Genomic DNA, 115,343 nt, shown 5'->3' on the forward strand with positions numbered 1-115,343 from the left:
ACTTGCGTACATCGTTCATCCTGGTCGGAAGACAGGGGCAAACATTTTCCGGGATATTCTCAAAACGGCATGGGCAGTAAAAATCGCCAAAGAGTCTATTCTTTTCTATTAAGCCTTCCATCACCAGTTCTTTATCCTCGTTGAAAATGTAACCTCGCAGGCGGGCATAGTTTTCAGCCCTGTTGCGCATTTCAACCTCGGGTTCCTGGGCAAAACGGGATGCTTTAACCTCAGGTTCTGTTTCGAGGATTTCCAGCTCAGCGCCGCAAACAGTACATACAACTTTATTGCCTACCTCAGGTTCGCCGTTATAAATGAACGAAACACGGCAGACTTCACAATATATTTTATGCTTCACTGTCAAGCGCCCCTTTAATTTCCTCCTCTTTAAATCCCTGTATAACCTGATCGTTGATCACGGTAACCGGGAATGAGCGCCTTCCGGTCAACTTTTCTACTTCAGCCAAGGCCTGTTTCTGGTCGTCACCTTCAGCCAGATCAACTTCTACAACATCATATTCGACTCCATGATCATCAAGCAGTTTCTTCACCTTTTTGCACCACGGGCATGTGCTAAGCGAATATACCTTAACCATCATACACACCTCTTTCAGATTAATTTTGCACTCCTGTATACAATATTTTCCAATACAATAAACCTCGCTGTATCAATAATATCAAGATCTCTGACTTTCGCAACCTTTTCGGGTTTCATCTTTTCGTCAACCTGAAGTACCATCATAGCTTCTCCGCCGGCTTCCACCCTGCCCAACTGCATTGAAGCAATATTTACATTTTCATTGCCTAAAAGTGTCCCGATTCTTCCGACCACTCCCGGTTTGTCATGATGAGTAGTAATAAGCATATACTTTTCGGGAATAATTTCAATCCGGTAATCATCTACTCTTACAATGCGCATTTCATTATTAAGCAGTGTTCCCGAGATGTGGTGTTGTTCCTGGCCTGAACGGGCGCTCATTGTGATCAGGTTGTTGTAATTTTTAACTTCTGTGGTAGAAACTTCCCTCACGGCTATACCCCTTGCCCTGGCAATATACGGCGCGTTGACCCAGTTTACATCATCCCCGACGACATGGCGCAGAAATCCGATCAGGCAGGATGTTGTCAATGGTGCCAAGGGTAAAGTAGATACTTCACCACTATAAGTTAATTCGATCTCATCAACTGATCCACCGAACATCTGAAGATAAAAACTGCCCAGAATTCTTGTCAGCGGCAGATAGGGTTCCAAAACTGCCCTGGTTTCCGGCATTAGGGCGGGAACGTTAACTGCAGATACAATCGGTTCTCCCCGAAGAGCTTTAATTACCTGCTCCGATACCTGAAGGGCAACATTTTCCTGTGCTTCGCGGGTCAGCGCTCCCAGGTGTGGGGTAACAATTACATTATCCAACTCAAGCAGATTGCAATTTTCCGGGGGTTCCTGTTCAAATACATCAAGCGCTGCTCCTGCCACCCGGCCTTTTTTTAATGCTTCATAAAGAGCTTGCTCATCGATCAAACCGCCGCGGGCACAGTTAATAATCCGGATCCCCGGTTTTAACATGGCAAATTCTTTCTCACCAATAATATGTTGTGTGGAAGCATTCAAAGGCAGGTGCAGGGTAATAAAATCTGATTGCTTCAACAAATCTTCCAGCGTTACCATGGTGATACCGATTTTTTCTGCCTGATCAGCAGAAATATGGGGATCGTAGCCCACGGTTGTCATGTTCATCGCCCTCGCCCGACGGGCCACTTCACTACCGATACGGCCGACACCGATGATTCCGAGAATCTTTTTATTAAGTTCTACTCCGGTATATTCAGACCGCTTCCATTCACCGCATTTAACCGAGCGATTAGCCTCGGTTATATTTCTGGCCATGGATGTCAGGTGAGCTATGGCCAGTTCTGCTGTTGAAATTGTATTTCCATGAGGTGCATTAATTACAATAATCCCCTTCTCGGTCGCCTTATCGAGATCGATATTATCAACTCCCACACCGGCCCGGCCGATTACTTTCAAATTCTTTCCGGCATCAAGAACATGGGCATTGACTTTAGTCCTGCTCCGAACCAACAGCGCATCATAAGTGCCGATTTCACTTATCAGCTGCTCGGGGGTAATATCAGGTTGATAGGATACCTCCGCAAACTCCTCCAGTATTTTCAAGCCCTCTTCAGAAAGGGCATCGCTGACCAAAACCTTCAAAATCTACACCTCCGGGGTTTCTGCAAGAGAAAAAAGTTGTAAAATTACTATATCACAAATATTTCGAAGCTCCAATAAGGTCAGGCTCCCGACTTATTTCCCATTCACTTTGATCGCTCCCTGGGCACAATGTTCCTGGCAGCAGTAACAGCGTATACATTCATACTGGTCTATATCGGGTATACCGAGTTTTAACTCAATTACCTGGGCCGGACAAACCTCCGCACATATACCGCAGCTCGTGCACTCACCGGAAAAAACCACGGGATAGGGTCTGCGGGCATAAAGCATGTTCCTGATATACGAAATCGGAAAAGAGGCAATCATCCGGCTTACTTTTCCTGAACCGGCCGGACCCCGGTCAAAATCTTTAACCCGGCTTTGTTCCAAACTCAACCCTCTAATCTCAATATCAGCAAGATTTGAGCCGCTCAATTTAAGTTCACGTGCAGCAGCAATAGTCGTTACCTGTTCAGGTTTAAAGCCCGTTATTTCAGCGGCCACACTATCAAGAGCAATGCCGTTTGGAGAAGCCATGAGCAGGCCAATCTGTTTTGGTTTACCTTTTCTCGGCCCCGGCCCTTCCATGCCGATCACAGCATCAATGATTGAAAATGCCGGTTTAACCGCGAGGTAAATATCGATCAATAAACGTGAAAAATCTAGCGGAAGGGGATGTTCAAGGTGATAACGTTTTTTAAAATTACCGGGGATACAGCCGTAAACATTCTTAACTGCCCCGGTCAGCCCTGTCAGGGCATGAGTCTTCAGCTTGGCAACATTAAATATAAGATCAATCTCATCCAGCTCTGCTGCCAGCGGAATGCTTCTTTCCTTAAAACCGTTAACCTTTTTGTAACTTATCTCTTTGAATGGAAGCACATCTGCTTCTGTTTCGTCAATCACCTGTTGGATTCCCGAACTTTTCAGGGCCTCTGCCTGCTTGTCGTTTCCCGGGCTGTCGCCCACAAAGACCTGCCCACCGGCTGTATTAATCAAATCTGTTAACACTTTGATCAACATGGGGTGTGTAGTTACTGCTTCGGACACTGTAGCAGCAGCCAGCAGGTTCGGTTTCAGAAGAACCTTCTTGCCGGGAGCCACAATCGATCTGATACCCCCGAAAGGCTCAAGTATTTTTTTTACAGCAGTATTTAATTCCTCTTCGTGATATTTCGAGCAGCCGGCTATTGTCACGATTGGTTTATCCATGAGTTTCATTCCTTCAATCCTTTCGCTGGGTATGATGCTGATTAATCATAATTGAACCTGAACATAGCATGATAAATATATTATCATAATGGAGGCTTCCTGAAAAAAAAGAAGCAGTTTATCAACTACAAAAAACTGCTTTATAATAAACCATTCACCATTAATAAATTAAATCGATCAAAGCTTAACATTAGTAAAGTAACGGCCCAATTTGTGAGCTGTTTTCGGAAGTGAAAAAATAATCAGGTGATCTCCCGGATACAACAAAGTGTCTCCATCTGGAACCAAAACATCACTATTACGGACGATTGATCCGATCATCATTCCCCTCGGAAGATGCAAATCCTTAATTTTTTCATAAGCGGCCCTTGCAGTTTCAGGCAAAACCACTTCGAGAACTTCAGCTTTTTCACCCTGAACCATGGAAAGCGCGACCACTTCTTCCTGTTTGGTCAAGCGCAAGATCTGGGCAGCAGCCAGCATTCTGGGATTGATTAAACAATGAATACCTAATGTATTATAAACAGATACATACTGAGGCTTTTTTACTTCACAGATAATCTTTTTAACGCCAAATCTCTGCGCCAAAAGGGCTGATACGATATTATTACGATCATCTCCAGCTGTGGCAACCACTGCATCGGAACTTTCCATGTCCTCCTCTTTCAGCATGGCATATTCTGTAACATCCCCATGCAGGATTAGAGTATCCTTTAGCTCCCTGCTTAACTCCTCGCAGCGTTTGGCATCCTTTTCTATTAGCTTTACTCTGAAAGGCTGGCGGCTGGACTCAAGCTGCAAAGCCAGCTGACGGCCGACCATCCCTCCACCGAGGATCGTTACCTGGTTGATCCTGGTTTTTTCATGATGAAGCAGCATGCTTATATCTTTTAAAGCCTGACTCTTCCCAATCAAATAAATTTTACTGCCCGGCTCGATGATATCATTGCCGTCAGGTATAATGAACTTTCCACCAGGTTTGCTGATACCAACAATAATACTCTCCGTATTATTCATCGGCAGTTGGTGTAAAGGCACACCGGTTATTTCTGCCTCTTCTCCAACAGTAACACCTACCATCAGCACTTTCCCCTGCGTGAAATATTCCACCTCACTGGCATCAGGAAAATGAAGCATCTTCGAAATCTCTGTGGCAGCAACCTGCTCGGGGTTGATTACAGCGCTGATTCCCAATTTCTTGGGACTGATACCAAAATTGTCATCCATATGTTCCGGGTTGCGTATCCGGCAGACTATCTGCGGTACGCCGTACTGGTTGGCCAGAATACAGGCAATGATGTTTACCTCATCAAGATCGGTAACAGCTATGAGCATATCGGCATTTTTTATACCGGCCATTTCCAGGGTTGCCGCACTGGCCCCGTTTGTTTCGAGAACCATAACATCGAGCGACTCCCTGAACCGCCTGGCCTTCTCTTCAGTTTTTTCGATTACCACTATATCCTGGTTATTTTCAGAGAGGTGCTGCGCCAACTGATAGCCAACCCCTCCTCCACCGACGATAATGATATGCATGGTTTATCCGCCTTTCTGGCACCGGGTATTTTATACCCAGTCCAGTTTCTCCAGCTGTTTGTTTTCACCAATAGCGACGATTATATCGCCTGCTTCAACAACATCTTCGGCAACAGGTGAAATATTCGTGCTGCCCCCGTTATTGCGTCTGAAAGCAATGACGCTGACGCCGTAGCGCGCTCTCAGGTTGAGTTCCAACAGCGTTTTACCGACCATCTCAGCCGGTGCCTTTACTTCCACAACACTGTAATCATCCGACAGCTCGATCATGTCAATAATGGTCGGTGCAATTAAGCTGCGGGCGATTTTTTGCCCCATGTCACGCTCCGGATAAATTACCCTGTTTATACCGATTTTTTCCAGAACTTTACCATGAAGGTCTGTCTGAGCTTTAGCCACAATATACCTGGCTTCCTTTTCGATCAGCAGAATTGCAGCCATTATACTGGCCTGCACATCAAAACCAATGGCTAATACAATTGCATCAAAATCTCTTACGCCAAGGGCTTTAACGCAACTTTCGGAAGTGATATCAGCAGAAACTGCATCCGTTACGTCACTGCTGATCTGCTGAACTAAGGTTTCATCCTTATCAACCACCATAACATCATGGCCGGCATCGCAAAGTGTTCGGGCAACACTTTTGCCAAAACGTCCAGCGCCAATTACCAAAAAAGACTTTTTCAAATTAAGGACCTCCATCAATATTTTGCTACGTATTTAACCGATTAAGATATGTTCTTCCGGGTAATGTAAAACATCAGCCTCCCTACGCCTGGCTAAAGCAACCATCAGGGTTAGGGGGCCTATACGACCACCAAACATAGTCAGGATAAGAGCTATCTTGCTGGCAGAGCTTAAATCAGGAGTGATCCCCCTGCTTAAGCCCACAGTGCCGAATGCAGAAAATGCCTCGAAAAGCAGGGCGCTGAATTCATGATCTTCAAAGATGGTCATTACAAAAGTAGCGACAAAGATGAGGGCGATGGCCGCACTCATAATCGATATTGCCTTCATTATCTGACTTAATGAAAAGACACGTGAAAAGACTACCGGTTCCTGTCGCCCCCTGATCATATTAAGGAAAGTGAAAAATACAATACCAAAAGTGGTGGTTTTAACCCCGCCTCCGGTGGAAGTTGGTGAAGCACCGATAAACATTAAGCCCATTAGAATCAGCAACGTCGGGTAGGTTAAAGCTGCTGTATTGAGCACGCTAAACCCGGCCGTCCTGGGTGTAGCTGCGGTAAAAAGAGCTGTAAAGACCTTTCCGCCTGCAGGTAAAGCTCCCATAGTAGCCGGATTATTATACTCGAGAGTTAAAACCATGAGCGTACCACCAACCAGTAGTACCAAAGATATCATCAATACGAGACGGCTGTGCAGAGAAATCCGTTCACGGTGCCTGAAATGCCCGATCAGTTCCAAGATCACGGTAAATCCGAGTCCGCCGATGATGAAGAGAACCATAATTGTGCCGTTAACCAGGTAATCAGTAGGAGTAAGTGTAAGGCTGGTATAATTGCCGAAAATATCAAACCCGGCATTACCAAAGGCAGAAACTGAATGGAATAGTGAGAAAAATATACCACGGCCAATACCAAGCTGTGGAACGAAACGAATAGACATGGCAATAGTCCCGAGCAGGATAAAAAATATGGCCATTTTGACAACAGTGAGAACCAACCTGACCAGACCGGCAACTGAATCCTGGTTTAATGCTTCTCTCACCAGCAGACGATCCCTTAATGTAATTTTTCTTCCCAGGAAAACAAAAATGAGTGTGGCCATCGTCATAAAGCCGAGGGATCCGCAGAAGATTAGAAACATGATCACCCCTTGCCCCAGGGGAGTGTAAAAGGTGCCTGTATCGACAACTACCAAGCCGGTGACACACACTGCTGAAGCAGCCGTATATAGGGCATCAATGTAGGCTATACCTGAACCCTCTGTCATCGGCGGCAGTAAGAGTAGCAAGGAACCGCTTAAAATAAGCCCCATAAACCCCAAGGCCAGTACCCGCGCCGGGTTTAAAGGTCTTGACTTGACTGCCAATTGATTCATCTCCAGACTCAATAGTTAAGGCTCTGGTAACAGAGCCTTCTCTTATGAATCAAATCTTACTCCACTTTATGGAATTTTACAACACTCTTTTTATATTTTTTTGTGGGCTTGACAGAATAACATGTGTTATTTATAATAACAATAGTTATATTGTATAACATATGTTATCAAAGGAGGTTTACCCGATGATTCAGCCAAGTGTTTATTCCCGCTCCCAGATTGTTGATGCTGCCTATGAGTTGATCCGTGAAGAAGGATGGTCCTCCGTATCGACAAGGGCGATTGCAAAAAAACTAGGCTCTTCAACCATGCCGATTTATTCCCACGTACGATCGGTCGGAGAGTTGGAAAAAGAGCTAAGAATTAAAGCCCGTAAACTCCTCCAGGAGTACCAGCAGCGTAAATACACTGAACATGTACTTCTGAATCTTGCATTCGGTTATGTAACGTTTGCCCGTGATGAACAATATCTGTTTCGCTTTCTTTATCTTGAGAGTCCGGAACAGTTAAATCTGGAGGACGGAATTAGCATGAAAGAGTCTTTCATCAGGGAGTTTGGTCCAGACAGTAATGTAGCGAAAGCTCTAACTGCGATGGAAGAATCCGGTCAGGATGTATTGATCCAATATACCTGGATCTTCACACATGGCCTGGCCATGTTGGTCAATGCCGGTTCTTTTGGGAAAAACTCCGATCAGATCATTTTAAAATTATTGATGAATGCCGGAGAGGCATTTTATACATGGGGAATCAATAATCAAGAAGGAGTGAACGATAATGAATAACCAGAAAAACGGCCTGGTTGATGATATTTGCAGTTTTATTCGGTTTATGTGTGTTGGGGTCCCACCTGTTCATGCAAAATGCACTGGCCGATATAGGTCAGGCGGCCAGTTGGAGTGATTATTTTGCTGATTTTAAATACGGTGTACCGGAGTTAATCCTTCAGCTGTTAACCTTCTCGATCATATTCACTGCTTTAGAAAAGAGAAAGCAGAATAAAAATAATAAAGCCGCCACCGCAGCTTAACTGATAACACCGCCCTCCAGGTAAAACCTGAAGGGTGGTCATTTTAATAAGCAGTGTTCAGGGCTAAGGCATATTTTTATCCACATAAACTGCAAGCTTACCTAAAAAGTTAACATAGCTGCCCAGTTCATTATCATACCATCCAAATATTTTCGCATGGGTAACCGGGATATTAATATCGCAGGCTTCCCGGATTCCACATTCCTGGAGTGTTGCTGAATTCAAAGATATAAATCCCGTTCTGGTATGAGTTTCAACCCCTTCGATCACGATTGCCGCCTGAAAACCGGCAATATCCGAAGATACATTCTGCTTATCACTGAATACTACCATCCCTTTTTGGGCTCCACCTGCAGCCTTCAGATAGATATCATTGACAACATTTCGGTTAACCATCGGTTCTCCGGCATCATTCAATTTGGTCCTGAAGGTCACATTAAGCATAATCAGCGAGGAAGTATTGATGGGGATACGCACTGAATCTGCCATAAAACCGATACTTTTTATTTCAGGAAGGACTTCTTCCAGGGCTCTGGCGGCACCGGTAGTAGTCAGAATTATATTATTGAATACTGAACGGGTTTTCCGTAAATCCGATGTACCGCTTTTTGGCACTGCATCAAGGATGTTTTGATTATTGGTTGCAGCGTGAACTGTTGACATGGAAGCAGTGATTATTTCCGATGTCTCACGGGTTTCAAGAAGAGGTTTTATCATATGAGCTAATCCGGTTGTTGTACAGCTGGCTGCAGAAATAATATGATGTTCTTGTGGGTCATATTTATTGTGGTTAACTCCATATACAAACATACCGCTGTCGGAAGGCAGCCGCTGGGCATCATCTTTTATTCTGAACGGGGCGCTGACAATTACTTTTTCCGCACCGGATTCCAGATGGCCCCGAACGCTCCCACCGGATATATCAGCAGCTGCTGTCGGATCTGTGTAAACACCGGTGCATTCTACAACAAGCTGGACGCCTTCCCGGGACCAGCTAATGTCACGCGGGTTTCGCGCGATAGTTAGAACTTTGATCGGTATTTCGTTTATATTGAACAGGCCGGCGTCCCTGTCTATTATCTTAATTTTGTTTTTTCCACCGGAAAAACCATATAAAAAGCGATCCAATGAGCTGTATGTTGAATCTTTTATTAAATAATCGATAAGATCTTCAAGGGTTCGTCCCACATTTCGACCGGTATTGATCACGAATCCTTTAAAATGGCCTGTATTCAAATGATTCCAGAGAGTCAGCTTTCCAATCCGACCTACTCCGTTAATCCCAAGTGGTTTTTTACTCTTCAGTTTTTTGTCCATAATTTTTACTCCTTCACTATTTTATATACTGCACGGGGTAGCTGCCGGCATAAATACTGCCTACCCTGCCGTCAATTGATATCTTATCCCTGGCCCTGATTTTAAAACCGTTAATCAGGCATTGCTTTAAGCGATCGTCAACCATCAGCTCTTTACAATTTACCACACATACTTTTCCAAGTTTTTCTGCTGCCACGGCGGCGTGAGAAGTAACTCCCCCACGGCTTGTAACCAGGCCATCACAAATAAAAATCATCTGGATATCATCAGGTACGGTATCAGGCCTGATCAATATATGTTTCTCTTCAGGCCATTGTTTTCTGTTTATCTGCAGGTCTTCCATGTCAAAGCTGACCATGCCGCTGAGACAGCCACCGCCGACTCCAATACCCCGCCCAATGAACTGCATTTCTTCAACTGGAGTGCTGAAAATCATCATTTTTTCCTGTTGTATAATATTCTGTTCCCGGATCTGTAAGATGTAAAGATCTGTCGGATCTTCCGACTCAAAGGTAAATTCAATTTCCTGATTATTGAACCCGTACTCTTCGATTAATTGAACAGCGATCTCCCGTAAACGATTAAAAATTCCTGGAAAACTGGTTTCCAGAGATATTTCACTTTCAACAAAGTTTTCAGTACGCTGACTTTCAGAAATCGGCAGAGGGTAGACGAGCCCGGCAACAATATCCTCACCCTGGCTGCACAGAGTAAAATCACCGTAAAGGTTAATCCCCGGTTTTTTTAATTTAGGATTATGAGTAAAGGCCACTCCTGATCCGGAGCGCTTTGAGCGATTGCCCATAACCATTTTCTGAACCAGGACAGCTGTCCCCCATTCATCGGCAATCTGCAGATGTTTGCGATAGGCTATTGTTCTCGGTGATGACCATGATTTGAAAATATTATTTATCGCCTGTTTGAGCTGTTCAAAGGGATTTTCAATAATAAATACACCATGGTCATTCAGCGCCTTCTTATATTCCAGGGCCAGTTCTTTCATCTGGATAGAGGTAAAATTAGATTTCCGATCAACTCCGTACTTATTTTTAAGGGACGACATTACTTCATCAAAACAATCTCTCTCAATGCCATGCGACATACCCCAACTCTGAATAAACCGGCGGTATGAATCCCAGCCCATCCAGGCTGTTTCCCTGCTTTTATCGAGAGCATCAGCAATTTGATCGTTCATTCCCACATTGAGAAAAGTGCTCATTGCTCCGGGCATCGAAATGGCTGTACCGGAACGCACCGACAATAGGATAGGCTTTTTAGGACTACCAAACTTCAGGTTTGTTAATTTCTCCAGGTCAGTTAGATATTTTGTGATGATTTTATCCAGTTCAAGACTCATATAGGGATGTTCGAAAATAGTTTCCCTGTGCCGGTATACTTCGGTAGTAAGGACAAATCCCGGGGGAATCGGCAACCCATAATTAATAAGCTTTTTCAAATAATAGGCCTTGGCGCCCAGAAAAACCTGGTTGTCAATCATCTGTGTTTCACGATTCAAAGGGCTTGCCGCTAAATCAGGGTTATAGGTCATCATGTTATAAATATGGGCTTCCGAGTAATTCTCCAGCATGTTATTGATCATGTTCAGTGATTCGGAAATAAACTGATCCAGTTCCTGCACAAGAAAAGCTGAGCTAAGGATATCTCTGTAGAATTTCTCTGATTCCCTGGCGACAGTTTCCGGTTCAGAATCAAAGATCTGTGGAATAACTATATTGATTGTTTCATCGTATACCCTGATAAAATATTCATTGATCAGTTCTTTAATATGTTGGGCCATAAACCGGAATATATTCATATACTGGCTCAGGGTTACACTCGTTGAGGTAAGGCTGTATCGAAACATTTCCAGGGTTGAATTAAAATTCTGGTTGACTACCCCATCCAGTTCCAGGCCGGTTTTGAATAACTCAAGTGTTTCATAAATTTCTTTGAGCGTTTTGGCCGAGATATACTCAAGTTTGATTTCTTCGAGAATCTTCTCCATAAGTTTTGATGCAACCTGCTCTAATCTGTACATCAATCCGAGCGCCTCAAACTTCGGTTCCTTGTACTGTCCATACATAGAGGGTATACCGACGGCAATATGCCTCTTGTAATAAATAGTTTCGATTGCTTCCGTTGGCTCGCTGCTTATAATTACCTCTTTAAGAATAGCCATAAAACCATACACCAGCTCGAGCGCTTTGCGGTCCTGGTTTTGCTGCAGCAGCACTTCGAGTTTTTCAATATCTTTGTTGGTGAAAAACCGGCTGCGCTGCAGTATTCCCGTAACGTCCCTGGTCTCGAAAGAATATTTTTCAAGCAGCAGGCTGTTTAACTGATAAAGATAATTTATTCGCTTCTTGTCGCGGTCATATTTTGATGGATAGTCTGCAAAAAAGGAGATTATATCTTCCTCGGGAAGTTTTAAAAATTCTTCATGATCAACCTCGTAATGTTGGCAGATCGCCTTCATCAGAAAGTTGACCCCGGTAAAATAATCACTTTGCTGATCAAGTGCGTTATAAACATCATTGGGCAGAATCGGTTTCAGTATCTCAGGATTGCCATTTAGCCAGTATTCGGCCACCCGGTTAACCAGTATAATATGAGTGTTGTTACTTTCGGTATGAACCTGTTTGCGTACAAAGTGGATCATGTAATCCTGCCGACCGGCTACTTCATCTATTATTGTACTGACTTCCCTGAGTTTTCCTTCCGCTCCGATCTCGTTGAAATATACGGGGAAGACCCGGGCTAACTGTTTAACCTGTTTGTAAACACTTCCGATATCTGCATTTAGTAATTTTGTCACATCACGCTGAAAGAGGTCCGTGTCGGCAATAAAGATACCTCCCAGTTTAAGGTTAACAACAAGAGCAGAGAGAAGTTTCTTAAACTTGTATGGTGATGTTCCGATCAACTCAAGCCAGATTCGGATATTTTTGACATGGTTGCTGTTTGCCTTAATTTCCCAGTCACTGGTAATTTCTATTTCACCGGGGTAAACGAATCCGAATTCTAGCAGCTTTTGAATAAAATGAGCGGTAATCTTCGGAGAGTCGATACTGACTATTTCCTTACCCAGTGTAAACAAACAATCCAGAACTGTATCGGTCTGCTGCTCTTTTAACTCAGCAAAAAGGTTAAAAAGCATCCCTGTATAATGAATTATCTCTTCACCTTTCAGCTCTTTTAGAGCAGTTCGGATCAGCCGGTTCAAGTCGTATAGCAAGTGCTTTTTAAGCTGGATCATACCCGGTAGATGAAGGAGGTAAACCAGGTAATAGGTTTTTTCGACTGATAGATTAAATTCTTCACTGAATTGGCGGAAATGATTTGCTATGTCGTTAAAAAAGAGATTGGACTCAATATCTTCCCACTCTTCGGAATTATCGATTTGAGCTTCCAGTCGGGAATAAAAGTCTTGTCCAACTAATTTAATCTTCTCATGATAAATTGGTTGAAACAGCTCAGCTTTACTTTCAAACCAGTCTTCAATGTTTGAAGTTCTGGTCCAGTATGAAAGGCTTCTGCGTAAAACATCTTTGGTTAATCTGCATACAGTCTCCGTAAACTCAGGAACAACCGCAGCCCTGTACAAGTATTTTTTAAAATAGCCGGCATTGCGCAGATAAATAATTTCATGTTGATCAATTCCTTTTTCAATAATTTGCAGACACCTGTACACTGCCGAGGGTGGGTAGTGCTCCTCGTTGATCAGCCTGTCAATAAATTTAAAAACCGACTTGATCAGTTGCTCACGCTGCTGGAAATTTAAATTTTGATCCATGAGTTCCTCGAAGATTGATACCAGAAAGCCCAATGCTCTTTCGCCATCAGCGACCGAACTGTAGAGCCATAAATCATTGAGGCTGATTGTATGCAGATTTTCAATTATATATGAATTATCCGGATGAGGGTGGTTATATTCAATAAAGAGCTCTTTAGTCCGCTTATGAATACCCCAGTAGCCAGATGACAGGGATACAAACCAACTGTGCTCTTCGGGAAGCTCAGCTGCTTCCTGTTTGGTTTGAGCGAGGTTTTCCTCAAGGGCTCTTGAAACAAATTTGCTCTCCATCATTACACCTCGGCGGAATATAAACTACTTTAAGTATAACATGGCCTGCTGTTTATAAAAATATTTGAAGATTTGTAGTGACCTCAACAATTCTTTACTTGTCCACCCGGCTTTTTTTGTATATGATATTTAATGTCGGTTTCAGAATCAACATGAAGGAGCCCTCTGATGAACTTTATTAACCCGGCCGCTCTTGAAGGAGCAGGCGTAATTATATCGATCTTTATAATTATCTTCTTCATCCGTAAAGGCTGGAAAATGTATTATGTGCTGCCCATGGCGATCATTGTTCTGGCCATTACGAACGGTGATTCGTTATCCGATAATCTGGCTGTATTGTACAAATCTGCAACAAGCTTTACTGCTTTTTACCTGGTTACAATGGTCCTGGCCATTACCATGTTGGGGCATCTGCACCATAAGATAGGAGCAATGTCACAGCTTGTCGATAATTTGCGTCTTTTGATCAGGGATCCGCGGATTTTAATTATGGTCTTACCGGCTTCCATATCGCTTTTCTCAACCATACCGGGTGGAGCAATTCTGTCAGCTCCAATGGTAGAAGAAACGGGTCGTAAACTTAACATGCCCCCGACTGAACTGGCCATGTCGAATCTTCTTTACCGGCACCTTATCGTTCTGGTTAATCCCTTCAATGCAGCGATTGTTCTGGCATCTGGGATTACCGGAATCAGCATCGCCCGCTACCTCGGTTTTGCCGGGCCGGTTATCTTCGTTGCAATCGTTATGGCCATAATTATGCTTTTCAGGAAATATCCCCGTTCGGTTGTTGAGATGACGGAACCGGTTCGCAACGGTAAAAGACAGATAATAGTAAAAGTACTTATAGCCGCCTCCCCATTTATTGTCGCCATTTTTTTAGGCGTTGCCTGTAAGGTATTTTTCCCACTTGCCCTGACCGTAGGTATTTTAATCACAATGCTGATTAACCTGCCAAAAGGTCAGATTGGGCCAGCGCTTATACAGAGATTGGGCATGCTTATCAAAGGCTTTAACTGGCCTATCGCTCTTACTTCTCTGACCATAGTTTTTTACAAAGATTTTATTTTAGAAGCCGAGGCATTCCAGCAGTTCGTCCAGTACCTGATGGATCAGGGGCTGCCCTTGATCGTGTTGGTTGTTGTTTTGTCATTCCTGACAGGATTCATCACCGGCAATAATATTGCAGCAATCGGGATAGCAATTCCGATTATCATGCCTTTTCTGGGAGCAGATATGTTTTCAATACGCTATCTGGGGCTGGCCTATTTATGCGCCTATGCCGGTTATCTTGGCTCACCGATCCACCTCTGTATCTATTTCACAAACGAATATTTCAAAACTTCCATGTACACCCTGCTTAAAAGAATCAACCTTTATACTTCAATAATAGTAATTCTCGGGTTGATAGCATTCTTATTTTACTAAGCCGGACTAAATCAAACCTGCTGCATCCCTGTCGATTAGCAGCGTTGCTTCATGGTGAAGTTGAAGAAGCGATGCCGGCCATTCAGTACTTATCTTGCCGCTTACAGTATTCCGTACCGCTTCGGCCTTGCTTCGGCCACTGGCCAGCAGGAGAATCTTTCGTGAAAACATGATGGAACCCATACCCATAGTTATCGCTTTCCGGGGTACTTCCTCGCAATTGTGAAAAAACCGACTGTTGGATTCGATTGTCTCTTCCGCTAAATCAACAAGATGGGTGAATACAGTCAGATTTTTCGAGGGCTCATTAAATCCGATATGTCCGTTTATCCCGATTCCCAATATTTGCAGATCTATGCCCCCACACATGGCTATCTTTTGATCATACTCCGAGCATAAGCGGTCGACCTGAACATCTGTACAAACAGGAATATTTATATTATCAGGATTGATATCAATATGCCCGAAGAGATGTTGATACATGAAGTGATGGTAGCTCTGCTCGTGCTCCGGTAATAGCCCCCAATACTCATCCAGATTAAAGGTAATAACATCCTTAAATGAAATTTCCTTTTTCCTGTTCATTTCAACCAACCTGGCATACATGCCTTCCGGCGTTGAACCGGTTGCCAACCCTAATACAGCTTCAGGGTTATTCCTGATTTCTGTCGCTACTATTTCAGCGGCAGTTTCACTAAGCTCAACATAATCATTGAACACTTGAATCTCCATATAAACCTCCACTGTCAGTTTATTATTAAAAAATTTCTTCTTTCTCTTCAGTGGTGTAGAATAAGGCCATCAGATGGTCACGGTCTTCAGTTTCTTCTGCTTTAAGCAGCTGATGTTCCGCAGCCTGGCGTTCCAGAGCGGCATTCTTCTCCAGCCCGGCAATTATATTAGGAATCCCTGAATCTATAAGCATTTTTCCGATTGTCCTGAATATTTTCTTGCTGCCATAAAGATATTCCCCCTCGTATAAGATCTTGGAAGCCACCATTGATTTGAAATTATCAAATTTTAGCTGGTCGCTTACAGTTTCGAGATCTTTTATCAGGTAATCGATCTCTTCTTTTACTGCCGGATTCATTAAAAGGTTATACTTTTCACCGAATATCATACGGTCAAGATCTGATGTTAACACTTCAGAAAGGTTATCGGTGACCACAATAATATCGAGATCTGAACCTCTGACCAGTTCGCCTGTTGATGATTCAGGCCGCGGTTCTGAATGAGCCATCCCGTAAACAACGTCACCGGCGATGATAAAGCATGCCTGATCTATATAATCCTCTTTGGCCGGGTTTGCCTCAATCAGCCTTTTTACTGTACTCTCAGCCAACTCAACTTTTTTCCGGCTGATCAGCGTAAGCTCAGCTTCAAGTCTAACAGCCATTTCAGAAATATCCGATCTGTCTCTTTCAATGCCGATAATCGTATAATTCAGGAATTCTCTCATAATTGAGGGAGAGAGTCGGGCATAATTTTCAACTTTAGAATCCAGCCTCAGGTATCTTGTACTGACCAGGGAAGAGATAATCTTATCATCCATCCTGCATTGTTTCCAGGCATCAAAGGTATCCAGACCGGTACTGCTTACCACTTTTTTTCCGGTCATTGGCCCTTCTTTTTCCAGCAGTTCATAGAGTAGGTTCATACGGAACCGTTTCGATTCAATTTTGTTGTTTTCGAAGCCTGCCTCACTTTGATGATTGAACCCGGTTTATAAAAGCCCCTGGCCATAACATTGGGGTAGAGCAGAGTATTTTTACCAAGCAGGGAACCTGGACTTGTTACGCTATTGCAACCAGTCTCAACCCCATCGGCCAGAATTGCTCCAAATTTGCGGAGGCCTGTTTCATATTTAACCCCTTCAACAGTGATTACAACTTGTGAATCAATCATTTTCAGGTTGGCCAGCTTTGTTCCCGCACCGAGATTAACCCGGCCTAGAATACTGTCGCCGAGGTAAGCAAAATGGCCTGCCTTACTGCCGCCGAGCATAACGGTTGATTTAACCTCGGTAGTATGCCCCACAACACAATCATTACCTACAAGAACATCACCCCTGATATAGGCTCCGTGACGGACTTCTGTACTATCACCAATCACTGCCGGTCCCTTGATCAGTGCTCCGGGCTCGATCACAGAACCGCTGCCGATGTAAATAAGATCGTCCATTAAGTAGGAGCCGGCGTAAATAATACTCGCTCCCTCGAGAACCTTACCATCGACTGATACAATGGGCTTTTTACCGGTTGAATCTATTTCGTAGCCGGAAGTAATAGTCTTTTCTTCATGTAATATGACTGTTTTTTCGATTACCGTTTTGCCTTTACGTATGATCCCGACATTAGGGTTAAGGTAGCCTCTGATGAAAGATTTAAGCTTAATCAGGGCTTCCCAAACATATTCGGTATCATCGAAAAGTCGGATAAAGGGGTTCTCTCCAAGATCAAAAAAATCTTCAGCTTTTAACAATTCATCACACTCCCATTTGAAAATACTTGCATACCAAACATGCAGGTATCATTTAAATCTTTAATCAGAATCAAGTCGTCAGGTTCTTATAGCCTTTTTCCAATATCCTGAGCATCCGGATCCGGTTATAGCGCTGTGTCATTATACAGGGCAGATTAACCACTAATCCATAAAAAATCAATATGAGGGCAACCCACCAATCAACTATTAAAAAAAAGAGAAATGCCGGTAAAAAAGTAAGCCAGTGCGTCAGCTCAGCCCGGCAGGTTTCCACTACAAATTTTTCAAGATAAGCTTCATCCTGAGAGCAGAGCCTGCGTTTTGAAAAACCGCCTTTCATCCAGCTTCCGCCATCGGGTAGAAAGCCCTTCCACCTTCTGATCCAGAAAACTTTTTCATATAAGCGTCCACTTCTTTCCCACTTTTGAGGCCGGTATAATCAGTGATAAATCAGAAGACTCATCCGGACTATCTAAAACACCTGTTATCTCCTCCTTGTTTTTCCTCAAAAGGTGAATTTTCCAGAGCAGCCAGGTCCCGCAAAACCAAAAAATAATTTGTAAAACTATACCTATAATTTTCTACATCCCCGCTTCCCATGTATCAAAATCATATCTCCTCACTCAGGATTCAATTCCAGCCACCTGACGGGCCAGTTGTTTCTTCTCTTCCAGGTTTGCCTGGCGGGCGATCATTACTCTCTGTGCCTGCGGTGAACCTGCGCCATGCATTGACTCTGTCCTGTACCCGACAGCTGCAGTTCCCAAAGTAATATTTTCGATCAACCTGAGGACTCTCAGACGCTGTTCGGTAGGTATGTCGGCTTTACCCTGTAAATACTTTTCGATATACTTGCCAATCTCAGGGTGACGCAGATCTTTTTCTGAAGGCATGGTAACCATCAATCCACCGGCAATATCTTCGGCCAGTCGGGCAATCTCATAAGGGAAACGGGTTACATTTTGTTTACAGACGTTGGCCAGTAGAAGATCAATAAGGTATGTCCCCGAGGCAGTGACTATTCCCTGGCTGGAACAGGCAATACCGCAGGCATACAAAGTTTCATTCAGATGGATCATCTCAATCAGTTTATCCCTCACATGAGATGCCCGGGCTGTTCCGTTATATTCGGCAGCCAGGGCTGCAGCGCCGATCAGTACATCGCCGACACCGACTTTACAGCCTCCATAGCTCTGTCGGTGATACCCGGCAAACCTTTCCACAAGCGGGTTGGTATAAGCATATTCACCACACATAAATACTCTTTCCCAGGGGACAAAAACCTCTTCAAAAATAACCAGGCATTCGTGACCCCCGAAACGGCAGTTACCTACATCGAGAGTACCGCCTTCCAGTCTGCGTGTATCACAGGACTGCCGTCCGTATATATAGGTAATTCCGTCTGTATCAGCAGGAATGGCAAAACTGACAGCATAATCTGCATCTGCTTCGGTCATTGTCGCCGTAGGCATAACCAGTATTTCATGGGAAGAAAGAGCCCCCGTCTGATGAGATTTCGCCCCGCTGACAAATACTCCATCTTCAGTCCTGCGGATTACCCGAAGATACAAGTCGGGATCAACCTGTTCTGATGGTTTGGAAGAGCGGTCTCCCTTGGGATCGGTCATTGCGCCGTCAACAACCAGATCGTTATCCTGAACATAACGCAGAAATTTCCTGAAACGCCTGTGGTAATCAAGATTTAAATCTCGCTCCATTTCGTACGTAACCGAGTCAACAGCATTAAATGCATCCATCCCCACACAGCGCTGAAAGCAGGATGCAGTTTTCTGACCAAGAATGCGCTGCATTTTAACCTTGTTGATTAGATCATCGATACCCTGGTGAAGGTGGGTAAAACGGTTAACCCTTTGACCTGTTAAATTGGATTCGGCTGTCATCAGGGGTTCATACTGAGGATTATGCGCCAGTTCATAGGTCATTGCCACTGAATTTATCGAAGGTCTGATTATCGGATGGTCCGGAATGTTCCGAACCAACTCACCAAACATATAAGCCTTTACCTTCAGCTTACGCAGTGAATCAATATACTCTATTTCGTTCATCATCAAAACCAACCTCATTTCCCCTATCCGTCATCCATTAAGAGAAGAGTTCTTTAACCGAATCCTTGCTGAGGGTTATTATCGTAAATATACCGAGCACAGTTCCCAGGGGTACGATCAGGCATTGTATGAAAGAGATGATCAGGCAAAAATTATATGCCCGACGCTGCCTTAGTCTTACCCCGGAAATAATGATTAAAACCGCCATCGCCAACCCGAGAATAATGATAAACAACGAGAGCAGGACAAAGATGAGACCTACCACCCGTGGAGCCTGATCTCCACCGTTAAACCCTCCGGCCAAGATAGCAATACCGATAAAAAAGTGAATTAACGGGAAGAAAGAAAAAGCTGCTGTCAGGGCTCCTAATACAAAATGTAATGTTCCCAGGAGATCGAGGTTCCTCATTTCCTGTTCATTCATAGCTATCCCTCCATTAAACTGATATATTTATTACCGTACAATTACGGCCTTTCTCCTTGGCTTGATAAAGCGCTTTATCAGCCGCTTTCAGTATTTCCTCCACATTCTCTATTTCTTCATGTGAAGCTGTAACCCCCAGGCTGATTGTGAACCTGATTTCTCTCTCTTCATAAAAAACCGGTGAGGCCGATATAAGACATCTTAAATCTTCTGCCAGTAGAAAGGCGCTTTCCAAACTAGTCCCCGGTAATATTATACCGAATTCTTCTCCTCCCAGCCTGGCAAAAAGGTCTACATTACGGAGGCGCATTTTAAAAATCGAAGCAAGGTGCTCCAGGCTTTTATCGCCTGCAGTGTGGCCAAAGTTGTCATTTATCTCTTTAAAATGATCCAGATCAAACATGATCAGGGAAAAATGCTGGTTATACCGCTTCGAACGATACAGTTCTTTATTAATAGCCTGCATAAAGTAGCGCCTGTTCCAAAGGCCGGTCAACTCATCAGTTGTAGCCAGCTTGTGAAGTTTTTCCTCAACCAGTTTGCGATCAGTTATGTCACGAATAATAATCATCTGTCCATATGGTAGACTATCCTCTTCATGCAGCGGTAAAAAATCTACCCTAAACCAGGTTGGATCATCTAATCCAGGATGTTTAAGCTCAACATGATACTTCCTGTTTTTCTTATTGAGCAGTTTAACCAGTTTAGGCCAGTAATCGAGGACTTCAGCGGCCGGTTTGCCAATTGCCAGTTGGCTGATCTGCAGGTAATTCCTGGCCGTGGTGTTCAGATCGATAATACGCATGGAGTCATCGAGAATGAGTGCGCCGTCAGGAAGTTCTTCAAACAGTTTTGTCCTGGCCACGGGCAGCAGGTCAAAAAGTCTGTAGCGAATTAAACCCCAAAAATAAAAGAGTGCGCTAATAGAGATAAAATAGGGATTTAAGTCGATACACCAGGGAAATGGCCGGGCCAGGTAAAAGAGGAAGCCTAACCAGGGGATTAACGAACCGATCAGCATAACAGCTATCTGTTTGCGATAGACCGCATTGGAACTGACCCACATAATTGCAAAAAGGATGTTACTGAACAATATAGCAAAGATAGCGTACATACTCTGAACCCAGTACCAGAGCCCTCTTTCAAAAGCGATGACAGGAAATGGCCCCTCCACATTTAATTCATAGCTCTGGTACATCAGGCCATGATAGTGATTGGTATAGAAAAGAATTACCGTTACCACGGGTATGATAAATAAAGCAGCAATTCCAAAAGCAGATAATCTGCTTTTCCTGCCGGTATATTCCAAAGCAAAGAGAATAAAAAATGCCGGCAGAACGGAAATGCCGATATATTCAAACCGCAGAAAGATAAGTATGAAGTCCAGGGTTGCTGAAGAAATTTCAAGAGCATAGGCCAGGGAGTACAGGGCACAGGCAAGAGCCAGCAGGGAAAAAGCAAATGAGCCTCTTCCGGATGTTTTTAAAATCCAGGCCTGATAGGCAACATGAATCATTAAGAGACTGGAAATGAATAGGGGTAATGCATATGGATTATAGTACATGGAACACCTCTAATTGATAATCCTTTTCTCGATGTTAATGATTATTAAACTGAAAAACAAATGGAAAGGCCGGCAAGAATGCCGGCCCCTGTTTTTAAAAGAGACCGGTTTATAGTGAACCGGCGATTTCTTTTAATGCATCTTCCAGGCGGTTGAGCACTTCATCAATCTGTTCCCGGGTTATAATCAGGGGCGGTTCAAGACGGACTGTGTTAGCGCTGATCAAAGTACCGGCAACGAGAACTTTACGTTTAAAAAGACCGGAAGCAACCTTGTAACCATATTCAGGTTCTTTAAAGTGCTGGCCGATTAACAATCCCTTCCCGGTAATCCCCTTGTAAATCTGGGGAAACTTATCCTTAAGCGTATTTAACCCCTTCATAAAGTAATTACCCATTTCTTCAGCTCTGCCCGGCAAGTCATCCCTCAGGGTAACGTGAATTGCCGCTATAGCCGCAGCACAGCCCATCGGGTTCCCGCCGGTTGTCGTTGTATGGACAAATGGATTAGGCTCTTCAAATGCCTTCCATATCCTGCCATTCCCCATAAAGGCCCCAACTGGCATTACGCCGCCTCCCAGAGATTTGGCGACACAAAGTATATCGGGCACCACTCCCCAATGATCCAGACCCCATAATTTTCCTGTCCTCCCCATTCCGGTCTGAACTTCATCGGCGATCAATAATACTCCATAATGGTCACAAATTTCTCTCACCCGTGGCCAGAATTCATCGGGTGGAACAATCGCCCCCGCTTCACCCTGAATTGGCTCGCAGATAAAAGCAGCGATCTCGATGCCTACTGCGCTGCATATACCAAGCTGCTTCTCCAGCGCATCAGCATCTCCAAAGGGAATGTGAAAAGTCTGCCCGCCGTAAGGCTGCAGAGCCTGGCGGTAATCTTTCTTACCCATAACACTGAGTGAACCAAGAGTTTTTCCATGAAAGGCGGCAACCGTTGAAACAAAGTTGTGTTTTCCGGTATAAAGCCGGGCAATTTTAAGAGCACCCTCAATAGTCTCTGTCCCACTGTTCACGAAGAAAGCATGGTCGATATCACCCGGTGTCACATGTGATAGAAGCCTGGCTAATACACCTCGTAAAGGATCCATCAGCTCCTGGCTGGGTATACCTGATTTTCCGGCCTGTGCCCTGACTGCCTTGACCACTTCGGGGTGGGACCAGCCGAGATCCAGAGCACCGTAGCCTCCGAGACAATCTATATATTCGTTTCCAAACACATCGTAGTAATAAACTCCTTCACCACGCCATTCAGTTCCGGCATAGTCACCTGCCTCGGTAACTGATTTTCTGTACTCCACCCACCCCTTGTTAAAGTGATTGACAAAATTATCAACTGTTTCGCGGGATATTTCTTTTGAAGTTTTTTCGTCCAGTTCACTGCTGCCAATAATGTCCAACCATCTTTCTGCATACTTTATAGCTTCTTCATTTCGGCTCATTGCAGCTCAGACTCCTCTCAGGTTTAATGAAATAGATACCCATTCATGGGTTATTCTTAAAAGAAAAAAACAGGATAGATTTTTGTTTCACAATCTAATTAAACTAAATAATAGATTCATCATTAACCTGGAAATTCCTTCACTTCGCCAACCCATAAGTTATTAACCATTATGGACTGAATTTGGGGAGTATGATATGCTGATACTGGCTATTTCTGCCTGAATTTTCTACTACCTTCAAAAAGCCGTACATATTTCTTATCGAAAGGAGCTGGTGTAAGTGAAAGATGAATTCAGGGTCGATCAGACAGCCCTGGAAGTAATCAATGAATTTCTGTGCAACCCGGATAACCCTTTAACCGGGGAATTAAGAGGGATAGTCAGCAAATATGGAACTCCGGATGAGCTAAATCGGAAAGCAGCAAAATCACGCAGTATCGACTCTATCATGGGTCGCCTGCAAAATATTGATTCTCCGTATCTGACAGATCTTGAATGGCTGATCAGGGAACGGGATAAAGGTGCTTTTGTCTCCATATCCGATTACCGCAGAACTATCCTGGGAGAAAAAGCAGATAAACATTACTTCAGGGAATGTAATGCAGTAACCCTCGAAATCAGCGCACTGCAGTATTTCCCCTGGTTGATTGCGGAAGCCCAAAAAGCGATCAAAGACAAAGAGATTATGCCCGCCCGCTATATCAGGGTCCGTCGGATGAAGGAACAGGAAAAAGATCAAGGGGATATTCTGGCCATTGCCGGAGCGATGCAGATACTGGGTGCCAGTTATGTAGAGAGCCTCGATACCAAGGGAGTGGATGGTTCAAATATTCACCTCTGCGGTCCCGAAACGATAACCGGATATTTCGGAGGGATCGGCCAACCCAATGAGTATGTCTGCCGATGGGTCGATGAACTGCTGTACTACTACTCAAATTATGGTATAGAACAATACCTGAATATCAATTCCGGCACCATCCTGGCCGGATTAATGCTTTACAGGATGGGCCTGGATGTATACTTTAAAATTTCGGTTTTCACCGGTCACGATAACCCCTTCGCAGTCCTCTGGACCCTGCTGTTAGCCAGGCTCTTTGCCCGCAGTGACGGGTCAACCCCCCTGGCCGGAATTAATTTCAGCAACTCGGTTAACAACAGGACAATCGGATTAAGCTCGGAAATCAGAAAAGCTTTTGACCTGACAGACAACGTTCGCTTCGAACATCATATTACCGAAGCCTACAAGAGTATAGTCCTCCAACCCTACAACAGGCGGAATGAACTGCTCGAAATAGCCGGTTCAGTGCCCAACATCGCTGCCAAACACGAAGGGGGAGATCCGGAAATGGAAGAAACCCGGGAGCATCCATCAGATATTCTTGACTACTTCAGGGCAAAGGAAGAAATTGTTGAGTCGGGTGATATGGAGCTTCTGTTGGCAAATTACCTGGATAAGCATGAAGCAGTAAACAGAACTGCCCGGGCTTTGACGGAAAAAGGGATGTCCTTCAAAGGCGCTCCGAACCTGCACCGACTTTAGATTATAAGAAATTTAATAAGCCACCGTCTGAAAGGAAGGTTCTTTATGGCCAGAAAAAAAAGTGTTCTCGATTTTTATGAAATGAAGGCAAAGAAAGAACAAGTTGCCTGGATAACTGCCTACGATTACCCGACCGCTCTTTTTGGAGAAGAGGCCGGGATGGATATGCTCTTGGTCGGAGATTCCCTGGGAATGCTGGTGCTGGGTTACAGCAGCACGGTGCCCGTAACCATGAACGATTGTATTTCACACTGCCAGGCCGTAAGAAGGGGAGCTCCAAATACCTGGGTTATTGGCGACATGCCGCTCGGTTCCTACCAGGTGTCAAAATCTGAAGCTGTTACAAACGCCATCCGCTTTATTAAGGAGGCAGAAGTTGATTGTATCAAGCTTGAGGGCGGGCAGAGAGTAGCCGGGCAGATAAAAGCGATTACCGATGCCGGTGTGCTGGTAATGGGTCACATCGGATTAACACCGCAAAGTTCAGGTCAGCTCGGAGGATTTAAAGCCCAGGGAAGAGATGTGAAAGGCGCACGTGATGTGATAAAAGATGCTCTCGCTGTTGAAGAAGCAGGAGCATATGCACTGCTTATCGAGGCAGTACCCCCGGAAGTAACCGCTTTTATTGCCGGAAAGCTTAAAATACCCGTATACTCCATCGGGGCAGGCCCCTGTGATGGCCAGCTTCTAATCTGCGGCGATATGCTAGGCCAGTTTAAAATATTTACGCCAAAATTTGTTAAACAGTATGCCGATATCGCCGGTATAACAGTAGATGCTTTCAAGGCTTACATTGAGGACGTGAAAAGCGGGAAGTTTCCCGAAGACGAGCATGTTTATCACGTTACAGATCCACTGGAAGAGTTTGAAAAGCTCTTTAGCGAATTTAAATAAAAAGAAATGCGGGCGGAGTGTTTTATGCTTCCTCCCGCATTTCTTTACATTTGCTACAGTCTTCCCGGATTTCTGCTGCGGAATACCCCCGATAGAATATTATATGACTGCTGTATTAAACTGTGACTACCTGTCGACCATTAAATAGTTGTAGTGATGAATATAAATAAAGTGATGGCATAGTTCTTCTAAATTAACTCCTGCAAAAATGCTTTCACCACTTCTGGATCAAAATGCTTGCCGGGTTTGAGTTAAATGCATCTGGATATGTTCAGACCAGAAAACCACGAGCAGGGTCAGTATCGAGGATAGCCAGAATTTGTCGCGGAACATGTCGGGACTGTGCCCGACGTGCTGATCATGGACTTGATTAGCGAGCTGTTTATTTTTCGAGCTTTCCGGTTGAGTATGTTGACTGTGGTGGTGGTCGTTCATGCATTAAATATGTTAGTTACCCCTTATGGAGACTTATTTTGGGTTCGACGAAGAACCAGGTAATCCTCCCGAGATATTTCTCCTGTTACATAGCGTTTGTCTAAAATTTCCCGGCTGTTAATCGCAGCTAATCCGTGAGGCTTATTTGTTGAAAACAGTAATCTTACCAGCAAAACTACGAGCACGATAAATACCAGAAATATAAGCAGTCCACCCATGACCAGAACCGGCAGGTTTCTACCAACAGCAATCGGATCCTCATTGTCCCAGGATGCCAGCCACCGCATCATCATTTGGATCTCATTACCCTGAGAATTTCTGATACTTCTGGCCAGTATTTCAACTTCTTCATGTTCTGCTAAACCGCGGTTTAGAAGTTGTTGAGACATCATTATCGCAGTCATATGGTGTGGGATCATATCTTCCATAAAAGCCCTGTCTAGTGCATCACCTTCTAAATTTTTAAGGTTGCGCATCATCGGCTGGTAATCAACACTATGCTGCTGATCCGGATACCAGTTTTTAAGCCAGGTAGTCATCTGCTCAATCTCTGCACTTTGGGTCCTGATAATCCCTTTTGCGAACTCTCTTATTTCTTCACGCTCAGTGTTTTCTTTTAAATATGTAGCTGTTGCTACAGCCTCTTCGTGATGGGGAATCATATGCACCAGAAATTCATATTCGCTATCGACAAATACATTCATCGCGCCCATCATCCCTGGCCCCATCATGCCGAAATCGCGGCCACTGCCCGGCTCAAACTGATCTGCTTCGGTTTGACTTGTAAATAAAGGGCAACATGGTGGAAGTGCGCTATTGCTGTAAAAAAACAATACGTAATAAACCATTAGCCCCAGCAGCACAATAATTGCCGCCACCAGAACTACAATAAGTGTTTTTTTCATCTTATACACCTCGCCCTTAAGTCAGGTCTCTTTTTTTCGTTTCATACTCCTCTTTGTCTATTTCCCCCCGGGCATATCTGCTCTTAAGAATATCCAGGGGCGTTTCCGTCTTGTAGTCAGAGCTATCTATGCTGGTGCTTGATTTTTGAGTCGCAGTTACAACCGCCCAGACTACTATCCCCAATATAACAATAACAAAGATTGGTACAAGAAACATCGCTCCGTAACCTCCCATCAGCCCTGGGCCCATCATTCCAAAACCGGTGCCCCGAAGGCCCCAGATTAATAAAAAGCCTAAAACTAGAAACACCAGTATTGCCAGTATGACACCACCAATTATTAACACTGTACTTTGGTTCCGGTTCATACTAAACCCTCCTTATGGATGAATCAACATCCCTAATCCTACTTTTACTATAATCCTACTATGATTTAAAATCAACAATTATTCACAGTATCATTTGCCGCTAGCAGCTTGTTCTCCGGTAAGCAATACACCAGATTATGTGGAAACATTTCTTAAAGGGCGCTATGTTTGCTACTCATAGCAGGGGGAAGTTGACAGAGTGGAGTTGGCAAAGGCTAACCAGTACATTGAGGCTATCCTTGAACTTGATGAAGACAGTATTATAACAAATCAAAAAGTAAGAACATATCCATTTTGGGTCCGAGAGAATACTTCCCTGGACCCTTTAAACGCTATGGTTCAATGCGCTAAGGTATCTCAATATTACTCTAACATTAAGCCATCTCAAACCAAAGGCTTTCCTACGCTGTTTCCAGTATCTCTTTCACCGCGGCAATTGTTTTCTCGATATCGCTGCGGTTAACATCTTTATTTGTTGTGAAGCGCACGCGGTCCGGTTCAATGACCACGGTTAGGATACCTCTTTTTCCCAGTTCACGACCCAGTTCCTGAATCGACATGGCTGTCGGCTTAACGATAACTATGTTGGTATCCACATCATCAGGATTGAACTCTATCCCTTTCATCGCAGCCAGGCTGTCGGCTAAAAGCCTGGCATTTTCATGATCCTCGGCCAGGCGATCAACCATTGTTTCCAGGGCTACAATCCCGGCCGCTGCAAAAACGCCGGCCTGCCTCATTCCTCCGCCGAGCCTCTTGCGCCAGTGACGAGCCTGGTCGATAAATTCCTTCGTTCCGGCAATGATTGAACCGACCGGCGCTCCCAGGCCCTTCGAGAGGCAAAACTGGACTGATGTGGTACAGGCGGCATATTCTTGGGCCGGAACACCTGAGGCAACCGATGCGTTGAATATTCTCGCACCATCAAGATGCAGGGGAATACTATGTTTTTTGGCGACCTCAAATACGGCTTTCATGTCATCAAGAGGAACTACCGTCCCGCCGGCCCGGTTATGGGTATTTTCCAGGCAGATCAGTGAAGTTGGCGGGAGATGAATATCATCTTCCCGGATCGCCCATTCAACCAGTTCGGCAGGCAGTGAGCCCCTTTTACCCGCCAGGGGACGGGGCTGAACACCGGCAAAAACCGAAGCTGCCGCAGCTTCGTAGTAATAAATGTGTGAGTCTGCCTCCAGTATTATCTCGGTACCGGGCCTGGTATGTGTTAAGACGGCTATCTGATTTCCCATGGTCCCGCTCGGGACCAGCATGGCATCTTCTTTACCGAGCATCTCGGCGGCCAGTTCCTGCAGCCGGTTGACTGATGGATCCTCTCCGTAAACATCATCCCCAACCTCTGCCATGTACATAGCCTTGCGCATCTCTTCTGTCGGAAGGGTTACCGTATCGCTGCGCAGATCAATCATCGGGTTGTACCTCCTTCTTGTTACATCTTTAGTAATTTTATCACAGTTGTCATGAAGCCAGAGGAACTTTTTCTTCTACTGCTTCACCACCACGGACACGAAACATCAGAAAGAGCGCTGCCAGGTAAGCCAAAGCAGCCATCGGGAATAAAACCATCCTTGTCCCTAACAAATCCATAACCACACCAAACAGCGGCGGAGCGATAATTGCAGCCAGCATGGAGAAGAAGTAATATAAACCGGTGTAGGTTCCCAACTTTCCGGCAGGAGACATATCGCTGACCATGGGATAGGAATTGATATTGATCAGAGCCCAAAAAACCCCTCCACTGATTAATAAACCGATAGCAAGCACGATTGGTGTAGCAAAATAAAAGGAGCCCAGCATAACACACATCCCGACAAGACCGGCCAGGATAGTTTTTTTACGGCCCAGGGCAGTGGCTATAAAACCGCTCGGGATAGCCATCAGGAGGAATGAGAGAGAAAAGAAACCGAGATAGAAAGCTGCCTGTGATTCATCAATACCCCATTTGTCCATACCGTAGAGAGTAAAGAAGGTTTCAACACCATTCCAGCCGATAAACCACATAAATATGGCAAAAAAGATAAAGCGGGTGCTGCCCTCTTTCCCCGTCATAACTTGGACTAGCGAGGCGACAATACCATCCGGACGTTTTTCTGACACCTCAAAACTCTCTTTCGGCTCTTTAATAGCCAGAAGTAGAATAATCAGGACCAGGATCATAATTATGGCGGCAACAATAAATGAAGCCTGGACACCCATAATTGCCGTAAACCCAAAGTAGAATACTAATGCCCCCAGACCGCCCATTAGATTTACTATGCCGTTGGCTTTACTCCTGTATACTGAAGGAGTCAGATCGGGCATCAGGGCAATAGTGGGGGCACGGAAAGCCGCCATGGCAATATTCATGATAATAATCACCGGGATAACGGTGATCAAGGATACACCCGCTGTAGGGATGAGGGCAAAGAAAAAAGCTGCAATCGGTATACTGATCAGCAGGAAGGGCATTCGACGGCCGAAACGGGTCCATGTCCGGTCGCTCAAAGCACCAAACCAGGGAATCAGCAGTATGGCTGCTATATTATCAAAAGTCATGATAAAACCAACAGCAGTATCGGTATAAGGAAGATGTGTGAGCAATCTTTCCAGGATAGGCGGAACATAAGCGTTGTAAATAGACCAGGTAAGGGTGATAATCAGAAATCCAAAACCGAGAAGGACAATCTTTAAATAGCTAAATGATTTCATCTACTTGCCTCCATCCAGGATTTTTTTAAGTTCCTGCGGTCGGTCGGTGATAATGGCCTCTATCCCTCCGGCAACCATCAATTCCATGTAGTTAATCTCATTAACCGTCCAGGCAAATATGGGCAGTTTGTTTTCCCTGAAACCGGTTACAATTTCGGGATGCTGAAGGTGATAAAAGAGCGGGTGTACGGAATAACAACCGAGTGAACGGGCATAGTTCCACGGTTCATAAAGTCCCGCTACGTAGAGTATCCCTGTCCTGATATCCGGATTGATTTTGCGGCATTCGACCAAGCTGTAGTGATTAAAGGATGATATTATCACTCTTTGTTCCAGTGAGCGACTGGCAACGCTTTTTAATACCGCCCCTTCCAATCCGGGATAAAGGACTATGCCGCTTTTTAGTTCTATATTAAAAATCAGGTTGCTCTCCAAAAACTGATCAAGCACTTCATCAAGGGTTGGGATTTTGGCCCCGCTGAATTCGGGATCGTACCAGCTTCCGGCATCCAGATTGCGCAGCTCATCAAGGCTGTAATCCTTGATCAGACCTTGACCATTTGTAGTCCGGTCGATTTTTTCATCATGGATCACAACCGGAATGCCGTCGCTGCTCATTTGTACATCGAATTCAAGACCATCGGCACCTGCTTCATAGGCTTTCTGAAAAGAAATCATCGTATTTTCCGGCGCCAGGGAAGAAGCGCCACGGTGGGCAATGTTAAGAGTCCCTGCCAAAGTATCCCCTCCTTATCTTATCTGGAAAAATGACTCATCAAACTCAGGATTACCTTCATAACGGTTCATAAAGTAACCCGGTAGTTTATCCATCTGTTTGAATAGCGTTTCGTCAGCGTCAATGCCTGCTTTTCTTAAAGCCCTGGCGATATCTGCCGGATCGGGGGGGCACCCCCTGGCAGCGAACATCTGCTGGATAGCCGGATGGTCTTTATTTTTACGATACATGCACTGGCCGATGAGCAGTGTTGCTTCCATACCCGGCGACGGTTCCATTATTTTACCGGTTAATACTTCGACATTATTCCACGGTTCACCCTGCCAGGCCTGCCGGATCGCCGTGAGGATTATCCCATTCAGGGCAGAACAGTAGGTGCACATTGAATCATCAAACTTTCTGTAGTAAATCCCCTGCAAGCCCTGTTTTTCGAAGGCTCGGGGCATTTCTCCTTTTTCGCTGCAGGTATACTCAAAATCAAAGGCATGAAAGGAGGCAACCTCTTCGATTATTTCACCGATTACATATATATCCGATAGATCCATAGGGCGTTTTGCTCTCTTCGCTACATGGACCAGATGCTCTACGGAGGACGGTTCATGGCCGAGAATTTTTGCACCGACCATATCTGCTGAAAGCATGTCGGTTGAGGCGATTAAGAGATCACTGCGGTGCATCCGTCCATCAAAAGCGGGGCCTCTTTCAAGGCTGTAAATGCCGTCAATCATGGTTAATGAAGGCGGCATGGGCTCAATCAGATGCGAAATATAATAATGGAGATTTTTTTGGGGGTCGGCGCTGTGACATTTTTTCCGGGAGGCCAGATCGATCGTCCCTTTAAGATTTTTTATACCCAAACTGACAGTTGTCTGGTTATGGGTTTTTAGAACAGGAAGATCGATCAAGAAGTCACTCTGAAGAATGTCCCGGTTAAATCTCAGATTCAGTCCATCACTAAGATCGACTTTAACAAACGGCCTTTCCATGATATTAATGTATTTCACACCGTAACGCTTTTTCAACAGGTTATAGCCAAGCGATTCAAAGGCATGAGCAGGAGTTTCAGTATCTTTCGGATCGGCTACCAGACCCTCCCCGATCGTAATATTATTAACGCCATGTTCTATCAGTAGCTGCACAACATCCTCAACTACCTGTGAAGTTGTGATCACCCCCCATTTGGGGAAGGTACACGCTTTAGTCCAGAACACTATATTCGGTTTAATGAATACGCGTGATTGCACTGAAAGGCCGGCCAGACCATCACAATCAAGGATTGCTTTCTTTACCGATTCGAAAGGCTCTTCATAACGAACGATGGAGACTTTCCTCTTATTCACAAATTTCACCACCAAGATATTCATATTTATATTTCTACTTAACGGAGGAATGCGCCAAAAATCAAGAAAGATGCAGTAACAGCAAAGGGAACTAGAAGCGTTAAAGGCAAACCGGCTTTCAGGAAATCCCGTATTGAAAAATAACCTGAAGAATAGGGGATAACATTTGTCGGGCTTGATGTTACAAGCAAGAACGCCAGCGAGGTTGCGATGGCCACCGGACCGGCCAGCATCCAGGGGTCAATGGACATTTTAACTGATAGGGCAATTACCAGGGGAACCATGATAACGCCTGTAACGGTATTGCTCGAAAAGAAGACTTTGAGCAGTTCAACTGCCAGCACGGCCAAAAATATGCGGACGGCTGGGGTAAATTCTCCCAGAGGGGAAAATGCTGTCGATGCAAGCCAGGCGGCGGCACCCGTTTCATATACCACAGCACCCAGGGAAAGACCGGCAGCAATCAAGACAATAGCTCCCCAGTCAATATTTTTTTGAGCCTCTTTCCAGCTTATGATTTCGATACCGGGCAGGAAAAAGAGTACAGCTGCCGAGAGCGCTACTATCTCAATCGGAATTGAAACTCCGGTCAGGCGTATTAATAGTGGATCGCCTACCCAAAAGATAACAGCCAGCAGGAATATAACCAGCGCCTTTTTTTCAACAGCAGTCATCTCTATTTTTTCACCTCTGTTTCCGGTCAAAACCGTTGATTCTTCCAATCCGTCTGCCAGAGGTTCCGGGGGAAATATTTTGATCAGGATAAGGTATGACAGGGGAAGTATTAATATTGCAGCCGGCACTCCCACAGTCATCCAGCTGAGGAAATTGATATCTATTCCGGCCAGCTCCCTTAAATAGCCAAGGGCTACAATATTTGCCCCGTTACCAACCGGTGTAGAAATGCCACCGATAGCCGGTCCCCAGGCCACTGAAATCATCAATGCCCGGCCAAAATTACTTTTCAGGGGTAGAGCTTTACATTTATGAAGGATGTTAAGGGCAATCGGCAGCAGGATTGCCGAAACGGACATGTTGACAATCCACATTGAAAGAACTGCTCCGATCAATAAAAAAATAAAGACCAGTTTTCGTGAGTTCAACCCTACTTTGGCCAGGATCATTCCTGTCAGCCGGTCCGCCAAACCGGATCTGGTCAATCCGACAGAAATAATGAGGATTCCGATAAAAAAAACTACAACAGTATTGCCGAATCCATAGGACACTGTCTCTTTGAAGGGTACAAGACCAAACAGCGGGACCAGCAATATCCCGGTCAGGGCAGCTATTACAAAGGGAACCACTTCGGTAATCCACAGTATAATGACAAAAGAGAGTATGGCCAGGGCAGCTTTACCCTCCAGGGTTAGCAAAGTATCAAGACCGTCATTATTAAATATTTGAAGCGGAAGGAAGTTGATGATTAAAGCTACAGCAGCGGCGGCAAGCAGCATTACTAATTTTTTTAAAAAAATAATCCCCGGTTGATTGTTGGCTTGTCCCGCCTGATCCAATATTAATCTCACCTTTGCTGTAGGACTAGTTCAGGAAGAAGACTTATTTTGAAGCAATCATATCATTATTGCAAACTATTTAGCAATATAAGCAGCACCGGTTGATAAAATCAGGGATAAGTGCTATGATTGGGAAAAGTAAATATAATCAGGGGAGCTGGGATAATAACCCGGCTGAGAAAGAACTGTACCTGTTCTGACCCTTTGACCTGATCTGGGTAATGCCAGCGGAGGGATAAGTATAGCAGCTGTTCAGGCTGCCGCCCATGTTGGCGGCAGCTTTTATTATGCAAGCGATAAGGTGGTGATCAAATGGACAAGTGCAATGTAAGCCTGCAGATAATACCACTGGTCCCTTCTGAGAAAATATACCAGACGGTAGATAAAGTAATTGAAATGATTGATGCAACAGGGGTTAAATACCTGGTCGGTCCGATGGAGACCACCATGGAAGGTGAACTCGATGAACTGCTGGAGATAGTTAAAAAGGCACAACAAATTTGTCTTGATGAAGGCGCTGAAAGAGTGCTATCCATGATCAAGATCGATTACGCCCCGGGAGGTGTAACCATAGATGAGAAAATCGGCAAGTATAATAAATAGTATCCCCTCCCTGATACTGATTGCGGGTTTAATTTTGATATGGGAACTGATCTCTTTTGCAGCCGGAATTCCGGCCTACATTCTGCCCCCGCCATCTGAAATAGCTGCCGCTCTTTATGAAAATTTATCGCTGCTTCTATTTCATACCAGGGCAACGCTCACTGCAGTTTTCGGTGGCCTCATCCTGGCTATTCTGGTTGCGCTGATTCTGGCTTTCGCCATGGATCGCTGGCACTATGTAAAAAAAGCCGTATACCCGCTGCTGGTAATATCACAGGCTGTTCCTATATTTGCCCTGGCGCCTCTTATCCTGATCTGGTTTGGGGCAGGTCTCTTTCCAAAGGTACTTGTAGTAGCCCTTGTATGTTTTTTCCCGCTTGCTATCAACCTGGTAGAGGGTTTCAGCCAGGTTGATCCTGAAGCAGTGGATCTACTCCAAACCATGCAGGCCAACCGCTGGATGATTATGAAATCAGTTCAGCTGCCCTCCGCCCTGCCCTACTTTTTTTCCGGATTAAAAATTGCCGCCACCTACAGCGTTCTCGGGGCTATTATCGGTGAGTGGTTGGCTGCAAGGGCAGGACTTGGGATTTACATGCTCAGGGCAATGCATTCTTTTCAAACCAGCCGTTTATTTGCTTCAATCATTGTAGTGATATTCTTCAGCCTTATACTATTTAAACTGGTTGACCTGGCTGGATGGTTTTTCATGCCCTGGCAGAGAAAACCAACAAAAAGTAATGGAGGTTGATCAAGATGTTAGTAAGAAAAAAAAGTTTTGGCCGGCTCTTATTGATTATGCTGGCTGCAGGAATATTGCTGCTCGCAGGCTGCAGTGCTGATGAGCAGGAGCAGTTGACCGGTGTAACAATCCTGTTGGATTGGACTCCAAACACCAATTACAGCGGCCTTTATGCAGCGATCGATCAAGGGTACTATCTCGAAGAAGGGCTGGATGTTGAGATAATCCAGGCTCCGGGCAGTGTAGTGCAAATGGTTGCCGCCGGACAGGCAGAGTTCGGTATTAGCTACCAGGAAGAGGTCACTTATGCCCGAATAAGCGACATGCCGGTCGTATCTATTGCCGCGATTATCCAGCATAATACTTCCGGATTTGCTTCTTTGAAAGATAAAAATATCGAAACCCCGAAAGATTTTGAAGGAAAAAGTTATGGCGGCTGGGGTTCACCTGTGGAAGAGGCTACAATTAAAGCACTGATGGAGCAATACGATGCTGATTTCGAATCTGTTGATATTGTGACCACCGGTGAAGTAGATTCCCTGATAGTTATGCAAAGAGAAGCCGATTTTGTATGGATTTACTACGGTTGGACCGGTATCGAGGCTGAACTCAAAGGATTGGAGTTAAATTTTATAGAACTTCGCCAGGTTGACCCGGCACTTGATTACTACACTCCGGTGATTATTACCGGTGAAAAATTAATCGCGGATTATCCCGGGCTGGTAGAAAAATTTATGAGAGCTACCTCCAGGGGTTACAGGTTGGCAATCGAAGATCCGCTTGAGGCTGCGGGAATTCTTCTGGAATATGCACCCGAGCTGAATGAGGAACTGGTTAAAGCCAGCCAGCAGTGGCTGGCCGACAGGTACCAAGCGGATGCCGAAACCTGGGGAATCCAGGACAGAGAAACCTGGCTGGCTTACAGTGAATGGCTCTATGAAGAAGACCTGATCGAAGAAATCCCCGATATAGATGATGCCTTTACAAACGAATTTCTGAGGTGAGTAAAATAGATAAATTGCGTCTGGATAAAATATATTCCACATATTACTCGGGAGATATAAAACTTCCGGTTCTTGAGGACATATCTATCAATGTAAAACCAGGTGAGTTCGTTTCTGTTTTGGGTCCCAGCGGATCGGGCAAGAGCACGATCCTGAAGCTCGCCGCCGGCCTGCTCGGGCCGGATAAAGGTAAGGTGTTCTATGATGATTTCGACGTTACCGGTGAACCGAGAAGAGTCGGTTACATGCCGCAGCAGGATCTCCTGTTTCCCTGGAAGACCTTGAAAGAGAATGCAGCCCTGCCTTTGCTGTCTGCAGGTGTGGTCAGGACTGAGGCGTTCCGGCAGGTTGAACAAATGCTGCCAATTTTCGGTCTTGAAGGCTTCGCCGATTACTACCCAAACGAACTCTCGGGGGGGATGCGCCAACGGGGTGCCCTGATGAGGACACTTTTGGTAAATAGCGATCTGCTGCTGCTGGATGAACCTTTTGCTGCGCTTGATGCTATTACCCGGGAAATGTTACAAGACTGGCTGGAGCAAATCAGACAGCGCTTCAGCCATTCTGTTCTCTTTGTAACCCATAGTATAGATGAAGCGATCTATCTGTCGGACCGGGTTTATATCATCACCGAGAGGCCCGGGAAAATAGCCCTGGAACAACCGGTAACCCTGCCGCGCCCGCGAAAGAGAACTCTGGTCACCGGACCGGAATTTGCCGCTTACAAAGCTTTGCTGATTAAAACATTGGCAAGGGAAGGTATCAATAAGCCTTAAATATTTTATGACTGGGTTTTTTTATTTAACCGGGCTGATTGTTTTAATCAGAAGCAATAATCCTGCCGAGAAAGAGATCCTGGCTTTCCCTGAAGTGAATTCATTGCTCAGGCCGCGGGTGGATCCGAAATTAAGGGGTTCATTCTGAAGCGGAAATTTAAGCCCTTCAGTTCTGATATTTTCCACCTGCCCTGTCAGGGCAAAAAGTGATAGATACTCGCCGGGCAGCCCTTCTATTTCCAGATCCCCATCGGTCATCCTGATTTCCTGGCGTCCATCTATAATCAAGGCCGGAATCCCTTTATTCAGGGGGATCTTCAAGAGCAGCAGATTGATAAAACCGTGATCTGTCCTATCCCCACCTAACGCACCAAGAATAATTATTTCTGAAGGATTCATCTCCACCGCATGATCAAGAGCCAGCTCCAGGTCTGATTTATCTTTCCCCTCCGGGTGTTTAATCAGTTCAGGATTGGTACTTTCGATCTCCCTTTGTTTTTCAGGTAAGAGAGAATCAAAATCTCCGATAATCAGATTTGGTTTTACTCCGATGGTTAAAGCATGGATAGATCCACCGTTGCAGGTAATAATATAATCATCGGGACGCAGCAATTCCCTGTAAAATTCAGGTTTTTTAAAATCACCGCTGGCAATGATAACAATCCTCTGTTCGGACAATAGTCATGCCTTCTTTCATCTGTTTGGTAAAGCAAAAAAACTATTGGGAGCTATCAAGGTCGGCAAAAAACTTTTCAAGTCGTGTAAGTCCTTCCTTTAATGTTTCCATCGAACAGGCATAAGAAATCCGGATGTATCCTTCCGCCCCGGGACCAAAATCTATTCCGGGGGTTACCGCTACCTTTGTTTCTTCGAGAATGCGGTGGGCAAAAGATAATGAATCGCTGGTATATTTTTTAACGTTGGCCAGCATATAAAAAGCCCCATCCGGTGGTTTTGCGGGAGCGATGCCGATCTTTTTTAGGAAATCATAAAGGTATAGCCGCCGCTCATTATACCCGCTGAATCTCTTTTCGAGGATATCTGTGCTTTCCTGTAAAGCCGCAATTCCGGCTGCCTGCACAAAAGCACAGGCACAGATAAAGAGGTTTTGCTGCAGCTTCTGGATACTGTTAACCAACTCCCGGGGGCCGATCATGTAACCCAGTCGCCAACCGGTCATTATATTTCTTTTGGAAAAACCATTAATTACTATTGATTTATCGGTGAATTCCAGGATCGATCTGTCCCGTCCAATGTAATTAATGCCGTGATATATTTCATCTGAAATGATGTATGTGTCAAGATCGGCAAACTCCTCTAATTCCCTTTCTCCGAGCACTGCTCCGGTGGGATTGGCCGGTGAATTGATCAGGACTCCTTTTACTTGGTCGGTCAGATATTTTTTTACATCTGAAGCACGCAGTTTGAATGCATCTTCCTCTTTAACCGGAACAAGCAGCGGTTCAGCCCCGAGATACCTGACAAAGTTGGGATAGCAGGCATAATAGGGATCGGAAACAATCAGTCGATCACCGCTTTCCAGCAGAGCGGAAAAAGCCAGTAACATGGCCGGTGAAGATCCGGAAGCAACCAAAACCTGTTCCGGCTCAAGATCAACATTATAGGTTCGTTTATAATATTTAACGATTTCTTCCCTGAGCTTTGGTTTGCCGAGACTGTGGGTATATCCGGTATCATTATTCTGAACTGCTTCTATGACAGCATTTTTTATTGCCGAAGGGGTTTCTCCTCCAGGTTCCCCCACCTCCATGCGGATAACATCAACTCCATCTGCCTCCATCTGTTGAGCTTTCTGCATAATTTCCATTGCCAGAAACGGTTTTACTGCTTTAACTCTGGCCGGTAGTTGTTCGGTAATATCGATCTTGTCATCAAACACCGGGTTCATCTCTGCTCTCCCCCCTCGTTTACCTGGTTACTCTGTTTTCCTCTTTTTCTTTTATTAAATCAACACAATACTCAATTATTTCGCGGCGCCTGATAATCCCGATAAAAATACCCTGATCGTCAACAACGGGGACAAAATTTTGTTCGCTGGCCAGCTCAAGGAGATCAACCACCCGGGAATCAATGCGTGCTGGCTTATTTTTTGAATGGACTGCAATATCTTTCAGCAATATTTTTTCCATGGCGCTCAGACTTAAGCCTGGTGAATCCTTCAGTTTCCAGAGCAGGTCTCCTTCGGTCACTGTTCCGGCATAGCAACCCTGGTTGTCAACCAGGGGAACTGCAGCATAGCTGTGTCTTTCCATTCTTTCCAGAGCCTGTCGCATTGTAGTCTGAGGTGTCAGGTAAACAACTTCACTTTTAGGAATCAAAAAAAAAGCAACTTTCATCAGGAATCAAAACCCTTCCGCTTCATTTTCGTTATCGATCAGTCCACCACCAACTATCCTGAAACCTGCCCTTTCATAAAAGTGAGCCAGTTCCGGCTCAAATAAAACATTGACAGTTTTTATCTTATCGGTCTTTACCCGATGTGTTACCATCTTTAAAAGTCGAAGGCCGATCCCCTTTCGCTGATAGTCAGGATGGACAATCAGGCTGCGAATCAGGGCATCATCAACTTCATCACTGAGAACATCTACGAAACCAACAAGTAACTTTCCATCATAGCAAACCGCTGTCAGGTAGGTACAGCCCAAAATCTTTTCAATTTTATCTTCCCTGGAGTCCCATCCGACTGCCTTACGTAAAGCAGCCACCTCTTTAACTTTCAACTCGGGATTTTCTAAGTATCGCAGTTTCAATAGTTCACCTCAAATAATCTGATCATTTGCTGCTGCATTTTAACCATAGCTGCTCTTCAAACTAATTCTTACGACGAAGATTATTTACATAAACATAAATAATAAATCCGGCGACAATCAGGAAAAGGACAATTGTAAAGGGATCAAGTTCAACCTGTCCGGAAGCAACAATCAAATATAGACCCAGCAGACCAATAATAATTGAAGCAGCAATGACTATTAAATTTTTCAGGGGCACCTGTTAACCTCCCTGTATTATGTTTATTTCTGCATAAAATATTTTCTACGATCGATGACCGATTACCTGCAATAATCAAAAGAAATGCCAGACAAGGGGACACAGACTAGGGGACAGGGACTTGTCCGTACAGGATAGAGGATAACAGACTAGGGGACAGGGACTTGTCTGATTTTTATAAACGTGTTATAAATATTGTTGGTTTAAAAAGGGGGGCTCAATATGCCAAGACAAGCTCGCGAGAAAAGCTCAACAGGGATTTATCATGTCATGGTTAGAGGTATAAACCGACAAAAAGTATTTATTGATGATGGGGATTGTATACAATTTATAAAAAAAATCGAAGAAGCCAAAGAAAAAAGTGACTTCGAGTTTTATGGCTATTGCTTAATGGGAAACCACGCCCATCTGCTGTTTCGTGAGGTAACTGAGTCATTATCTTTAATTATGCAAAAAATATTTTCCAGATATGTTTACTGGTATAACTGGAAATATGATCGCTTTGGCCATTTGTTTCAGGAAAGGTTCAAAAGTGAAGTTGTTGAGGATGACTCGTATTTACTTACCGTTTTACGATATATACATCAAAATCCGGTAAAAGCAGGAATAGCTGATTCAATTGATGACTATCTCTGGAGCAGCTATCCTGAATATCTTGGAAAATCAAAATTAGTTGATACCTCATTCGTTCTGAAACTATTTTCTGCTGATACGCAAGATGCTATCATAGAATTTATAAAGTTTATGAATCTTAGTAACGATGACCGCTGTTTAGATTACAAAGAAATTCATCGCTATTCAGATGAAGAAATATTAAAAGCTATCGAAGAAAAATTCGGCGTTAAAAAAGACTCGTTTCACTTATTAGAACAAACAGAAATGTCCAAGGTATTAAGTTATATGAAATTAATTGATGGTGTTACGATCAGGCAGCTTGCCGAGATAACTGGTGTTAGTAAATACAGGGTAGAAAAAGCTTAGCACAAACAGACAAGTCCCTGTCCCCCTGTCTGGTTGTGCTGACTTAGCGTTATCAGACAAGTCCCTGTCCCCTTGTCTGGGAGGTGGAGAGGGCTTCTTCGATTGAACATTTATGGCCCAATTCGTTTAACACTTTACCGAGGGATTTGATTAGTCTTTCGATATTTGTCAGGTTTGAACCGTTGCCCATCATGCCGATACGCCAGATTTTTCCTTTCAGTGGTCCGAGTCCACCGCCGATTTCAATCAGGTGTTCGCGGCGCAACCTGCTTCTTACTTCAATATCATCAACATCTTCCGGAACCCATACCGCCAGCAAGCTGGGCAAGCGGTACTCTTCTGAAACAACCGGCCGGACTCCCATCGTGCTTAATCCGAAGATCAGGGCGCTGCTGTTGAGCCTGTGTCTTTGAAATCTTTTTTCCAGACCTTCTTCTTTGATCATTTTCAGCGCTTCATAGAGAGCATAGATCATATTGATCGGGGCTGTATGGTGATAAAATCTTTCATCCCCCCAGTAGCGTGTCAGAAAAGAAAGATCCAGATACCAGCTTTGAACTTTTGCCTTGCGCTTTTCGAATTGAGCCAGAGCTCTTTCATTAAAAGTTATCGGAGCCAGTCCCGGAGGCGCTCCTAAACACTTTTGAGCCCCGCTATAGACAATATCAAGATCACGTTTATCGACCGCAACCGGCAGTCCGCCAAGTGAAGTTACGGTATCAACCAGGAAAAGGGCTTCGTGTTGATGAGCCAGCTTTGCCAGCGGTTCCAGTGGCTGTTCTACCCCGGTTGAAGTTTCGGCATGGATAACTCCGACCATTTTAATTTTATTGTTTGCGGAAAGCGCTTTTTTCAGAGCGTCAGGCTCTACGGGCTGACCCCATTCCGCTTTGACTTCAATGACTTCCGCTCCGCTGCGGGAAGCGCCCTCTGCCATACGTTCCCCGAAAACACCCTTCACCAGAATAACAGCTTTGTCTCCGGGTTCCAGTGTATTGACCAGTGCCGCCTCCATTCCGGCACTTCCGGTTCCCGATACAGGAAAGGTTATCCGGTTATCCGTTTCAAACACATAACGCAGCAGCTCAGTCGTTTCATTCATAATAGTCATGAAATCGGGATCAAGATGACCTAAAGTATGGCAACTCATTGCCTCAAGCACCCTCTTGTGAACCGGGCTTGGGCCGGGGCCAAGCAGCAATACTTCAGGTAATTTATTTAGTTCCATTGAATCCGCCTCCTTTAGATGAAGATCATAATTCAGGTAGATTAACTGCCTTCAAGCACGGAAAGCAGATCTTCCAGCGCCCTGGTACTGTTTTCATGCAGAACAACTTCTGAATGTAAATCATACTCTGTCGGTTGAAGATTAATAATGGCCAATTTATCAGATAAACGGGGCAGATCGGCTACCGGATAAACCACAAGGCTGCTCCCGACAACCAGCATAAAGTCACATTCGCTTTCAATCTTATGCTGCAATTCAAAGAAAAACCCGGGCATGGGATCACCGAAAAGCACCACTTCCGGCCTGAGCATGCTGTGACAGTTATGACAAACCGGCGGTATACGCTTTAGCTCAACCTGCTGGACAAGTTCTTCAAAGGGATATTTCTTTTTACAACCCACACAGTATCCAGTGCGTAAATGGCCGTGGACTTCCCATACATTTTTCGAGCCGGCCTTGACATGCAGCCCGTCTATATTCTGCGTAACCAGGCCCTTGAGATAACCAAGTTCTTCAAGTTGAGCCAGGATATAATGGCCACGGTTCGGTTCGGCAAGCGATATTTTTGAGAAGCGGGTAAATCCGGCTTCATAAAATAGTCTCGGGTTGCTGTAGAGAACATCAACAGAAGAGACGGCAATCGGATCAACTTTTTCCCACAGTCCTGTTCCGGGTGACCGAAAATCGGGTATACCGCTGTCAGTACTCATTCCGGCACCGGTTAAAACAAAAAACCGGTTATGGTTCCTGATCAACTCCGCAAGCCGATTGATCTTTTCCATGTATTCCATCCGAAGCCCCCCTTTTATTCCTTTATCCCATTACCTCTCGGACAGCAAAGCGACCTTTCCGAGCGGTCTCGAAACTGAGGTTTTTCTACCATAATAATATCGTGAAAATCATCCCACGGTGTATAGGAAAAACTGTTTTCCCGGCAGTGTTCAGCCAGCCCCTCCCGGGCACAGATATGATCCGCCCAGGATGCTCCATAGCGATCATTACTGCCATCACCGATATAGATAACCGGTCTGCCTTCGTCTTTCATATCGCAGACATGATTCGCCTTGCAGTTACCGCAGACCCTGCAGATAGGGTGAGCATGGGGGGTAATGATTTCCAGGGTTCCTTTTTCATTAATAGATGTGTTATTGCAGTAAAGAAGATCAACAAAGGCCAATGCACCGAATTTCCTGAGAACAGGCTCAATATAATAACCGAGCCCGTCGCTGGCAACAATTACAGGGCTGTTCTGCTCGCTGGCATAGTTTAGAAAGTCCAAAAAACCGGGCCTGACACCTGCCCATTCAAGCGCTTTCTTATGCAGCTCCTCCATGTCAGGAGGCAGTAGAGATACAATCTTCTCCAGCCAGAGGCGGATTGGAATTTCTCTTTTTCTATACTGGTTCTCGACTTCCAGGTAAGCAGGACCACCGAAATATGCGGCGAGTTCACAAGTCAGATCACTGTCAGTAATTGTCCCGTCAAAATCAACAAGATAAGCTGCACTTTTCTCCATAAATTTCTCCATTGAGTATCAAGATTATTTAAAGAGGGCGGAAACTACTGAAGGATGTTCAGCCAGAACTTCGGCTCCCGCTTCCTTCAACTCATCTGACGGCCTGAATCCCCATAAAGCACCGACCGGATAAAAGCCGCCGTTTTTCGCGGTAGTCATATCGATATCTGTATCACCAAGATAAATGATCTGTGATGGGTCAATCTGCATTTTTTCTGCAATTTTCAGCGCTCCCAGAGGATTAGGTTTCCTTGGAGTCCCCGTTTTTATACCGATAATATCGATGAATGTCCAGTCTGGAAGCAGTTCTGTTACTGTCAAAATGGCAAATTCATGTAATTTATTGGAAAAAATTCCCTTTGGGATATTATTGCGTTCCAGGAATTCCAGCAGCTCAACAATGCCATCATATGGTTTTGTGTGATCATTCCAGCGTCGGCTGTATTCTTCCTTGACCTCATCAATTATCTTAGTCAAACCATTTTTCCCGATGAAATCTGCCGGAAAGGCCCTTTGAACCAGTACGTCAATCCCGTCACCGACAAAGAAGCGGTAATCATCAACTGGATGTTCTTTTAGAGCGTATTTTTCCAGCACGGCATTAACAGAAAATGCCAGATCTTCGATAGTATCCAGAAGTGTCCCATCAAGATCAAAAATAATTGCTTTTAAGTCAGGCATATCATAGTCTCCCTTAAATTATCAGTCTTCTACGCAGGTAGAAGACTGTAAGGTGATTATAGCATAGCTGGCGAGAGCTGTAAAAATGCAGGCCAACATTCAGTCTTCCCGGACCTCTTTTTTATAATAAAGAGCACCTACAGGGCAGGCATCGACACAGAGTGTACACTGGGTGCAGATAGATTCGGCCAGAGGAATATCCTTAAAGGTTGTCACCGCCCTATTTATTCCACGCCTGGTAAAACCGATAGCCCCAACTTTGGCTTTCTCCCGGTCAGCCCAGATACACTGACCGCAAAGCACACATCTGCTGCGGTCAAAAGCAAAAACTTCCGGGCTTTCATCAATTTCAAATTCCCTGGTAATTGGTTTAAACCTACGCTGCTGAAGTTTGATCTTTCGCTTGCTTGCTATTTCCTGGAGAGCACAGTTCTTGTTAGCCGGACATTCCCGGCACTTTAAATTGTGATCAGATAAAATCAACTCAAAACCTGTTTTAATCAGCCGGTCGATCCTGGGACTCCTGGTCTTAACAATCATCCCATCCTGGACGACTTTTGTGCATGAAGTTACCGGATTCTTATAACCTACGATCTCAACGAAACAGAGGCGACAGCCGGCATTTGGTCTTTCTTCATCTTTAATAGCACAGAGGTGTGGAATATAAATATCATTTTCCAGGGCAACCCAGAGCAGCCTATCGCCCTCATTGGCTTTTATTTTCTTCTGATCAATAGTAATCCATATTTCCCTGCTCATTTAACCGCTCCCTCCTTTTCCTTCGGCAGGACCGGTGGTGATAGTTTTACAATTGCATTGTATTCAGGTGGACAAGCCTTCAAACAGTTATCGCATTTTACACATTTTTCCTGATCAATTTCCTTCAGGCCGTCCTCCCTTGTAAAAATCGCTTCTGTGGGGCAGCTGCCAACGCAAACATTACATAGTTTGCTGCACTTAGGTGGTTTTATGTAGTAAAGGATCAGGTCCCGGCAAACCAGTGCCGGACAGCGTCCTTCCTCTATATGTGCCCTATATTCATCACGGAAATACTTTAGCGTAGTCAATACCGGGTTTGGAGCTGTCCGTCCGAGGTTACAGAGAGAACCGTCTCGCACATCTTCGGCCAGTTCTTCAAGCAGGGTCAAGGATTCCATAGTGCCCTTGCCATCAGTTATATCAGTCAGTATATCAAGCATATGCTTCGTACCCAGGCGGCAAAAAGTGCACTTTCCGCATGATTCATGCTGAGTGAATTCCAGGAAGTAGCGGGCAACGGCCACCATGCAATCGTCCTGATCCATTACTACCAGCCCACCGGAACCCATGATCGCTCCCGCATCATGGAGAGAATCAAAATCAATCGGCACATCGAGAGCCGATTCTGGTAGGCAACCACCGGAGGGTCCGCCAATCTGGACTGCTTTAAATTCTTTAGCATTGGGCAAGCCGTCACCCACCTCATAAATCAGTTGGCGTAAAGTAGTCCCCATGGGAACTTCAACCAGCCCGGTATTTACAACTTTGCCAACCAGTGAGAAAACAGCTGTTCCCGGGCTATCCGGTGTTCCTATCGACTTGAACCAATCAGCTCCATTGCGGATTATCAGGGGCACATAAGCAAATGTTTTTACATTATTGAGGATGGTAGGCTTACCACGGTAACCTTTCTGAGCCAACCTGGGTGGTCTGCTTTCGGGAAGTCCCATTTTGCCTTCCATTGAATTAACAAGGGCGGTTGCTTCACCACAGACAAATGCTCCCGATCCCTGGAATACTTCAAGATCAAAATTAAATTTTGTTCCGAGTATCGCATTCCCCAAAAGTCCCATCTGCCTGGCCTGATCAATTGCCTGCTGGACATGCCTGACAGCCCTGGGATATTCAGCTCTAATGTAGAGATAACCTTTTTGCGCACCGATAGCATAAGCGCAAAGAACCATCCCTTCAATAACCAGGTGAGGGTCAGACTCTAAAATACTGCGATCCATAAATGCCCCGGGGTCACCTTCATCAGCATTACAGATAACATATTTCTCATTCTCGCTGCTGCTCAGGCAGGCTTCCCATTTGTCACCCGCGGGGAATCCGGCGCCTCCCCGACCTCTTAAATTAGCTGCTTTTACTTCATTCAAAACAGCCAGCGGTTCATCTTCAAGGGCTTTGGCCAGTGCACTGTAACCGTCTCTGGCCAGGAAACTGTTAATGTCCCCGGCATCTATGTAACCACATTGTCCGAGGATCAATTTTTCCTCATGCACACCACGGGGAAAATCTTCAAAAGTGGGAAAGACGTCATTACGTTCAAGTGCGGCCAGGGCATATTCATAGCAGGGATCATCTCCTGCCAGGTAATCTTCAACCAACCTGTTAACCAATCCATCATCAAGTTTACCGTAACACATGGGGGGAAAACCCGGTTTGGCAATGACCGCCATCGGTTCAGCGTAGCAGTGCCCCATACAGCCTACTTCAATTACTTCGGCATCCAGGCCTTTTTTCTCTATCCCTTTAACAAATTCATCTCTAACCTTCAGAGCACCTGCAGCCACTCCACATGTTGCAGTTCCCACTAGGATGCGGGTTTTCTCAGTTTTGGCTTCTTCCCTTGATTTAGCTTCATCTGCCATTCTTTGATAGATATCGAGAGGGTTCATTGAATTCATTCTTAATGTTCCTCCCCTTTTTGCATTTCCGGCTCTGATACTTTTTCTTTGTCGGATTCCTCAAAGGTAAGCATAATTCCATCAACCCGGGTTGGTGTTACTTTCCCTTCCACTTCTTCATTTACGACTACAACCGGGGCCAATGTGCAGCAACCGACACAGGCTACCCTTTCCAGGCTGTATAGACGATCAGCGCTTGTTTCTCCTTCTTTTATTTTCATCCTTCGCTCGAATGATTCAAGGGTTATATCCCCGCCTACCATGTAACAGGCTGTTCCAAGACATACTTTTACCTGATGTTTGCCCGGTGGGTTGAGACGAAATTGGTTATAAAATGTAGCCAAACCATAAACATCTGCAGCCGGGATATTTAATCCCTCCGAAATCTTTTCCATGGCGAGGGCGGGAAGATAGCCTAGTTTGGCCTGGACTTTCTGAAGAACGGGAATTAAGTCTTCGCGGTTTTTGCTGCTCTTACTAATTACTTCCTGTACAGATGCAAGGATCTGCTCTCTTTCACCTTCTAAAAGTTGCAACGAATACATCCCCTTATTGAGTATGATTCTTTCAAATCCCGCAACTATAATAGCATATTTTCATGGATTAAATGAAGCAGACATACTCTTTAAGATGTTATGTAAACCCTTCAAATAGCTAACTCGACACGGGGAAGATCAACTCTTCCCTGTAACCGGTTACAATCCTGTAATAACCCCGGAGTGCTTCATCCAGCTTTTCGTCACCGGTATCTACCAAAAGATGTTTATTGTCGAGGGCCAGAATTTTCTCCTTCGATGCAATAATAATAATATTTTCTTTCCCGGCCTGATTTATTACCGTAGAGCTGATCTGCTGGTTACCGCGACCAAAGATATAACCCTGGCCACCGATTACAGTCACGATTATTTTCGTTTTTCTTCCTTTTATTATTCGCAGTATATCTTTTTCTCCGGCATCTCTGGCCAGTAGCTCTTCATTCAATACCAGATCAACTCCAAGCAGGCTATAAGCCAAGCCAAGCTTTTTCATGATCGGAACAGTCGTGGAGCCGGGACCGATGATATAGATTACATCCTGCTCCATATTTTCGACAACCTGTTCGGCTATCGCCAGCAGCACCGATTCTTCAGTTTCCGCCCCGCCTACCTTCAGATGCTGCATTAAACTTCCGGCCTTGGGTACATAAAGATATCCGTAAAGGCATGCAGATAGCCTGCCTGCACGAAAGGATTCTTCGTCGATATCCATAACTTCAGCCAGGTGGACGTGAATACCGGAATCCATCATATACATTCTGGCCAGTTCACCGGCATTTCGCGGTGTGGTTGCATATACAGCAGAATGTATTTTTACCCCTGCCGGGATACCGATTACCGGCAAATCGGGGCTGTCTCCCAGGGCATTGTATATATTACGGGCTGTGCCATCTCCGCCGGCAAAAAGGAGCAAATTGACACCGTTTTCTCTCATCGATAATGCCGCTTTTTCAGTATCACGGGCCGAAGTCGGCTCATCAATACCCTCGATCAGTGACGGCTCGAATCCACACTGCCGGGCTGCATCTTCTCCCATAGAGCCCGGGCAAGTAATCATTTCAATCTTCTCCCGAATGTCTGTGAGCATTTTAAGCGCCATGACAGCTCTTTGGGCAGATTCCGGTTTCGCACCCAGGGTCAGGGCTTTTTTAACTATTTCCGGCCCATCGGTCCCTTTTAAACCGACCCTTCCACCCATACCGGCTACTGGATTGATGATTAATCCTAATTTTTTCATAACCGCCCAAAATGAAGACCAGTCTTATTAATGGCCATTGCCGCTTCCCAGAATGATTCACAGAGAGTCGGATGGGGATGAATCAACTCGGCCAGTTCAACTGCACGAACACCCTGAGCAACAGCCAGTGCTCCTTCCTGAATCAAATCGGAAGCATGAGGCCCGAGTATATGCACCCCAATTACTTTTTGATCTTCACCAGCTGCGATAATTTTTACAGCGCCCTCGGATTCACCCTGGGTAGCTGCTTTTCCGCTGGCTGAAAAGGGGAATTTTCCGATTTTCAGATCTTTATAACCCTTATCCTTCGCTTCCTCCTCCGTTAAACCAACACAGGCCAACTCAGGATCGGTAAATAAACAATTCGGCACTACACTTCCATCAAAATATGACTCCTGCCCGGCGATATTTTCAGCAGCAACAATTCCCTGATGATAGGCCACGTGGGCTAGGAAATAACCAGGTGCAGTTGCATCACCGACAGCATAAATCCCGGGAACTGTTGTTTCCATTCTTGTATCTACTTCAATGCCTTCATCACTGAATGCTACTCCCAGGCCTTGAAGATCCTGACCACCGAAAGCTGCCCTGCGTCCAACAGATAGCAGAACTTTTTCTGCTTCAACAATCTCTTCTCCCTTACGACTCTCAACAATCAGTCTTAAACCGTTATCAAGAGCCTCAATGTGTTTAACAGGACTGTTCATCATTATCTCCAGACCGCCCTTACGAAGGTAGGTAGATAAACGGCGGACCATTTCGAGATCCATCCGACGTAGAAGCCGTTCACTGCGATGAACAATGGTTACCTTGGTGCCCAAACCGGAGAATATCGAAGCCATCTCCAGGGCAATTACTCCCCCACCGATTACAGCCATTGTATCTGGCAGTTCTTCAAGGGCCAGAGCCTGGTCAGAAGTGATCACTCCAGGCAGATCAAGGCCGGGAGTGGGAGGGTAGATTTCTTCACTACCGGTTGCCAGAATTATATTATCTGTTTCAATTTTAATTTCCTCTCCGCTGTGCAGCTTGATGCTGATTAATTTCTCGCTAAGAGCTTTACCGGCTCCAAGGTAAACATGGACCTTGCTTTTTTGTAAAAGTTCACCGATATGACCGGTTAGTTCCGCTACAACTGCGTTTTTCTTTTCCTGAAGGCGGCTAAAAGAAAAATTAATGTTTGAAAGACTGAAACCAAATTCTTCGGCTTTATGAATACGCTTATACATTGCAGCACCATGGGTAAGCACCTTAGTGGGAATACATCCGTGGTTTAGGCAGACACCACCAAGCGCTTCTTTTTCAATGACTGCTGTTTTGAGACCAAGTGAACCGGCCCTTAATGCTGCAAGGTATCCGCCGGGACCACCCCCGATGATGGCTACCTGATATTTTTCACTCATCATTCACACATCCTTTCATCCGGTAAAACCACCGGTAATACCAATCCTAATGAATATTTATTGGTTCAAGATCTATAAGCAACATTACTGTACTTTCAGCAACGTATTCAAACTGGAAAAAACTGCGGGGATAACCATCGAAAAGCCTTTTACTAATGCCCTTGTCATTCGTTCATAACTAACATTGTACCCAAGGTCAAGCAAACCTGCCGCCTTCTCTGTAAGTTCAGCTTGCGGATTATGATCAGGATGATGTTTCCCCGGTTTTAACAGGCTGGAATATAATTCGGCAGGAAGTTCAAAAAGTATGGCGCCGTGCTGCAGAACAATGCCATCCCGCCTGAGTTGAGCACTGCCGACTACTTTTTTCCCGTCTATCTTTATCTCATAGGCAGACGGAGTATCAAAACAAGAACCGGGGGCAAGTCCGGCCTGACCTTCTTTTTCCGGAGTGATCGAGGCCGTAATGCCCAATAAGCTGAAGGCGGTAACTATACCGCGGCTGATTGCCCGGTAGGCATCCAATACGCCACCCCGGTTAATAAAAGGGTGGATCTCAGGCACAACAATGCTGTAAGTTAATTCATGATAATGGAGGACTGCCCGCCCGCCTGTCGGTCTGCGAACTACATCAATCCCTTTTTCCCGACACCCCTCGAGGTTAACCACTTCATCTTCATCCTGAAAATATCCAATGGAGAGCGTCGGTGGGGACCAACGGTACAAACGCAGGGTGGGAGGGCATTCACCGGATGCCACTTCTTCCATAATCGCTATGTCTTTCTGCATATTATCAAGCCCGGTCATGGGTGGGTCGAGAATTAAACGCCATTGGTGGTGCACCTGGTTTTCCCTCCCGGATAGAAACAACTATAATTAATTGAATCAATTAAGACTTTTAACTCTCCTGCTTTTTCGGCCTGACCAAGCGGGCGATGGTAATTATAAATTGTTCCGCCCGGACGTTCATTGTAATATGGCCGGTTACAATCGGAACAGCCGCTCGTCTGAAATGCTTTCCCATCTGACAAAAGCCCAATTAAATTCTCTTCCGGTATACCATATGAAGCTACCTGGCCGTTAGTAAAAATTAATTCCTTAATATCTACTTTTTTCCTCAGAAGCAGGTAAAGTCCGGCCTGAATCCTTCGGTAGGAATCGAGCTCAGGTGATTCTCTCTTCTCCAACCTGGTTCCCTTAAGGGGAACAAATGCAAAAAGGGCAACTGTTACCCCTGCCTTGATTAATCTGTCGATCAAAACCAGTGTTTCCTCTTCAGTCTCACCCAAACCGCAAATAATATGTGTACTAACTCTACCTTTATACAGGTTGGCAAACTTTAGAAGCAGATCAAGACGGTCAGTAAATGAACCGCCCTTGATCTTTGTGAATGCTTCAGGATTAACCACATCAAGAGATATGCTAAATCTGTCCACACCGGCATCAACTACAGCAGCAGCTTCAGCTTCATTTCTAATCCAGGCTGACAGCGACAGAGGTAGGTCAGATATACTTTTTATTTTTCTGATTGTGCCAAGCAGGGTTTCAATCCCATCATTATGCCTGACCGATTGAAGACAGATTCTTTTGATTCCTGATTTCGCTGCAGTCCTGAAACCTTTTTCAATTTCATCCCAGGTAAACTCCGGCCATGTCACCCTGCCGAGTTTATTCAGCGCTTCACTGCTGCTCAAACCCTGAGGGCAAAAAGCGCATTTCATCAGGCACCGGTTTCCGGAAAGCAGGTAAGCAGTTGTAGGATAGCTATCCATTTTAATGCCGGTAAGCCCCAGGCAGGCGGCGGTGCCGGCTGAAAGACGGATCATAAAGAACAGCACTCCTCTGAAACTTTTATTGAGAGTCCCAAATTTACAGCCAGACGCCTGGTTTCCGGGCCCGGTAATACTATTTTGTTTACCCCGGCTTTTACAGCATATTGATCAACCTTTTCCCTGTAACTACCTCCAGGACGCATACATCCGAGGTAAAGCGGGGTTCGGGGAAACATCAGGCGGGCGGTAGCTATAAACCTGGCTACTTCTTCCGGTGACGGGGGTTCCGCTGCACTGAATTCTGTACCTTCGGTTGGACGAAAAATAATCATGCAGATCGCTTCAACTGCTTCGTTTCTCAGTAATTCCAGCGCCCTGTATTCAGAGTTTATTCTGCCGGAATCAAGACCAACGCAGATATGGGGAATCACGCTGTTATATTTAAGCAGATGACGGTATGAGGAAAGATAATCGTCAACAGTAGCTGACAGGCCGTACACTTTAGCAATTGTTTCATTGTCACCGACGAAGTCAAAAGATATTACCCGGGCAATTTTTGATAATTTTTTCGCTTCCGCTTCATTAACCAATCCCGTATGAAGATTAAGAGAACCCCTGTCGGCGAGTTTTTCCAGTTGATCCCATTTGTCAAAAAGTGGAACCTTGCCATTCTTGTCGGATCCGCCTGATACAAGATAGCTGCTTTCATTGTTATATTTTTTTCCCATAATCTCTTCGAGAGGGACCATCTTCTTCAGGTATTGTCCACCACAGTGGGCACAATTAAGCGCACACCTGCTTCCTGTCACACTAACAGCCAGTGTCTTGCCGGGAATGGTAAACTCAATTAGATCCGGGAAAAAAGCCTGACGAACATTCCAGGCCTGTTCGAGAATCTTGTCCAATCTATTTATATTCTGAACCATTAAACCCTCCATAACCTATCATTTCAGGAGAAAGGGAACAGGTTACCTGTCCCCCATTATTTTCTAACATCTGAATTTATAAAATCAAAGCAGTTCTTCTATAGGAGTATAAGGCAGTTCCAGTGAACTGGCGACAATCTCATGAACAATCTTACCGGCATATGTATTCATACCCTTGGCGAGTGCACTGTCTTCTTTTATGGCATTTTCCAGGCCTTTATCTGCAATTTTCAGGGCATAGGGTAGTGTGGCATTGGTTAAAGCAAGGGTGGAAGTTCTCGGCACTGCTCCCGGTATGTTCGCCACGCTGTAATGAATCACACCGTGTTTTTCGATGATCGGGTCGCTGTGCGTGGTCGGCATATCACATGTTTCAATACACCCACCCTGATCAATTGCTACATCGACAACAACCGATCCCGGTTTCATCTGCATAATCATCTCTTCAGTAACGATGTGAGGAGCTTTTGCTCCGGGGATCAATACCGCACCAACCAGCAGATCCGCTTCTGCAACCAGCTTGCTGACCCAGTAGTGATTAGATATCACGGTATCAATACGACCACCAAATATATCATCAAGATAACGCAGTTTATTGGCGTCTATGTCGAGCAGGCTAACCCTGGCACCCATGCCGAGCGCTACTTTAGCGGCATTTACCCCGACCATGCCCCCGCCGATGACAACCACATGAGCAGGAGGAACACCGGGAACTCCACCAAGCAGAACGCCGGCTCCACCGGCTCTCTTTTCAAGGTAATGAGCTCCAACCTGGACAGCCATTTTCCCAGCTACCTCACTCATTGGAGCCAACAGGGGCAGAGACCGGTCAGCTTTCTGGACCGTATCGTAGGAAATTCCCGTTACCTTACTTTCCATCAGTGCTTTAGCAAGTTTTGGAGCTGCTCCCAGGTGCAAGAAAGTAAAGAGAACAAGGCCTTCTCTGAAATAAGCATATTCTGAAGTCTGCGGTTCCTTGACTTTCAGGATCATTTCCGATCGGCTAAACAGATCATCCGGCTCGGCAATTATTTCTGCCCCGGCATCTTTGTACTGTACATCCGAAAAACCGCTTCCCTCACCTGCTAATTTTTCGATCAATACTTTATGGCCGGAATTTACAAAAACTTCAACACCTCCGGGTGTGATAGCCACCCTGTTCTCATCACTTTTTATTTCCCTGGGCACACCAATGATCATTTTTATCAACTCCATTCAGATGATTTGAAAGCAAGGTTATCGGCCGATGATTATTCTGCTATTAAATATTATATGCGAAAGAAGAAGGCAGGGGAAGCAGAAAGAGTCAAACCTTTCCTGCGTCACCATTGACTTTAATCATTATTGACCAGCCTTACCCTTTATGCCACCGTAATACCGGATTGCGGGCAGCCCTGACCTCATCCAACCGTCCTACAACGGTTTTATAAGGACCATGGGCAACTTTTTCAGCATCTTCGTTGATATCTCTGGCAATCTGTTCCATAACAGCGGCGAATTCATCCAGAGTCTCTTTACTTTCAGTATCAGTCGGTTCGATCATCAGGGCTTCTTCCACGATCAATGGGAAATATACCGTTGGAGGATGGAATCCTCTGTCGAGCAAAGCTTTGGCAATATCGCCCGCCCCCGCTCCCATTTTCTTTTCCGGTCTTGCAGAGAGAACAAATTCATGCTTGCAGATACGGTCATAAGGCAGATAGTATGTATTCTTCAAAAGGTTCATCAGGTAGTTGGCATTGAGAACTGCATCGGATGCAGCCTGTTTCAGGCCATCCCCGCCCATCATGCGCAGGTAAGTGTAAGCTTTGATCACTACCCCGAAATTTCCGTAGAAAGAATGAACCTTGCCGATACTATCCGGCAGATCATAATTGAAAATATATTTATCTTCCGCCTTATCAACAAGTGGAACCGGTAGGAACGGCACCAGTCTTTCTTTTACTCCAACCGGGCCTCCTCCTGGTCCACCACCACCATGGGGGGTGGAAAATGTTTTATGAATATTTAGGTGGACAACATCAAAACCCATATCGCCCGGTCGGGTATAACCCATGATCGCATTCATATTTGCCCCGTCATAATAGAGTAAGCCTCCGGCTTCATGGACGGTCTTGGCGATGGCTATAATATCTTCTTCAAATAATCCGAGGGTGCTCGGGTTGGTCAGCATCAGGGCAGTTGTGGTTTCATCAACAACTTCTATTAAGGCTTTCAGATCGACGAGACCGCGCTCATCGCAGGGCACCTGGATCACATCATAGCCGGCCATGCTAACAGTGGCAGGGTTAGTGCCATGAGCTGAAAGCGGGATTAGCACTTTATTTCTCTTGTGGTCGCCCCTTTTACGGTGGTATGCCTGAATTATCATTAATCCCGTCAATTCACCGTGAGCGCCCGCTGCCGGTTGAAGGGTGAATCTATCCATTCCTGTCAGTTCTTTCAGGCACTTCTCCGTATTGTGCAGCAGTTCCAGTGCACCCTGGGCAGTTTCCTCCGGTTGGCAGGGATGCATAAGTACAAAGCCGGGCAAAAGAGCCGCTTCTTCATTTACCTTCGGGTTATATTTCATGGTACAGGAGCCCAGGGGGTAAAAACCGGTGTCTACGCCAAAGTTGCGGGTCGACAGTTCCGTAAAGTGGCGGACAACCTCCGCTTCTGACAGTTCGGGGAGCTCCAGGGGCTCCTTACGCTGGAGTTTAGCCGGTAGTAGTTCATCGATTTTCTTTTCCGGAACATCGCAGGCTGGCAAAGAATATCCCTGGCGCCCTTCACGGCTCATTTCAAATATTAGCTTTTTAGATTTTCTCATTTCCATCCCTCCAGCTCACGAACCAGGGTGTCAATCTCTTCCCGGCTTCTGTTTTCTGTCACAGCAATCAATACTGTATTTGGCAGCTCGGGATAAAATGGTGATATATCTACACCGCCGAGTATATTTTTCTCCAGCAATTTTCTGTTCAATTCGCAGGGATCTCCCGGGAGGGTGACGGCAAATTCCTTGAAGTAAGCTCCGCTGAAAGGTGTAACATATCCATCAAGGACAGTAATTTTATCCCTCGCGTATGCAGCTTTTTGCAGACATTGTTCAGCTACTTCCCGCATGCCCTTGGGGCCTAGAGTTGACATGTAAACCGAGGCAGCGAGAGCAACAAGGGCTTCATTCGAGCAGATATTTGAAGCTGCCTTTTCTCGCCGTATATGCTGCTCCCTTGTCTGCAGGGTTAACACGAATCCCCGATTTCCTTCACTGTCAACTGTTTCACCGGCAATACGTCCGGGCATCTGACGGACAAATTTATCACGGGCTGCCATGATACCTAGAACCGGACCGCCGAAAGATGCGGAGACACCGAGCCCCTGACCTTCTCCGACCACAATATCTGCTCCGTACTCTGAAGGTGCCTGCAGCAGTGGTAAAGAAAGCGGATCAGCGGAAACAACAAATACTGCTTTATGAGCATGGATCAAATCGGCAACGTCATCCATATCTTCAACCAGACCAAAAAAGTTAGGCTGTTGAAGAACTACCGTGGCTATGTCATCACCAAGCATTTTCTCCAGGCTGTCCTTATCTGTACAGCCCTCTTTCAGAGGAATCTCCTCCAGTAGAAGGCCACGGCTGTAAAAATAGTTTTTCAGGACAGCCCGGTAAAAGGGGCTTACAGAACGGGAAACAAGAACTTTGGAGCGCCTGGTAGCGCCACAGCCCATAACCGCTCCCTCGGCGACAGCAGTTCCGCCATCATACATCGAAGCATTGGATACATCCATCCCCGTCAGTTGACAGATCATCGTCTGGTATTCAAAAATTGCCTGCAGAACACCCTGGCTGACTTCGGGCTGATAAGGCGTATAGGATGTATAAAACTCGCTGCGACCGGTTATATGCTTAATGACTGAGGGAATAAAGTGATCATAGATCCCTGCTCCCATAAATGAAACTGAATTCTGGAAATGCTTATTTTTCGCGGCCAATCCATTCAGGTGCTTGAGAACCTCTGATTCCGATAAAGCCGGAGGAAGCTCGAGGCCCCTTTTCAAGCGGACTTCTGCAGGAATATCGGCAAAAAGATCATCAACCGAGCCGGCACCGATAGCAGCAAGCATTTCACGCCTGTCCTCATCGGTCAGGGGAAGATAATGTTTACCACCCATCGGTTATTTCTCCTCCTCCTCTACCACATATTTTTCGTAAGTCTCTTTATCCATTAAGCTGGCATACTGGTTTTCATCTTTTATCTCGACTTTGTAAACCCACCCTGCACCATATGGATCGGAGTTGATCAGCTCCGGTTGGTCAAGCAGTTCTTCATTAACTTCGACTACTGTGCCATCTACCGGGGCATAGAGATCAGCTACAGCTTTTACTGACTCGATCACGGCTGAACCCTTACCCACTTCTACTTCAGCACCGACATCGGGCAGCTCAACAAAAACAATCTCTCCCAGTTTATCCTGGGCATAATCACTTAGCCCGACTACAACTGTATCGCCCTCCTGACGAGCCCACTCATGTTTCTTGGTATACCTGATACCATCAACAATCTTGTATTTCATTATTTTTTCCTCCTGTAAAAAGGTAATTTTGTTGTCCGCGCCCGGTAAGCCCGGCCACGAATCATCACACTTACTTCACTGTATTGGTCAATAACATTGGGATCCAGAAATGCCATTGCAATAAACTTGTCAAGTGTTGGAGAGTAAGAACCGCTGCTGATCCAGCCGATTTCACTATCTCCGTGGTTTACAGGATAACCTTCCCGCGGTACTCCGCGTTCCAGCATTTCAAGACCGTATAGCATCCTGTCCATTCCGGTTTCTTTCTGCTTAATCAGGGCTTTCTGTCCGTTAAACTCATTAGCTTTATTGAGAACAACAAACCGCTCAAGACGGGCCTGCAGTGGAGTTATCTCCCTGCTCAACTCATGCCCGTAAAGAGGCATTGCCGCCTCCAGTCTCAGCACATCCCTGGCTCCCAGTCCTGCCGGATTAAGTTCAAAACTTTTTCCTGCTTCCCACAGGGCATCCCATAAGCCGGGTGCAGCATCATTGCTGCAGTAAACCTCAAACCCATCTTCGCCAGTGTATCCGGTTCTGGAAACCAAACAGCTGACACCGGCAACATTTACTTCCGGTAGAAAGTTATAATACTTCATTTCGTCCAGTGAAATGTCCGTTAACTTCTCTAGTATAAAAACACTATTTGGTCCCTGCAGGGCAATCTGAGCATATTCGGCTGATAAATTTCTTAATGTTACATCTTCTGTAACATTTTCCCTGAACCAATCAAAATCTTTATCGGTATTTGCCGCATTTACAACCAGGAAAAACTTATCGTTTTTGATTCTATAAACCAGAATGTCATCAACTACTCCACCGTCAGGATAGCAAACCGGACTGTAAATAATTGCATTATCTTTTAACCGGTTTAGATCATTGGTCAGGACTTTCTGTAAAAAACTGCCTGCACCAGGGCCTTCCACCAAAACTTCCCCCATGTGTGAGACGTCAAATACTGTTGCCCGTTTTCGGGTATCATGAACTTCTTCAACCAGCCCCTTGGAATACTGGACCGGCAAAAACCACCCACTGTAATCAACAATTTTCCCTTCTAACTGCAGATGTTTTTCATAAAATGGTGTTTTCTTTGCCTCACTCAAAAACTAACATCCTCCTTTCTTTTTGTGTCAGGGGGACGGTTCTCCTGACACATTATTTCTCCCCAGATTCTAATAAATTAAATGCTCTCTGAAATAAATCTGATGATTACTTAGAAATATATTGTCAACAACCCCGTCCCCCTGACATTTGCCTTCCTGAGTTAAAGAACGAATACAAAAAGGACAGAGAAAGCCGAACGGCTTATGCTCTGTCCCTGTTACCTGAGAGATTGCTCCTACAATTGATATAAGGGCTTTCCCCGTCGGTGTCCCGCGTTAGCGGGTACTCTCCAGAGGTGCATTCCCCGATGGTACTGAAGCCTGAGAGTTTCCCATTTAACTGCCAGCTAAAAGGTTGCTCCTTCGGCGCCTGCGTGGCAGGACTCTCCCACAGGGGTCATCTGCAGCTATTAAATTAAAACATTGCATCTTTAAAACTTTAATTATCCGTAAAACTCTTTCTACATAATAACTAATATTCAGGAGTTGTGCAAGCACAGACTGCACACGGCAGCGGTTATATTTTTCAGCCTCCGCCACCGAACCCAATATTCTTAACTTCCCCGTTTTCAACTACCACAGGTACCCTGTCAGCCTTGAAATCTTCCCTGGCCTTTTTTAAAGCTTCAGGATCTTTGCTGACGTTGTATAGATTATACTCAACTCCTTTACGATCAAGCACCGAAAGTTGTTTTTCACAGTAAGGACAACCGTCTTTAACATATATCTCAAGCATTACTAACACCTCCTTCATTAAACAATATAATTATAAAAAAAATACAAAAACCCTTTTTAAAAGAATCTAATCATTTTTCGAAAACTGTCTGTTCCTGAATATCTGTCTGAAGTGCAACCAATGCCTTATCGACAAGCGAACGTCGTAATTCTTTTTCTTCTGGTGCTGATAATTCCGGATTTCCTAACGGATGCGGGATTGCCACCGCAGGTACGATCCGGTTCGCTCCAACTGTAAGTGATATTGGAACGACTGTACATATGTGTACAACCGGCAAGCCTGCCCTTTCAATCTCTTTGACCATCGCTGCACCGCAGCGAGTACAGGTGCCTCACGTTGAAGTCAGTATAACAGCATCTACACCTGCTTCAGCAAGGTCGGCGGCAATAGCGGCACCATAGCGGGCAGCATTTGCAACAGAAGTACCGTTACCAACTGTTGCATAATGATAGGGATGAAGCTTCTTTACAATTCCTTTTGATTCAAAATCCCTCATTACATCCAGAGGTAATACCCGGTCGGGATCCTGGTTGGCATACACCGGATCATAACCGCCATGTGCTGTTTCATGCGATTCCCGGGTCAGGTCATTCAGACCTTCCAAGCTGTATTTGCCATATTTTGAGGCACTTGAAGATTCTATCCGGTCCGGATTTCCTTTCGGTACAATTCCTCCCGAAGTCACCAATGCAACAGTCGCATTACTCATATCAACTATCGGAGGCTGCGGTTGCACACGATCGAAATCGGGCATAGGCAGTTCAGTTACATAAGGCTCTACCTTAAGTTTAGCAATTAACATTTTTACCGCACGTTCTGCACCGGTTTCTTCTGCAAAATAGTTTTGCCTGATTCCCCTGGGTAAGTACCCCTCATCCGAGGGAGAACCTACCGGCTCCTTGTCAACAAGTTTATAGAGCAGGGAAACCATTGTTGGGACGGCATCGCGCATGCCCCGAGCCGAATCGGCCGTAGAGATAATGTATATATCTTTACGATAGAGTTCAGCGCCAGGGTTTTCAAGATACATTCCCGTTACTACCGGTATTTTCAACTCCTGACTAACAGCCTGACCTACAGCACCACAGGCTAGACCATAGCGTCCGGCGTTGAAGGCCGGCCCGGCCACAAGGGCATCGGGCTCATATTCTTTAACCAAATTAACAATTTCCCTGGTTGCCTGTTCAATATTATCAGCAACATAGTTATCGCCGCAAATGACCGTGGCAACGACTTCTCCCCTGTCACCAAGAGATTCCTTTACGGCAATTCCCGGGCCTACCGGACCGACCTTTACGAGAGGCTTGGTACCGGCCATATCTTCGCCACCAATTTGGCCAAAAAACTGATTCAGGTAATGAATTACTCTTAATTTTTTTTCTGTAACCATTTTACCCCTCCTCTCCTGAAGTTTTGATCATTCTAAAAACCTTCCCCGCGGAGTTTGCTGAAACCAAGCTCATTGGTCGAACCGATTATTGCCTGAATTTCGACCTGCAAACTGCCATCTTCTTTAAGCGCTCCGGCGAATCCACCGGCTATCAATTCTGCAGTACTAATGTCACCAATTATTCTTTTACGGGGTGGCAGTTCAATTGTTTCATTGGCATTTCCGACACTGATGACAGCATCAGCTTCGGGCACCGCATCAGCAAGAGATTGAGAAGCGCCATCACGTCCGGCGTATTCATCAGTTATCAGAACCGTTTTAATTCCAAGGGTTTCAAGCTTACGGCAATTCATTACAAGGTCAGTATCTGGATTTCCAAAACCTTCCTCTGATACAATAGCTCCATCGGCTCCAATCATTTTAACCAACCCAGCTGCATAACTTGAAGATCTTTCTTTGTCGGCAAGCGTAACATTTTCATTGCTGATTACTACACCAATAAAAGATAGTTCCTGACCATGATACTTGAATAGTTCTCTAATAACAGGGTTATTCTGGTGATGAAAGGTAGTATTTTTATCACAGGCAGAAACGCAGTTACCGCTTACTATGGCGCCATCGAATACCTCTGCTGGATTGATCAGCGTAGGGATGATCCTTTTGGCATCTACTCCGTAAACGTAGGTGTCATGCAGTAATCCCTGGGTTTGGAGCATGTAAAGGTAGGCTACTTTAGGCAATGCAGGATATTTTGCTGCATTCTCAAGAATAGAGCCTGTATCATAAGTTTCAATATGATCTGGCTCAATATTACTCCCGGCTTTTCCTAGATATGCTGCTGCTTCTAAACCGGCCATCCGTACTGTCTGCTCATGTTTGTGCTGGGCTAATCCTTTTTCTGGAGTGATAGTAACAACAAGATTCAGGGTTTTTGAAAATGGTGTATACTCAGCTCCGGGTCCACTCATGTCGATTATTCCTTCCTGGAAACCGACAATTTTCCCGGTTGTCACTACAGCAGTACCGGCAAGGACATGCGTCCGCCCATTACCAACTTTCTCAACTTTGCTGATAAAACCGGGAAATACACCTCCGGGTCCTTTGACCTTTACTCTCGGCTCGATTACATCTTTTACCGGAATGATTCTTACATCATCACCGGGTTTGGCCAGGTCCAGCTCAACATTTTCGATATTCGGATCTTCTTTCAACAATTCTGTTAATTCTATTTTGTTTATATAAAGACACCTGCTATGAACCTCAGTTTTGTCGCCAAATGCAATATCATCAATTTTTAATATCCCTAACTCAAGGCACACTAATTTTCCTCCTCTCTCTAGTTATTATTTCTGTAATTCTGTTATTCATCCAACTTTCTAAGACAATCGGGCTTTCAGGACAGGACTATACCGCTTTCCAGGAACGCTTGCAGGTGCAATAGATCGACCATGGCATAATCTAAAAGAATTTCTTGATCATTAATCCCAGATAAATCTGTTTTTGTTTTATGGTAGGTTTCTATACTGTTTTCAATATAATAAAGGGATTCTAAATCAAGTTGTGCTTTTCCACTGGTCAAAACAATTGTCTTATACGGCATAGTCCCCGGTTTAAGGCTACCACTTAACGGATGCATTAATAGACGATGTCCCTTGTGGATTAAATCCCTCACATTGAAAAACAGCTGTAGTATAGTTCCTTCAACGCAGTACACATTAAAGTCTTGATATGATTTCGCTATTTCAGGATTGTTCGTCATAATCATAAAATCCATACCAATCGACCTTTCCAACCCGGGTTAAAGTAATGTACCTTAAACCACTCAGCAAGGCAGGTGAATTTAGCTGCTTTTTGCTGCCACTTTCACCCAACCTTTGATATCAACTTTCCCTGATTTGTTTAACGATTTTAGTAATCGCTTCCTTATCAAGAACCATCTCCATCATTCCGACCTGTTGTTGATATACTTTAGGGTCGATATGTTCTTTTACCTCGTCTTCAATAATGTGATACACGGGGAGTCTCAACGAAACTCCGGCTAAGGGACCTGCGTAAGTGGGATCTCCATTTGTAACAGTCTCTGCATAGATTTCCGCACTTTTTTCATCAGGGGAACCTAGAATAACCATTACAACATCTTTATCACTCTGTTCATCAACCGTTTTTTTGATAATCCCCTGATCTTCCAGATCCATAGCTCCAGCTGCCGTTCAGACAAAGCATTGTGTGAGCTGTAGAACAGGTTCACCGCCTGCTGTCTTTATGCATTCAGCAATCGCTGAGCCCGGTACTCCGTCTCTTTCTCCAATGCACAAGACTTTTTTCCCTTGAAACATATTCTCACTCCTGTTCATAAATAATTTATTTTCCACTATTCTTCTCTACTATGAAAGACATCCCATCTGATAAATTTGTCATTTTGGCCAGAAAGAGACTGCCCTTTCCGACAAACATGGCATTATCAATTTCTCCCTGGAGAATTGCTCTGCAGGCATGGCCAAGATACGGAAGGGAAGATGGGATATGTCCTTGAGTTGGTGAATAGCCGGGCATTCCGTGGATTTTCTCAAATTCATCCAGATCTTCGCGCGGTAGCTGCCCCTGCATAACTGCTAATCCAGCAATCATGCGGTAATTATTTTTTGGTACATTTCCACTTCCGGCAGGTTCAGTTATTTCAGGATTGTGCAGTTCTGTTGCATATTTGTTGATATCGGGTATTTTCATCCCCAATTTGTCGAGCGGTTTTTTTACAAGTGATTCATAAATCGCCTGTTGTGAGGAGCCTGCTCCAACTTCATGTTTGCCAATTACATCAAGTCTAATTTGAGGACTTTGCCCATCATCTTTCCCGAGAACTATGGCGAATGCCGCGAGAACATCTTCAAGGATTGGGATCGAATTCGTCAGATGGCCCTTCATCTTCATTCCCAGTTTCGCTAGCGATCCTCCTCCGACCACTACTACATTGTCAAAAATTCCTGATTGAATAAGACTGCCGGCCATTATCATCGTATGCACGGGTGCGCAGCAAAAAGCCTTGATATCAGCTCCTGTACAATTAATACAACCAGATCTTTCAGCCATTGCTTTTGCCAGGTTTCCTGCTCCTCGTTGGTACCTGTCTCCCACACCTTCTTCTCCGGAGTTCATAACAAAATCAACTGAAGATGGATCTAACTTCAATGAGTTGATCACTTTGCGGATCGCCAACACACCTGATGCCTTACAGCTTAAATTTTCTAACAGGATATCAGCTTTAAGGTTGTCATCTTCATCGTGCCCGTCCTGTATGCATCCGACAGTATTTCCCCCGATCTGCAAAGACATTGCTCCTGCCTTGATCTTTTCTTCGATCTTTCCTAACTCAACCCCTGAACCCAAACGTTCAATTTCCGCAGGTTCGAAAAGTTCATTTTTTTCATATTTATTTCTGACCTGATCTGTAAACTCCCGGGATAAATATATCAAATCGAATTCATCTACAATTTTTAACAGGGCATAAAATTCATCCTCAGGCATTATTTCGCCCCAAGGACTTGTACGAAGGCTGCCAGTAAGTAAGTTTTTAAACCATGGTTTTTCATAATTCCATAAATCCTCAGGCTTAATATTTCCAATAAATGCCTGATGAGGAGGATAATCTTTGGCTTCATCGTAACTACGCAGATTTGAAGTGATCCTATCACGTAATGTACTATCTTTGATCAATTCTCTTGTTGGCTTGGAACCATATACAACAAGATCAGGCACATGTGCAATTATATAAGAAAAACCTTTTATAATCGGAAAACCCATAATCGTTATTGACCTCCTTATAAATTTCTTGTTCACTTCGGTTATATCTTTTACATAATAAGTTGACCTAACTGCTCTTTAAAACAAAAAAGACAGAGAAAGCCAACCGGCTTTTTCTCTGTCCCTGTTACCTGAGAGATTGCTCCTTAGCTTACAAAGGGCTTTCCCCGTCGGTGTTCCGCTACTGCGGATGCTCTCCAGAGGTGCATCTCCCGATGGTACTGCAGCCTGAGAGTTTCCCTTCTAAGCGCCAGCTAGAAGGTTGCTCCTTCGGCGTTCGTTATCCGAAACTCTCCCAACGGGTTCATTTGCTTTGATAATATTTTCACATATTTTTTCGGCACTTTTTTCAAAATTCCTTCTTTTTTATAAAAAAAGTGCAATAAGTGTACGAAAAGTGGACAGGCTTTGGATCGTACACTTATTTTGATCAGGCTTTTCCGGAGGAGCCGAAAAGGCGGATTTTTTCGCGGATAATTTCCACTCCGGCATCCCGGGCCGGGCCTAAAACTTTACGGGGATCTATTTCACCGGGGTTATTATCCAGAACTTTACGCATTGCACCGACAAAAGCTTCACGGATATTGGTATCTATATTAATTTTGCGTACTCCCCGTTCAATTGCCTTGCTTATACTTTCATCGGGAACTCCCGATGAGCCGTGCAGGACGAGGGGGCAGGATACCCTGCGGCTGATTTCAGCCAACCGGTCGAAGTCCAGTTTAGGCTCTCCTTTGTACTGCCCGTGGGCAGTACCGACAGATACAGCCAAAGCATCAACCCCGGTTTCCCTGACAAATTGCTCTGCCTCGGCAGGATCAGTAAAAAATGCTTCCTTATCACTTACACTGATTTCATCTTCAGTCCCACCTATTCTTCCGAGTTCGGCCTCAACCGATACCCCGAAAATACGGGCAATTTCCACTACTTTGCGGGTCTGGGCAATATTTTCTTCCAGGGGGTGATGTGAACCATCATACATAACAGAGGTAAAACCAAATCGGATGCACTCCATAACCTGATCAAAGCTTGTTCCATGATCAAGATGCAGAACTACCGGTACAGATACTGTCTCTGAAGCCTGCCTGGCCAAGGAAATAATATAGCCGAGACCGGCATACTTGATTGCTCCCTGGCTGGCCTGAATAATCACCGGAGAGTGCTCGGCTTCTGCAGCGAGAACTATGCTCTGGACAATCTCCATATTGTTGCAGTTAAATGCACCCAGGGCATATCCTCCCTGGTCAGCTTTCTTAAGTAAATCGGCTAACGGAATTAATGACATTGTTTCTTCTGCCTCCATCCGGATTATTTTTTATAAATAATAATCGTCTATTTTACATATTCTCTTCCCTTTTGGAACTACATGGCCAGTTCCCTTCTTGCAAAATCTGCAATCGTACCCGGTTGCCGCTCTAACAGGTGCGTTAACACTCCTGGATTACCCCATAATCCAAATTGGCCATAGTAGATAAACATTTTTTGCAGCGTTTCAACGGCATAGGATTCCATACCTGCTTTTTCTACCTCATTACGCCAGTCACCAAGAGAAACTTCCCGGACACTAATAATCTTTCCAATTCCCTCGCTTATCTGAGCAGCCACCTCAAGCTGGCTAATTCCTTTCGTTCCGACAATTTCATAGATTGAACCTACATGTCCCGGTTCGGTAAAAACTTTAGCCGCCACTTCCCCCAGATCAGCCAGGTCAAGCATGCTTAGCCGGGTCTGCGCCGGGTAAGGAAGAGGATATTCTCCTTTATCCATGATATCGTTATTAAAAGCCAGGATATTTTGCATATACGGGGCTGGCTGAAGAATAGTGAAGTTTAAACCAGATTCAAAGAGCATCTCCTCAACCTTCAACTTCTGCCAGTGGTGAGGCATTTTTCCGGTGTGCGGGTGCAGTACAGAATGATATACAAAGTGTTCAATTTTATTTTCAAGCGCAGCGATTATTGCCTTCCGGCCGATCTCAGTTTCTTCAGGATGCATATTTGGGCATATGTGATAAACAGCATCAACGTCTGCCAGGGATCGACTGTAAACAGCAGGATCAGTCATATCGCCGATAACAGCATCAGCCGCCCCGGCCTTACTTAGTTCTTCAGCCTGTTCCCGACGGCGGACCAAAACCCTGACATCAGCTTTTTTATCTAACAATGATTTTAAAATCGCCCGTCCGGTTTTACCGGCCGCACCGGTAATCAGGATCATTCTTATCACCTCAAACCATCACATTAATAATTTTTATTTACTTTTACTTTTAATTTAACCGAACACATTCCTAAATCCTGCCTGACCGATATTCTAAATATAAATTCAAAGTATAAAACTATGCCTGTTGCATGGAAAACCTGAAAATTATTAACATTATTTGTGATAAAATATTTTTTAATGATTACAATCTTTTCCTGCCGGAGGTATAATAATGCGTTTTATAGTTGATGAACACTTTTTTGCGAAACTGCCCCATGCCTGTTTTGGAGTAGTTGTCGCCAGAAAAGTGAATAACCAGGGGAGTGTATCTGAGATAAAATCATTGCTTGAACAGGCCATAGAAGAAGTACGGAAAAAATTTCAATCATCCAAGCCGAAGGAACATCCAGCAATAACTCCCTACCGTGATGCATTTCAAATGCTGGGAATAAACCCTAATCGTTTTCCATGCTCCGTAGAAGCGCTAATAACAAGAATTGCCAAGGGTGGAAGCCTCCCGGATATTAACCCTGTTGTTAACCTGGTCAACGCTTTCTCGCTTAAATATATCCTTCCTATGGGCGCTCATGATCTCGGCGCTGCTTCGGGAGATATTGAAGTCCGTATCAGCAGGCCTGATGACCTGTTCATACCCTTCGGCCAGAAAGATGCAGAAAAACCGGATGACGGGGAAATTGTTTATGCCAGTGGTAATATGATTAAAACGAGAAAGTGGATCTGGAGACAGAGTGATCAGGGCAAGGTCACCGAAAGCAGCAGGGACATCTTCCTGCCTATTGACGGTTTTGCAAACTACAACCTGGAGTCTGTAATTTCCGCACGGGACGAACTCGCCAAAGTATTAGAAGATTTTTTTAACGCTAACATTAAAACTTTCTTGGTCGATAAAAATTGTAGTAACATCGAACTGTAAATCGGAGATATGATATTGGAGAGAACAGAATTGGACAATAATAATCAATAATACCGAGGCTTGGCCGAAATCTATGATCAAATTATGTGCGGCGTTGATTATGCTGGCTGGGCTGATTATGATGAATTTACCATGATCTGGGAAACAAGTTACGATCGTAATAATGAATTATGGTCTGTCGTGCTGACTCTCTTTCAGAAAAATGATTGTGGTCTCTTCAAAAAATTCCAGGAAAAACACCGGGAGAAAGATTATGAACCCGATCTTATCACAGGGTTGCTTGAGAAATCTGGATTTACATTACTCTGTCTACATCCCACTTATACCTTCGATCAGGTGAATGGCAATGAACAAAAACTAACTTTCGTTGCCGCTAAGTTATAAATCCATCACCGTTTCCCCCAATATATCCCTATTATTTAATAAAAAGGTAGAGAATAACTGTGAAAAAATAATTTTAAATACTATTGCATGTAGTAGAAAGGTATAGTATGATACAAATACTATTGAATTACTGGGGGTTAAAATGAAAGGTCATTTCTTAAGCGGTTACCGTCCGGGCAAGCAGGGTTTGGAAAAAGTCCTTGGCAGTCTCGAATCCGAGGTTATGGAGATCATCTGGCAAAAAGACTGCGCTGTATGCGTCCGCGATGTGCTTGAAGCTTTAAATCCCGAGAAAGATCTGGCCTATACTACGATCATGACAATCATGGGTCGACTGGCTGATAAAAAGCTGCTGACCAAAACCAAGGTAGGAAATGCTTTTTTCTTTCAGCCATCTTTAAGTCGTGATGAATTTACCGGGCAGATTGTCGGAGGTATGATCGATGACCTTCTCACTGATTTCAGCGATGCTGCTTTAAGTCACTTTATACGACGGGTAGAAGAAAAAGACAGGGCTGTTCTTGAAAAACTGGAACAGGCTCTTGCCAAGTCCAAGGAGCAGGATAATGAACATACCACTAAGTGAACTGCATACACACATAATTTATGTTCTTTTCGGGTATACGCTGATCTTCCCTTTATTAATGGGTGTTCTGAAAGTTTTCAAAATCGAAGATCCCCTGCAGCGCTTACGCCTGTACCTTTTGGCATTTCTCACTCCTCCTGCAGCATTCATCATCTACCACACAGTCCTTATTAAACGCTGCCAGGCAGGGCTTCCTATATTCACTACAGATGGTGCATTCCATTTTCTCTGCACCATCTCAACCGGAATGCTAAGCGCCATCTTACCCCTTGGAGGTATTTTACTTCTGGTCGGCACCCTTAAGGCAGGAACAGCTGCACTTATGCTGAGGAGGCTTGAGAGTGAAAATCCACAGGTTGATGATAACTCAAGGAACAGCATAACAAAGATGATCCAGATCCAGAGTTCATCCCTCGGTATTAAACCGCCCCGGGTAGTTTTCAGTAGTAAAGAAGGATTCGCTGCTTTTACAACCGGTTTGCTGAAACCAGTTTTGGTTATTAATAAGAAGCTCCCGGGGAAGCTGAATGAACAGGAACTGGCAGTAGTGATCAGCCACGAACTGATTCATATCAGCCAACGCGATACCTTGAAGAGCTGGTTTTTGCACCTGGTCAGGGATATTACATTTTTTAACCCGATAAGCAATATGCTGCTCAATAAATATCTTGCTGAAAAGGAACTGCTTTGTGATGAGAAAGCAGCCAACCTGATCAAGGTTAATCATAGGGACTTTGCAGCGGTTCTCTTAAAAATATGGAGATCACTTATGGATCAGCAATCAACAAAGCTGGGTCTGGTCAGCGCTTTCGGCGGACGTGGCAGCATGGAAAACCGCATAGAAAAAATGTTACTCAATACTGGAACCGAAAGAAAAATGCCTGGACTGGTTACTCCACTTCTCGGCATAATTATATTTTCCACAACCCTGCTAGCTCTGGGTCTGGTTTGTTGATTAAAAATTTTTTTGGAATCAAATACTACACACAGTAGTAGACTAAAAGGAGGCCACTTTAGAAATATGAATGAGAAAAACAAACAACTAAAATCCAAGAAAGACCAGTTTACTGGATCACCAAAAAGCAAGTTACCCCTTATATTAATTGTAGTTGCCATACTGGGCATCGGAATTTTTTCGATTGTAAGCCTTATGAGCAACCAGGAATCGGAAACCTCAGGATCATTTTTCGGCGAACCTTCGGCTCCAACCCGATCCTATATCGGCAGAGTCGTCACGATGACCAGAGTTGAACCTCTGATTGACGACGCCTGGGCAACTATCACCCTTGAAGAGCTTGAAGAAAAGGATATTGTTTTTTTCGAAGTTGAAAATGATGAAGGATTTATGGTTCCCCTGATGGCCTATATCACTCCTTCAGGCCGTGTTTTTACCGGAAGCAGTATGTGTGAACCCTGCCAGGGACGCTATTTTTCATTAGCCGGAGAAACTCTGGTCTGTGATACCTGCCGTACGACTTATACCATAGAAAATCATGAATTCCTGTCAGGCTCGCAGGCCTGCGGACAATACCCACCGGTATATATGAAACCCGAAGTAGATAACGGATTGGTGAAAATCGCACTCTCAGATATCATGAACTGGGAAATCCGGGCATATTAAACCAACAAAAAGGAGAATTTATAATGAATAAAAATTTTGGGAAACTTGTCAGTATTTTTCTGATTATCGTAGCAGTTCTGCTGGTCTTCTCCATCGTAAATTCAAGGCTATCAGCGCGGCCATCTGAAACTGTATCCCCTCAGCAGAGCGGCTGGATACCCTCGGGAGGTAGCTGTTGCAGTTTCGGTACAGCAGCCAATTCAAATGATCAACTCGCTCTGGCCGGCATGGATTATTATCGGTCCAATGTAGAAAACACGAATAATTTGGAAGCAGTAGTTGATGATTTTGGGTGTCACCAGGAAATAACCATCTATAAAGATGGAGAAGCTGTTATACGTTACGGCTATTCAGGCGGCAGTTTCTATGAGATCGGTCAATAATTAGCGAACGGGGAGAAAACCATGAATCTCTACAACATTGCGTTCAACAACTTCAAACGTCGAAAAGTTAAAGTGCTAATGATCTTATGCGGGCTGGTAATCGGGACAGCAACAGCTATTGCCCTGTTCATGATTGTAGAGTCAATGCGCTGGTCCCTGGGAGATCAAATCGATGAATTCGGGGCAAATATTGTTATTGTTCCCCGTTCGGAAGGGATGGAAATCAACTACGGAGGGGCAGAGATTTCAGAGGTATCGCTTGATTATCAGCGTCTGGTTGAAGATGATCTGAATCGTATATCCGAAATACCAGATTACGACAGTATCAATATCGTTTCACCCAAAATGATTACAGCTGTAAATATTGGAGAAACAGAAGCTCTCTTCGTCGGTATAAAACCCGAAAAAGAGTTTATCATGAAACCCTGGTTCACACTTCAGGACCAGGCAGGTTTGACTTCAAACCAGAAACCGGTTGATCTTGCATTGATTGAACTTCCAGATAATGGTTTGATTCTCGGTTATGAAGCTTCCCGGGCACTTGACCTGCAAAGTGGAGATGAAATCGAAATTAACGGAGTATCCTTTTATGTAACCGGAATAATCAACCCTCTCGGTTCAGTAGAAGATGGACTGATCTATGGAAATCTGGCCACGCTACAAAATATCCTGAACCGTCCGGGAGAAATTTCGATGATCGAGATCTCGGCTTACTGCAATTCATGTCCAATTGAGGAAATCGCAGCTCAGCTAAGTGATATACTGCCTAACGGGCGAGTCACTGCACTCCGCCAGGCTGCCCTTCTGAGAGAAGAAACCATTGACCGTTTCTCCACATTCTCATTTATTTTATCCGGAATCATCTTGTTTATCGCCGCCCTGATGGTATTAACAACGATGATGTCTTCAGTACACGAAAGAACCAGGGAAATTGGCATCTTCAGGGCTATCGGATTCAGGGGCAGTCATATAATTCGAATATTTTTCTTTGAAGCAGGCTTGATCGGTTTAGCCGGAGGACTTCTGGGATATTTAGTCGGAAGCACCATTGCAAAAGTAATCGGGCCCTATCTTACTCTGGGAATAACTCTCAATTCCTGGCAGCCTGACCTGTTACTACCTGCAGTTTTAATATCTGTTGCTGTTGCCATTTCAGCATCTGCTTATCCGGCTCTTAAAGCAGCCAGATTAGATCCCGTTGAATCACTGCGATTTATTTAGGCAGCAGGGATCCTACTAAATGAGGAGGAAAGTGATGAAAAATACATTGATCATCATAGAGAGCTTAACAAAAAATTATATCAGCGGCAGCAATGCTGTTCCCGCACTGCAGGGCGTTTCCCTGGAGATTCAAAAAGGTGAGGCTGTTGCAGTGATGGGTCCTTCCGGTTCAGGGAAAAGCACCCTTCTAAGCATAATTGGCGGACTGAACCCACCATCATCCGGTAAGATCTTAATCGATGATATTGATCTGTATGCCCTCTCACAGGAAAGACGTGCCGATTTCCGTCGCGAATACCTCGGTTTTGTTTTTCAACAATTTCAGTTGATTCCTTACCTAACTGCCTTTGAAAATGTTCTGCTACCGCTAACCACTACCGGTTATTCAAAACAACAAAAGCATGATATGGCCATGCAGTCCCTGGAGAAAGTGAGTATGGATTCAAAATTTGACCGTTTGCCGAACCAACTCTCAGGTGGAGAACAGGAAAGGGTAGCTATTGCCAGAGCAATAGTCAATGAGCCGCCACTGATACTCGCCGATGAACCAACCGGAAGCCTGGATACAAAAACCGCTACAGAAATAATGGAGCTGTTCAGCAGTTTAAATGCTTCAGGTCTTACCATACTGATGGTAACGCATAACCCGGAAAACACAGATTATATGCAGCGAACTTTGACCATGCAGGATGGACGGCTAATCGATGATAATATTTTTTCTTCATCCAAAGTGGTGAGTGTACCATGAACCTCTATCAAATAGCTCTTCGAAATATATACAGGCGTAAAAGTAAAGTGATGTTCATGCTGCTGGGATTAATTATAGGTTCTGCAACAGTTGTATCTGTCTATAGCATTGTCACCGCCATGGAATCTGATATAAAACAACAGTTAACTGATATGGGTGCCAATATTGTAATCACTGCTGACCGGGGAGAACTGACCTTTCAATACGGCGGGATTACGATCCCGGAACTTGTCTTCGATGCAGCATCACTGACTGAAGAAGATCTGGCATCTATAAAGTCAATCCAGGATAACCAATCTATTCTAACAATCGCACCGAGGCTTGTTGGTACGGCATCAGTTGGCGAGAGCAAGATTGTTATAGCCGGAACCAACCTGTCAGCAGAACTTATTGTTAAGCCATGGCTGCAATTTGATGATAATCATGAAGGTACTACTGAAGAAAATGGCGATCTGCCAGAAAATGAAGATATGACCATGGACTTTCAACGCCTGAATCTTGAACGTCTCGCCAGCGTGGAGGATCTTGAAAACAACCAGTTAGTACTCGGCTCAAACATTGCCAGGCAGCTGGAACTTACTTTAAGTGATATTCTGGAGATTGAAGGAAATAGTTACGAAGTAATCGCTGTTCTCGTTGAAAGCGGGTCGTCAGAAGATAACCAAATCTTTATGAATCTGTCGGAAGCGCAAAGAATTCTGCAGAAACCGGGCGAATTAACCCTGATCGAAATATCTTCAGATACTGAACTTGTTGATGAAGAAATATTGATCGGTCAACTGCAGACGGTTCTTCCTCATGCCAGCGTGACCGGTGTTCGGCAGGCTGTTATGGGTAGGAATGAACTTCTGGCCAGTATCTCACGTTTCGGCATCCTGACCGGGATCATCGTTTTTATTACCGGCTTGCTCGTGGTTGTAATGACTCTCTCTGCCGCTGTCAGGGAAAGAACCAGGGAGATTGGCATCTTCAGAGCAATAGGCTTTCGAAGCAAACATATTTTTAAAATAATCATAACTGAAGGAATCTTAATCAGTATTATAGGTGGCATTATTGGATATCACTTGGGTCTTTTCACTGCTAACCTGGCCGGCCCCCTAATTGCCGGCACAGTGCTGGATACGACTTGGCAAATATTAATTTTTCTTCCGGCTGTAATATTTACAGCTCTCGCCGGGGCGATTGCCAGTCTCTACCCGGCATATGCAGCTGCAAATTTGGATCCTTCTGAAGCGCTTCGTTTTATCTAGAAGCTTCGACTTATGAAATTCAGTTAAATGTGAATGCCTCTTTTGGAGAAGGAGTTGCCGGATTGAGTGCCGGCTTATGAATAACGTTTTAATACTCCAAAAGACTATCTACTTGCTTCACAGTTCTTGTTGCTTTAGGCACTGAGCTTGGTTTTATCTCGAATATTTTCAGAGTAAGTTTTAACTTCCACGCCATCTCGTGGTAAAATGTAAACCAGCTTAATAATTCAATATAAATCGGAGAAGGTGATGATAAATTGACAGAAAATGTTTCCCTTAAGGGGAAAAATATTGTAATTATGGGCGTGGCTAACAAGCGCAGCATAGCCTGGGCAATCGCCCGGGCCTTCAATAGTTCCGGTGCTAATCTTGCTTTTACCTATCAAGATGAACGGTATAAAGATAAGGTTGAACGACTGGTGAAAAAAGAAATGCCCGGAGCAATGCTTATCCCATGTAATGTGGCTGAGGATTCTGAATTGGATACCCTGGCCGAAAAGTTGAAAGAAAAATGGAGTGCCCTGCATGTTGTCGTACACAGCCTGGCCTATGCCAAAAAACAGGAATTGGATGGGCTTTATGTCGACACTTCCCGTGAGGGTTTTCTCCTGGCCCACAATATCAGCGCATATTCGCTGGTCGCAGCATCTCAGCGCTTATACCCATTAATGAGCGAAGGAGGCAGTATCATCACCCTTACTTTCCAGGGTTCACAGAGAGTGGTGACCAACTACAATGTAATGGGTGTTGCCAAAGCTTCGCTTGAAGCTAGTGTGCGCTACCTGGCATCCGATCTTGGACCACAGAATATAAGGGTCAATGCCATTTCCGCAGGTCCAATTCGGACAATTTCAGCGAAGGGTGTAAGGGATTTTAATCGACTGTTAGATGGAGTAGAAAACAAGACCCCCCTGCGCCGTCTGGCTACGGCTGCTGATGTAGCGGGTACGGCGCTTTTTCTGGCAACAGATTTATCCCGTTCAGTTACCGGGTCTGTGATCTACACAGATGGTGGTTATCACATTATGGGAGCTTAACAAACTATGGTTATGAAAAAATTAAGTAATACAAAACCTTCGATTGATAAATGGCTTAGTGAAGCAAAAGCAGAACCTGTTGCTTCGAAGATAGGGATGTTTTTAATTCATAATGGTGTTGTACGTCAAACACCTAAAGCAAAGGTTCGCCAGGGGCTTGATAATGGTTCAGTGGTAAAGGGAATGGAATTTAGCTTTGATGCAGAAAAGGTTGAAGAGATTATTACAGATACCTATAAACTAAATGGCGTTTTTTATGTTAAGGTGTGGCTCAATGAAGGCCAGCTTAAGGTAGGAGATGACATTATGTATGCCCTTATCGGTGGCGATATCAGACCTAATGTAGTCGCAGCTCTTCAGTTCCTTGTTGAAAAAATTAAAACTGAATGTGTTACGGAAATCGAACTGAGAGCATAGTTGCTGATGTTCAGACAGAAAATGTTTAATGTTTATGGGAGAGAAGGTCGTTAAAATGGCAACTGAAAACTGGCAGAGCTTCAGGGTAAAAAACAGGCGTGATCAAAAGCTGGCCGCTATGCTCAGAAAAAGCAATACTCCGGATAGCACATTGATTATTGTCTGCCATGGTTTTACCGGTTCGAAAGAAGGCCAGGGCCAGGCAGTTGAGATAGGTGAACAACTCTATAATCGAGGTTACAGCACCCTTTTGTTCGATTTTGCCGGCAGCGGCGAAAGCGAAGGTGTAAACAAGGAACGCACTTTAAGCAACCAGGTTGAGGATCTTGAAGCAATAGTCACATGGGCTAAACAGGAAGATTTTAATCGGATCATACTTAGCGGCAGAAGCTTCGGCGGCAGCACCGTTTTGAGCTACTCTGCTCTCGATAAAGATATTACCGCAGTTTGCACCTGGGCAGCAGTGGCACGGCTGGAACGACTCTTTCTCCCACTTATCGGAGGAAAACTGGAAGGACCGGCAGATGAAGTGATTAAACTGGAAAGTGAGGAAGGCTGTCTGGAATTGAAACGCAGATTTTTCCTGGATCTCAGAAACCACGATATGCTTAAATACGCCGCTGAAGTTGCCCCACGCAGCTTTCTATTAGTGCACGGTACAAATGATGAATCGGTGCCACCGAAGGATGCAGAACTAATTTATGATGCTGCCGCAGAACCTAAAAAACTGGTATGGATCGAAGGGGCAGATCATCGCTTTTCCGGATATAAAGAACAGGTTTGGAAAACTTTCTTCAGTTGGCTCGATAACCTTCCCGCTTAAATCAGGTATAATTATTTTAAGTCTTGTTCAATATTGGAGGAGAAATATTATGAGAACACTATTTATTATCCTGATGGTTTTGGCAGCCATTGTGATAGTCACTGTGGCGCTGCTGAATACCGAAGCTGTTACCATTAACTATCTCCTGGGCCAGATTACATTAACCCTTTCAATGCTGATCATCGGATCCGCTCTGGCTGGTGTCCTGGTTATGATTTTCTTTATGGTTTACCGCAGCATTCAAAACTATATCAAAGCTGAAGGAGCACGCAGTCTGAAGCGTGAACTTCAAACCCGGGTAAAAACCTTGGAAAGTGAAAAAAGAACAATGGAAGATGAGCTGAACAAGCTGCATAAAGAGCGTGAGCTTGCAGCAGAGAAATCCCGAGTTGAACTGGAAACAGCGAAGAAAAAACTTGAAGAAGAGCTAACCCGCCAGCAAAAAGAGCGTGAAGATGCTGAAGCCAAGGAAAAAGCAGAGCTTGAATTGGAGAAAAGTAAGCTTGAAGAAGAGCTAAAAAAACAGCAGGATAATCAACAACAATCTGAAACAGTACAGACAGATGATACACCGAAGAAAAAAGGCTTCTTCGACTTTCTGAAAAAATAGCACTCCCCCATCTTTTGTTTATATCTAGTACAAAACTAGTAGTGCCCTTTTTTTGTATATAAACTAAATTATCATTCCTTTATGTTCGAGAGGAGTATCTAAATATTATGGACAAAGAAAAAGAAAAGATCATCGAAAAAGCCGGGGAATTATGTAATGAGTATAGGGATAAAGGGTTTCACTGCTCTGAATCAACTATCAGGGCAGTAGCTGATGTCCTTGATATCAAGCTGCCCGAAGATCTGCTGCGTGTATCCAGTGTTTTCCGTGGAGGAGGAGGCGGATACGGTGAACGGTGTGGAGCTGTCGAAGCCGGCCTGATGCTCATTTCATACCTTTACGGCCGTACGGATCCTGAACAGGATGTTTCCGATTACAGCTATCTTGCCCGTTTACTTCATGATCGTTATAAAGAGGAATTAGGTAGTTATTACTGCCGAGTATTACTTCCTTTTGCCTATTATCTCAGCGGTGAAGAACAACATTGCGGGTATGTTTATAGAAACGGAGCAAAAATTGTTGCCAGGTTACTGCTTGAAGCAGATGAATTGATCGCTAATATGCCTGAAGAAGAGAAGGCCGGATATGGTGAAGAAGATGAAAAGGAAAAGGAAACAAAGGTAAATGAAAAACTTAAAGACGATGAACAAAAATATTCAGATCACAAAATAAAGAATGGCTAAAATAATCGTTAAACTCACCTGAGGAAATAAGAAGAATGTTGTCAACAACCCCGTCCCCCTGACATTATGAAAAAATTTTATAAAACCTCTTGACAGGTTTTATATTATGCTTTATTATATAACTTAAGTTATCTAACATCTGTTATATTGGAGTGATTCATTTGCCACCGAAAACAAGATTCTCACGGGAAGAGATCATCAACGCTGCTTTTGAAATTGCCATAAAGGAGGGATTCAATAAGATTACAGCCCGCAGCGTCGCCGAACGTCTCAACTCTTCTGTTGCACCTATCTATGTAAATTTTAAAACAATAGATGATTTAAATGCTGCTGTAGTAGAAAAAGTTTTAACTATTCCCGAAAAGCTGATAGCAGAGCAAAATGGGGCAAGCCTATTTGAAAAAGTAGGCAAGGCCAGCATTGTTTTCGCCCGCAAGTACCCGGTACTGTTCCGGGAACTGGTTATGAAACCAAATCCTTACATGCCGGCTTACGAAACAGTTCAGGAGGCCATGGTAGAAGCTCTGGGTGAAGATGAAGATATGCGTGACCTGTCTCTTGAGGAAAGGAGAAAGCTATTTCTAAAGATGCAGATTTTCCAAACCGGTCTCTCTGTCATGATTGCCAACGGTAATATGCCTTCATGGCTTGATCAAAAAAGCGCAGAAGATCTGCTGATGGAAACAGGAGAAGAACTCCTGAATATTATTAAAATTAACCGAAAGGAGAATGAACAATGAAAAAGATAGTTATTATTGGGGGAGGAGTTGCCGGATTGAGTGCCGGTATATTCGCCCAGAAAAACGGTTTTGAAAGCATCATTCTGGAGAAAAATCCTGTACTTGGCGGGGAATGTACCGGTTGGGACCGCCTGGGTTATCATATAGACGGCTGCATACACTGGCTGGTCGGTACTGAAGAAGGTACCGGACTGAATGAATTATGGAAAACAGTCGGCGCACTGGATGGAGTCGAAATATATAACCCCGAAACTTTTCTAAGCTTCGAATTCGAAGGTGAAACTGTTCATCTATACCGGGACCTGGAACGTCTTAAATCAAGTTGGCTGCAAATTTCACCTGATGACAAAGAAACAATTGAAGATTTTTATAAAACTATAAAAAGGCTGCATTCATTTGAGGTTCCGACTAAAAAGCCGATGGACCTGATGAACCCGCTTGAAAAAATTCGCCTGATGCTCTCGATGAAAGAAGCAGGAGCAGTTATCCAAAAGTATGGTCGGGTGAGCTTGAAAGAATATGCCCATAGGTTCAAACATCCTGCATTGAGAGAAACCCTGGCCAACTTTGTTCCTGAAAATTACAGTGTCTTTTCTATATTTTTCGCTCTGGCCAATTTTACCAGGGGGCAGGCTTCTGTACCCCGGGGCGGTTCAAAAGCATTTGCTTTGCGTATGGTTGAAAGATACAAGAACTTGGGTGGTGTGATCAAATCACCCAGAGAAGCAGTTGAACTTGAAATAGACAACAAGCAGGTTAAACATGTGATCTGCAGTAACGGTGAATCATTCGAAGCAGATTATGTCGTCGCAGCTTGTGATGCGAAAGTGCTTTTTGAACGTCTGTTAAAGAACAAATACAACGATCCGGCATATGAAAATCGTTTCAATAATCCAGAAGACTATCCACTTGCATCGCAGGTTCTTGTCGCTTTAGGCTATGAAGGACTTGTGGAAGATTTGCCTAGAACTCTCTCTTTCCAGGTTGATCCATTCAATATTGGAACTGATACAGTTAAACGTCTGCAGATGACCAACTTCGGTTATGAACCCGACTTTTCACCAAAAGGTCATAGCATTTTAACTTTTGCCATTAATCAATACCATGATGATTATGAGTTCTGGAACAAGCTCAAGAAAGACAACGGAACTTACCGAACGGAAAAAGAACGGATTGGAAAAGATGTACTCAAAGCAACCGAACAAAGATTCCCGGAAATGAAGGGAAAGCTTAAGGTTATAGATGTAGCCACGCCAAAAACCTACGAACGTTACTGCAATGCTTACCGCGGGGCATTTATGGGCTTTATGCCGACTGTACGCGGAAAAATGATGGAACATCCGGGATATATAAAAGGGCTTGATAATATATTCCTCAGCGGACAGTGGCTGCAACCTCCGGGAGGACTTCCCAATGCTGTGATTACCGGAAAAGATACAATTATGCGTATCTGCAAAAAGGAAAAACAACAGTTTATCAATTCCTGAAGGAAAAATTTATTTTAACTATTTCCTTCAGCTTAATAAAAAACAGGAGTGTTTATTATGTTAAAGATTTTCAGGTTATTAGTATTATGCACAATATTAGCTTTATTGATTTCCGGATTTGCTATATAAATATTAATCCAATGCAGGGAGACAGAATTATTGATAGAGCTCAGCTTGGTTCAATCACCCTGTCTCCCTTCCCCTTTAATTGACCGTTATAGACTAATATTGTTATAATTTTAGTTAACCCAAGTGAGGGAGGTTTTGAAATTGGAACTTCTGGAAGGAATGAAAACACGCCGAAGTATTCGTGCCTTTAAACCGGATCCTGTTCCAGGGGAGGTTGTTGCAAAAATAGTTGAAACTGCCGGAAACTGTTCATCGTACCTGAGCACCCAACCATGGGAGATAACCGTTGTCAGCGGCAATAAAAAAGATGAAATTGTTAACAAACTATACAGACTGGCTGAAGCACATAATCCAATTAACCCCGACATACCTTTGCCAACCAGCTGGCCGCCTGAATTAAAGGAACGGAGTATGGAACACGGAGCCCGAAGGTTGAACACTCTTGGAATAGAAAGAGACGACAGGGAAGGCAGAGAAGAACTTAGACTTCAGAACTTTCAGTTTTACGGAGCGCCGTGCGCTGCTTTCCTCCTTATGGACGATTCACTTGGTGAATGGTCCCTTTTTGATATGGGATTATTTACCCAGAATTTCGTTCTCGCTGCTCACGGTTATGGTCTCGGATGTTGTATCCAGGCTTCGGTAACTGAATATGCAAAAGAAATAAAAAGGTATCTTGGCATCAATGAAAAGATGAAAATGGTAGTCTGCATATCTTTCGGATATCCGGATCCAGAAGGGAAGTTGAACCTTTACAGAAGCCTGAAGAAAAAGCCTGAAGACTTTTTCCAATGGTTTGAATAAAGAATAAATCTTATTCCACCGTAAAAGGAGGCCGGGATGGCCTCCTTTTATGTTTCACCATAAGAGATACAGCTAATTTTAGGCAAATTCCTTTTCTGCATCGGTAATTATATCTTTAAATGTTTGCGCTGCACCAGCGGGCAGGGGTTCCGGCTGATGTGTTGCCAGGACCTCTTTGGCAAATTCATTACAGCGGGTGTGCATGTCTTTTCCGCCGGAATCTTTCCAGATTCCCCGTGTATTGCGGTCAATCAATTTACTCTGTGATTGGTGCATCTTAAAGTTATCATAGGTATGCTGATGAGTTACAAATTCACCACCGATGCCTACTTCCCTGATTATATCCACAGCCAGGGTTTCATCATTTACCGGCACCCCGTCGAGCATCCGTTTGATCATTCGCACAAATTCATTATCGGCAACCAAAAGGCCTAAATCCATGGTCATTCCAAGCTCTACCATACCAAGACCGTAAATCATGTTGGCACCTGCCAACGCTGCGGTCATGAGTGTCAGAGTCCTTTCCTGACCGGCCTGAAGATCGCCCAGCTTACTGTCTGTCTATGATCCGGCCAGGAAGCTGGGTATCCGGTATTTCTTTGCCATGGCAGCTACACAGGCTCCTATCATGGCCATTTCCGGACAACCTACCGTAGCAGTGCCCCGGCGCATTTCCATCATGGTGGTTGAACTGCCATAGATATTCGGGGTTCCCTTTTTGGTCAACTGGCTGAGACATATTCCGGCCAGAACCTCTGCATTATGGGTTACCAGGGTGCCGGCCAAGGTTACAGGGCTCGTCCCGCCAGCCAAAGCCATAGACAGAACATTGACCGGTATTTCATTTCTGGCATATGAAATTATCGTTTCGCAGGTTTCCCGGGCAAGGGATAAAGGACTCTGCGGACATACATCTGCAGAGATAATCGGCCTTTGCCTCAGTTTATCCTTCCCGCCAACTACTGCTGAAGCCATATCGATGATCAACTCGGCCAGCCGGAAGTTGAAAGGTGCCGTACTACAGTGTTTTGAGGTGTTGGAAATCATGGCTTCGAAATTATGCAGTGGGAAAACGCTCTGTTTGACATCACGGGGCACTACCGGGCAGTCAAGGATATCATACTGGTCAAGATAGTCAACCAGTTTAGATATATCCTCAGTATCTTTCTTGGTCGACTCTCTTATGCTTCCGTCTTCAAGATCGGCAACCTGAACCCCGCAGCTGAAGTTGCAAAACCCGACACGTTTTCCGCCCATCACAAAATCATGCTCAGGGTTACGAGCGGCCATTATAAAACTTGGTGGCGCGGAACGGATGCAATCTTCGACAACATAAGCTGGAAAATATACTGTGCTTGTTGCTTGATCTACGGTACACCCACCGCTGTAATAAATTTCCAAAGCTTCATCACTGTAAACTTTTATTCCGGTAAATTTCAGAACTTCCAGTGTGGCATCATGGATACGATCAATCGCCGCATCGGAAAGGCAGCTGATGCCAAAGCCTTCATACATACTTTCACCCGCAGCTTTACTGCGTCTCACTGTATATAACCTCCTTAAACTGTCTTATAAAACAGCAATCTTTATTTTTGCCAGAGCAATAATACCACAGTTATGAAATGCCGGTCAAAATTATCTGGGTCTTTTATTTTTATTTTTGACAAAATCTCGGGCGTTTTTTATGCCCCCGAAACCGGAAAACATTTCATCGATCTTTGCCTTTTCAATCTGCTTCGAATCGAGCCCGTCATAGCGGGCTTCCTTTTTCAATTTAAGGTAATTTTCGAGACGTTTTGCAGTAATTTCCCCGTTCTCAACTGCTTTTTTTACCGCGCAGCCGGGTTCTACCGTATGTGAACAGTCATTGAACCGACACCCGGCTGAGAGCCCTTCAATATCTGCAAACGTCTTCCCAATATCTGCAGTCTCTACTCCCAGTTCTCGCTTTCCCGGAGTATCAATGACAGCACCGCCGGACGGAATAAAAAAAAGTTCTCTTCGTGATGTGGTGTGTTTGCCTTTTCCATCTTTCCTGATTTCTAACATTCAAGGCGGCGCAGGTTAAAATCACTATTCAATGCCATGCAGATGAAAATAAAGTCTATATTGACTGCCACAACCTGGGTATCCTGAGCAGTTCCCGCTGCTTTCCGTTCAAAGATGCTCTTTCTGTTCAGGATGTGGTGGATTATGGCATTTCCAGTGCTGCTGTTATCGTGGTCAACCATGACAAAGTCACCTGTTACCGGATAATCTGCACTTCCTGCAGCATTGAATTTGATCCTTCCACTTACTTCCGCAAAAATTTCTCCTGAAGTTGTCGCCACCTTGTATAATCCCTGGTAGTGGGTAATCACCCTCCCCGGGAATAACTGGTCATAGGAGGAAGCTTCCTGGATAGCTCTTTCAGAAAATCCAAGTTCAATCAATTTATTGTTCATTAAGTTACATCCTTCATATTCAGTTATCTTTTACTATTTTGTGAAGTTTAGAGCTTAACCCTTCTTAGCAACTGGGCATTGATTGCCACGATCACCGTGCTGGCTGACATCAAAAGTGCACCCATCGCCGGCTCGAGTAGAATACCCCATGCTGCCAGGATACCGGCAGCAAGAGGAATGGCAATAATATTATAACCGGCAGCCCACCAGAGATTTTGCAGCATCTTTCTGTAAGTAGCCCGGGAAAGCGTTACTATTCTCGGTATATCACGGGGATCTGACCTGACTAAAACTATATGCCCTGCTTCAACTGCCACATCAGTACCGGCGCCGATAGCAATGCCAATATCGGCAGTGGCTAACGCCGGGGCATCATTTACACCATCACCCACCATGGCTACCTTGTTTCCACCATCCTGCAGTTCCCGAACCTTCGAGGCTTTATCTTGCGGCAGTACTTCAGCAAAAACAGTATCGATGCCGAGTTCTTTTGCAACTGCATCGGCTACGGCCTGAGCATCACCTGTCAGCATGGCTACCTTTATACCCCTGTTATGAAGAGCAGACACAGCCTCCCTGCTCTCTTCTCGAATCGCGTCGGCAACAGCAAACACGGCAATTATTTCACCGTCCCGGATCAGGTAGATCGCAGCCTGCCCTCGTTCAGCAGCTGCGTTTGATGCTTCAACCATCTCCGGGGGCATTTTCAGACCTTCGGTCTCGATCAAAGCCGGACCACCTGCCAGGTAATTATTTTTCTTTATTCTGGCCGATACTCCTTTACCGGGTATCGCTTTAAAATCCTCAGCTGAAGGAATATCAATGCCTCTATCTTCTGCTGTTTTAACGATCCCGCGGGCGATAGGGTGTTCTGATTCTCTCTCAACGCCGGCAGCAATCGTGAGTGCGTCCTGCTCCGAAACTCCTTCTATAGTTGCCATATCAACAACCCTGAATTCCCCGAGAGTTAAAGTGCCCGTCTTGTCAAAAATCACTGTATCCAGATTACGCGCTTCCTCAAGACCTCGCCTGTCCCGCACCAGTAAGCCGTTTAGAGCTCCCATAGTAGTTGATATCGCCACAACAAGCGGAACAGCGAGTCCCAACGCATGCGGGCAGGCTATTACAAGAACGGTTACAACCCTGATGATCGTAAAATCAATCTCTGCACCGGCAAATTGCCAGGCAATTAAGGTGATTATACCGGCACCGATGGCCACCCCGGTCAATAGCTGCGCCGCCCTGTCCGCCAAATGCTGTGCCCTTGATTTGGACTGCTGCGCATCGGCAACCAGCCTCATAATACCGAATAATTTTGTTTGATCTCCTGTTCCGGTAATCTCTACATGCAGTGAACCTTCTCCATTGATTGTCCCGGCAATCACCTCATCGCCTTCGTTTTTTTTCACTGGTCGCGATTCCCCGGTAATCATCGATTCATTAACATCGCTTTTTCCTTTAAGCAGCTTGCCATCGGCGGGGATGCTTTCTCCGGGACGGACAAGCACAATATCTCCCACCCTTAATTCATTTACAGCAACCTGCTCTTCCCCACTTTCAGACAACCTGGTGGCGGTATCGGGAAGAAGTTTTGCCAGTTCTTTCAATGCTCCCTGGGCCTGGTCAATTGAACGCATTTCAATCCAATGACCCAGAAGCATGATTGTAATCAGTGTGGCCAGTTCCCACCATAGTGATTCTGCCTGAAGTAATCCCAGCTCGACAACCCAGGAAAAAATAAAGGCTACCATAATTGCCAGGGAAATTAGGGTCATCATTCCGGGCAGCATAACTTTCAGCTCTCTCCAGGCTCCCTGAATAAAAACCAGGCCGCCATAAAGAAAAACTACAGTGCCGATCACTGCCGGAATCCAGTTTGAACCGGGGAATACTGGAGCCTGGTAACCCAGGAGCATTTGAATATGGCCCGACCAGAAAACAACCGGAACAGTCAGGATAAGTGATAACCAGAATTTTCTTCGAAACATATTGGGATCATGCCCTGCATGACTATCATGACCCTCATGACCATTATGCCCAGACTGATCGTGCTGATCGTGCTGATCGTGCTTATCATGTTGATCATGTTGATCACCGGACACAACATGGTGATCATAACCGCTTTTTTGTCCATGGTGTTCATGATGATCTTTTTCCATTACCAGCAACCCCTTTTTTTATTTTAAGATAAGATCATACTTAGCCTGACAAATAGTTGAAGCATCTATCTCTTCAGATATATATAGAAGGTTGTCCCTTCTCCCGGGATACTGCTAACCATTATAAAACCTCCGGAAGCACGAACCAGTTCTTTGACCAGTGACAAACCAATTCCCGAACCGGCACGGCTCTGTTCCCGTTCTCTTGAGGGATCAACCCTGAAAAACCGTTCAAAAACATAAGGTAGCTGTTGTTTTCCTATCCCGATTCCATTATCACTGACCCTGATCATGAACATATCTTTTATTGACTTATCGCTTACTGTTTCATCGCCCATAACATAACCGACAGGGCTGATAGCTCCCGGTTCAATTATAGGTTTTTCACTTAAAGTAACCTCAACAACCCCACCCGGTGAAGTATAACGATAGGCATTATCGAGAAGATTGCCTATTATTTTCCCCAAAGCATAGGGATCCTGATTTGACATAAGCTTTTGTTCAGGCAGTGATAAATTAAGTTCTACATTTTTAGCTTGATACATAGGCTGAAAAGTGGCCACCTTATCGAGCATAAATTGATTCATATTCACATTTTCCCTCTTAATTTGTTCTTCTTTCATACTTTCAAATCTGGCCAGCTCATCAAGATCTGTTGCCACTCGATTCATATGCATTATCTCTTCCAGCAGCACTCCCATGGTTTTTGTATCGGCAGGCAGTACCCCGTCTTTTACCGCTTCCACATAACTGCGCAGGGTTGCCAGGGGAGTTCGCAGTTCATGAGATATATCGGCCACAGAACGCTTGCGCAGTTGTTCCAGTTCCTGAAGGTGAGAAGCCAATTGATTAAAACACATTGCCAATTCATCAAGTTCCCTGTTCCTGTAGGCCGGAAGCTGCTGGCTGTAATCCCCTTTTGTTATATTTACCGCAGCCCTGGATATTTCTTCAAGAGGAGCGGAAAGACGGCGGGAAAAGAGCACCCCCAGAATCAGGGCTGCACCGATTGCGATCAAGCCTGTCCAGATGAGCGAGCCGGATATTGCTCTCCTGAAAGCAAGATCCTGCTGCAGCATTGCACTGGTTTCCACAGTTAAAGGATGGGCAATCACTAAAGTTCCCACTACCTCACTGTCCAGTTCCAAATCATATTGATAGACTTGTAGATCTCGCAATTCCGGTTGTTGATCCCTCATCATCATCATTTGGTGTCTGCCCTGCCCGGTATCCCCAATTAACTGGCCCTGGGCGCTGTAAAGCAATAACCTGGTATTGGTGCTGAGAGCAGCATGAAACAGGGGCATCTGAACCCCCAACCAATTTCCGGTTTCCCGGTAATAATCGACCAGCAAACCGGCTATCTGCCTGTTTATCGTTTCTTCACGTTCCCTGCTGTACGATTCGAGGTGACCTTCCAGAGAGTAATTGAAAATAAGCTGAAAAAGCAGCAGTATCAGTGCAGAAAGCAGCAAAAAATGGAACACCAGACGTACCCACAGTGAATGATTATGGTATATGCTAGTCCTCTTCATATTTATAGCCTACCCCATATATAGTTTTGATCAGAGCCGGCATACCGATGCTCTGCATCTTCTGGCGGAGATTCTTTATGTGGGCATCAACTGTCCGGTCATCAGTGAAGCTCTCATAACCGAATATAGCTTCGGCCAGCTGCGCCCGTGAAAAAACCCGTCCTGGCCGACGTGCCAGATACACCAACAAGCTAAATTCCGTCGGTGTTAAATCAAGTAGTTGATTTTCCCAGGAAATCCTGTGCCTGAGAGTATCGATTACCAGTTTTCCTCCAGCCATGTTCAGGATATCTGTAAGCGGTACTGGGTCCGCATCGTTTCGACGCAGAATTGTCCTGACCCTGGCCACAACCTCCTGGGGGCTGAAAGGTTTAACCACATAATCATCTGCTCCGATCCCCAGGCCATAGACTTTATCTTCCAGGGTGGTTTTAGCCGTCAGCATAATAACCGGTATTCTGGATCCTTCATCCCGCAGGCGCCTGCATATTTCCTCTCCGCTTAATCCGGGCAACATCAAATCAAGGATGATCAAGTCCGGCTTTTCCTCCCTGGCCATCCTCAGGGCTTCCACTCCTTCATTTGCGGTTAGCACGTAATACTTCTCACGTTCAAGGTAAGCTTTCAACACTTCGGTTATTTTACGCTCGTCATCAACAACAAGTATCTTAGGCTCAGCCATCTTTTTCAGCTCCTACTAATTCTGTATATATTGTAACCAACTGATATATAAAAAGAAAGGCCGCACGCAGGCGGCCTGATTTATATAACCAAAATGTTCTTGCTGAAATACTTATCTTATATTAATACTGCCAACAATGACCAAAACCTCTTCCACCAGAACCACCCCAACCTCTTCCGGGCATTCCGTAAAAGCTTCCGGGCTCTTCTTCAAGACTTCTCTCAAATTGGTCCTGCATACGTTCCAGAATCTGCTCGCCTTCTTCTGCCGTTAAATAGCCCAGCTCAACCTGTCTTTCAACTACCTGGCGGCGCAGTTCATAAATCTGTTCATAAAGCGCATCCAGAGTTGCATCTTTTTCCTGGGCAAAGACGGCGGTTGAAATCAACAAGGTGCCGACTATTGCCGTAACGATTAAACCGATAATTAGTTTCTTTGACATATTTATAACCCCTTTCATTATTGAGCTCAATTGAACTCTGTTTATATCTTAGCCCTTAATTGTGAAGATCTTGTGAATATAGTTTGCATATCTAACGAATATTGATAATAATAACAGGGGAGGAATGAAGAGTGACTGAAAATATTGCATATAATGATGACGACGTAATCAAGGTAAAAGAGTTGTGTAAAAATTACGGTAAGATTGCTGCCGTTAATAACATATCTTTTACAGTCAAACGAGGCGAAGTTTTTGCCTTCCTGGGCCCTAACGGTGCCGGCAAGACAACAACGATAAAGATGCTGACTACCTTGCTTAAACCCTCTTCGGGAGAAATTATGGTCAACGGGTTTGATCCGGCTCATAATCAGGATGCGGTAAGGCGCTCTTTCGGAATAGTATTTCAGGATCCCAGTCTCGACGACGAACTGACTGCCTGTGAAAACATGGTCTTTCATGCAGTTCTCTACAGCATACCACCTCTAGTACGCAATGAGCGAATCGAGATGCTTCTTAAATTGATGCAGCTATGGGACAGACGAAATGATCAGGTTAAAAAATTCTCGGGCGGTATGAAACGCAGGCTGGAAATCGCCAGGGGACTCTTGCATCATCCAAAGATTTTATTTTTAGATGAACCTACTCTTGGTCTGGATCCCCAGACCCGTAACCTGCTCTGGGAACATATCAGAAATCTGAACAAACAGGAAGGAATTACTATTTTTTTAACAACCCATATAATGGAGGAAGCAGAGAGAGTTGCCGATACAGTTGCCGTGATTGATTACGGTAAAATTATCGACCAGGGTACTCCAAAGGAGCTCGAAGAAAGAACGGAGTCATCTTCCCTGGAAGAAGCCTTTCTCGCCTTGACCGGAAAGGCAATTCGTGAAGAAGGGCCTGAAACTGCTAATGAACGGGTAGGCCGTTACCTGAGGGGGAGAAAGTGAGCATGAACGTAATATATATACTCTGGATTCGCCAGTTAAAACGTTATTTTCGCTCCAAAGCACGAATAATCGGTGCCCTCGGACAGCCGCTGCTCTTCCTTTTTGCCATGGGTTTCGGTTTTGGTTCTGTATTCGAAAGAGCCGGTGAAGGAAACTATCTGCAGTTTTTAGTTCCCGGTATAATCGCTATGAGTATACTGTTTACTTCCATGTTTAACGGGATTGAAATTATCTGGGACCGCCAGTTTGGCTTCCTCAAGGAAACTCTTGTTGCCCCTGTTTCGAGGGTAAATATAATGCTGGGCAGGACACTCGGCGGCGCAACGGTCGCTGTATTTCAGGGAATTATTATCCTTACCATCTCCCTGATAATCGGTTTTCGTTTCGTCAGCCCTGTGGGGCTCCCCATTGCCCTGCTCTTCATGTTCCTGATTGCTATTCTATTTACCGCTCTCGGAACAGCTATTGCTTCGGTCCTGGAAGACATGCATGGTTTCCAGCTTATCATGAATTTCCTGGTAATGCCGCTTTTCTTTCTATCCGGCGCGCTGTTTCCCATCCATGATCTGCCCTCTATAGTAGGTGTTTTGGTTAAAATTAATCCATTATCATACGGCGTTGACGGCCTGCGCGGCTCACTGATTGGAATATTTCAACTCGGCTTACTGACAGATATTGCGGTACTGGCTGTGTTCGGGCTGGTTCTGGTGGTTGTCGGTGCATTTCTTTTTTCGCGAATTGAAGTTTGATGAACAAAAGGTAAGAGGTGATTTTATGGGTTTCAGAAAAATACAGTTAATCGGAATTATTATTGTGGTTTTATTTCTTCTGGTCAGGATCGTCATTCTGCCCGGCATAGACAATGCGCTGCTCAACAACGTGATTAATTATACATTCCTGGGCATCATGGCAGTTGTTTTAGTTTTAATGTTCATTTTCCGCTACCGTCCCTAGAAATGATATATAATCTGACTTCGCTATCATCTCCAGGGTACTTAATCAATCCGTTTTTACGGAATCCAAGTTTTTTGAGAAGTTTAATTGAAGCCTGGTTGTTTTCACTTACGATGGCCACCACTTTGCCTAACTTTAAAACGTTAAATGCATATTCAATAAGGGCGGCCGCAGCTTCATATGCATAACCCTGCCCACAGTATTCGGGTAGGAAGGCATAGCCTAGATCAACATCTTCTAAAAAATCGCGCTTGAGTATACCGGCCATACCGATTGGAATATCAATTCCACGAAGGCTAATCCTGGAAAGCCCGAACCCGAATTTTTCATAGCTTGCAACCGGCCCTTCCAAAATGTATTTTTCGGCATCATCAAGATTGCGAACTCCCCTGTCAGCTATGTTTTCAATAAACGATGGTTCATTAAGCAGCCTGAGGATTAAGGTTGAATCGTCAACTGTGAAGGGCCTGATCAGTAAGCGTTTTGTATCTATAATAATTACTTTCGCCTCCCCCTGATGATGCTATGCATATTATAAACGATTTTTAGTAACTGCCTTTCAAAAAATAAACTTTAAAAATCGGGATAGCCCTTATTAAAACAAAGATAAGGTGCCAAAAGAACTGTGCCTGAGCACTACCTGATGGCACCTTATTTAAGTATCACTCTTATCGGGGGCGCGATGATGCACGTTTCTTGGTTATAAGCAGTAATATTAATCCCAGAACCAAAAGCACAAAGACAATTAAATACCAGATGTTGATCTGACTTACGCCAAATATAACCTCATCAGCCTCAACTTCCGGTTCTTCTGATTCAATAATAACCTCTTCTTCCACAACTTCTTCCACTTCTGTAATTACTGCCTCTTCTTCAGATTCTCCAGCAGCTTCCTCAGATTCTTCTGGAATTACCTCAGGTTCTTCTGCTTCCGGAATTGGGGCAAGATCACCAGGCGCTTCTGGCTCTTCAGACTCAGGCACCGGAGCTAGATCTTCCGGGCCTTCAGGCGTCGGAGTAGGGGTTGGAATGGGAGCCAGGTAGCCTGGAGCCTCAGGTGTCGGAGTAGGGGTCGGGATTGGTGCTAGATTACCTGAAGTATGATAGCTTGCCGCAGTAAACCCTGGGAAAGCAAAAAGTAACAGAAGTAATACTATCAAAACAACCTTAATGTAAACATTGCGTTTTTTTGTTATCTTGGTCATCATACTAACCTCCCTCCCGGCATAACTTAAAGCCTCGGTTGTTGGTTAGCCGAACTGATTATAAAGTTATGCTTATTTCTTTCAGAAATCATTTGAACAAACTGCCATAAGAACTACCGTTCAGGTAGTTCTTATGGCGTATAATACTTTAGCTTGCCATTAACAACTGGCACTAACTAAACTGCAGCGTTTCCTGGCCAGGTCGATCTCGACTTCCTTAACATGGAAGATACGTTCCCAGGCCAGAATGGCAACTGCCATTATTGCAACTAAAAGAAACACCAGGAATAATGCAACATAATTAACTCCGGTAGAAACCGCCTCAGCTGCGCCTGGAACAACTGCAGATTCACCGGCAGCAATTCTGGCCAATACCATATCTGGCGATATAAACCTGATTGCACGTGCAGCTGCTGCACTCTCTGAAGCTACCCTGGCCAACACCATATCAGGTGATTCTACCCTGCCAACAGCAGCAAATGAAGCACCTTCAGCTTCAAATCTTGCCAGAACCATATCGGGCGATTCCACCCTTGCAGTTACAAAAGGTTCACCTTCAGAAGTAATTACCGGTAGAAGTGACTCATGACCCAAACCAAAGGCCTGGCCGGGTAACAGGAGCAATACAACAATTAGCAACACCAGTAAGGCTTTTCTCAATTTATTATTTAACAATAACGAACTGTTCATTATATTAACCTCCTTTGCTATAAACTGGATTCATTGCATCCTTCAACTTTTTTAATCGTAAGAAAATCAACCTTTCACTCTGCGTATAATAATTTATACCTTTTCTATAGGTTTAATTCCATTACCCATAATTATTATAACACATATGATTACAATTTATGCAATAATTTTTCATAATATGGTAATAGTTATTCTTAATAACAACCACTACCATTATTAAGCAGATTTACTCCTTCCCGATAATTGACTTCTAATCAAAAACCCTGATATTATCGAACTACCGGTACAGTTTGTTTTAAACTCTAAACATCAAGGAGCTGATTTTATGGAACAGCTGATTAAAATGGTTAAAAAAATTGTCAGACTGATGCTCCAAAGCAGCTATACAGTTGTTTTAACCGGACCCGGAGTTTCAGAAGGCAGCATTGCACTTGATCTGAACAACGCTGATGAAAGGATCTGGACCATGCTTGACCCCGATGAGTTCACCATCCAAAGGTATAAAGGAGATCCTTCCTCTTATTATGATCTGGGGGCTCCTTTTTTCAGCACTCTTAACCAGATAAAGCCGGGAGAAGCACACGAGGCGCTGGCCTCTCTGGAAAAAGCAGGATTAATTAAAACAGTGATAACAGAAAATATTGACGGCCTGCATTTCTTGGCAGGATCCAAAAAGGTAATTGAAATTCACGGCACTTTAAGAAGCGCCAGCTGCGGGAAATGTGAAAGAAAAATCGCCCTTGAAGATCTTATCACCGATGCCGATCAAGAGTTATTCTCACCGGTATGCCCTGATTGTGGGGAACTGCTTAAACCTGACCTTATATTCGAAAGTGATCTTTCAAATACAGAATACACTAAAGCTCTGGAAGAAACGCGCCGGGCAGAGTTGATGATCATAATCGGTCCGGGCTCACAGTGGTCACCAGATGACCAGCTATCCTGTGAATGCAAAAATATAGTGGTAATCAATGAAACACCTACTGTCTTTGATCGGAAAGCGGCAGTAGTCATTAATGATAACCCGGCAAAGGTTATTAACCTGCTCATGGAGGAACTGAAGAAGGAGAATCAAATAAAGTAACTTAGAAGGAGCCTGCATAAATGTTTGACAAAGCAGCAGAAGAACTTAGAAAAATATTGCATTCAGATCAAATCGTGTCAACTGATAATTCTTTGATTATCAAACCAGGCTCGGCCGAGGACGTGTCGGCAGTATTAAAAGTAGCCAATCGAACCAAGACACCTGTCAGGCCAAAAGGTGGTGGTTCAGGTTGGTGGTCCAGCACCAAACCTCCTGAAAACGGCATACTATTACAGATGACGGCTATGGATAAAATCATCAAGATAGATGAAGATTTGTTAACTGTCACTGCCCAGGCTGGCATTACCTATTCTGCACTGGAAAAAGCCCTTTCGGAAAAAGGTTTCCAGGTAAAAATCTTTCCGGAGAGCAGCAGAATGGCTACATTGGGCGGGCACATTCAAACCTGGGGAACCAGCCCTTATTCCAGCAGTTTTTATGAAGACCAGTCTACACAACTATTGGGATTGAAAGTCGTATTACCCACAGGGGAAATTATATCAACCGGGAGCGGTGCTGTACCCACATCACCGGGGCAATATCACCGACGATTTTTCCCTGCCGACCTAACCGGTTTATTTACCGGCTCGGAAGGTGCTTTCGGAGTTATAACTGAAGTCACCCTGAAAATTCATCACAATCCAGAATCTATTATCACCCGTGTAATCGGGTTTAGAGAAACAGATAAAGCAGTAAGTCTGATGACCCGCCTGCAGAATAGTCAAAGATCGGGAGAGATATTGACCCTGGTTGAACAACGCTGGGTATCAAGGCAGGTTGTTATTGATGTTGTACCCCGGATGGCAGACAGATTACCTGAAAATATTAATATTTATTTGGTCGTCAGAACCGAGGGCAGTAAAAAAGATGCGGCTGAACATATGGAGCAGGTTTCCGAAGTTTGCAGAGAAGTCGGAGAACAAATGTTTCAAGAGGAAATCCCCGAGTGGTGGGAAGGAAAATATGATAAATCAGCAGCAGCCCTGGTTGGAAAAGGACCGAGGGTTATGATTGTAGCCATGACCCCCTTTAAACTTATTCCCCGTGTTTTGTCAATTATTGAACAATACAGTGCAGACTATAATCTTGACCTCAAGCTGTTCGGTTATCCCTTTGGCGGTCCCGTTTTTCTGGCTCACACTGTTTTCCCCTGGGTTGCCGGCAAGCCGGAAACGAGGGAAACTGCCCAACATCAGGCAAGAACGGTAATGAAGGAACTGATCGAGATTGGCTGTGTACCTCACCGGGTGGGCAGTGACTTTCTGCCTGTTATCAACGATATGCTCGACCCAGAATACCGGCAATTCATCAGGAAACTGAAAGAAATGCTTGATCCAAATGGAATAATGAACCCCGGAGTAGTGGTTGAAAATTGATCTTGAATGTATTTGGGAAATATCCAGGGAGTCCAATTCATGACTTTTGAAATTGCACTGACACTTGGCATATTGCTGTTTGCTGTAATCCTGTTTATAACTGAATTGATCAGGGTTGATCTGGTTGCCCTGCTTGTTCTGGTCCTCCTGGTTATTGTCGGTTTGGTCACTCCGGAAGAAGGAATATCGGGCTTTTCCAATCCCGCTGTCATAACTACATGGTCAGTATTTATCCTTTCCGCCGGTCTCACACGCACCGGAATTGCCGGGAAACTTTCCAGACAGGTTTTACGCCTGGCCGGTAAAGGTGAAAACCGTCTTCTTACAGTTCTGATGACCAGTACGGCTGCAATTTCAGCATTTGTGATCAATATCGGTGTTGTCGCCATGTTCATGCCGGTTACCCTTGATGTGGCCCGTAAAACCGGACGGCCTGCTTCTCGTCTACTTATGCCCATGGTCTTTGGAACAACTGTCGGAGGCATGATTGTTCTCATCGGTACTGCTTCTAACCTGGTTGTCGTTGACTTCTTAAGAGAAGCAGGACTTCGAACACCGGGTCTTTTTGAGTTCACCCCTGTTGGCATTGTTATTTTGATTGTTTCTATAATATACATGCTGTTGATCGGAAAGCGCCTGCTTCCGGAACGAAAATCACCATCGGTCGAAAGCATCAAACCCGGTATGGATTTCAAAAAGCATTATGAACTGGAAGAGAGACTGGCAACTATCATTATACCGGGAAACAACCCGCTTGCCGGCAAAAGCCTGGCTGAAAGCCGCTTTGGGAAGGCGCTCGGGCTGAATGTTCTTAGTGTTATGCGTAACGGAGGAGCACACCACATTCCTTCACCGGAGCTGATTCTTGAAGCAGGGGATCAACTTTTAGTACTGGGCAAACTAGATGTGCTGGATGAACTTTCAGGCAAACCGGTTATGCTGATTGATGATGATATACCCTCTGTTTCCTGCCTTTTGACAGAAAATATCAGCATGGCTGAGCTTGAAGTAACCGAAGAGTCCATTTTTAATAATAAAACTTTGGTTGAATTAAATGCCAGGCAAAGTCTCGGAGTCAACCTTCTCGCCTTGAGACGTAAAGAAAAAATCTACCGGACAAATTTACGTGATATCATCATCCAGGCCGGGGATCGACTGCTGCTGCGCGGTCCGATTCAAAACCTGAAAAAACTGCAGGAACAAGAAGGATTCTGCTTCATTCAGGATTGTGACACGGGAATGTTCAATCTTGATGAGCGATTACTATATGTGCGCATTCCGGAAGGATCTTCTCTGGCCGGCAACTCTCTAAAAGATGTCCGCCTGGCAAAAGCTTACGGGATTTCTATTTTGAATATTATTCGCAACGGCCAGGAATATTATATGCCTGGTCCCGATGCCCTTTTGGAAGAAAATGATCTGTTGGTTGTTGAAGGACGGCCGGTTGATATCGAGGCATTGCGCGGGCATCAAACCCTGCAGATTAACCGTAATCCTTCTATCGATTTAAAAAACCTGGAAACAGATTCGCTAACAATTGTTGAAGTTATGTTATCGCCCCATACCTCCCTAACGGGAAAAACGCTTAGACAGCTTAACTTCCGCGAAAAATTCGGTGTTTCCGTACTGGCAATCTGGAGGGGAGACAGGGCATTTCGGACAGGACTCAATGATATAAAATTGCACCTTGGAGACACACTTCTATGTTACGGTAAGCGGGACAGGTTCGAGGTTCTGGCTCTTGAGAGAGATTTTATAGTCCTTAATCTCGACTACCAGGAAAAACTAGTTGAAAGCAAGGCGCCGCTGGCTGGATTGATCATGGCCGGAGTTTTAGCTGTCACCCTGTTGAACTGGCTGCCCATATATATTGCCGCCATAGCAGGAGCGCTGCTGATGGTTATTACCCGCTGTCTGAGTATCGATGAGGCTTACCGATCAATTGAGTGGAAGGTTATATTCCTGATTGCCGCTATGCTGCCCATGGGGCTGGCAATGCAAAAAACGGGTGCGGCCATGTTCATTGCAAACGCAGTTATCGAGGTAGTCGGTAATCATGGTCCAACTGCTATACTGGCCGGATTAATGACTATGACGCTAATCATTAACCAGTTTATCCCGAGCGCCGTAAATGCAGTAGTAATGGCGCCAATCGCCATCGCAACTGCTGCAGGGCTGGGAATCTCCCCTTATCCTTTTGTGATGGGCATTGCATATGCGGTTGCTTCAAGTTTTATGACCCCGGTTTCGCACCCTGTTAACCTGATGATTATGAGCCCCGGTGGATACAGGTTCAGTGATTACATTAAAAACGGGCTGCCCTTTTCACTGATTGTCCTCGTTGTCAGTGTGCTGCTGCTGCCTCTGGTCTTCCCCTATTAATAGTTCTGTTATTCCTTTTTCAGTGATATGAGACCGACAGTTTTCCCTTTATAATTCATAGTATTTCTTGACTCTGGCTCAAATCCCAGTCTTTCATAAAAACTCTGAGCTTTTTCATTGTATATATTGACATCAAGGTATACCTTTTTATGTTTAGAAAACACCCATTCCATCATTTTTGATCCGATTCCTTTCCCACGGTAGTCAGGGGCAACACACAGGCTGTTCACCATATATCCGTCATCATCAATTTCCTTCCAGGATATACCCGATAATCTCATATAAGATGGAATTCTTATAAGAAAAGTTAAAAAGCCGAAAGCCTGGGCAAAGCACTTTCCTGACACCTGGTCAAGAGCTTTCTTCTCTTTGCCTTCAAAGCCGACGAGAACACCGACTACCTCCCCTTCATCTGTGACGGCACAATTTACATGTGGATAGGTGAAATAGTTGTATTCCATTTGCATCATCTTCTCTATCGCATTAATCCCATTTTCTTTTTCTCCGTAAACAATAGTATTGAATTCCTGATCGGCAGAATAAATTAATGTGGCGACCAAACGGGCATCGTGCTTACCTTTTTCATACTTTTGCATATTAATTTTCATGTTTTTCCTCCTTGCCAGAGCTTATCAAATCAGTATTAATAACAACTGTTATTATATATAACACCCGTTATTTTGTCAAGCCTCTTTGCTTTTTGCTTTCCAACTTATTGCATGATAACATATTGAATTGAGTAATCCTAAACGAGAATATATTTTATAATTAAACCTGTTTTAAAAATTAAGGTGCTGATAGGAGACAATTTCAGCAATGAAAAAGATAAAATACGCAATTGTTATTTCAATTATTCTGATGGCTATATTAACAACTGCATCTCCTGTTTTCTCGAGTGAACTTGATTTTTCGATAATCGATAACTATATAGAACAAGAAATGAGGTTTTCCCGTATACCGGGACTTTCTCTCGGGATTGTAAAGAATGGTGAAATTGTTTACTTGCAGGGTTACGGCAGAACAGGAGATAAACAGCAGGTCACTCCCCAGACTCCCTTTGTCATTGGTTCAAACAGTAAATCTTTCACCGCCTTGGCAGCGATGCAGCTAGTTGAAGAAGGCAGGCTCGAGCTTGATAAGCCTGTCCGGAGTTACCTTCCCTGGTTTTCTATGAGCGGTGAATTTGATTCTTCGGAGATTACCATCCGGCACCTGCTGGTACAAACCAGTGGAATATCCAATGCTGCCGGCAATACAAGGATTCTAGAAGATGATTCGAACACTCTTGAGGAAGAGATCCGGGAACTAGAAAATGTTTCATTGGTTCACCGACCCGGTAAAGCCTACATTTATTCCAACGTTAATTATGATATCCTCGGCTTGATAATCGATACCATCAGTAACCAGGGTTATGTCGATCATGTTAGGACCAGAATATTATCTCCCCTGGATATGCAGAATAGCTTTCTGACCAGAGAAGATGGAGAAAAAGCCGGCTTAACACCAGGGCACATAAAAGTGTTCGGTTTTCCCGTTTCCCCTGAACTTCAATACCTGAAAAATTCCCTTTCCTCCGGATTTATTATCTCTTGTGCTGAAGATATGAGCCGTTACCTAGTGATGCATTTGGGAAATGGCCTCTACGAAGGCAATACTATAATTTCAGAGGAAGGTTTGGAAACAATTTATCAACCGGGCGCCACTGAATCAGGTGACAGCGAATACGCCATGGGACTGATTGTTAGATCTGATGATAATTCGAGGTTAATCATGCATGATGGAGGAACACAGGGTTTTAATTCAGGGATGGTCTTTTCTCCCGAGGAACAATGGGGAGTTGTTGTTTTAACCAATATGACCAGCATGTTCGAAATGCCGGCCATGTCGATCGCTTTGGGAGTGACAGAAATAGTTCGGGGCAATGAAACTCCGGCATTAAATCGTATTCAGGGGATAAGTTACCTGGTTGTTCTGGTTATAATATTGGTGTTGTTAACACTAATCATAAGATCAATGATTCGCCTGCCAAAACGCTGGAGAAAAATCATAAGTGAAAACCGGCCTGCGGGATTCAAGCAAATACTGCGCAAGGTGATCCTGCCTGTCATCCTTGAGCTAATCATTCCCTTTATTATATTTATTTTTATTCCTGTGAATGCGGGTTTTCCTGTTTGGAGGTTGCTTGCCCTGATGAACCCTGATATTGTATACGGACTGCTGATTTTATCCAGCCTGCTGATGATCAAGGCGCTGTGGAGAATTTATCTGGCCATAAGAATTTCTGGATAAAAGAAATGTTTATCTCTACAGAGATCTTAGTCTTCGATCCAGGGCAGAACATTCCTGCAATATTTCATCTGGCAGTTTAGAGCCAAACTGTTCGAAGAATTTACGATGTTCGTTTACTTCTGTCAACCATTTTTGTTGATCTATGCTGAAAAGTTCATTTAGATCCGAAGCACCCAAATCAAGGCCTTCCAGGTTGATATCATTTATCTCTGGTATGTAGCCCAGAGGAGTGTTGATAGCATCAATCTCACCTCTGGACCGGCGCAGTATCCAATCTAAAACCCTGAGATTTTCTCCAAACCCAGGCCAGATAAATTCTCCATCATTGCCTTTACGAAACCAGTTTACATGAAATATTTTTGGAGGTTTACTTATTATTTTACCCATTTCCAACCAGTGACTGAAGTAATCTCCCATATGATACCCACAGAATGGGATCATAGCCATCGGATCATGCCTCAGTTTGCCGAGTTGGCCATATTGGGCTGCGGTCAGCTCCGACGACATGGTTGCCCCAATATAGACGCCGTGATTCCAGTTGAAAGCTTCAAAGACAAGGGGCACAGTGCTCGAACGGCGACCACCAAAAAGGATAGCCGAGATCGGTACCCCCCGGGGATTGTCCCATTCAGGAGAAACTATAGGACATTGAGTTATCGGCGCGGTAAACCTGGAGTTTGGATGAGCACCCTTTATCGGTTTCCCCTTTTCATCAACCATGCCGGGTTTCCAGCGGTTTCCCTTCCAATCTGTCCCTTCTGCTGGTGGCAAACCTTCACCCTGCTCCCACCAAACATCACCATCATCGGTTAAAACCGTGTTTGTAAAAATCGTATTTTTGCGTATGGTGGCCAGCGCATTGGGGTTAGAATGAGCATTTGTCCCTGGAGCAACCCCGAAGAAACCCCGTTCAGGATTGATCGCCCAAAGTCGACCATCCTCACAGAGCCTGATCCAGGCTATATCATCTCCAACAGTCCATATTTTGTAACCACGGGAAAGAAAGGGCTCGGGGGGTATAAGCATTGCCAGGTTGGTTTTACCGCAGGCGCTGGGAAATGCAGCCGCAATATATTCAACCTTTCCGGAAGGATCTTCAATGCCCATGATCAGCATATGTTCAGCCATCCATCCTTCGTTCAGTCCGAGATAGCTGGCGATTCGAAGACTCAGGCATTTTTTACCCAGTAAAACATTGCCGCCGTAACCGGAGCCAACACTCCAAATGGTGTTATCCTGTGGGAAGTGCAGAATCAGGCGTTTTTTTTCATCTAAATCCGCCTTGCTGTGCAGGCAGCGGGTAAACTTATCATCAGAACCCAACTGATCAAGGATCGCCTGCCCCACCCAGCAAACAATCATCATATTCAGCACTACATATATACTGTCTGTCAGCTCAATCCCAATTTTACTGAAAGATGAACCTACCGGACCCATGGAGAAAGGGATAACATACATAGTCCTTCCCTTCATTGACCCGTTAAAATATTCTCCAGCCAGCCGATATGCCTCCCGGGGTTCTATCCAGTTATTTGTAGGGCCTGCTTCTTCTTTTGTTGGTGTGCAGATATAGGTAAGCTGTTCAGTGCGGGCAACATCATTTGTTGCAGTTCTGTGATAAAAGCATCCGGGTCTTTTATCAGGGTTCAGACGAATGATTTCCCCTGTCGATATAGCTTCTTCTTCAAGCGCTTCTTTCTGTTCCTTGCTTCCATCAATCCATACAATCTTGTCAGGTTTACAAAGTTCAGACATTTCATTTACCCAGGTTTGGAGTATCCGGTTTTTCATTTATATACCTCACATATCTGATTGTGATTGAATTTAGATTAATATCATGTGGTTTTAAAACCTCGTTGTTTACTATAATACAAACAAAAAAAGTTGTCGACTGTTATGGAGTAATCCAAACGGTCGCAATTTAGCTTGATTCGATGATTATTCTTTCCAGTAACGAAAAGAACCTCTTATCATTATCCGGGGACCGTTTTTTGGGCCCCCTCGTTCTTCCTCCACCGCGTCGGAACCTGGCTTTAAGTTCCCGCTCTTCCAAAAGGAAATCCATATTTTCAGAAAGATATTCTCTACCGTCAGGGCTTAAACATCTGGCTTTCTTACCAATGACCATAGCTGCCAGACCCCAGTCCTGAGTCACAACTATATCGCCTCTTTCGGTAAGATTGATTACTTTAATATCCGCTTCCTGAGGATCGCTGCCAACTATTAAATGGTTGTCTGATTCAATATTATGGTTAAAGCTTGCTACAGTCCAAATCGGTATTTCATATTTATGTCCAAGCTGAAAGCATATCTGCAAAACATTTTTGGGGCAGGCATCAGCATCGACAATAATTTTCATACTTAAATCAGTCACTTTCAGTATTTCGCTTAATTTACGAAATAAGCTAAAGAGTTAAATTGATGATCTTTATCTTCAATAGTTCAATAGCTCACCGTTACTTTTTCATCGATGGCGGATGCTCCATATTCATATAAACTCCGCCTTTTTCAAGTTCATCCAACATCTGATTGAGCCTTTCCATTTTTGTTTCCTGAAGCTTTGCATCATTAATCCAGCCAAGGTAATCATTTTGCTGGTACTCAGGCCGCTTCTTATATGCTTTCAGTAAACCCCTTCTTTTCAAAGCCTGCTTGACAAAACCAGGCATGGCCTGTTTCGGGCGCTTCAGATTTGAATAATCCTTTGCCATGTTATTAAATCTCCTCCCAGCCTATTTTCGAACATATCACCAATTTGTTCATATTATGTTTAAGATTTAAACTAATCAGCAGGTACCTTCTGGATAAAATCTTTCCAGTATTTTTTCCAGGTTTCTGAAGATTCTTCATCTGGTAGTTTACTATGAGTGACCGTTAACAAAGATTTGCCTTTAGCTTTATTATTAACGGATACGGCAAGCTGGCTTCCATCGGATAAATTCACGCGCCAGTAACGCCATTTCTCTGTTTCGCTAATACGCGGATTGCCTATCATCGATAAATTATTAAATTTTTTGATCCCATCTATGAAGCTAAGCCACTGCCCAAAGACCTGATCCATCGAACCTGTCAGCGTTCTGCTCGCAGATACCTGAAAATAACCAGCACCGGTCTGGCCTACCTTCCGCCTGCCTGTGATGCGTTCAAATTCGACAGTAATAGTTTGAGCCCACCAACTATCTACTTTATATTCCGTTTCAAGTATTTTCACAATATCTTTATGCGTTAGGTTTTCAGCTTTTATTTCTTTCAACCTGGCAAGCCAGTCATCCCACGATCTGCCGGTTGCTTCGATTACCGCTTCATTTGAAATCGACTGTGAACTATCTTTACTCATTCCATCCACCCTTTCCGTGTCAGCGGGACGGTTCTCCCGTGTCAGCGGGACGGTTCTCCTGACACATTTCTCGCGTGTCAGCGTGTCAAAGGGACGGTTCTCCTGACACTATTTAGAGGTTACCTGACAAATATTTTCGCTTCATTTCATGTTTTCCCAGCTCTTTCAATAATACCTCTGTTTATTTCCGTTATTTCCGCTAACTGCCTGATTCTAGCTCCACTGTCTTTCAGTGTTTTTAGTATCCTATTCCGCACTTTCTTATCCATGGTTTTAACCAATTTTGGATCAGCCTGTCCGGTCAATTCTTTAATCAATTTAACTACCTGCTGATCCGAAATATTCTTGTTTTCTTCATCATCGATATCCAAGCATTCGTCTCTGTTTTTCATGAGCATAAATGATTTGTAAGCAGTTACCGCCAATGGAGGATCTGGATTAAAAATTTTTAAGATAAAACTAAAATCAACAAGCTCACCGGTTTGATTCAAGTAGCTGTTATGACTGCTCCATTCAAAGTCTGATATATCTTTTACTATCTTAGCATTAAGTGGATTCTGATGAATGTACCGCAAAACTACAAATAAATATAGATCATCTTCAACCGGTTCACTTTTAAACCGGTCCTGAAAAAGGTGCCCACTACGCTCATATTTTTTATTAAACCAAAACACATAACTTACTCCGATTCGTTTTAATGTCAGGTCAATTGGCTCTTGGCCTTCCTTCAGTAATAAATGTATATGGTTATCCATGAGGCAGTATCCAAAAACATCATAGCCTGAGGACTTTTTATATTTCAATAGTGCAGATAAAAATTTTTCTCTGTCATTCCGATCAAGAAATATTTTTTGCTTGTTGATACCCCGAATCATGATGTGATAAATTCCTGTATTGCTTTTTTCTCTCGCTTGTCTTGGCATGATTGTAAACCTCGTTTTTGCATACTATATCAGATGAAAAATAATGTGTCAAAAGAACCGTCCCCGTGACACGTTATTTGACTTTCAGGACTGCGGTAAAGGCTTCCTGGGGGATTTCAACTCTTCCGATCTTTTTCATTTTTTTCTTACCTTCTTTTTGTTTTTCAAGCAGTTTTCTTTTACGAGTTACATCGCCGCCGTATAATTTTTCAGTAACATTTTTGCGTAAAGCTTTTATTGTTTCCCTGGCAATTATCTTATTTTCGAGAGCTGCCTGAATAGGAACATCAAACATCTGCCTCGGAATAATCTCCTTTAATTTCTCGACCATTTCCCTGCCCCTCTGGTAAGCTTTATCCCTGTGAATAATAAATGAAAGTGCATCAACCTTTTCCGTATTGACCAGGATATCCATCAAAACCAGGGAAGATATCCTGTAACCATGAATCGTGTAATCAAGTGAAGCATAGCCCCTTGTCCTGGATTTCAACAAATCAAAATAATCATATATGATTTCTGCCAGTGGTAAATAATATGAAAGCCTGACTCTTCCTGATTCCAGGTATTCCGTATTACGGAATTCTCCTCTTTTTTCCTGGCAGAGCTCCATGACTGCTCCCAGGTATTCTTCAGGGGTAAATATTGAAGCTTCCACATAAGGTTCTTCTATAGCAACTCGCTCATCAGTATTAGGCATCAGGACCGGGTTATCAACTTCAATTATATTCCCATTTTTCAGGTGAACTTTGTAAATTACACTTGGTGCAGATACAATCAAATCCAGACCGTATTCCCTCTCCAAACGCTCCCGCACTATATCCATATGCAGCAGCCCCAGGAAACCGCAGCGAAAACCTAGTCCAAGAGCAGTGGATTTTTCCGGTTCATAAGAGAGTGCTGAATCATTTAGTGTTAAGCGTTCAATAGCCTCGCGCAAGATCGCATAATCATTGCTGTCCTGGGGAAATAAGCCGCAAAATACCATGGAAACCACTTTACGGTAGCCGGGCAGTGCCTGACTGGCCGGGTTTTCAGCCTTTGTTATGGTATCCCCGACCCTTGCGTCACTAACATTCTTGATAGAAGCCATCAGGTAACCCACTTCTCCTGCTGACAGAGCTGAAGTTGGCCTCATCATAGGCCGGAATACCCCTGTTTCTGTTACTTCGAACATCTTCCCAGTATTCATGAATTGTATCTTTTCGCCGACCTTGATACTACCTTCCATTATCCTTATATAAGCAATTACACCCCTGTATTTATCATAGTGGGAATCAAAGACCAGAGCTCTTAAAGGTGCTTCCATACCACTCTGTCCCGGTGGGGGTATTTTTTTCACAACAGCTTCTAAAACTTCTTCGATACCAATACCCTGCTTCGCTGATACCTCGAGAGCTACTTCAGCTTCACTGCCAATGATATCCACCAGTTCCTGCCTGATTCTATCCGGGTCTGCATTATCCAGGTCAATCTTATTGATAACCGGAACAATTGTCAGGTTCTGCTCCACAGCCAGGTACATGTTGGCCAGAGTCTGTGCTTCAATACCCTGTACAGCATCAACAACCAGGATTGCTCCTTCACAAGCTGCAAGGCTTCTGGAAACTTCATAAGTAAAATCAACATGACCCGGTGTATCTATCAGGTTCAGGATATATTCTTCCCCATCCCTGGCCTTATACTGAAGACGAACCGCCTGAAGCTTGATCGTTATTCCCCGCTCACGCTCCAGATCCATCTGATCGAGAACCTGTTCCTTCATCTGCCGGGCAGTTAAAGTGCCGGTACTCTCCAGCAACCTGTCAGCCAATGTTGATTTGCCATGATCAATATGAGCAATGATGCAAAAGTTCCTGATATTATTCGCTTTCAAATTATAACCTCCATGAACTCAACACCTGCTAGTCTCGTTGGATTATATCACCCTGAAAGGCGCTCTTCAATAAACTGTTCTCCCAAAGGTTTTTCTATCTGAAACTACATGCATGCCCCTTTTGATATAATAATGATAGAATCACTAAAAAAATGCAAAGAAGGTTTGGTAATGAATACAAATACCTATATGAAATTCGTTATTTTACCGTTTGTAGTGTTATTAATTATGCTATTTGCTGTGGGCTGTGTTTCAGAAAGCAGTCCGGAAGAAATGCCCGAACCAACGATAGATGTTGTTTCCGAAGCAACTGAACAGCGCTATAAAGAATTGGAGATCAGGGACTATGAAGGTGCCAGACTTGATCCTTCAGTAGGCCCACGGGATAATTCAATATCTGGCATACAGCAGGTCGATATCAATAATTATAATCTCAAAATCTCCGGATTGGTGGAAAATCCAATTGCCCTTAGCTATGAAGAAGTCCTGGAGAAAGAGAGCTTCCAAAGGTTAATCACCCTGTACTGCGTGGAAGGCTGGGATGCCACGATTTTGTGGGAAGGGGTCAGGATAATGGATCTTCTAAATGATGCTGCCGTCCTGGATACAGCAGAAATTGCAATCTTCCATTGTGTGGATGGCTATACAACTTCCATGCCCATCGAAACCATTGAATCCAGAAATATGCTGTTAGCTTATTCAAGCAACGGTATAACCCTACCTGATTCACTGGGCTTTCCTTTTATCGTGATCGCCGAAGATAAACTCGGTTACAAGTGGGCCCGCTGGGTAAATGAAATTGAACTGTCAGATGATCTTGACTACGAAGGATTCTGGGAAAGCAGAGGCTATTCAAATGATGCTGAAACCAGCCAGTAATTAATAATAAAACACTCACAGTCACTTAATTATCGAAATTTAATAGGTGTCTGCTAATTATATTATAAGTCTGGTAGAAATATTACGATAAAGGAGGCTGAACAGTATGTCGAGAAAAATGGCGCTACTTATAACTGGCGGACTGGTGATCTCACTGCTGGTTAATATATTTGTTGTTTCCAATATCATCCGATTCAGGAATGATGCATTATCGGTAATCGTAACAACCAGGGATGGGCTGAGCAGGCTGACTTCAGAGCCCTTCATTGCGGAGGTTGCGGTTGATCAGGTTATTCCTCTAGAGCTGGAAATTGAAATCGATGAAACAATCAATGTTCCGATTGACACCACTTACTATCTTGATACAACCGTTCAAACCACAGTGGTGCTGCCATTAGTCGGACCACAGCGAATTACAATTCCCATTCGAGAAAATATTCCTCTCCAGCTTGAACTGGCACTGCCGGTCCAGTTAAATTTTCCCATTTCAACAGAATATCACCTGGACGCTGTTCTGCCGGTTTTAGTATCACTGCCACCCGAGACTGTAGAAATCATTGATCAAACACTTCAGGAGATTGAAGACGACCTGCGATAGATTACTGTTTAAAAATTTCTTTCAGATATTTATATCTATTTCATTGACTTGAAATCTAAATTTTGATATTTTCAAGCCAGACGAACATAGCAATGGAGATACCACTTCATTGCAGACAAGGTTGCAGCTACCGTCCAAAGGTTGAAAAGGTGGCAATAAGCCCCGGATCAAAATAGCTCAAAACAGAGTTAAAGGAGGTAGATGCATGAAAACGGTGTTTGTACAACCAGAACGATGTGTTGGCTGTAAACAGTGTGAAATTGCCTGTGCTGTTGAACACTCGCAAAGTAAGGATCTTTTCAAAGCTGTTTTTGAAAGCCCCAAACCGAAACCACGCATTCAGGTCGGCCCAGGAATTTACCTCAACTCATCTTTTCCCAATAAATGCAGACATTGCGACCCCGCTCCCTGCATGGCTGTATGCCCTACCGCAGCTATCAACAGAACCCCGGACAGAGAAATTGTTCTTATCGATGGCAACAAGTGCATCAGCTGCGCCATGTGTGCCATGGTCTGTCCTTTCGATGTAATTCGCTACTACGAAACTGCAGATGCATTAAAAGGTAAAATTGTTGCATTGAAATGCGACCATTGTGTTGATCGTCAATCCAGGGGGCTTGAGCCTGCCTGCGTCGAGGTCTGCAAAGTTAATGCGCTGCTATTCGGTGATATTAATGAACTGGCCAGAAGCTCCTCTTCTCAGCTGGCCAAAGCTGTATCTGTTGCAGCAGCTTCTGTTCCACCTGAACCAGCCCACCTGCCGGAAAACTTCCAAGCCTGGCGCAAATTCGGGGAAACCGTTTCCAAATTAAATGAACGGTAGTCTAAATTTCCGCGTACCTTTTTATTTTTTTAATGAGGAGGATCAAGATGACTGATCACTACAAAGATTTGAGTATTGCCCAGGATGCGCAAAAGATATTGCGCATCGCCGGTGAGGAAAATATTGAAACTGTATGGGATCGTCTGCATGCGCAGGAACCACAGTGTGGTTACTGTGCTCTCGGTTTAAGCTGCCGCAACTGTGCGATGGGCCCCTGCCGGATTGATCCCTTCGGTGAAGGGCCACAAAAAGGCGTATGTGGTGCAGACGCCGATGTAATTGTAGCCCGCAACCTGGCCCGTACAATTGCCGCGGGAGCATCCGCTCATTCAGACCATGGAAGAGATATTCTGGAAGCCCTCTATCATGTCGGAGCCGGTGATACCAACTCCTATCAGGTTAACGATGAAGAAAAGCTAAAACGTGTTGCCGGTGAATTTGGTATTTCTGTTGATGGCAAAGATGCAAAGACCCTGGCAAAGGAACTGGCCTGGGAAATGATGGAAGATTTTGGCACCCGAAAGGAAAGTCTTACCTTCCTGGACAGAGTTCCTCCTGCCCGCCGGGAGCTGTGGGAAAAACTGCATATTACCCCGCGCGGAATAGATCGTGAAAATGTTGAAACACTGCATCGAACTCACATGGGTGTGGACAATGATTATATTAATATACTTTTACATGCCCTGCGAACCAGCCTTTCCGACGGCTGGGGGGGCTCAATGATCGCCACAGAAGTTTCCGATATTCTTTTTGGCACCCCTTCGCCCCTTTCATCAAAAGCAAACCTCGGAGTGCTCAAACCCGATATGGTCAATATTGCTCTACACGGTCACAATCCCATGCTTTCCGATGTTATAGTGCAGGCAGCCTCTGACCCGACTCTGCAAAAATTAGCCGAAGAGCAGGGAGCAAAAGGCATAAATCTGGTTGGCCTATGCTGTACAGGAAACGAATTACAGATGAGGCGGGGAATCCCGATGGCTGGTAATCACCTTATCCAGGAACTGGTAATAATGACCGGCGCGCTGGAGGCAATGCTGGTCGATTACCAGTGCATAATGCCATCTGTAGTTGAAGTCGCCAAATGCTTCCACACGAAGGTGATCTCAACATTTGATAAGGCAAAATTTACCGGCGCAACCCATATCTCATTTGATCCAAAACGGGGAATTGAAATCGGCAGGGAAATTGTCAAAATGGCTGTCGAGAATTACTCTAACCGTATTCCAGACAGAGTAAACATCCCTGTCTCGCCGACAGAAATGATGGCCGGCTTCTCCGTTGAAGCAATCGTCGGGGCGCTCGGTGGAAGCCCTGCTCCTCTTGTAGATGCGATCAAAGCTGGCAGTATTAGAGGTGCTGCTGCTGTCGTTGGCTGTAATAACCCGAAGATCAAGCACGATTATGGACATGTAACCCTGACCCGCCGCCTGATTGAAAATGATATCCTGGTAGTCGTTACCGGCTGCAGTGCAGTTGCCAACGGTAAAGCAGGCTTGATGGTCCCTGGAGCCGCTGAACTGGCTGGAAAAGGGCTCAAAGAAGTTTGCAACGCCCTAGGGATTCCTCCGGTTCTTCACATGGGTTCATGTGTCGATAATACCCGTATCCTGGTCCTCGCGGCCGCACTGGCCAACTTCCTGGGAACTGATATCGATAAACTTCCGCTGGCCGGTGCAGCTCCAGAATGGTATTCAGAAAAAGCAGTTTCAATCGGTGCGTATGTTGTGGCGTCCGGTATTTATACCGTACTGGGCGTACAACCTAATATATTCGGCAGCCCGAATGTCGTAAATCTTCTGGCCGGCGGCCTGAATGATGTGGTCGGTGCATCATTTGCCGTTGAACCAGACCCCGAAAAGGCAGCCGTACTGATCAGACGCCATATCGAAAGTAAACGTAAAGGACTGGGCTTACCGGCTTTGGATCCTGATAAAATACAAATGTCTTAAGAGCGCCGACCTTTCTGGTCATAACCGGTCAAAGGAGTGATCAACAAGTGACAAAAATAATTATTATCGGCGCCGGACCGGCAGGTGTAACTGCTGCAGAAACTGTCTGCCGCTTTGATGAACTTGCGGATATTATAATGTTATCAAGTGAACCGTATCCGCCCTATTCTCCTCCGGCATTGGTCGAGTACTTTCTTACAGGCGAGCCCGTCCATTTCTGGAAAGGTAAAGACTTCCCGGAGAAATTGTCTATTGAATTCCGCCCTGGAATCCGAGTAAAACATATACAAACCGAGAAAAAAACCATCATTCTGGACAGCGGTGATACGCTTGCTTATGATCGTCTGCTTATTGCTGCAGGGGCCAGGTTATACACTCCACTTGATGGGTCCGATAAAGAAGGAATCCATAACTTTAAATCTCTTATGGCTGGAGAGAAACTGTTGTCACGGGTTCGAGCTGGAGAAGTTAAAACAGCTTTAATTGTAGGGGCCGGATTCATCGGTGTGGAAATTGCCCTGCTGCTTAATGAATTAGGCATAGCCGTCAAAATGCTGGTTCGCTCCAGGATAATGCGGGGAATGCTTGACCCTGAAACTTCAGCATTTATTATGAACATGCTGCGTGCAAGAGGGATTGAAATAATTGAGGGCGAAGATGCCGATGCGCTAGCCTTCACCGGAAGGGACAGAGCCGAAGGAGTGCAGATGAGATCGGGGAAGGAACTACAAGCCGATCTGCTGGTTGCTGCAACCGGACTGAAGCCAAACATCGAGTTCCTCGAAGGCTCAGGAATAGAAAGCGACTGGGGAGTTATGGTAGATGAAAAACTCTGCACAAACTATCCTGATGTTTATGCAGCAGGAGATATAGCGGAAACTACTGATCGGGTCAGTGGACGCCGCTATGCTCATGCTAATTTCCCAAATGCTGTAGCCCAAGGGGTGGTTGCCGGCCTTAACCTGCTGGGTCATGATGTAGTTTATAACGGCTCAGACAGTATGAACAGCCTTAAACATCTTGGGTTACCCGTCATGGCAGCAGGTATCATGGAAGGCGAAGAGTTATCCGTTCGCAGCGACGGTAACTTGCGGAAATTATGGGTCAAAGATGACAGGTTGGTCGGCTTCCGCCTGGCCGGCGACATAGGCGGAGCCGGAATATACCTTTCCCTGATCAGGCGTGCTGTTCCAATCTCTACCATAAAAGATAAATTGACTGACAAAAATTTCGGCATGGCTTATCTGATGGAATCAGCCCTTGATCCCACCATAAATATTGTTCGCGAATATTAGCCGGCAACCACAGTAAATATTTAACGGAGAGGTAAAAAAATAGCCTCTCCGTTATCATTTTCTCATGTCAAACCGGTTTTTAACCTGCAGTCCAGCCACAATCAACAGTAAAAGTTGTTCCGGTAATTCCTATAGCTGCATCGGAACAGAAAAATTTTATTATTTCACCGATTTCTTTCGGTTCGTGAAGTCTTTTTATCGCTGCTTTTTGCAAAACAATTTTCTCGATTACCTCTTCCTCAGAAATAGAATTGATCCTGGCCAGATCAGCAATCTGGTTTTCGAACATTGGAGTTCTCACATATGAGGAACATATTGAATTCACAGTTATACCATATTTCCCACCTTCAAGCGCAGATACCTTAGTCAGACCGCTCAAACCATGTTTGGCCGATACGTAAGCAGCCCTGAACTCCGAAGCAACCAGGCCGTGAATTGAGTTATGGTGTACTATCCTCCCCCAATTATTATTTTTCATTGAGGGCCATACATACCTGGTCAGCAAAAACGGCGCTGTCAGCATCAAACTGATCATATAATCCCACTTGTCTTCCGGAAATTCATCAATAGGGCTGATCGTCTGAATACTGGCAACATTTACCAGGATGTCCACCCGGGAATATTTTCCCATAACATAATCAACCAGGGCTTTACATGCTCTCCGGTCAGTTAAATCTGCTTTATAACAATCTGAATCAAGCCTCTTTGCTTCAGCCATCAACTTCTCTTCAGCAATATCGGTCATGATTACTTTTGCTCCATCTTCGGCGAGCACCTCAGATGCTCCCAAGCCAACTCCGACTGCTGCTCCTGTAACAATGCATACCTTGTTGTTCACCATGAGACTGATCATCCTTTATGTTTATAATCGGTTTCAGTTTATTATAAACTTTTTCCAGCTATTATTTAACTGGATCCCCACAATTTTCTGATTAGGTATTGCCTGTTTAGCACATTACAGGTATAAAATACAGGGAGCAAATAATTAAGAATCCGTTGATTAAAGGAGCGATGCGCAGAATTATGAATATGCCGGGAAGAATAATCGATTCCAACATCGAAATTGGCAAGAGCACCATGAATTATGTTTCATTTGGAAAGGGAAGCAAACCCCTGGTTATCATTCCGGGATTGAGTGATGGTTTAAGAACGGTTAAAGGCAGTGGCTTGATGCTCTGGTTTTTTTATAAAGCATATGCCCGGGATTTTCGTATCTGGGTTTTCAGCCGTAAGAATAACCTTGAGCCGGAATACACAACACGCGATATGGCCGGTGATCAAGCTGAAGCGATGGATAAACTGGGACTCGATACTGCTTATATTATGGGCGTCTCCCAGGGCGGAATGATCTCTCAATGGCTCGCGATAGATCATCCTGAAAAAGTTAAAAAACTGGCCATCGTAATCTCCTTAGCACGACAGAATGAAGTCATTCAAAAAGTGGTAACAAACTGGATCGATCTGGCTGAAAAAGAGAAATTCGGAGAACTCTCGATTGATACAATGGAAAAATCTTTCACCGAAAAATATCTAAAAAAATACCGTTTATTTTTATCACTGATTAAAGCGATCGACAAGCCGCAGTCGAAAGAAAGATTCCTTATTCAAGCTAACTCCTGCTTAACCCACAACGCCTATGAACAGCTATCAGAAATAAAGTGCCCCACCTTCATCATCGGCGGCGGATCTGATCAAGTTGTGGGTGGACCTGAAGTACAGGAAGAAATGGCCGCTGCCATAGAAGACAGTCGCCTTAAAATATATCCCCATCTTGGGCATGGGGCTTATGCCGAAGCTCCTGACTTTAATGAACAGATCCTGAACTTCTATAAAACTATTTAACATCTATATAAAACCGATGCGTGAAAAATTGCCTAATTAATGTGCCTGGAACCAATTTAAACCTATCTTTGTCTATCAGATATAAAGATAATAAAGGTAAACAAAGAGGAGGCTTGGAGCAATGAGTACAAAAAATATAATTATCATTACAGCACTTGTATTGGTAGTAGGGTTACTCGTTGTTGGATGTGGTGGAAATCAGTTGTCAACCGGCACTGTTGAAGCGCCGAGAGTTATACAAACTTATGGTGAGGCAGAATTAACAGCCCCACCAGAGCTGGCTAAGATCAGTCTTGCAGTAGAAACCCGCAGCACTGTAGCTGAACAGGCAGTTGAAGAAAATGCCCGGCTGGCTACATCTGTAAAAGAAGCCCTGCTTGCCTTCGGATTGGCTGAAGAAGATTTGGTCACCGGATCATACCGGCTTTACAGTTATCGGGAATGGATGGAAGGCCGCCCGCTCGGTCAGGAAGAGCAGCAAACCTTCCAGGTTGTAAATGAAATAATTGTCTCTACGAACGATCTGGAAGCAGTCGGCGAAATTATCGATATTGCAGTCCGTGCCGGAGCGAACAGCATAAATTATATCACTTTCGAAATTGAAAACCCACAGGAACTCTTGATGCAGGCTCTAAAAGCAGCCACCGAACAGGCTGCTAAAAAGGCAGAATCTATCGCTGAAGGTGCAGGGGCAAGAATATCCGGTCTGCACAGTGTAAGAGAGGAAAGAACAGACTACCTTCCCTTCAGATTTCAGAGTGATATGCTGAAAGAAGAAATGGCCATGGGTGATGGTTCCACTCCGATCACACCGGACGAGGTAACAGTACGAGCTATGGTTGTAGCGGAATATGCATTTTAAGAAACGCATAAGCCAATTAATAGATTAAAGACCGCATCGTTAAACGCTGCGGTCTTTAATTTTTATAATTTCCGTGATTAATGATTAATCATATTTCAACACTTGAATATCGACTTTTCGCAGCACTTATCAACTTCTGCCTGCAGTGTAACATGGCTTATACCATGATTTTCTATTAAATATTGCTCGATTTCATCATAAATTTTCTCTGCCTCGCAAAGCTGCATATCTTCCATATCAATGTGTGCTTCGAAATAAATTGTTTTTTCATTGCTCATCCATGAATGCACATGATGGATATTTTTTACCCCTGCAATATTTTCAACTCCTGCTTTAATTGCCTCATAATCAAGCTCTGCGGATGATTGCATAAGTATATCCACAGTCTTTCGTATGACTACCCAGGCTTTATTAATAATAAAAAATGAAATAAAAACTGTAACCAGCGGATCTATCCAAACAATACCCCAGATTCTGATAGCAATACCACCTGTAATAACACCCACTGATGAAACTGTATCGCTGATCAGGTGGAGGTAACTCGATTTAATATTCAGGTTATTCCGTGAATCTTTTTCCAAAATAAAAACAGATAATAAGTTTGCCAGCAATCCGATGAATGCCACCGTAATCATTAGTGTGCTATCTATAGGCTCAGGTGTACTGAATCGCTTGATCGCTTCGTATATTAACATGACTGATATGGCAAGCAAAACTGAAGAGTTTATAAATGCAGCCAAAATTTCCGCCCTTTTATAACCAAATGTCATCCTGGGATCTTTCGGTTTTTGGGCAATTCTGTTGGCAAAATAAGATAGAGCAATAGCTACAGTATCACTCAAGTTATGGGCGGCATCCGACATTAAAGCCAGACTTCCGGAGAGCAATCCACCAATGAATTCTGCTACGGTAATTGCAGCGTTCAGTAAAACAACCCAAAATATTTTTTTGCCTGATATGTCGGAAAAATCATCAAAATGCCCGGTTGCCGGATATTCACGCTTAAGATTGTCTTCAGGCAAATTATTTAAACCCGCCTATCTGCTCATAATAAATTCCAAATAATAGTATAGCACAATATAGTTAATCACTTGTTGATAATGAGATTGAAATACGTGATTATCTACATCTGACCGTTTTAGTTGATCATGACGTTATAGATGGCGCTCCGGCAGTAAGAGCGCTGGGCAGGTTAACAGAACTTGTGGAAAGTGGTTTTGGTCTAGATTGTCAGGCAGGATTTTAATATAAACTTCAAGAACTGAAAGTATAATCCCAGCTAAACTCCAGGGAATATAAACAAATCGGATGAAAGAAGTGAATGATAATGTTAGAAAAACCTACCCGTGAAGATGCAATGGCAATCCTGAAAAAGTATAACCAGAATGATGCCCTGATTAAACATGCTCTGGCGGTTGAGGCAGTCATGGGCCATTTTGCAGAAATTTACGGAGAAGGCGATGAGGAAAAATGGCGAGTAATCGGGCTTATTCATGACCTTGATTATGAAAAGTATCCTGACCAACATTGCAAGAAAACTGAGGAAATATTAAAAGCAGAAGGTTGGCCGGAGGAATACATTAGAGCGGCAATCAGTCATGGTTGGAAAATCTGTACCGACGTTGAGCCGGTCGAACGGGTTGAAAAGGTCCTCTACACTATAGATGAGCTTACAGGTTTAATCGTTGCGACAGTTCTGATGCGCCCCAGTAAAAGTATTCTAGATCTAACCCTAAGCTCGGTTAAGAAAAAGTATAAGAATAAAAATTTTGCGGCTGGTGTTGACCGCAATATCATTGAAGATGGCACTGCTTTGCTGGATATGGAGTTAGATAAAGTGATTGAAGAAACTATTAAAGGTATGCAGTCAGCTGCTGAAGAACTCGGCTTGAAGGGAGATCTTTAATACTACTCCCGCCAATATTCAGGCCGGTTCATGGTATCTGCACAAATAACCTTACCTTTCACTTTCCCAATAACTCCAGGGTGAAGTTCCTGAACCATTCAGGCATCAGCAACCTCGTCAGATATAGGGTAAGGTGCTTCAAATCCCGGGACCCCTGCCGGTCTAAATCCATGGATAGGATAATATTCCGGATGACCTAAAACAAAAACCAGTTTTACTCCCTTCTGAGATAATTGCTTTAAACCCTCCGCAATGAGCCTGCCACCTTGTTTGTCTTGACAAATGGAAACGCAGCGCGAAGCCAATTTTTCTGAAATTGATGGATTGGATACCAGTATACTTTGGCAAAGACCGGCTGAAAAAGAATGGTCTATCGGTGAAAACATTGACCATGCCCGTGTTCTGCTCCGCTCCTTCAGAAGACTGTTAAAATTCATCTGGCCTATTCTGATGCCTTATGCAATGCTAAAACGAAAAAGAATATACCAGAAAACTATTGATGATGTCTATGAGCGTCCAGGATTTCCTCTAAATGTTGGCTGGATGTGGCCTTCCAAGTTTAATAGAGAAAATCCTGTACCTTTGGAAACGCTCTATAATCTTTATCAAGCAGAACATCAAAAAATAAGGAATTTCTACGAAACAAAAGAAGAGGATTTGTTGGGTAATATGAATGTATACGATCCAGCAATTGGTTGGCTCAACCTTATACAGGCTTTGCGTGTCGGGATCTATCATGATGAACATCATTTTCGACAGGTGCGAGTAATCCATAAATCACTGGCTAATTGAAAAATCTGAACCCAATGATCAGAGGT

At 44.4% G+C, this 115,343-nt stretch carries 116 protein-coding genes, 2 pseudogenes and 4 riboswitches (2 of these 122 cut by a window edge); of the genes and pseudogenes, 44 read left to right on the plus strand and 74 right to left on the minus strand.

Annotated elements, in window-relative coordinates:
• From SCJ97_02570 to SCJ97_02600, 7 genes are all read right to left on the minus strand, one after another.
• Positions 1-358, minus strand: partial view of a ferredoxin-thioredoxin reductase catalytic domain-containing protein gene (locus SCJ97_02570; protein ID MDW7738929.1) — the 5' portion only. The gene continues 17 nt to the left of window position 1, outside the view; the window shows 358 of its 375 coding nt (coding positions 1-358); its start codon is at positions 356-358; its stop codon lies off the left edge, out of view.
• On the minus strand, positions 348-596 hold the full coding sequence (locus SCJ97_02575) for a glutaredoxin family protein (GenBank protein ID MDW7738930.1): 249 nt from the start codon (positions 594-596) through the stop codon (positions 348-350). The genes SCJ97_02570 and SCJ97_02575 overlap by 11 nt, the downstream gene beginning before the upstream one ends.
• Positions 597-610: 14 nt before the next feature.
• Complete coding sequence (gene serA, locus SCJ97_02580) at positions 611-2,215, minus strand: phosphoglycerate dehydrogenase (protein ID MDW7738931.1); 1,605 nt, start codon at positions 2,213-2,215, stop codon at positions 611-613.
• A 93-nt stretch (positions 2,216-2,308) separates the two neighbouring features.
• Entirely contained in the window at positions 2,309-3,427 is a 1,119-nt protein-coding gene (locus tag SCJ97_02585) for a DUF362 domain-containing protein (protein MDW7738932.1), read from the minus strand.
• A 177-nt stretch (positions 3,428-3,604) separates the two neighbouring features.
• Positions 3,605-4,963, minus strand: coding sequence for a Trk system potassium transporter TrkA (gene trkA, locus SCJ97_02590; protein MDW7738933.1), 1,359 nt, complete (start codon positions 4,961-4,963; stop codon positions 3,605-3,607).
• A 30-nt stretch (positions 4,964-4,993) separates the two neighbouring features.
• Positions 4,994-5,665 (minus strand): TrkA family potassium uptake protein, encoded by a 672-nt coding sequence (locus tag SCJ97_02595; GenBank protein ID MDW7738934.1) that lies wholly within the window; start codon positions 5,663-5,665, stop codon positions 4,994-4,996.
• Positions 5,666-5,683: 18 nt separating this feature from the next.
• A complete protein-coding gene (locus tag SCJ97_02600) occupies positions 5,684-7,027 on the minus strand; it encodes a potassium transporter TrkG (protein ID MDW7738935.1) in 1,344 nt (447 codons plus the stop codon).
• A 185-nt stretch (positions 7,028-7,212) separates the two neighbouring features.
• On the opposite strand from SCJ97_02600, the gene SCJ97_02605 reads away from it, so the two are divergent.
• Both SCJ97_02605 and SCJ97_02610 read left to right on the plus strand, forming a co-directional pair.
• Positions 7,213-7,812, plus strand: coding sequence for a TetR/AcrR family transcriptional regulator (locus SCJ97_02605; protein MDW7738936.1), 600 nt, complete (start codon positions 7,213-7,215; stop codon positions 7,810-7,812).
• Between the two features lie 20 nt (positions 7,813-7,832).
• Complete coding sequence (locus SCJ97_02610) at positions 7,833-8,057, plus strand: hypothetical protein (protein MDW7738937.1); 225 nt, start codon at positions 7,833-7,835, stop codon at positions 8,055-8,057.
• Positions 8,058-8,120: 63 nt separating this feature from the next.
• Here the strand turns inward: SCJ97_02610 and SCJ97_02615 are convergent, their stop codons facing one another.
• Together SCJ97_02615 and SCJ97_02620 are read right to left on the minus strand one after the other, a co-directional pair.
• A complete protein-coding gene (locus SCJ97_02615) occupies positions 8,121-9,374 on the minus strand; it encodes a glyceraldehyde 3-phosphate dehydrogenase NAD-binding domain-containing protein (protein ID MDW7738938.1) in 1,254 nt (417 codons plus the stop codon).
• Between the two features lie 16 nt (positions 9,375-9,390).
• Positions 9,391-13,458, minus strand: a complete 4,068-nt coding sequence (locus SCJ97_02620; protein ID MDW7738939.1) for a PEP/pyruvate-binding domain-containing protein — start codon at positions 13,456-13,458, stop codon at positions 9,391-9,393.
• A 168-nt stretch (positions 13,459-13,626) separates the two neighbouring features.
• Here SCJ97_02620 and SCJ97_02625 point away from each other — a divergent pair, with 168 nt between their 5' ends.
• Positions 13,627-14,886: a DUF401 family protein gene (locus tag SCJ97_02625; protein MDW7738940.1), complete on the plus strand. Its 1,260-nt coding sequence runs from the start codon at positions 13,627-13,629 to the stop codon at positions 14,884-14,886.
• A gap of 6 nt (positions 14,887-14,892) precedes the next feature.
• Here the strand turns inward: SCJ97_02625 and nagB are convergent, their stop codons facing one another.
• The 8 genes and pseudogenes from nagB to SCJ97_02665 all read right to left on the minus strand — a co-directional run bounded on the left by nagB (position 14,893) and on the right by SCJ97_02665 (position 22,883).
• Positions 14,893-15,618 carry a glucosamine-6-phosphate deaminase gene (gene nagB / locus SCJ97_02630; protein MDW7738941.1) on the minus strand — a complete coding sequence of 242 codons (726 nt, stop codon included), beginning with the start codon at positions 15,616-15,618 and terminating at the stop codon, positions 14,893-14,895.
• Between the two features lie 25 nt (positions 15,619-15,643).
• A complete protein-coding gene (locus SCJ97_02635) occupies positions 15,644-16,543 on the minus strand; it encodes a hypothetical protein (protein MDW7738942.1) in 900 nt (299 codons plus the stop codon).
• Entirely contained in the window at positions 16,540-17,367 is an 828-nt protein-coding gene (locus tag SCJ97_02640; GenBank protein MDW7738943.1) for a glucose-1-phosphate thymidylyltransferase, read from the minus strand. Before SCJ97_02640 ends, SCJ97_02635 begins: the two co-directional genes overlap by 4 nt.
• 70 nt (positions 17,368-17,437) lie before the next feature.
• A pseudogene (locus SCJ97_02645) lies at positions 17,438-17,791 on the minus strand (glycosyl-4,4'-diaponeurosporenoate acyltransferase).
• A 199-nt stretch (positions 17,792-17,990) separates the two neighbouring features.
• Complete coding sequence (locus SCJ97_02650) at positions 17,991-19,436, minus strand: 4-hydroxyphenylacetate 3-hydroxylase family protein (GenBank protein MDW7738944.1); 1,446 nt, start codon at positions 19,434-19,436, stop codon at positions 17,991-17,993.
• A 34-nt stretch (positions 19,437-19,470) separates the two neighbouring features.
• Positions 19,471-19,857, minus strand: a complete 387-nt coding sequence (locus tag SCJ97_02655) for a hypothetical protein (protein ID MDW7738945.1) — start codon at positions 19,855-19,857, stop codon at positions 19,471-19,473.
• Between the two features lie 13 nt (positions 19,858-19,870).
• Complete coding sequence (locus SCJ97_02660; protein ID MDW7738946.1) at positions 19,871-21,421, minus strand: diguanylate cyclase; 1,551 nt, start codon at positions 21,419-21,421, stop codon at positions 19,871-19,873.
• A 109-nt stretch (positions 21,422-21,530) separates the two neighbouring features.
• The gene (locus SCJ97_02665; protein ID MDW7738947.1) at positions 21,531-22,883 is read right to left on the minus strand and encodes an aminotransferase class III-fold pyridoxal phosphate-dependent enzyme; all 1,353 of its coding nucleotides are present in this window, start codon (positions 22,881-22,883) and stop codon (positions 21,531-21,533) included.
• Between the two features lie 280 nt (positions 22,884-23,163).
• Here SCJ97_02665 and SCJ97_02670 point away from each other — a divergent pair, with 280 nt between their 5' ends.
• Together SCJ97_02670 and panB are read left to right on the plus strand one after the other, a co-directional pair.
• Positions 23,164-24,423 (plus strand): hypothetical protein, encoded by a 1,260-nt coding sequence (locus SCJ97_02670; protein ID MDW7738948.1) that lies wholly within the window; start codon positions 23,164-23,166, stop codon positions 24,421-24,423.
• A gap of 45 nt (positions 24,424-24,468) precedes the next feature.
• Positions 24,469-25,317 (plus strand): 3-methyl-2-oxobutanoate hydroxymethyltransferase, encoded by an 849-nt coding sequence (gene panB / locus SCJ97_02675; protein MDW7738949.1) that lies wholly within the window; start codon positions 24,469-24,471, stop codon positions 25,315-25,317.
• Positions 25,318-25,775: 458 nt separating this feature from the next.
• Here panB and SCJ97_02680 read toward each other — a convergent pair whose 3' ends face one another.
• The 7 genes from SCJ97_02680 to SCJ97_02710 all read right to left on the minus strand — a co-directional run bounded on the left by SCJ97_02680 (position 25,776) and on the right by SCJ97_02710 (position 33,332).
• Entirely contained in the window at positions 25,776-26,657 is an 882-nt protein-coding gene (locus SCJ97_02680) for a DUF305 domain-containing protein (GenBank protein MDW7738950.1), read from the minus strand.
• A gap of 16 nt (positions 26,658-26,673) precedes the next feature.
• The gene (locus SCJ97_02685; GenBank protein MDW7738951.1) at positions 26,674-27,024 is read right to left on the minus strand and encodes an SHOCT domain-containing protein; all 351 of its coding nucleotides are present in this window, start codon (positions 27,022-27,024) and stop codon (positions 26,674-26,676) included.
• Between the two features lie 401 nt (positions 27,025-27,425).
• Positions 27,426-28,451, minus strand: a complete 1,026-nt coding sequence (gene ltaE, locus SCJ97_02690) for a low-specificity L-threonine aldolase (protein ID MDW7738952.1) — start codon at positions 28,449-28,451, stop codon at positions 27,426-27,428.
• A gap of 49 nt (positions 28,452-28,500) precedes the next feature.
• Positions 28,501-29,730 (minus strand): MFS transporter, encoded by a 1,230-nt coding sequence (locus SCJ97_02695; GenBank protein MDW7738953.1) that lies wholly within the window; start codon positions 29,728-29,730, stop codon positions 28,501-28,503.
• Positions 29,731-30,468, minus strand: coding sequence for a glycerophosphodiester phosphodiesterase (locus SCJ97_02700; GenBank protein ID MDW7738954.1), 738 nt, complete (start codon positions 30,466-30,468; stop codon positions 29,731-29,733).
• 12 nt (positions 30,469-30,480) lie between these two features.
• Positions 30,481-31,806 carry a DUF362 domain-containing protein gene (locus SCJ97_02705; GenBank protein MDW7738955.1) on the minus strand — a complete coding sequence of 442 codons (1,326 nt, stop codon included), beginning with the start codon at positions 31,804-31,806 and terminating at the stop codon, positions 30,481-30,483.
• Between the two features lie 38 nt (positions 31,807-31,844).
• Positions 31,845-33,332, minus strand: coding sequence for a DASS family sodium-coupled anion symporter (locus SCJ97_02710; protein ID MDW7738956.1), 1,488 nt, complete (start codon positions 33,330-33,332; stop codon positions 31,845-31,847).
• Between the two features lie 128 nt (positions 33,333-33,460).
• A riboswitch (TPP riboswitch) is annotated at positions 33,461-33,574 on the plus strand.
• Positions 33,575-33,632: 58 nt separating this feature from the next.
• Here SCJ97_02710 and SCJ97_02715 point away from each other — a divergent pair.
• Genes SCJ97_02715 through SCJ97_02730 form a run of 4 tightly spaced genes read left to right on the plus strand, consistent with a single transcriptional unit; the run spans position 33,633 to position 36,445 of the window.
• On the plus strand, positions 33,633-33,923 hold the full coding sequence (locus tag SCJ97_02715; GenBank protein ID MDW7738957.1) for an MTH1187 family thiamine-binding protein: 291 nt from the start codon (positions 33,633-33,635) through the stop codon (positions 33,921-33,923).
• A complete protein-coding gene (locus SCJ97_02720; GenBank protein MDW7738958.1) occupies positions 33,895-34,674 on the plus strand; it encodes an ABC transporter permease in 780 nt (259 codons plus the stop codon). Before SCJ97_02715 ends, SCJ97_02720 begins: the two co-directional genes overlap by 29 nt.
• A 5-nt stretch (positions 34,675-34,679) precedes the next feature.
• Positions 34,680-35,669, plus strand: a complete 990-nt coding sequence (locus tag SCJ97_02725) for an ABC transporter substrate-binding protein (protein MDW7738959.1) — start codon at positions 34,680-34,682, stop codon at positions 35,667-35,669.
• Complete coding sequence (locus tag SCJ97_02730; GenBank protein ID MDW7738960.1) at positions 35,666-36,445, plus strand: ABC transporter ATP-binding protein; 780 nt, start codon at positions 35,666-35,668, stop codon at positions 36,443-36,445. Before SCJ97_02725 ends, SCJ97_02730 begins: the two co-directional genes overlap by 4 nt.
• Before the next feature lie 21 nt (positions 36,446-36,466).
• Here SCJ97_02730 and SCJ97_02735 read toward each other — a convergent pair whose 3' ends face one another.
• The 5 genes from SCJ97_02735 to SCJ97_02755 all read right to left on the minus strand — a co-directional run bounded on the left by SCJ97_02735 (position 36,467) and on the right by SCJ97_02755 (position 39,454).
• Complete coding sequence (locus SCJ97_02735; GenBank protein MDW7738961.1) at positions 36,467-37,123, minus strand: thiamine diphosphokinase; 657 nt, start codon at positions 37,121-37,123, stop codon at positions 36,467-36,469.
• Positions 37,124-37,163: 40 nt separating this feature from the next.
• On the minus strand, positions 37,164-38,354 hold the full coding sequence (locus SCJ97_02740; GenBank protein ID MDW7738962.1) for a pyridoxal phosphate-dependent aminotransferase: 1,191 nt from the start codon (positions 38,352-38,354) through the stop codon (positions 37,164-37,166).
• Positions 38,355-38,373: 19 nt separating this feature from the next.
• The gene (locus tag SCJ97_02745; protein MDW7738963.1) at positions 38,374-38,802 is read right to left on the minus strand and encodes a CBS domain-containing protein; all 429 of its coding nucleotides are present in this window, start codon (positions 38,800-38,802) and stop codon (positions 38,374-38,376) included.
• Positions 38,803-38,808: 6 nt separating this feature from the next.
• Positions 38,809-39,216, minus strand: a complete 408-nt coding sequence (locus SCJ97_02750; GenBank protein ID MDW7738964.1) for a GNAT family N-acetyltransferase — start codon at positions 39,214-39,216, stop codon at positions 38,809-38,811.
• 61 nt (positions 39,217-39,277) lie between these two features.
• Positions 39,278-39,454 (minus strand): hypothetical protein, encoded by a 177-nt coding sequence (locus SCJ97_02755; protein ID MDW7738965.1) that lies wholly within the window; start codon positions 39,452-39,454, stop codon positions 39,278-39,280.
• 222 nt (positions 39,455-39,676) lie between these two features.
• Between SCJ97_02755 and SCJ97_02760 the strand changes: the two genes are divergently transcribed.
• A complete protein-coding gene (locus SCJ97_02760; GenBank protein ID MDW7738966.1) occupies positions 39,677-40,435 on the plus strand; it encodes a transposase in 759 nt (252 codons plus the stop codon).
• Between the two features lie 52 nt (positions 40,436-40,487).
• On the opposite strand, the gene SCJ97_02765 is transcribed toward SCJ97_02760, so the two are convergent.
• From SCJ97_02765 to SCJ97_02885, 25 genes are all read right to left on the minus strand, one after another.
• On the minus strand, positions 40,488-41,663 hold the full coding sequence (locus tag SCJ97_02765) for an alanine--glyoxylate aminotransferase family protein (GenBank protein ID MDW7738967.1): 1,176 nt from the start codon (positions 41,661-41,663) through the stop codon (positions 40,488-40,490).
• A 41-nt stretch (positions 41,664-41,704) separates the two neighbouring features.
• Positions 41,705-42,454 carry a Sir2 family NAD-dependent protein deacetylase gene (locus SCJ97_02770; protein ID MDW7738968.1) on the minus strand — a complete coding sequence of 250 codons (750 nt, stop codon included), beginning with the start codon at positions 42,452-42,454 and terminating at the stop codon, positions 41,705-41,707.
• A 14-nt stretch (positions 42,455-42,468) separates the two neighbouring features.
• Positions 42,469-43,179, minus strand: a complete 711-nt coding sequence (locus tag SCJ97_02775) for an MtnX-like HAD-IB family phosphatase (protein MDW7738969.1) — start codon at positions 43,177-43,179, stop codon at positions 42,469-42,471.
• 24 nt (positions 43,180-43,203) lie between these two features.
• On the minus strand, positions 43,204-43,860 hold the full coding sequence (locus SCJ97_02780; protein ID MDW7738970.1) for an HAD family hydrolase: 657 nt from the start codon (positions 43,858-43,860) through the stop codon (positions 43,204-43,206).
• Between the two features lie 99 nt (positions 43,861-43,959).
• The gene (locus tag SCJ97_02785) at positions 43,960-44,619 is read right to left on the minus strand and encodes a 2Fe-2S iron-sulfur cluster-binding protein (protein ID MDW7738971.1); all 660 of its coding nucleotides are present in this window, start codon (positions 44,617-44,619) and stop codon (positions 43,960-43,962) included.
• Complete coding sequence (locus SCJ97_02790) at positions 44,616-46,526, minus strand: NADH-ubiquinone oxidoreductase-F iron-sulfur binding region domain-containing protein (GenBank protein MDW7738972.1); 1,911 nt, start codon at positions 46,524-46,526, stop codon at positions 44,616-44,618. The genes SCJ97_02785 and SCJ97_02790 overlap by 4 nt, the downstream gene beginning before the upstream one ends.
• Positions 46,527-46,528: 2 nt before the next feature.
• The gene (gene nuoE, locus SCJ97_02795; GenBank protein ID MDW7738973.1) at positions 46,529-47,071 is read right to left on the minus strand and encodes an NADH-quinone oxidoreductase subunit NuoE; all 543 of its coding nucleotides are present in this window, start codon (positions 47,069-47,071) and stop codon (positions 46,529-46,531) included.
• Positions 47,072-47,180: 109 nt separating this feature from the next.
• Positions 47,181-48,299, minus strand: a complete 1,119-nt coding sequence (locus SCJ97_02800; GenBank protein MDW7738974.1) for an ATP-NAD kinase family protein — start codon at positions 48,297-48,299, stop codon at positions 47,181-47,183.
• Entirely contained in the window at positions 48,296-49,702 is a 1,407-nt protein-coding gene (gene lpdA, locus SCJ97_02805) for a dihydrolipoyl dehydrogenase (GenBank protein ID MDW7738975.1), read from the minus strand. Before lpdA ends, SCJ97_02800 begins: the two co-directional genes overlap by 4 nt.
• Positions 49,703-49,786: 84 nt before the next feature.
• Entirely contained in the window at positions 49,787-50,545 is a 759-nt protein-coding gene (locus SCJ97_02810) for a lipoate--protein ligase family protein (GenBank protein ID MDW7738976.1), read from the minus strand.
• A complete protein-coding gene (locus SCJ97_02815; GenBank protein ID MDW7738977.1) occupies positions 50,524-51,528 on the minus strand; it encodes a radical SAM protein in 1,005 nt (334 codons plus the stop codon). Before SCJ97_02815 ends, SCJ97_02810 begins: the two co-directional genes overlap by 22 nt.
• Positions 51,525-52,400 carry a radical SAM protein gene (locus SCJ97_02820; protein ID MDW7738978.1) on the minus strand — a complete coding sequence of 292 codons (876 nt, stop codon included), beginning with the start codon at positions 52,398-52,400 and terminating at the stop codon, positions 51,525-51,527. Before SCJ97_02820 ends, SCJ97_02815 begins: the two co-directional genes overlap by 4 nt.
• A gap of 84 nt (positions 52,401-52,484) precedes the next feature.
• The gene (gene ald / locus SCJ97_02825) at positions 52,485-53,600 is read right to left on the minus strand and encodes an alanine dehydrogenase (GenBank protein MDW7738979.1); all 1,116 of its coding nucleotides are present in this window, start codon (positions 53,598-53,600) and stop codon (positions 52,485-52,487) included.
• Between the two features lie 154 nt (positions 53,601-53,754).
• A complete protein-coding gene (gene gcvPB, locus SCJ97_02830; protein ID MDW7738980.1) occupies positions 53,755-55,212 on the minus strand; it encodes an aminomethyl-transferring glycine dehydrogenase subunit GcvPB in 1,458 nt (485 codons plus the stop codon).
• Positions 55,209-56,558 carry an aminomethyl-transferring glycine dehydrogenase subunit GcvPA gene (gene gcvPA, locus SCJ97_02835; GenBank protein ID MDW7738981.1) on the minus strand — a complete coding sequence of 450 codons (1,350 nt, stop codon included), beginning with the start codon at positions 56,556-56,558 and terminating at the stop codon, positions 55,209-55,211. Before gcvPA ends, gcvPB begins: the two co-directional genes overlap by 4 nt.
• 3 nt (positions 56,559-56,561) lie before the next feature.
• A complete protein-coding gene (gcvH, locus tag SCJ97_02840) occupies positions 56,562-56,960 on the minus strand; it encodes a glycine cleavage system protein GcvH (GenBank protein MDW7738982.1) in 399 nt (132 codons plus the stop codon).
• Entirely contained in the window at positions 56,960-58,063 is a 1,104-nt protein-coding gene (gcvT, locus tag SCJ97_02845) for a glycine cleavage system aminomethyltransferase GcvT (protein ID MDW7738983.1), read from the minus strand. Before gcvT ends, gcvH begins: the two co-directional genes overlap by 1 nt.
• Positions 58,064-58,270: 207 nt before the next feature.
• Positions 58,271-58,359: riboswitch (glycine riboswitch) on the minus strand.
• A 3-nt stretch (positions 58,360-58,362) separates the two neighbouring features.
• Positions 58,363-58,464, minus strand: a riboswitch (glycine riboswitch).
• 125 nt (positions 58,465-58,589) lie between these two features.
• Positions 58,590-58,799, minus strand: coding sequence for a glutaredoxin family protein (locus tag SCJ97_02850; protein ID MDW7738984.1), 210 nt, complete (start codon positions 58,797-58,799; stop codon positions 58,590-58,592).
• Between the two features lie 70 nt (positions 58,800-58,869).
• Entirely contained in the window at positions 58,870-60,189 is a 1,320-nt protein-coding gene (grdB, locus tag SCJ97_02855; protein MDW7738985.1) for a glycine reductase complex selenoprotein B, read from the minus strand.
• Between the two features lie 32 nt (positions 60,190-60,221).
• Positions 60,222-61,508, minus strand: coding sequence for a glycine/sarcosine/betaine reductase component B subunit (locus SCJ97_02860; protein ID MDW7738986.1), 1,287 nt, complete (start codon positions 61,506-61,508; stop codon positions 60,222-60,224).
• Between the two features lie 74 nt (positions 61,509-61,582).
• On the minus strand, positions 61,583-61,963 hold the full coding sequence (locus tag SCJ97_02865; GenBank protein ID MDW7738987.1) for a GrdX family protein: 381 nt from the start codon (positions 61,961-61,963) through the stop codon (positions 61,583-61,585).
• Between the two features lie 106 nt (positions 61,964-62,069).
• Positions 62,070-62,525: a glycine/sarcosine/betaine reductase complex selenoprotein A gene (gene grdA, locus SCJ97_02870; protein ID MDW7738988.1), complete on the minus strand. Its 456-nt coding sequence runs from the start codon at positions 62,523-62,525 to the stop codon at positions 62,070-62,072.
• Positions 62,526-62,550: 25 nt separating this feature from the next.
• Positions 62,551-63,987, minus strand: coding sequence for a glycine/sarcosine/betaine reductase complex component C subunit beta (gene grdC, locus SCJ97_02875; protein MDW7738989.1), 1,437 nt, complete (start codon positions 63,985-63,987; stop codon positions 62,551-62,553).
• 206 nt (positions 63,988-64,193) lie between these two features.
• A riboswitch (glycine riboswitch) is annotated at positions 64,194-64,295 on the minus strand.
• A gap of 122 nt (positions 64,296-64,417) precedes the next feature.
• Entirely contained in the window at positions 64,418-65,272 is an 855-nt protein-coding gene (locus tag SCJ97_02880; GenBank protein MDW7738990.1) for a class II fructose-1,6-bisphosphate aldolase, read from the minus strand.
• A 77-nt stretch (positions 65,273-65,349) separates the two neighbouring features.
• The gene (locus SCJ97_02885; GenBank protein ID MDW7738991.1) at positions 65,350-66,204 is read right to left on the minus strand and encodes an NmrA family NAD(P)-binding protein; all 855 of its coding nucleotides are present in this window, start codon (positions 66,202-66,204) and stop codon (positions 65,350-65,352) included.
• Positions 66,205-66,418: 214 nt separating this feature from the next.
• Between SCJ97_02885 and SCJ97_02890 the strand changes: the two genes are divergently transcribed.
• From SCJ97_02890 to SCJ97_02970, 17 genes are all read left to right on the plus strand, one after another.
• Positions 66,419-67,120, plus strand: coding sequence for a phenylalanine--tRNA ligase beta subunit-related protein (locus tag SCJ97_02890; protein ID MDW7738992.1), 702 nt, complete (start codon positions 66,419-66,421; stop codon positions 67,118-67,120).
• Positions 67,121-67,204: 84 nt separating this feature from the next.
• The gene (locus SCJ97_02895; GenBank protein MDW7738993.1) at positions 67,205-67,504 is read left to right on the plus strand and encodes a hypothetical protein; all 300 of its coding nucleotides are present in this window, start codon (positions 67,205-67,207) and stop codon (positions 67,502-67,504) included.
• 142 nt (positions 67,505-67,646) lie between these two features.
• A complete protein-coding gene (locus SCJ97_02900; GenBank protein ID MDW7738994.1) occupies positions 67,647-68,090 on the plus strand; it encodes a BlaI/MecI/CopY family transcriptional regulator in 444 nt (147 codons plus the stop codon).
• Entirely contained in the window at positions 68,071-69,045 is a 975-nt protein-coding gene (locus tag SCJ97_02905; protein ID MDW7738995.1) for a M56 family metallopeptidase, read from the plus strand. The genes SCJ97_02900 and SCJ97_02905 overlap by 20 nt, the downstream gene beginning before the upstream one ends.
• Positions 69,046-69,111: 66 nt before the next feature.
• Complete coding sequence (locus SCJ97_02910) at positions 69,112-69,711, plus strand: Fe-S-containing protein (GenBank protein ID MDW7738996.1); 600 nt, start codon at positions 69,112-69,114, stop codon at positions 69,709-69,711.
• Between the two features lie 23 nt (positions 69,712-69,734).
• Positions 69,735-70,094 (plus strand): hypothetical protein, encoded by a 360-nt coding sequence (locus SCJ97_02915; protein MDW7738997.1) that lies wholly within the window; start codon positions 69,735-69,737, stop codon positions 70,092-70,094.
• A 21-nt stretch (positions 70,095-70,115) separates the two neighbouring features.
• Positions 70,116-71,315 (plus strand): FtsX-like permease family protein, encoded by a 1,200-nt coding sequence (locus tag SCJ97_02920; GenBank protein MDW7738998.1) that lies wholly within the window; start codon positions 70,116-70,118, stop codon positions 71,313-71,315.
• Positions 71,316-71,349: 34 nt separating this feature from the next.
• A complete protein-coding gene (locus tag SCJ97_02925) occupies positions 71,350-72,063 on the plus strand; it encodes an ABC transporter ATP-binding protein (GenBank protein ID MDW7738999.1) in 714 nt (237 codons plus the stop codon).
• Positions 72,060-73,313: an FtsX-like permease family protein gene (locus SCJ97_02930; GenBank protein MDW7739000.1), complete on the plus strand. Its 1,254-nt coding sequence runs from the start codon at positions 72,060-72,062 to the stop codon at positions 73,311-73,313. Before SCJ97_02925 ends, SCJ97_02930 begins: the two co-directional genes overlap by 4 nt.
• Before the next feature lie 257 nt (positions 73,314-73,570).
• A complete protein-coding gene (locus SCJ97_02935; protein ID MDW7739001.1) occupies positions 73,571-74,350 on the plus strand; it encodes an enoyl-ACP reductase in 780 nt (259 codons plus the stop codon).
• A 6-nt stretch (positions 74,351-74,356) separates the two neighbouring features.
• Positions 74,357-74,767 carry a molybdenum cofactor biosynthesis protein MoaE gene (locus tag SCJ97_02940; GenBank protein ID MDW7739002.1) on the plus strand — a complete coding sequence of 137 codons (411 nt, stop codon included), beginning with the start codon at positions 74,357-74,359 and terminating at the stop codon, positions 74,765-74,767.
• 55 nt (positions 74,768-74,822) lie between these two features.
• On the plus strand, positions 74,823-75,590 hold the full coding sequence (locus tag SCJ97_02945; protein MDW7739003.1) for an alpha/beta hydrolase: 768 nt from the start codon (positions 74,823-74,825) through the stop codon (positions 75,588-75,590).
• 49 nt (positions 75,591-75,639) lie between these two features.
• Positions 75,640-76,200, plus strand: coding sequence for a lipopolysaccharide assembly protein LapA domain-containing protein (locus SCJ97_02950; GenBank protein ID MDW7739004.1), 561 nt, complete (start codon positions 75,640-75,642; stop codon positions 76,198-76,200).
• Between the two features lie 107 nt (positions 76,201-76,307).
• Positions 76,308-76,883, plus strand: a complete 576-nt coding sequence (locus tag SCJ97_02955; protein ID MDW7739005.1) for a C-GCAxxG-C-C family protein — start codon at positions 76,308-76,310, stop codon at positions 76,881-76,883.
• Between the two features lie 161 nt (positions 76,884-77,044).
• On the plus strand, positions 77,045-77,623 hold the full coding sequence (locus SCJ97_02960) for a TetR family transcriptional regulator (GenBank protein ID MDW7739006.1): 579 nt from the start codon (positions 77,045-77,047) through the stop codon (positions 77,621-77,623).
• Positions 77,620-79,110: an NAD(P)/FAD-dependent oxidoreductase gene (locus SCJ97_02965; protein ID MDW7739007.1), complete on the plus strand. Its 1,491-nt coding sequence runs from the start codon at positions 77,620-77,622 to the stop codon at positions 79,108-79,110. Before SCJ97_02960 ends, SCJ97_02965 begins: the two co-directional genes overlap by 4 nt.
• Before the next feature lie 270 nt (positions 79,111-79,380).
• Positions 79,381-80,043, plus strand: coding sequence for a nitroreductase (locus SCJ97_02970; GenBank protein MDW7739008.1), 663 nt, complete (start codon positions 79,381-79,383; stop codon positions 80,041-80,043).
• Between the two features lie 78 nt (positions 80,044-80,121).
• Here the strand turns inward: SCJ97_02970 and SCJ97_02975 are convergent.
• The 7 genes and pseudogenes from SCJ97_02975 to SCJ97_03005 form a co-directional block, all read right to left on the minus strand.
• Positions 80,122-81,558 (minus strand): annotated as a pseudogene (locus SCJ97_02975) (trimethylamine methyltransferase family protein).
• A 120-nt stretch (positions 81,559-81,678) separates the two neighbouring features.
• On the minus strand, positions 81,679-82,092 hold the full coding sequence (rsgA, locus tag SCJ97_02980; GenBank protein MDW7739009.1) for a GTPase RsgA: 414 nt from the start codon (positions 82,090-82,092) through the stop codon (positions 81,679-81,681).
• The gene (locus SCJ97_02985) at positions 82,086-82,487 is read right to left on the minus strand and encodes a hypothetical protein (GenBank protein MDW7739010.1); all 402 of its coding nucleotides are present in this window, start codon (positions 82,485-82,487) and stop codon (positions 82,086-82,088) included. The genes rsgA and SCJ97_02985 overlap by 7 nt, the downstream gene beginning before the upstream one ends.
• Before the next feature lie 47 nt (positions 82,488-82,534).
• Positions 82,535-84,475 (minus strand): heavy metal translocating P-type ATPase, encoded by a 1,941-nt coding sequence (locus SCJ97_02990; GenBank protein MDW7739011.1) that lies wholly within the window; start codon positions 84,473-84,475, stop codon positions 82,535-82,537.
• Positions 84,476-84,711: 236 nt separating this feature from the next.
• Complete coding sequence (locus SCJ97_02995; protein MDW7739012.1) at positions 84,712-86,121, minus strand: HAMP domain-containing sensor histidine kinase; 1,410 nt, start codon at positions 86,119-86,121, stop codon at positions 84,712-84,714.
• Positions 86,122-86,167: 46 nt separating this feature from the next.
• Complete coding sequence (locus SCJ97_03000; GenBank protein MDW7739013.1) at positions 86,168-86,863, minus strand: response regulator transcription factor; 696 nt, start codon at positions 86,861-86,863, stop codon at positions 86,168-86,170.
• A 121-nt stretch (positions 86,864-86,984) separates the two neighbouring features.
• Complete coding sequence (locus tag SCJ97_03005; protein ID MDW7739014.1) at positions 86,985-87,305, minus strand: DUF2680 domain-containing protein; 321 nt, start codon at positions 87,303-87,305, stop codon at positions 86,985-86,987.
• A 131-nt stretch (positions 87,306-87,436) separates the two neighbouring features.
• On the opposite strand from SCJ97_03005, the gene SCJ97_03010 reads away from it, so the two are divergent.
• From SCJ97_03010 to SCJ97_03020, 3 genes are read left to right on the plus strand one after another with little or no spacing between them, the layout of a single operon-like run.
• Positions 87,437-88,255 (plus strand): ATP-binding cassette domain-containing protein, encoded by an 819-nt coding sequence (locus tag SCJ97_03010; protein ID MDW7739015.1) that lies wholly within the window; start codon positions 87,437-87,439, stop codon positions 88,253-88,255.
• A 2-nt stretch (positions 88,256-88,257) separates the two neighbouring features.
• Complete coding sequence (locus tag SCJ97_03015; GenBank protein MDW7739016.1) at positions 88,258-89,004, plus strand: ABC transporter permease; 747 nt, start codon at positions 88,258-88,260, stop codon at positions 89,002-89,004.
• A 25-nt stretch (positions 89,005-89,029) separates the two neighbouring features.
• Positions 89,030-89,209, plus strand: coding sequence for a hypothetical protein (locus SCJ97_03020; protein ID MDW7739017.1), 180 nt, complete (start codon positions 89,030-89,032; stop codon positions 89,207-89,209).
• Here SCJ97_03020 and SCJ97_03025 read toward each other — a convergent pair.
• The 3 genes from SCJ97_03025 to SCJ97_03035 form a co-directional block, all read right to left on the minus strand.
• A complete protein-coding gene (locus tag SCJ97_03025; GenBank protein ID MDW7739018.1) occupies positions 89,187-89,708 on the minus strand; it encodes a GNAT family N-acetyltransferase in 522 nt (173 codons plus the stop codon). The two genes, SCJ97_03020 and SCJ97_03025, sit on opposite strands and share 23 nt — an antisense overlap.
• A 169-nt stretch (positions 89,709-89,877) precedes the next feature.
• Positions 89,878-90,414 (minus strand): hypothetical protein, encoded by a 537-nt coding sequence (locus SCJ97_03030; protein MDW7739019.1) that lies wholly within the window; start codon positions 90,412-90,414, stop codon positions 89,878-89,880.
• A 159-nt stretch (positions 90,415-90,573) separates the two neighbouring features.
• Positions 90,574-91,104 carry a hypothetical protein gene (locus tag SCJ97_03035; protein ID MDW7739020.1) on the minus strand — a complete coding sequence of 177 codons (531 nt, stop codon included), beginning with the start codon at positions 91,102-91,104 and terminating at the stop codon, positions 90,574-90,576.
• Positions 91,105-91,429: 325 nt separating this feature from the next.
• Between SCJ97_03035 and SCJ97_03040 the strand changes: the two genes are divergently transcribed.
• The 3 genes from SCJ97_03040 to SCJ97_03050 are packed head-to-tail and all read left to right on the plus strand — an operon-like array spanning position 91,430 to position 95,946.
• On the plus strand, positions 91,430-92,188 hold the full coding sequence (locus SCJ97_03040) for a Sir2 family NAD-dependent protein deacetylase (protein ID MDW7739021.1): 759 nt from the start codon (positions 91,430-91,432) through the stop codon (positions 92,186-92,188).
• Positions 92,189-92,208: 20 nt separating this feature from the next.
• Positions 92,209-93,564: an FAD-binding oxidoreductase gene (locus SCJ97_03045; GenBank protein MDW7739022.1), complete on the plus strand. Its 1,356-nt coding sequence runs from the start codon at positions 92,209-92,211 to the stop codon at positions 93,562-93,564.
• A gap of 39 nt (positions 93,565-93,603) precedes the next feature.
• On the plus strand, positions 93,604-95,946 hold the full coding sequence (locus SCJ97_03050) for an SLC13 family permease (GenBank protein ID MDW7739023.1): 2,343 nt from the start codon (positions 93,604-93,606) through the stop codon (positions 95,944-95,946).
• Between the two features lie 8 nt (positions 95,947-95,954).
• Here the strand turns inward: SCJ97_03050 and SCJ97_03055 are convergent, their stop codons facing one another.
• Positions 95,955-96,554, minus strand: coding sequence for a GNAT family N-acetyltransferase (locus SCJ97_03055; protein ID MDW7739024.1), 600 nt, complete (start codon positions 96,552-96,554; stop codon positions 95,955-95,957).
• Positions 96,555-96,762: 208 nt separating this feature from the next.
• On the opposite strand from SCJ97_03055, the gene SCJ97_03060 reads away from it, so the two are divergent.
• Complete coding sequence (locus SCJ97_03060) at positions 96,763-98,235, plus strand: serine hydrolase domain-containing protein (GenBank protein ID MDW7739025.1); 1,473 nt, start codon at positions 96,763-96,765, stop codon at positions 98,233-98,235.
• A gap of 15 nt (positions 98,236-98,250) precedes the next feature.
• Here the strand turns inward: SCJ97_03060 and SCJ97_03065 are convergent, their stop codons facing one another.
• The 6 genes from SCJ97_03065 to lepA all read right to left on the minus strand — a co-directional run bounded on the left by SCJ97_03065 (position 98,251) and on the right by lepA (position 104,368).
• Positions 98,251-100,026, minus strand: coding sequence for a phosphoenolpyruvate carboxykinase (GTP) (locus SCJ97_03065; protein MDW7739026.1), 1,776 nt, complete (start codon positions 100,024-100,026; stop codon positions 98,251-98,253).
• A 130-nt stretch (positions 100,027-100,156) separates the two neighbouring features.
• Entirely contained in the window at positions 100,157-100,594 is a 438-nt protein-coding gene (locus tag SCJ97_03070) for a DUF188 domain-containing protein (GenBank protein ID MDW7739027.1), read from the minus strand.
• A gap of 97 nt (positions 100,595-100,691) precedes the next feature.
• Entirely contained in the window at positions 100,692-100,946 is a 255-nt protein-coding gene (locus tag SCJ97_03075; GenBank protein ID MDW7739028.1) for a YdeI/OmpD-associated family protein, read from the minus strand.
• Between the two features lie 71 nt (positions 100,947-101,017).
• Positions 101,018-101,572 (minus strand): hypothetical protein, encoded by a 555-nt coding sequence (locus SCJ97_03080; protein MDW7739029.1) that lies wholly within the window; start codon positions 101,570-101,572, stop codon positions 101,018-101,020.
• Between the two features lie 146 nt (positions 101,573-101,718).
• Positions 101,719-102,495 carry a transposase gene (locus SCJ97_03085; protein ID MDW7739030.1) on the minus strand — a complete coding sequence of 259 codons (777 nt, stop codon included), beginning with the start codon at positions 102,493-102,495 and terminating at the stop codon, positions 101,719-101,721.
• 73 nt (positions 102,496-102,568) lie between these two features.
• Entirely contained in the window at positions 102,569-104,368 is a 1,800-nt protein-coding gene (gene lepA / locus SCJ97_03090) for a translation elongation factor 4 (protein ID MDW7739031.1), read from the minus strand.
• 171 nt (positions 104,369-104,539) lie between these two features.
• Here lepA and SCJ97_03095 point away from each other — a divergent pair, with 171 nt between their 5' ends.
• The 5 genes from SCJ97_03095 (at position 104,540) to SCJ97_03115 (ending at position 109,915) form a co-directional block, all read left to right on the plus strand.
• Positions 104,540-105,247 (plus strand): molybdopterin-dependent oxidoreductase, encoded by a 708-nt coding sequence (locus tag SCJ97_03095; GenBank protein MDW7739032.1) that lies wholly within the window; start codon positions 104,540-104,542, stop codon positions 105,245-105,247.
• Positions 105,248-105,353: 106 nt separating this feature from the next.
• Positions 105,354-105,845: a hypothetical protein gene (locus SCJ97_03100; GenBank protein MDW7739033.1), complete on the plus strand. Its 492-nt coding sequence runs from the start codon at positions 105,354-105,356 to the stop codon at positions 105,843-105,845.
• 205 nt (positions 105,846-106,050) lie between these two features.
• Positions 106,051-106,668, plus strand: a complete 618-nt coding sequence (locus SCJ97_03105) for a 4Fe-4S dicluster domain-containing protein (GenBank protein MDW7739034.1) — start codon at positions 106,051-106,053, stop codon at positions 106,666-106,668.
• A gap of 47 nt (positions 106,669-106,715) precedes the next feature.
• The gene (cooS, locus tag SCJ97_03110; GenBank protein ID MDW7739035.1) at positions 106,716-108,620 is read left to right on the plus strand and encodes an anaerobic carbon-monoxide dehydrogenase catalytic subunit; all 1,905 of its coding nucleotides are present in this window, start codon (positions 106,716-106,718) and stop codon (positions 108,618-108,620) included.
• A gap of 47 nt (positions 108,621-108,667) precedes the next feature.
• Positions 108,668-109,915: an FAD-dependent oxidoreductase gene (locus tag SCJ97_03115; GenBank protein MDW7739036.1), complete on the plus strand. Its 1,248-nt coding sequence runs from the start codon at positions 108,668-108,670 to the stop codon at positions 109,913-109,915.
• Between the two features lie 79 nt (positions 109,916-109,994).
• Here SCJ97_03115 and SCJ97_03120 read toward each other — a convergent pair whose 3' ends face one another.
• Positions 109,995-110,756 (minus strand): 3-hydroxybutyrate dehydrogenase, encoded by a 762-nt coding sequence (locus tag SCJ97_03120; GenBank protein ID MDW7739037.1) that lies wholly within the window; start codon positions 110,754-110,756, stop codon positions 109,995-109,997.
• Positions 110,757-110,926: 170 nt separating this feature from the next.
• Between SCJ97_03120 and SCJ97_03125 the strand changes: the two genes are divergently transcribed.
• Together SCJ97_03125 and SCJ97_03130 are read left to right on the plus strand one after the other, a co-directional pair.
• The gene (locus SCJ97_03125) at positions 110,927-111,757 is read left to right on the plus strand and encodes an alpha/beta hydrolase (GenBank protein MDW7739038.1); all 831 of its coding nucleotides are present in this window, start codon (positions 110,927-110,929) and stop codon (positions 111,755-111,757) included.
• A gap of 121 nt (positions 111,758-111,878) precedes the next feature.
• Positions 111,879-112,619 (plus strand): SIMPL domain-containing protein, encoded by a 741-nt coding sequence (locus SCJ97_03130; GenBank protein MDW7739039.1) that lies wholly within the window; start codon positions 111,879-111,881, stop codon positions 112,617-112,619.
• Between the two features lie 95 nt (positions 112,620-112,714).
• Here SCJ97_03130 and SCJ97_03135 read toward each other — a convergent pair whose 3' ends face one another.
• Positions 112,715-113,578 carry a cation diffusion facilitator family transporter gene (locus SCJ97_03135; protein ID MDW7739040.1) on the minus strand — a complete coding sequence of 288 codons (864 nt, stop codon included), beginning with the start codon at positions 113,576-113,578 and terminating at the stop codon, positions 112,715-112,717.
• A gap of 146 nt (positions 113,579-113,724) precedes the next feature.
• Between SCJ97_03135 and SCJ97_03140 the strand changes: the two genes are divergently transcribed.
• From SCJ97_03140 to SCJ97_03150, 3 genes are all read left to right on the plus strand, one after another.
• Positions 113,725-113,865: a hypothetical protein gene (locus SCJ97_03140; protein ID MDW7739041.1), complete on the plus strand. Its 141-nt coding sequence runs from the start codon at positions 113,725-113,727 to the stop codon at positions 113,863-113,865.
• Positions 113,866-113,946: 81 nt separating this feature from the next.
• Complete coding sequence (locus tag SCJ97_03145) at positions 113,947-114,525, plus strand: HDIG domain-containing protein (protein ID MDW7739042.1); 579 nt, start codon at positions 113,947-113,949, stop codon at positions 114,523-114,525.
• 282 nt (positions 114,526-114,807) lie between these two features.
• Entirely contained in the window at positions 114,808-115,317 is a 510-nt protein-coding gene (locus tag SCJ97_03150) for a DinB family protein (GenBank protein ID MDW7739043.1), read from the plus strand.
• A gap of 18 nt (positions 115,318-115,335) precedes the next feature.
• Here SCJ97_03150 and SCJ97_03155 read toward each other — a convergent pair whose 3' ends face one another.
• Positions 115,336-115,343 carry the final stretch of a hypothetical protein gene (locus tag SCJ97_03155; protein ID MDW7739044.1) on the minus strand. It continues 1,243 nt past the right edge of the window, so the window shows 8 of its 1,251 coding nt (coding positions 1,244-1,251); its start codon lies off the right edge, out of view — the gene reads right to left on this strand; the stop codon is at positions 115,336-115,338.

This window comes from Bacillota bacterium (genome assembly GCA_033549065.1).
Classification (GTDB): domain Bacteria; phylum Bacillota; class Dethiobacteria; order DTU022; family DTU022; genus JAWSUE01.

Bases quoted from the DNA above. Each gene is read 5' to 3' on its own strand.
- SCJ97_02780 (MDW7738970.1), bottom strand. From the start codon at position 43,860: ATGCCTGACTTAAAAGCAATTATTTTTGATCTTGATGGGACACTTCTG.
- SCJ97_02930 (MDW7739000.1), top strand. From the start codon at position 72,060: ATGAACCTCTATCAAATAGCTCTTCGAAATATATACAGGCGTAAAAGT.
- SCJ97_02650 (MDW7738944.1), bottom strand. From the start codon at position 19,436: ATGATGAACGAAATAGAGTATATTGATTCACTGCGTAAGCTGAAGGTA.
- SCJ97_03060 (MDW7739025.1), top strand. From the start codon at position 96,763: ATGAAAAAGATAAAATACGCAATTGTTATTTCAATTATTCTGATGGCT.
- SCJ97_02740 (MDW7738962.1), bottom strand. From the start codon at position 38,354: ATGAACCCGGTGTTTGATGACAAGATCGATATTACCGAACAACTACCG.
- SCJ97_02775 (MDW7738969.1), bottom strand. From the start codon at position 43,179: ATGGAGAAAAGTGCAGCTTATCTTGTTGATTTTGACGGGACAATTACT.
- SCJ97_02715 (MDW7738957.1), top strand. From the start codon at position 33,633: ATGGACAAGTGCAATGTAAGCCTGCAGATAATACCACTGGTCCCTTCT.
- SCJ97_02720 (MDW7738958.1), top strand. From the start codon at position 33,895: ATGAGAAAATCGGCAAGTATAATAAATAGTATCCCCTCCCTGATACTG.
- SCJ97_02910 (MDW7738996.1), top strand. From the start codon at position 69,112: ATGAATGAGAAAAACAAACAACTAAAATCCAAGAAAGACCAGTTTACT.
- SCJ97_02850 (MDW7738984.1), bottom strand. From the start codon at position 58,799: ATGCTTGAGATATATGTTAAAGACGGTTGTCCTTACTGTGAAAAACAA.
- SCJ97_03080 (MDW7739029.1), bottom strand. From the start codon at position 101,572: ATGAGTAAAGATAGTTCACAGTCGATTTCAAATGAAGCGGTAATCGAA.
- SCJ97_02635 (MDW7738942.1), bottom strand. From the start codon at position 16,543: ATGAACCTACTCTATGAACTGCTGGAAAAAGAAGGGCCAATGACCGGA.
- SCJ97_02605 (MDW7738936.1), top strand. From the start codon at position 7,213: ATGATTCAGCCAAGTGTTTATTCCCGCTCCCAGATTGTTGATGCTGCC.
- SCJ97_02760 (MDW7738966.1), top strand. From the start codon at position 39,677: ATGCCAAGACAAGCTCGCGAGAAAAGCTCAACAGGGATTTATCATGTC.
- SCJ97_02950 (MDW7739004.1), top strand. From the start codon at position 75,640: ATGAGAACACTATTTATTATCCTGATGGTTTTGGCAGCCATTGTGATA.
- gcvPB (MDW7738980.1), bottom strand. From the start codon at position 55,212: ATGAGAAAATCTAAAAAGCTAATATTTGAAATGAGCCGTGAAGGGCGC.
- SCJ97_02900 (MDW7738994.1), top strand. From the start codon at position 67,647: ATGAAAGGTCATTTCTTAAGCGGTTACCGTCCGGGCAAGCAGGGTTTG.
- lpdA (MDW7738975.1), bottom strand. From the start codon at position 49,702: ATGAGTGAAAAATATCAGGTAGCCATCATCGGGGGTGGTCCCGGCGGA.
- SCJ97_02985 (MDW7739010.1), bottom strand. From the start codon at position 82,487: ATGAACAATAAATTGATTGAACTTGGATTTTCTGAAAGAGCTATCCAG.
- SCJ97_03045 (MDW7739022.1), top strand. From the start codon at position 92,209: ATGTTTGACAAAGCAGCAGAAGAACTTAGAAAAATATTGCATTCAGAT.
- SCJ97_02585 (MDW7738932.1), bottom strand. From the start codon at position 3,427: ATGGATAAACCAATCGTGACAATAGCCGGCTGCTCGAAATATCACGAA.
- SCJ97_02955 (MDW7739005.1), top strand. From the start codon at position 76,308: ATGGACAAAGAAAAAGAAAAGATCATCGAAAAAGCCGGGGAATTATGT.
- SCJ97_03095 (MDW7739032.1), top strand. From the start codon at position 104,540: ATGAATACAAATACCTATATGAAATTCGTTATTTTACCGTTTGTAGTG.
- SCJ97_03065 (MDW7739026.1), bottom strand. From the start codon at position 100,026: ATGAAAAACCGGATACTCCAAACCTGGGTAAATGAAATGTCTGAACTT.
- SCJ97_03055 (MDW7739024.1), bottom strand. From the start codon at position 96,554: ATGAAAATTAATATGCAAAAGTATGAAAAAGGTAAGCACGATGCCCGT.
- SCJ97_02800 (MDW7738974.1), bottom strand. From the start codon at position 48,299: ATGAAAAAATTAGGATTAATCATCAATCCAGTAGCCGGTATGGGTGGA.
- SCJ97_02745 (MDW7738963.1), bottom strand. From the start codon at position 38,802: ATGAAAGTTGCTTTTTTTTTGATTCCTAAAAGTGAAGTTGTTTACCTG.
- SCJ97_02920 (MDW7738998.1), top strand. From the start codon at position 70,116: ATGAATCTCTACAACATTGCGTTCAACAACTTCAAACGTCGAAAAGTT.
- SCJ97_02685 (MDW7738951.1), bottom strand. From the start codon at position 27,024: ATGAACCGGAACCAAAGTACAGTGTTAATAATTGGTGGTGTCATACTG.
- SCJ97_02655 (MDW7738945.1), bottom strand. From the start codon at position 19,857: ATGAATGAACAGGAAATGAGGAACCTCGATCTCCTGGGAACATTACAT.
- SCJ97_02815 (MDW7738977.1), bottom strand. From the start codon at position 51,528: ATGATCCGTCTTTCAGCCGGCACCGCCGCCTGCCTGGGGCTTACCGGC.
- SCJ97_02680 (MDW7738950.1), bottom strand. From the start codon at position 26,657: ATGAAAAAAACACTTATTGTAGTTCTGGTGGCGGCAATTATTGTGCTG.
- cooS (MDW7739035.1), top strand. From the start codon at position 106,716: ATGACTGATCACTACAAAGATTTGAGTATTGCCCAGGATGCGCAAAAG.
- trkA (MDW7738933.1), bottom strand. From the start codon at position 4,963: ATGCATATCATTATCGTCGGTGGAGGAGGGGTTGGCTATCAGTTGGCG.
- SCJ97_03075 (MDW7739028.1), bottom strand. From the start codon at position 100,946: ATGGCAAAGGATTATTCAAATCTGAAGCGCCCGAAACAGGCCATGCCT.
- SCJ97_03085 (MDW7739030.1), bottom strand. From the start codon at position 102,495: ATGCCAAGACAAGCGAGAGAAAAAAGCAATACAGGAATTTATCACATC.
- SCJ97_03105 (MDW7739034.1), top strand. From the start codon at position 106,051: ATGAAAACGGTGTTTGTACAACCAGAACGATGTGTTGGCTGTAAACAG.
- SCJ97_02595 (MDW7738934.1), bottom strand. From the start codon at position 5,665: ATGGAGGTCCTTAATTTGAAAAAGTCTTTTTTGGTAATTGGCGCTGGA.
- SCJ97_02770 (MDW7738968.1), bottom strand. From the start codon at position 42,454: ATGGAATACATGGAAAAGATCAATCGGCTTGCGGAGTTGATCAGGAAC.
- SCJ97_03130 (MDW7739039.1), top strand. From the start codon at position 111,879: ATGAGTACAAAAAATATAATTATCATTACAGCACTTGTATTGGTAGTA.
- nuoE (MDW7738973.1), bottom strand. From the start codon at position 47,071: ATGTATTCGTTGCAACTTTTAGAAGGTGAAAGAGAGCAGATCCTTGCA.
- SCJ97_03070 (MDW7739027.1), bottom strand. From the start codon at position 100,594: ATGAAAATTATTGTCGATGCTGATGCCTGCCCCAAAAATGTTTTGCAG.
- SCJ97_02885 (MDW7738991.1), bottom strand. From the start codon at position 66,204: ATGATCCTGATTACCGGTGCGGCCGGTAAAACCGGACGGGCGATTTTA.
- panB (MDW7738949.1), top strand. From the start codon at position 24,469: ATGGCCAGAAAAAAAAGTGTTCTCGATTTTTATGAAATGAAGGCAAAG.
- SCJ97_02990 (MDW7739011.1), bottom strand. From the start codon at position 84,475: ATGTTTCGAAGAAAATTCTGGTTATCACTTATCCTGACTGTTCCGGTT.
- SCJ97_02940 (MDW7739002.1), top strand. From the start codon at position 74,357: ATGGTTATGAAAAAATTAAGTAATACAAAACCTTCGATTGATAAATGG.
- SCJ97_02880 (MDW7738990.1), bottom strand. From the start codon at position 65,272: ATGTCATTAATTCCGTTAGCCGATTTACTTAAGAAAGCTGACCAGGGA.
- SCJ97_02575 (MDW7738930.1), bottom strand. From the start codon at position 596: ATGGTTAAGGTATATTCGCTTAGCACATGCCCGTGGTGCAAAAAGGTG.
- SCJ97_03150 (MDW7739043.1), top strand. From the start codon at position 114,808: ATGGAAACGCAGCGCGAAGCCAATTTTTCTGAAATTGATGGATTGGAT.
- SCJ97_03005 (MDW7739014.1), bottom strand. From the start codon at position 87,305: ATGTCAAAGAAACTAATTATCGGTTTAATCGTTACGGCAATAGTCGGC.
- SCJ97_03050 (MDW7739023.1), top strand. From the start codon at position 93,604: ATGACTTTTGAAATTGCACTGACACTTGGCATATTGCTGTTTGCTGTA.
- SCJ97_02945 (MDW7739003.1), top strand. From the start codon at position 74,823: ATGGCAACTGAAAACTGGCAGAGCTTCAGGGTAAAAAACAGGCGTGAT.
- SCJ97_03030 (MDW7739019.1), bottom strand. From the start codon at position 90,414: ATGACCAAGATAACAAAAAAACGCAATGTTTACATTAAGGTTGTTTTG.
- SCJ97_02895 (MDW7738993.1), top strand. From the start codon at position 67,205: ATGTGCGGCGTTGATTATGCTGGCTGGGCTGATTATGATGAATTTACC.
- SCJ97_02965 (MDW7739007.1), top strand. From the start codon at position 77,620: ATGAAAAAGATAGTTATTATTGGGGGAGGAGTTGCCGGATTGAGTGCC.
- gcvH (MDW7738982.1), bottom strand. From the start codon at position 56,960: ATGAAATACAAGATTGTTGATGGTATCAGGTATACCAAGAAACATGAG.
- SCJ97_02915 (MDW7738997.1), top strand. From the start codon at position 69,735: ATGAATAAAAATTTTGGGAAACTTGTCAGTATTTTTCTGATTATCGTA.
- SCJ97_02615 (MDW7738938.1), bottom strand. From the start codon at position 9,374: ATGGACAAAAAACTGAAGAGTAAAAAACCACTTGGGATTAACGGAGTA.
- SCJ97_03145 (MDW7739042.1), top strand. From the start codon at position 113,947: ATGTTAGAAAAACCTACCCGTGAAGATGCAATGGCAATCCTGAAAAAG.
- SCJ97_02925 (MDW7738999.1), top strand. From the start codon at position 71,350: ATGAAAAATACATTGATCATCATAGAGAGCTTAACAAAAAATTATATC.
- SCJ97_02905 (MDW7738995.1), top strand. From the start codon at position 68,071: ATGAACATACCACTAAGTGAACTGCATACACACATAATTTATGTTCTT.
- SCJ97_02695 (MDW7738953.1), bottom strand. From the start codon at position 29,730: ATGAAATCATTTAGCTATTTAAAGATTGTCCTTCTCGGTTTTGGATTT.
- SCJ97_02625 (MDW7738940.1), top strand. From the start codon at position 13,627: ATGAACTTTATTAACCCGGCCGCTCTTGAAGGAGCAGGCGTAATTATA.
- SCJ97_02790 (MDW7738972.1), bottom strand. From the start codon at position 46,526: ATGAATTCAATGAACCCTCTCGATATCTATCAAAGAATGGCAGATGAA.
- rsgA (MDW7739009.1), bottom strand. From the start codon at position 82,092: ATGTTAGAAATCAGGAAAGATGGAAAAGGCAAACACACCACATCACGA.
- nagB (MDW7738941.1), bottom strand. From the start codon at position 15,618: ATGGAGATTCAAGTGTTCAATGATTATGTTGAGCTTAGTGAAACTGCC.
- SCJ97_02865 (MDW7738987.1), bottom strand. From the start codon at position 61,963: ATGGATTTTATGATTATGACGAACAATCCTGAAATAGCGAAATCATAT.
- SCJ97_03100 (MDW7739033.1), top strand. From the start codon at position 105,354: ATGTCGAGAAAAATGGCGCTACTTATAACTGGCGGACTGGTGATCTCA.
- grdC (MDW7738989.1), bottom strand. From the start codon at position 63,987: ATGGGTTTTCCGATTATAAAAGGTTTTTCTTATATAATTGCACATGTG.
- SCJ97_02820 (MDW7738978.1), bottom strand. From the start codon at position 52,400: ATGGTTCAGAATATAAATAGATTGGACAAGATTCTCGAACAGGCCTGG.
- SCJ97_03000 (MDW7739013.1), bottom strand. From the start codon at position 86,863: ATGGCTGAGCCTAAGATACTTGTTGTTGATGACGAGCGTAAAATAACC.
- SCJ97_02890 (MDW7738992.1), top strand. From the start codon at position 66,419: ATGCGTTTTATAGTTGATGAACACTTTTTTGCGAAACTGCCCCATGCC.
- SCJ97_03035 (MDW7739020.1), bottom strand. From the start codon at position 91,104: ATGAACAGTTCGTTATTGTTAAATAATAAATTGAGAAAAGCCTTACTG.
- SCJ97_02765 (MDW7738967.1), bottom strand. From the start codon at position 41,663: ATGGAACTAAATAAATTACCTGAAGTATTGCTGCTTGGCCCCGGCCCA.
- SCJ97_02785 (MDW7738971.1), bottom strand. From the start codon at position 44,619: ATGAGCAGGGAAATATGGATTACTATTGATCAGAAGAAAATAAAAGCC.
- SCJ97_03120 (MDW7739037.1), bottom strand. From the start codon at position 110,756: ATGGTGAACAACAAGGTATGCATTGTTACAGGAGCAGCAGTCGGAGTT.
- SCJ97_02620 (MDW7738939.1), bottom strand. From the start codon at position 13,458: ATGGAGAGCAAATTTGTTTCAAGAGCCCTTGAGGAAAACCTCGCTCAA.
- SCJ97_02600 (MDW7738935.1), bottom strand. From the start codon at position 7,027: ATGAATCAATTGGCAGTCAAGTCAAGACCTTTAAACCCGGCGCGGGTA.
- SCJ97_02660 (MDW7738946.1), bottom strand. From the start codon at position 21,421: ATGTACTATAATCCATATGCATTACCCCTATTCATTTCCAGTCTCTTA.
- SCJ97_02665 (MDW7738947.1), bottom strand. From the start codon at position 22,883: ATGAGCCGAAATGAAGAAGCTATAAAGTATGCAGAAAGATGGTTGGAC.
- SCJ97_03020 (MDW7739017.1), top strand. From the start codon at position 89,030: ATGGGTTTCAGAAAAATACAGTTAATCGGAATTATTATTGTGGTTTTA.
- SCJ97_02610 (MDW7738937.1), top strand. From the start codon at position 7,833: ATGATATTTGCAGTTTTATTCGGTTTATGTGTGTTGGGGTCCCACCTG.
- SCJ97_02725 (MDW7738959.1), top strand. From the start codon at position 34,680: ATGTTAGTAAGAAAAAAAAGTTTTGGCCGGCTCTTATTGATTATGCTG.
- SCJ97_03015 (MDW7739016.1), top strand. From the start codon at position 88,258: ATGAACGTAATATATATACTCTGGATTCGCCAGTTAAAACGTTATTTT.
- SCJ97_03040 (MDW7739021.1), top strand. From the start codon at position 91,430: ATGGAACAGCTGATTAAAATGGTTAAAAAAATTGTCAGACTGATGCTC.
- gcvPA (MDW7738981.1), bottom strand. From the start codon at position 56,558: ATGGGTGGTAAACATTATCTTCCCCTGACCGATGAGGACAGGCGTGAA.
- ltaE (MDW7738952.1), bottom strand. From the start codon at position 28,451: ATGATTGATCTGCGCAGCGATACGGTAACCCTTCCGACAGAAGAGATG.
- ald (MDW7738979.1), bottom strand. From the start codon at position 53,600: ATGATCATTGGTGTGCCCAGGGAAATAAAAAGTGATGAGAACAGGGTG.
- SCJ97_03125 (MDW7739038.1), top strand. From the start codon at position 110,927: ATGCGCAGAATTATGAATATGCCGGGAAGAATAATCGATTCCAACATC.